The organism is Microbacterium sp. LjRoot205, assembly GCF_056175745.1.
Genome location: NZ_JBGFFH010000011.1, coordinates 1 through 83,140 on the forward strand (window position 1 = coordinate 1; position 83,140 = coordinate 83,140).

Here is an 83,140-nt window from a genome sequence, read left to right on the forward strand (position 1 = left end):
ACGTCCGGATGGACGCGACGCCGTCGCTCGTCAGGATTCGTCTCAGGCGAACGCCTCGATCGGCGGGCAGGCGCACACGAGGTTGCGATCGCCGTACGCCTGATCGATGCGGCGCACCGGCGGCCAGTACTTGCCTGCCACGAGAGCGTGCACCGGGTAGGCCGCGTCCTCCCGCGTGTAGGCGTGGTTCCACTCCCCCGCGATCAGCGAGACCGCGGTGTGCGGAGCGTTGACCAGCGGGTTGTCGTCTGCAGGCCAGCGCCCGGCGGCGACGGCATCCGCCTCGGCCTTGATCATGATCATGGCCTCGATGAACCGCTCGATCTCGCCGAGGTCCTCGGACTCCGTGGGTTCCACCATGAGCGTGCCCGCGACGGGGAACGACATGGTGGGGGCGTGGAATCCGTAGTCGATGAGTCGCTTGGCCACATCGTCGACCGTTATTCCGGTCTCCTCTCGGAGGGGCCGCAGGTCGAGGATGCACTCGTGCGCCACCCGACCGTCTTCTCCCGCGTACAGCACCGGGAAGTGCTCGCCGAGGCGCGCTGCGATGTAGTTCGCCGACAGCACGGCAGCTGCGGTCGCATGGCGGAGGCCGTCCGCCCCCATCATCCGCACGTACGACCAGGAGATCGGCAGGATGCCGGCCGACCCGTACGGCGCGGCGGACACGGCGCCACCCTCGAAGACGAATCCGCCCGCATGCTCCGCGCGCTGAGCGAGCGGGTGCGACGGCAGGTACGGAGCGAGGTGCGCCTTCGCAGCGACGGGGCCGACGCCCGGGCCGCCACCGCCGTGCGGGATCGCGAACGTCTTGTGCAGGTTGAGATGCGAGACGTCGCCGCCGAGATCGCCGAAGCGGGCGTAGCCGAGCAGCGCGTTGAGGTTCGCGCCGTCGACGTAGACCTGTCCGCCGGCGTCGTGCACGGCGGTCGTGATCTCCACCACGTCCTGCTCGTACACGCCGTGGGTCGACGGGTAGGTGATCATCAGAGCGGAGAGCTCGTCGGCGTGCGCCGCGATCTTCGCCCGCAGGTCGCCGAGGTCGACGTTGCCGAGCTCGTCGCAGGCCACGACGACGACCTTCATTCCGGCGAGCACCGCCGACGCCGCGTTCGTGCCGTGCGCGGACGACGGGATCAGGCACACGGTGCGCTGGGTGTCGCCGTTCGCGAGGTGGTAGCCGCGGATCGCGAGCAGGCCCGCGAGCTCACCCTGCGAACCCGCGTTCGGCTGCAGCGACACGGCGTCGTATCCGGTGACCTCGGCGAGCCACGCCTCGAGCTGCGTGATCATGTCGAGGTACCCCTCGACGTCGGATGCCGGGGCGAACGGGTGGATGCCCGCGAACTCGGGCCACGTGATCGACGCCATCTCGGTCGCCGCGTTGAGCTTCATCGTGCACGAGCCGAGCGGGATCATGCCGCGGTCGAGCGCGTAGTCGCGGTCGGCCAGGCTCTTGAGGTAGCGCATCATCGCGGTCTCGCTGCGGTGCGCATGGAAGACCGGATGCGTGAGGTAGTCGTCCTGACGGAGCAGGTCGGCGGGAAGGCCGCCCTGCGATCCTGAGCCGAAGAACCCGAAGGCGCGCTCCCGGGCCCCACCGAACACCTGAGCCACCTGGTGGAGCTCGGCGACCGTCGTGGTCTCGTCGACCGAGATCCCGATCGTGTCGGCATCGGCGGCGTGCAGCAGGATGCCGAAACCGTGGTGAGCCTGCTCGGCATACTCCGCCGCGCGCCCGGGCACCCGCACCTGCAGGGTGTCGAAGAACGAGTCGTGGACGATGTCAGAGCCTGCGTCGACGAGCCAGTCGCGCAGCATCACGGTCTTGGCCGCGACCTCCCGAGCGATCGCCTTGAGCCCGTCGGGTCCGTGGTACACCGCGTACATCGATGCCATGACCGCGAGCAGCACCTGCGCGGTGCAGATGTTGCTGGTCGCCTTCTCCCGGCGGATGTGCTGCTCGCGGGTCTGCAGAGACAGTCGGTACGCCGGCTTGCCGTCCGCATCGACCGAGACGCCCACAAGGCGCCCCGGCAGCTGCCGCTCGAGTCCTGCACGCACGGCCATGTAGCCCGCGTGCGGCCCTCCGAAGCCGATCGGCACGCCGAAGCGCTGCGTGGTGCCGACCGCGACATCCGCACCGAGCGAACCGGGCGACGAGATGAGGGTGAGAGCGAGCAGGTCGGCTGCGACGACGGCGAGCCCGCCGGCGAGGTGCGCGGCGTCGATCACGGCGCTCGGGTCCCAGACGCGCCCTGAGGCGCCGGGGTACTGGACGAACACACCGAAAAGCTCGGAGGGAAGCTCCTCGCCGGCCGCGAAGTCGACCGTCACGAGCTCGATGCCCACGGCCTCGGCGCGGGTCTCGAGCAGCGCCTTGGTCTGCGGGAACGCATCTGCGTCGACGGCGAAGACGTTCGACGCCTTCTTGGATGCGCGACGTGCCAGCAGCATCCCCTCGACGACAGCGGTCGACTCGTCGAGCATCGACGCGTTGGCCGTGGTGAGACCGGTGAGCTCGGCCACCATGGTCTGGAAGTTGATGAGCGCCTCGAGACGACCCTGCGAGATCTCCGGCTGGTACGGCGTGTAGGCGGTGTACCACGAGGGGTTCTCGAGCACGTTGCGCTGGATCACCTGAGGGGTGACGGTGCCGTAGTAGCCGAGGCCGATCATCGGCCGGTTCACCGTGTTGCGAGCGGCGATCGCCCGCAGCGCGGCGAGCGCCTCGGTCTCGCTCGCCGCGCGCGGGATGACCGAGTCCGTGGAGGCGGGGGTGAAGATAGAGGCGGGCACGGCCTGGCGCATCAGCGCCTCGACGGGGCTCCAGTCCTCGAGCTCAGACTCGACGCCGAGGGCATCGAGCATCTGACGCTGGGCGGCGGCGGTGGTTCCGATATGACGATCGGCGAAAGAGACCACTGGTCGATCAGCCCTCCGTGAGAGCGACGTACGCGTCGCGGTCCATCAGGCCGTCGAGCGCACCGGCACCGACGGAGACCTTGATGAGCCAGCCTCCGGCGAACGGCTCGGCGTTCACGAGCGAGGGGTCGTCGACGACGGAGTCGTTGATCTCGACGATCGTGCCCGTGACCGGGGCGTAGAGCTCGCCGACCGACTTGGTCGACTCGATCTCGCCCACGACCGAACCGGCGGTGACCTCGGTGCCGACAGCCGGGAGCTCGACGAAGACGACGTCTCCGAGCTTGTCGGCCGCATAGTCGGTGATGCCGATGGTCACGGTGTCGCCGTCAGCGGCGATCCACTCGTGCTCGTCGGTATAGCGCAGTGCGTTGAGGTCGGTCATTTGGTCCTCCGGTAGAAAGGCAGAGCGGTCACGGTCGCGGGGATCCTGGTTCCCCGCACATCAAGGAATACTGCGGTTCCCGCCGCAGCGGAAGAAGGGGCGACGTAGGCCATTGCGATCGGATGGCCGAGTGTCGGGCTCAGGGCGCCACTCGTGATCTCACCCAGGACGACACCGTCTGCGTCGACCACGGAGTAGCCCGCCCGTCCGGCGCGCTTGCCCTCGGCGACGAGACCGACGAGAACCGGAGCGTCGGATGAGGCATCCACCGCTCCCTTGCCGATGAAGTCCTCTTTGTCGGACACGACGACGCGACCGAGCCCGGCCTGCGACGGCTTCGTCTCACGGGAGAGCTCGTGGCCGTAGAGCGGCATGCCCGCTTCGAGTCGGAGAGTGTCGCGCGCTGCGAGGCCGGCGGGCACGAGTCCGTGCTTCTGTCCGGCTTCGGTGAGTGCGTCCCAGAGTGCAGGGGCATCGGCGACACGCACGAGCAGTTCGAAGCCGTCTTCGCCGGTGTACCCGGTGCGGGCGAGGAGAAGCGGCACCCCCAGGAACATCGCGTCGGCCCACGCGTAGTACTTCTGCTCCACCCACGGAGTGCTGAGGTCGGTGATGCCGGCCGTCGACGAGACGATCGCCTCGGATGCGGGGCCCTGCACGGCGAGCAGCGCGTACTCGTCGGAGACGTCCTCGACGTCGACCCCGCGATCTCCGAGGAAGCCCTCGAAAGTGCGGTCCTCCCCTGCGGCGAGCGGCGCACGTTCACGTTCGATCCGCGAGGGGAACGAGCGCACTCGTGAAGCGAACGCCGAGTCGACGAATCCGCGGTTGCCCGCGTTCGCGATCACCAGGAAGCGGTCATCGGCGAGCCGGTAGACGATGACGTCGTCGATGATCCCGCCGTCGTCCGCGAGCATCAGCGAGTACTTCGCCTTGCCCACGGGCATCGCGGAGAGTCGTCCGGCCAGGGAGTAGTCGAGGAACTCGCCGGCGAAGTCACCGGTGACCAGGAACTCGGCCATGTGCGAGATGTCGAAGATCCCGGCGGCCTGCCGCACGGCGTGGTGCTCGGCGAGGTCGGATGTGTAGCGCACCGGCATCTGCCAGCCGCCGAAGTCGGTGAACGAGGCGCCGAGCGCCTCATGGCGCTCACGGAGCGGGGTGTAGCGAGGGTCGGACATGGAGTTCTCCCGGGCTGGGTCGGGCGGAACAGCGCAGACGCCGTTCCTCGGAACTCCCCCTCTGTCATGGGCCTGAGAGCTTCGCCCAGAGACTGGGCTTTCACCGTCGGCGGACCGCCGGCGAAGAGACGGAGACGCGCAGAATGCATGTCGCCAGGGTTTCGACTCGGGCGCCTCCGGCGGCCTCGCTCAACCCGATTTCTCGCTTCGCTGGAAATCGCTTTTCAGAGTGGCCGGAACCGCGCGGTACGCGTACCTGAGAGATTGGCGGGGAGGCTTGCTCCTTCGGTGCCCGGCTGCGTTCGCCGGGGCTCTCCCGCGTGGGTCATTCGGCCTGTCTTCACTTGTGGGATCAGTCTAGCGGGTCGTGTGCTCCGAGACGGATGCCGTTCCGGTCGCCCTTCGTGCCGCGCGAACGAGTGGCCGGCGGCGCGAAGGGGGACCGGAACGGATGCTCAGCGACCGGCGAGCTCCGCCCTGACCTCATCCCGGAGGCGGCCGAGGTTCTCGGGCTCCGGCGCCGCCCCGAGGAGCGTCTTCGTGTACTCGTGCTGCGGATGGAGGATGACCTCGTCAGCGGGCCCGCGCTCGACGACGTCGCCCTTGTAGAGCACCATGATCTCGTCGCTGAAGTGCCGAGCCGTCGCGAGGTCGTGCGTGATGTAGAGCACGCCGAGATTCTCCTCCCGCTGCAGGTCGGCCAGCAGGTTGAGCACGCCCAGCCGGATCGAGACGTCGAGCATCGAGACGGGCTCATCGGCGACGATGAAGCGTGCCCCCGGCGCGAGCGCCCGCGCGATCGCCACACGCTGACGCTGACCTCCGGACAGCTCATGCGGGCGGCGCTCGGCGAAGCTCTCGCCGGGTGACAGCCGCACGCGCTCGAGCAGCTCGATGGCGCGCGCACGCACTTCCCCACCGGAGAGCTTGGGGTGGTGGAGCCTGATCGGGCGCTCCAGGTGGTGGACGATCGTGTGGAAGGGGTTCAGCGAGGCGAAAGGATCCTGGAAGACCATCTGCACCTGCGAGCGGTAGTCCTCGACCGCGCGGCCCCGCATGCCCGCATCCTTGCCGTCGAGCAGGATCTGCCCGCTGGTCGGAGTCTCGAGCTTCATCAGCATCCGCGCGATGGTCGATTTGCCCGACCCCGATTCGCCCACGAGGGCGACCGTCTTGCCCGCTTCGATCGTGAACGAGACGTCCTTGACCGCGTGGAGGGTCGATGTCTTGAGCCCGGATCGCAGGGTGAAGTCCTTCACCAGGTTGCGGGCTTCGAGGGTGGGAGCACTCATCGGATCTCCTCCTGACTGGGCTGGTTGCCGGTGCGGACGAAGTCTCCGCGCTCGCCGGTCAGACTCGGGAAGCTCGACAGCAGCTTCTTCGTGTACTCGTGCTGAGGCGTGCGGTAGATCTCCTCGGCGGTGCCCTCTTCCACGATCTGGCCCTGCAGCATCACGGCGATGCGGTCGCTGATCTCGATCAGCATCGGCAGGTCGTGCGTGATGAAGATCACTGCGAACCCGAGCCGCTCGCGCAGCCGCATGATCTCGCGGATGATCCCCCGCTGCACCACGACGTCGAGCGCGGTGGTGGGCTCGTCCATGATCATGACCTGCGGATCCAGTGCGAGCGCCATGGCGATCATCATGCGCTGACGCATGCCGCCGGAGAGCTCATGCGGGAAGCTCGTGAGCCTCGACGGGTCGACCCCGACCAGAGTCAGCAGCTCTTCGGCCCGAGCCTGCTTGTCCTTCTTGGACATTCCGGGACGATGCGTGTCGAAGATGTCGAAGATCTGCGCCTTGACGCTGATCACCGGGTTGAGCGAGTTCATCGCCCCTTGGAACACCATCGAGATCTTGTCCCAGCGGAACGCGCGCAGACCGTCGCCGTCGAGCGCGACGATATCGATGTTGTGCCCGTCGCGGTCGTGGAACACGATCTCGCCGCTCGTCATGAGCGCCGGCGCCTTGAGCAGCCGGTTCATGCCGTAGGCGAGGGTGGTCTTGCCGCAGCCCGATTCGCCGGCCAGCCCCAGGATCTCTCCTCGGTTGAGAGTGAGCGAGACGTTGCGAACCGCCTTGACGGGCGGGTCCACCTCGTACTCGATCGACACGTTGCGTGCAGTGAGCACGGCATCCGGAGCGCTCATACAGCGACCCCCTTCGTCTTGGCCGCCTTGCGCACGCGTCGAGCGGCGTCGGGTGCATTGCGCAGCTTGGGGTTGATGACCTCGTCGATCGCGAAGTTGATCAGGGCGAGACCCGCACCGAGCATCGCGATCATGACACCCGGAGGCACGAACCACCACCACGCACCTCGTCCGAGCGCCTGACCCGACTGCGCGTCGTTGAGGATGGTGCCCCAGGTGATCGAGGAGTTCGGTCCGAGGCCGAGATACGAGAGGCCGGCCTCACCGAGGATGGCGAAGATGATCGCGAACAGGAACTGGGCCGTGAGCAGCGGCAGCAGGTTCGGCATGATCTCGACCAGGATCACCCGGAAGGATCGCTCCCCGGCGACTTTGGACGCGTAGACGTAGTCGCGGGTGCGCAGCGATCGCGTCTGCAGCCGGAGCACGTAGGCGGCCCCGGCCCAGGAGGTGATGCCGAGCACGAAGGCGACGAGCTGCCAGCTTCGCTGCGGGACGAAGGACGAGATCACCATCACGAGCGGCAGGCCGGGGATCACGATCATCACGTTCGTCAGGAGCGCGAGAGTGTCTTCACGCCATCCGCCGAGGTAGCCGGCGAGAACGCCGAACAGCAGGGAGAGGATGATGGCGATGCCGCCCGCCACCACGCCGACCAGGAGCGAGCCCTGGGCGCCGATGGCGAGCTGGGCGAACATGTCGTTGCCGAGCTTGGTGGTGCCGAGCCAGTGCTCCGGCGACGGCGGGAGCAGAGCGGGGTTGTCGGTGCTCCGCGGGTTCTGCGAGAACATCGGCGCGATGATCGCGAACAGGAGGATCGCGATCACGATCGCCGCCCCGGTGATGAACTTCGGCGAGGTCGTCGGGAGCACCCTCCGGCGCTTGCGTCCCCGCTGCGTGGCCAACGAGATCGTGCTCGCAGGCTGGGTCATGGGCTGATCCTTGGTGATCAGGACTGCGTTCTCGGTGTCAGACATTCTGGCGCGCCCTCGGGTCGATGAATCCATAGACGAGGTCCATGATGAAGTTGGCGGCGAGCACCGTGATGGTGATGACGAGGAAGAGCCCCTGCATCAGCGCATAGTCATTGTTCGTGACTGCCTGGAACATCAGCTTCCCGATGCCCGGGTAGGTGAACACCTGCTCCATGACGATGGAACCGGCCACCACGAAGCCCAGGGTGATCGAGAAGCCGGCGATCGACGGGATCGCGGCGTTGCGTGCCGCGTAGGTCGTCATGATGCGACGAGGACGGAGCCCCTTGGCCTCGGCCGTGAGCACGTAGTCCTCGGCCATGGTCTGCACCATCATGTTGCGCATGCCGAACATCCACCCGCCGACCGACGAGATGACGATGGTCAGCGCGGGCAGGATCGCGTGCGAGAGCGCGTCCGTGAAGAACGCCCAGGTCGGTTCGGGGCCGTCCGGGAAATCGAACACGTCGTAGCCCCCGAAGATCGGGAACCAGCCGAGCCCGACGGCGAACACCGAGACGAGGAGCAGCGCCATCCAGAAGTACGGGATGGACTGCAGCACGGTGGTCGCCGGGATCAGGTGATCGACCCAGGTTCCGCGCTTCCATCCGGCCCAGGCGCCGAGCACGACGCCGAGGATGAAGGAGATCACGGTCACCGTGCCGACGAGGATGAGCGTCCAGGGCAGGGCCTGCCCGATCAGCTCACTCACCGGGGCCGGGAACTTGGTGACTGAGATGCCCAGGTCGCCCTGGAACATGCGTCCCCAGTACGCGATGTACTGCTCCCAGAGAGACGAGTCATCGCCGCCGAGCAGCAGCTTGATGTTGCGGATCGTGGTCTCGGAGACCTCGCCGCCCGCTCGCTGCATCTTGGCGATCATGATGTCCGCCGGGTTCCCCGGCATGAGCCGGGGAAGCAGGAAGTTGAGTGAGATCGCGGCCCACAGCGTGAACGCGTAGAACCCGATTCTTCGTGCATAGAACTTCATGTCACTGACCGTGCTTCCTGCTCCCCCGTCTTCATGTGCTTACTTGACCGGCTCGAGCTGCGTCAGGACGTAGCCCGCCGCGATCGCTCCCCAGGACGGCGGGAAGGCGTAGAGGTCCTCTTCCGTCGGCCATCCCGTGAAGTCCTTCGTGTTGTAGAAGGTCTGGGTCGCGTTGATCACGAGCGGGATGTAGGGCAGGTCACGGACGATCTCGGTCTGGATCGTGCCGTACAGCTCCTTCTTCTCCGCCTCGTCGTTCGTGCTGACGGCCGCCTGGATCGCCTGGTCCACGACCGGGTTGCTGTAGCGGCTGAAGTTCCAGCGGCCTGCCGGCACCTCAGTGCCGACCGCAGCCGTCGACTCGACGGCCGTGCCGCCGAACCAGTCGCGGTAGATCTGGAACGGGTCGGCGACCGAGGTGCCGATGACTCCGCCGACGATGAGCTGGAAGTCGCCGCCCTGACGGGCATCGGAGAACTCCTGCCACTGCACGGTGGATGCCGTGACCTTGATGCCGGCCGCCTCCGCCTGCTCGGCGATCAGCTTGGCGGCGTCGTTGTAGTCGGTCCATCCGTCGACCGAGATCAGGCTGAGCTCGACGGGCACGCCGTCCTTCTCGTAGATGCCGCTCGATCCCTTGGTGTAGCCGGCGGCCTCGAGGATCTCGCCCGCCTCATCGGCGTTCGCCTCCTGAGGGCTGACCTCGTTGGCGGAGTCCGCGACCCACTTCTCGTCGCGCGGCAGCAGTGCGAAGGTGGGCGAGATGTCGCCGGTCAGGCCGACGAACGCCTTGTCCTTGATCGCGGTGCGGTCGATCGCGACGTTGAGCGCCTGGCGAACGGCCACGTCCGTCTGGGGACCGGTGCAGCCGAGCTCGGTGTTCGAGCAGGTGTACAGCACGGTCGGGTCCTGCGGGGTGTTGATCCAGTCGATCGCTCCGTTGCCCGTCACGTCGTCGGGGTTCGGGATGAACATTCCGGTCCAGTCGAGCTTGCCCGCGGCGAGCAGGTCCTGAGCGGTCTGGTTGTTGTCGACGGCGATGTACTGGACCTTCTTGACGCCGAGCTCGTCGGCATCGCGGAAGTTCTCGTTGGCCACGAGCGTGTACGACTCACTCGTCGTCTTGTCGACCACGTAAGCGCCCGAGCCGACCGGCTCCTCGTTGGCGAAGTTCGCGAAGTCGGTGACCTCCGACCACACGTGCTCGGGGAGGATGTAGGTCGAGCCGAGTCGCTGGAACTCGGTCGTGTACTGCGCGGTCGTGTAGGTGAGCACGACGGTGGTGTCGTCGGTCGCCTCGGCGGAGACGAGGCCGTTGCCCTCGGGGTTGTTCGCCTCGTAGGTGAACGAGAACGCGACGTCGGCCGCGGTGAGCGGCTCTCCGTCGCTCCACTTGAGGTCGGGCTTGATCGTGATCGTGATCGCCGTGCCGTCCTCGTTGTACTCGAAGGAGTCGCCGATCAGGCCGACCGGTTCGGCATCCGCCGTCTTGTTGTAGAAGAACAGCGGCTCGTAGATCGGCCCGAGCGCACCGTGGAGCACGGTCGGTGCGAACGGATTGTAGTTCGCGGTGATGGGGGTCTGGCTGCCGGCCCACACGCGAAGAGCACGGTCGCCGTCGCCACCGCTCCCCTCGTTGCCGCCGCCTGCGCCACAGGCTGTCAAACCCAGGGCGAGGACGGATGCCCCCGCCACAGCGGTGAGCGCGATCTTGCGCCTTCCGTTACGGATCATTCTGTATTTCCTCTCGGTGCTGCACTGCAGGAGGGATCTCCGGGATGGAGCCGAGTCCCAGATCGGAACCCGCGACAGATCCCCGCGAAGGGATTTGTTAGGACAGTAACCTAACAAATCGCTTTCATAGCGACAAGAGGTCAGAACGCTGGTATATAACGTTTCGGCCTCAGGACTCATCGGGTCACGGAGGTGCACTAACAGTCCCGATGACACTAAGATCGGATCAGGAGGTTAAGGTACTTATGACCCAAAGCGGAGGGATCGACGTCGCCGTGTCGACGGTGATCCTCACTCTTCGGCGCACCGATGACGGTTCGGCGGTGCTGGCGCTGCCTCTCGTGCTGCGTACGCGCGAGCCCTTCGCCGACCAGTGGGCTCTCCCCGGAGGGTGGCTCACCGAGACCGAATCACCCGTCGACGCCGCAGCTCGAACCCTTGCGGAGACCACCGGACTGACCCCCAGCTATCTCGAGCAGCTCTATGCGTTCGGGGCGGTCGACCGCTCCCCCACGCGCGTCGTGTCGATCGTGTACTGGGCGCTGCTCCGCCAGGACGACGTCGACGCGCAGAGCTCTGCACACCGCGCATCGGGTCGCGCCCCCGAGAACGTGCGCTGGTTCGGGCTCGACGAGCTGCCAGCGCTGGCCTTCGACCACGCGAAGATCGTCGAGTACGCCCTGTGGCGGCTGCGGAGCAAAGTCGGCTACAGCCGTGTCGCCCATGGTTTCCTCCCCGCCGAATTCACTCTGGCCGACCTTCGCGAGGCCTACGAGGCGATCCTCGGCAAGAACCTGGATCCCGCCAACTTCCGCCGTCAGGTCGAGTCAGCCGGCAACCTCCTTCCCACAGACCGCTTCCGCACCGGCAACCACCGCCCCGCCCGCCTGTACCGCTACAACACCGACGTCGAGCTCGCCGATCACGGCCCGCTCGGCCCTGAGGAGACGAGCACCCGATGAGCATCACCTTCGTTCCGACACCGGCCGTGCAGCCGTTCGACGCCTCCGTCGACCACGCGATCCAGTCGATCGTGTCGGGCGCTTCGACCGACGCGACGTGCACGACCGACCTCGCCGCCGGCCCCTGGGACTTCGACTCCCGCCCCGGCTACGGCCCAGGGTCGTCGATGGGCGACGTCATCCCGACCGGAGCACCGCGTCAGGGTGAGCTCCCCGCCGCGTACCGGGAGGCGAGCGAAGCCGAGCTCGACGAGCGCATCCGCACGGCGAAGGCGGTGCTGGGCGACCGCGCCGTCATTCTCGGGCACTTCTACCAGCGCGAAGAGGTCGTGCGTCACGCCGACTACGTGGGCGACTCCTTCCAGCTCGCGACCGCGGCGAAGGAGCGGCCGGATGCCGAGGCCATCGTCTTCTGCGGCGTGCACTTCATGGCCGAGACGGCCGACCTGCTCTCCGGCCCCGACCAGGCCGTGATCCTGCCGAATCTCGCAGCCGGATGCTCGATGGCGGACATGGCGGACATCGACCAGGTCGAGGACTGCTGGGAGCAGCTCGCAGAGGTTCTCGGCGACCTCGACGCGCAGGACGAGGACGGCCGCGTGCCCGTCATCCCCGTCACGTACATGAACTCCTCCGCCGCGATCAAGGGCTTCGTCGGCCGACACGGCGGAATCGTCTGCACCTCGTCGAACGCGCAGACCGTGCTCGAGTGGGCATTCGAGCGCGGCCGGCGGGTGCTGTTCTTCCCCGACCAGCACCTCGGACGCAACACCGCGAAGGCGATGGGCGTGCCTCTCGAGCAGATGCCGATGTGGAACCCTCGCAAGGCTCTCGGCGGTTCCTCCGCATCCGAGCTCGTCGACTCCCGGGTGATCCTCTGGCATGGTTTCTGCTCCGTGCACCGTCGGTTCRCCGTCGACCAGATCGACCAGGCGCGGGCCGAGCACCCCGGTGTGCGAGTGATCGTGCACCCGGAGTGCCCCATGGCGGTCGTCGACGCGGCCGACGAGGCGGGCTCGACCGACTACATCCGGAGGGCGATCGCCGCTGCGACCACGCCGACGACCTTCGCGATCGGCACAGAGATCAACCTCGTCCGCCGCCTCGCCGCGCAGTTCCCCCAGCATGAGATCTTCTGCCTCGACCCGGTGGTGTGCCCCTGCTCGACGATGTACCGCATCCACCCCGGGTACCTCGCGTGGGTTCTCGAAGAGCTCGTCGCGGGGCGCACGCCGAACCGGATCACGGTGACGGCTGATGTGGCCGACCCCGCCCGCATCGCTCTCGAGCGGATGCTGGCGGCGAAGCCGCCCGTGGTGACGAGCGCACGATGAACGTCGTCGTCGTCGGCTCGGGGATCGCCGGACTGACCGCGGCGCTGCATGCGCGAGAGGCAGGGCACTCGGTCACCCTCGTGACGAAGGGAGCGATCGGCGACGGCTCCACGGGGTACGCGCAGGGCGGCGTCGCCGGGATCTACGGCACCGGCGACTCTGCGGCGCACCACGCGGCCGACACGATCGAAGCGGGGGCAGGCCTCTCGGATGAGGTCGCGGTCGGGGTTCTCGTGCGCGACGGCGCGGCTCGGATCGCCGAGCTGATCGCCCGAGGCGTCGCATTCGACCGGTCGCCGGACGGCGAGCTCCTGCTCGGACGCGAGGCTGCTCATCGTCACGCCCGAATCGTGCACGCCGGCGGCGATGCCACCGGTGCGGCGATCGCCCAGTCGTTGGTGGCTGCTGTTCGCAGCACCGACGTCACCGTGGTCGAGGGCGCCTTCCTCGCCGACGTGCTCGTCGAAGACGGCATCGCGCGCGGCATCCGCGTGGTGGTCGACGGCGTGGCCTCCGACCTCTCCGCGGATGCGGTGATCCTCGCGACCGGCGGTGCCGGTCACCTCTATGCGCACACCACGAACCCCCTGGGCGCCACCGGCGACGGCATCGCCGCAGCTCTCCGTGTCGGCGCGGCTGTCGCGGACCTCGAGTTCGTGCAGTTCCATCCGACGATCCTGGGCGAAGGCCCCGCCTTCCTCGTCTCCGAAGCCGTCCGCGGCGAGGGCGCAACCCTGATCGACGCGGCCGGTCATCGGTTCGTCTTCGACAGCCACCCCGACGGGGAACTCGCTCCGCGCGATGTCGTCGCTCGCGCGATCGCCCGCCAGGCAGCCCGGCAAGGCTCCCCCGTGCGTCTCGACGCGACGATGATCGGAAGACTCCGGCTCGCACATCGGTTCCCGACGATCGATCGGGTGACACGCGAACGCGGATTCGACTGGGCTTCCGAGCCGATTCCCGTGACACCGGCAGCGCACTACCTCATGGGCGGCATCGTCACCGACCTCGACGGCCGCACATCCATCCGGGGCCTGTTGGCCGTGGGCGAGGTGGCGCGCACGGGCGTCCACGGAGCGAACCGCCTCGCTTCGAACTCCCTGCTCGAGGGTGCCGTCTTCGGCGCTCGCGCGGCAGCGGCACTCGAGGCTCCCTGGCAGCATCCTCCGATGACCGTGCGTGGCGGGCAGGCGAACGGCCCGACGCACGGCGATGGCCGCGGCTCAGAAGTGGACGATCACGGCACTGCATTCAGTCGGGCAGCACTCCAGCGACTGATGTGGGACCACGTGGGCCTGCTGCGCTCGGAAGACGGTCTCCGGTACGCCCTGATCACGCTGCGTCGCTGGCTCGCCACCGCTCCCGATCCGACCACCGTCGCCGAGCGCGAGGACGCGAACCTGCTCCTGCTCGCCGACGCGACGGCATCCGCAGCTCTCGCTCGCACCGACTCGATCGGCGCGCACTTCCGCGAATCCGTCGCCGCACCTCTCCTGGAGACCGTCTGATGCTCACCCCCGCCCACATCACCCGCGTCGTCGGCGCTGCGCTCGAGGAGGACGCTCCCTGGGGCGACCTCACCAGCACGACTCTGCTGCCCCCGGACGCCACCGCCACCGCCGATCTGGTCGCTCGAGAAGCCGGGATCTTCAGCGGGGGCGAGGTCTTCGCGGCTGCGTTCCATCTCACCGATCCGAGCATCTCGGTCGATGTGCACGTGGGCGACGGCGACGCATTCGCGGCGGGTGACGTGCTCGCCTCGGTGTCGGGCCCCGCCCGCGGAATCCTCACCGCCGAGCGCATCGCACTCAACTTCACTCAGCGGATGAGCGGCATCGCGACGGTCACGGCCGCATACGTGCGCGCGATCGAGGGAACGTCGGCACGCATCGCCGACACCCGGAAGACGACCCCGGGGCTCCGCGCCTTCGAGCGACATGCCGTGCTCTCGGGGGGCGGACACAACCACCGCCACTCCCTGTCCGACGCGGTGATGGCCAAGGACAACCATCTCGCGGTGCTGAAGCGCTCGGGAGTCGACCTCGCCACCGCCCTGCGCGACGCCCTCTCGCGCCTGCCCCACACCACCCACGTGGTCGTCGAGGTCGACCGGCTCGATCAGATCCCGGCTGTGCTCGACGGCGGCGCGCACACCGTGCTGCTCGACAACTTCTCGGTCGACGATCTGCGCGCAGGAGTGACTCTGATCGGCGACCGCGCGCAGGTCGAGGCCTCGGGCGGGGTGAATCTCGACACGGTCGGCGGCATCGCGGCGACGGGAGTCGATGTGATCTCGGTCGGCGCATTGACGCACTCGGCCAGGGCGCTCGACCTCGGCCTGGACGTGCGGATCGACTGACGCGGATGCTCTATCTCGACCACGCCGCGACCTCCCCGGTCCGTCCGGAGGTGCTCGACGCGATGCGCCCGTTCCTCGCCGGGGTGTTCGGCAACCCGTCGAGCCATCACACATACGGCGAAGCTGCGGCGAGCGCGCTCGACGAAGCACGCGCACGGGTCGCGGGGGTGCTCGGGATGCGCTCCGGAGATGTGATCTTCACCTCCGGCGGAACAGAATCGAACAACCTCGCGGTCAAGGGGATCGTGCTCGCGGCTCTCGCGCGCGGCCGCGGGCATCTGGTCGTCTCGCCGATCGAGCACGAGTCGATCCTCGAGTCCGCCGACTATCTGCATCGCTTCCATGGGGTCGAGGTGTCGGCCGCTCCGGTCGACGCCCTCGGCAGGATCTCCGCTTCTGCACTGACGGAGACCCTGCGTGAGGACACCGCCCTGGTGGCGATCGGACACGCCAACAACGAGATCGGCACGATCCAGGACGTGCCCTCACTCGCCGCGGTGGCCCGTGATGCCGGCGTACCGCTGCACGTCGACGCCGTGCAGTCGGCGGGGTGGCTGCCACTCACCGATCTCGGGGCGGATGCGATAGCGGTGGCCGGGCACAAGCTCGGGACCCCCAAGGGGATCGGCGTGCTCGGCGTGCGCGGGCGCGTCGCTCTCGAACCCCTGATGCACGGTGGCGGGCAGGAACGGGGTCGCCGCTCCGGCACCGAGAACGTCGCGGGAGCGGTGGCCCTCGCCACGGCGCTGGAGCTCGCCGAAGCGGAGCGCGACGAGGTGAACGCCCGGCTCAGCGCATCCACGGGACGATTCATCGAGGTGGTTCAGTCGCTCGTGTCGCAGGCGTCGCTCACCGGTGATCCGGCGGCGCGGCTTCCCGCGACGGCGAGCTTCACGTTCACCGGTGTCAGCGGCGAGGCGGTTCTGCTCGAGCTCGAGCGACGGGGAGTCGTGTCGTCGAGCGGCTCTGCCTGCGCTGCCGGGAGCGACGAGCCTTCGCATGTGCTCCTCGCGTGCGGGGTGTCTCCTGCGGTCGCACAGACCTCGGTGCGCTTCACCTTCGGACGCGAGGCGCTGCCCTCCGATCTGCCCGAGCGGCTCGGCGCGCTGGTGGCCGAGTCGGTGAGGGCGGTCGGCCACCCCTGAACGGCGAGAGCTGTGCGTGCGGCCATAGACTCGGCTGGTGACCGCCACCGCCCCGATCGTGACTCTGATCGTCCCCGGCCGCGACATCGGCGCCTTCGCTCCGGCCGCTCTCGACTCGYTGCGCGCGCAGTCCGAGACGCGGTGGCGCGCTCTCCTCATCGACGACGGCTCCGTCGACGACACCGGAGAGATCTTCGCCGCAGCCGCCGCGTCGGATCCGAGGTTCCGAAGCCTGCGGCACGAGGCGTCCCGAGGGCTCGGCGCTGCGCGCAACGTGGGCCTCGACCTGGTCGACACCCCCTTCGTGGGGTTTCTCGACGGCGATGACGAGCTCACCTCGACGGCGCTCGGGCGCCTCCTCGGCACCCTCGCCGAGACCGGCAGCGATTTCGTCGCGGGCGCGTATGTGCGATCGCGCTTCGACGGCGAGAGCTATGTCGCCGGGCGGGTGCAGCCATGGGTGTCGGCGGCGACGTCTCCTGCACGGCTGGGCACCACGATCATGGAGCACCCCCGCGCGAGCGCCAACATCGTCGCGTGGTCGAAGGTCAGCCGCACCGACTTCTGGACCGACCTGAGGTTTCCCGAGGGCGTGGCGTACGAAGACCAGGTGGTCGCGCAGCTGATGTACACCCGCGCCCGCGCCTTCGACGTCATCCCCGACACCGTCGTGCGGTGGCGTCTGCGGGCCGACGGCACCTCGATCACGCAGAGCCGGGCGCAGCTCCCGGTGCTGCGCGACTACCTCGACGCTCTGCGCGGGGGAATCCGCGTGCTGCACGAGGCGGGCGCCCGCGCCGCCGTCACGGCCCGACTCGAACTGATCCTCGCGATGGATGTGCCTCCACTGGTCGAGATCGCGCGCACTCACGCCGATCCCGCGTACTCGGCGGAGATCGACGCGTTCGTCGCCGAGATCGAAGCTCTCCCCGAGCACGCCGACGTCCGCCCCGACCCCGCCCTCGCCGCCGCCCTGGCGTGGTGAGGCTCGCCACCAGGAGACCGATGAACCAGTACCTCGCCGACCTCTTCTCGCTCGAGGGCCGCACCGCCGTCGTCACGGGCGGCAGCTCGGGCATCGGACGCGGCATCGCGACCGCACTCGCGAAGGCCGGGGCCGCCACGGTGATCGTCGCACGCGGCGAAGCCCGGATCGCCGAAACCGTCGCCGAGCTCACGAGCGCCGGATGCCGGGCGGCCGGAGTCGTCGGCGATCTCGGCTCCCGAGAAGGGATCCGGACCCTCGCCGAGGCCGCCACCGAGCCGTTCGGCGAGCCGGACATCCTCGTGAACTCCGCAGGGATCAACATCCGCCCGCCGTTCGCCGAGATCACCGAGGACGACTGGGATGCGACGATGACCGTCAATGCGCTCGCCCCGTTCCTGCTCGGACAGCGCTACGCCACGGGCATGGCCGAGCGCGGCTTCGGGCGCCTGATCCACATCAGCTCGCAGCAGGCGCATCGTGCCTTCGTCGGCAGCGGCGTCTACGGAGCGTCGAAGGGAGCGGTGGAGTCGCTGATGCGCTCGGAGGCCGAGGCATGGGGCGGCACCGGAGTCACGAGCAACACCCTGGTTCCCGGATTCGTGCTCACTCCGCTCAACGCACGCTTGCAGGAGGATCCGGAGCAGATCGCGGCGCTGGCGGCCCGGACGATGATCGGGCGCAACGGACTGCCCGCCGACTTCGCGGCGGCCTCCGTGTTCCTCGCGGGCGTCGGCTCGAGCTATGTCACCGGGCAGTCGCTGTTCATCGACGGCGGCCTGTCGGTGCACTGACCGCGTCTCACCCTTCGGCCGGGTACACCCGCTCGTCCGCGCGAGGCATATCGAGCAGCGGAACCGGCGCGGTGAGCGCATCGACCGCATCCGCTCCGGCCGAATCCTCCGGCGCCCGGTCCGCTCTGCGGTCGGCCAGAGCGGCACGCATGCCTCCCGTGACCGCCGTCTCGATGACCATCTCCGTGTCGAGCACGCGTGATGCGGCGACCTGCTGCGCGGCGAGCTCGGCATAGAGACCGCCCAGAGCGAGGAGTTCGGCATGCGTTCCCGACTCCACGATCAGACCCGCCTCGACGACGTGGATGACATCTGCGCCCATGATCGTCGAGAGACGGTGCGCGATCGTGAGCGTCGTCCGCCCCTTCGCGGCCTCGTCCAGTGCCTCCTGCACGACCCGCTCCGACACGGTGTCGAGAGCGGAGGTGGCCTCGTCGAGCAGAAGCACGGGCGGATCCTTCAGCAGCACACGCGCGATCGCGATGCGCTGCTTCTCTCCGCCCGAGAGACGGTATCCCCGCTCCCCGACCACCGTGTCGTAGCCGTCTTCGAACCCGCTGATGATGTGGTGGATGTTCGCCGCGGTGCAGGCCGCGATCATCTCCTCGTCGGTCGCCTCCGGGCGGGCGTAGAGGAGGTTCTCGCGGATCGTGGCGTGGAACAGGTAGGTCTCCTGAGACACGATGCCGACCTGATCGATGATGGACTCCTGCGTGAGGGTCTTCACGTCCGCGCCCGCGAAGAGCACGGCGCCGCTGTGCGCCTCGTACAGCCGCGGAGCGAGGTACAGCACCGTCGTCTTGCCGGCGCCGGACGGACCCACGAATGCCACGTGCTGTCCCGGTTCGGCGACGAACGACACGCCCTGCAGCGTGGGTCGAGCGTCCGGCGCCGCATCCGGGTAGCGGAAGACGACATCCGCGAACTCGATCCGTCCGCGCGGCCCCGGGGCTTCGGCGACGGTGATCGCATCCGGAGCGTCCTGGATCTCGGGGACGAGGTCGAGGTATTCGAAGATGCGCGCGAACAGCGCGGATGATGTCTGAAGGTCGAGCGACACCCGCATGAGTCCCATCAGCGGCTGCAGAAGACGCGCCTGGACGGTCGTGAAGGCCACGACGGTGCCGGCGGTGATGGCGCCGCTGCCGCCGGCGATGAGGTAGCCCGAGACGAGGTAGATGACGGCGGGCACGCTCGCCATCAGCACCTGGACGACGGCGAAGAAGCCCTGGCCGCTCATCGCTCGCCGCACCTGCAGCGTGACTTGGTTGCGATTCTCGGCCTGGTATCGCTGGGACTCCGTGCGCTGGCGGTTGAACGCCTTCGACAGCAGCATCCCCGAGACGCTCAGCGTCTCCTGCGTGATGGAGGTGAGCTCCGAGAGGGACTCCTGCGTCTCTCCCGCGATGCGCGCACGCACCTGGCCCACGCGGCGTTGGACGATGATCAGGAACGGCATCAGCACGACGGCGATCAGAGTGAGACGCCAGTCGATGAGGATCATCGCGACGAGCGACGCGATCACGGTGACGACATTGCCCAGGATGCTGGTGACGGTGTTCGTCAGCACCCCTGAGACGCCGCCGACGTCGTTCTGCAGGCGGGACTGGATCACGCTTGTCTTCGTCCGGGTGAAGAAGCCGAGTTCCATCGCCTGCAGGTGCTCGAACAGGCGCACACGGAGGTCGCCGGTGACGCTGTTGCCGACCGTCGAGGTGAGCCAGGTCTGAGCCACTCCGAGCACGGCCGAGACGAGGAAGAACCCGACCATCGCCGAGACGAGCCAGATCAACAGCTGCAGCTGCGGACCCCCGCCGTCTACCGGGAAGAGGGCGTCGTCGAAGATGCGCTGGACGATCAGCGGAGGGATCACCGCGATCGCGGCGCCGATGACGACCAGCACGCCGGTCCAGAAGATGCGCCATCGGTAGGGCCGGAAGAGGGCGATCACTCTGGCGCCCAGGCCGCTGATCCGGGGCGCCTCTGCGTTGAGCCGACGCTGCGCGGTCTCATCCACCCCGCGGAATCCACCGCGTCCGCCACCCATGCTCATCACGCCAGCGTAGTCAGCGAGGTCGACATCGGGACCGATGCGGCGCGGCTGAGCCTCCGCTGAGAGCGGATTCGCCCGGATCCGGAATGGAATGTCAGAAGCTGTGGTTACGCTGAATGTCCAACGCGCACTCGCGCGCCTTCCCTCTTTCTCTCGTGCCCAGGAGGCCGTATGTCTGCCGTCGACACCGGTTCGATCACCACGCCCCCGGCTGCGGCGAGCGGTGAGATCGCTCGCAGCGACATGCGCGTGATCTGGCTGCTTCTCGTCGCCGCGTTCGTCGCCATCCTCAACGAGACGACGATGGGGATCGCGATCCCGCATCTGAACTCCGATCTGGGCATCCCGCCCGAGCTCGGCCAGTGGCTGACGAGCGCGTTCATGCTGACCATGGCCGTCGTGATCCCGACCACCGGGTTCATCCTGCAGCGCTTCACGACCCGCCAGGTCTTCATCGCGGCGATGGTCTCGTTCTCGCTCGGCACGCTGGTCGCCCTCGTGGCGCCCGGCTTCGGGGTCCTCCTCGTGGGTCGAGTCATCCAGGCCGCCGGCACCGGAATCATGATGCCGCTGCTCATGACGACGATCATGAACGTGGTCCCTCCGCAGTCGCGCGGTCGCATGATGGGCCGGGTCGGCCTCGTCATCTCGCTCGCTCCCGCGATCGGCCCGACGCTCGCCGGCGCGGTCCTCGAGACGCTCCACTGGCGCGCGCTGTTCGCGATCATCCTGCCGATCGCCCTCATCTCGCTCTTCATCGGGGTCAAGTGGATGACGAACCTCGGAGAGACGCGCAAGGTTCCCCTCGACGTGCTCTCCATCCCGCTCGCGGCACTCGGCTTCGGCGGCATCGTCTTCGGTCTCAGCCAGTTCGGCGGCGAGGGCGGATCCGGCGAGACCAGCGGCGTGATCGCACTCGTCGTGGGTGCCGTCGCCCTCGCGCTGTTCGTCTGGCGTCAGCTGGTGCTGCAGCGCATCGATGACGCTCTGCTCGATCTGCGGGTGTTCCGCTCGGTCAACTTCACGTTCGCGGTCATCATCATGGCGATCCTCGCGCTGTCGATGTTCGGCACGCTGACGCTGCTCCCGCAGTACCTGCAGAACGTCGCCGGACTCAACGCCCTCGAAGCAGGTCTCATCCTGCTTCCCGGCTCCGTGCTGATGGGTCTGCTCGGCCCCGTCATGGGTCGCGTGTACGACGCCCGCGGAACGCGCCCGCTGCTGATCCCCGGAACGATCCTCGTGTCGGCAGCGCTTTTCTATTACTCGACCGTCGGAGAGCACACCGTGTGGTGGGTGCTGATCATCGTGCAGGCCGCGATGTCGGTCGGGCTCGCAATGTCCTTCACGCCCCTGTTCTCCGCATCGCTCGGATCACTGCCGCGCTCGCTGTACTCGCACGGCTCCGCGGTGCTGAACACTCTCCAGCAGGTCGGCGGGGCCGCCGGCGTCGCCGTCCTCACCGTCACCTATTCCGCCATCCTGCACGCAGGAGAGGCCGAGGGACTGGAGACGGCCGCGGCTGGAGCACCTGGCGCTCGGATGGCGTTCCTCATCGCCGCGATCATCTCGCTCGCCGCCGTCGCGCTGAGCGCGTTCGTCCGCAAGCCCGCAGACGATCTGGCCGACGCGATGCATGGCGGGCACTGAACGTCGCCGCTGCGGCGGCGTCTGATCGCTACTGCGTCTTCGGCGCAGGGAAGTGGCAGACGCCGCCGCTGCAGTACCCGGCGGCGTCGTCATCGAGAAGGTTCGGAGTTCCGGTCAGCGGCTGAAGCACGGTCGGTGCGTCCTGCTCTGCGGAGTCCTGTGTCTTGGCCATCATTCGATCGTACGCCCGTGGCGACGAGATGGCGCGAAACGGCCCTCCTTCGCCCGACGACAGTGGCTCACCAGGAGTTCTGCCCTACGGTTGACGAGTGCTCAAACGACTCCTCGCCCGCCTCTTCTGGGCAGTCAGCCGCTGGACCCTCACTGCCGAGGCGACGCCTGTGCGACCCACCATCCTGATCGGTGCGCCGCACACGTCGAACTGGGACTTCGTCCTCATGCTGGCGATCGCGTGGCGGCTCGACATCGAGGTGCATTGGCTCGGCAAGAACAGTCTGTTCCGGGGTTGGCGGGGGCCGATCATGCGGAGCATCGGCGGCATCCCAGTCGATCGAGCCGACCCGGCACGAGTGGTCAACGACGTCGTCGCGCAGGTGCATTCCGGCAGCGTCTTCGGTCTCGTCATCACGCCCGACGGCACTCGCGGGGGCAACGAGTACTGGAAGTCCGGCTTCTACCGCATCGCAAGAGTGACCGGGATGCCGGTGACGCTCGGATTCGTCGACCGCACCACGATGACCACCGGTCTCGGGCCCACTCTCGAGCTGACGGGGGACGTCGCCGCCGACATGGACAGGATCCGCGCGTTCTACGCCGACAAGGCGGGTCTGCGTCCGGAACGCCGAACCACACCCCGACTGCGCGAGGAGCAGGCCCCCGAAGACAGCTGAGTGCGTCGAGTCAGTCGGAGTCCTCGTCGGCGATCTCCGAGCGCGTCTCGGAGCGGGCGTATTCGAGGTCCTCGTCCGAGAGGGTCTCCTTCATGCCGACCACCGCACCCGTGATCGTCCGGATCTCCTCTCGAGTCCGTTCGCTCAGCTGCGGCGCCGACTCGCCGAGCACGTCGACCCGCGCCTCGAGCGACAGCGCTGACCACCATTCCCGGATCGGGGGAAGCGTCATCATGGTCTCCTTCTCGGTCGACGCACAAGTGGCTGGACAGGATTCGAGGCCTCCCGCGAGACTGGCCGCATGGAACCCGATGACCACCCCACGCGCTCCGCGGAGCTCGACGACCGCCGCGACGGGCGCGATGAGACGCGCAACGAGCGAGCAGACCGCAACTGGGAGGAGCTGCTGCAAGAACTGCGCGTGATGCAGACGGGCACCCAGATCCTCACGGGGTTCCTGCTCGCCGTGGCATTCACTCCTCGATTCGAGGACATGGACGAGTTCCAGCGAGACGTGTACGTGGTGCTGGTGGGGCTCGCCGCGGTGGCCACGATTCTGGCGCTGGCACCGGTGGGGATGCATCGAGCGCTGTTCGGCCGCCGCCGCAAGCCCGAACTCGTGCGGGTTGCCGCTCGCATCGTGAAGATCGATCTCGTGGCGATCGCCGCGCTCACGATCGGCGTCACGACCCTCATCATCGATTTCACCGTCGACCGCTCCGCGGGGCTCATCGCGCTCGTGTCCTCATGCGTGGCTGTGCTCCTCCTGTGGCTCGTCCTCCCCCGCCTCGTGCGGCGCGAGGCCGAACGAGGCGGGGCGGACGACAAGACCTGACGCGAGGTTCCCCGCAGAGGTCAGCGGCCGGCCGGGGTGCGGTTCTCGGCGCTGACCATCCATGCGAACTGCTCGAGGCTCTCGAGCACCGCGTGCAGGATGTCGGCAGAGGTGGGATCTTCTTCGTCGACCGCGTCGTGCACGTCGCGGATCGTTCCGACGACGGCATCCAGACGCGCGGTCACGAGATCGATGGTGTCGGTCGTCGAGACCTCGCCCATCGGGAACGCGGGAAGCGACGTCGACTCGGCGATCGTATCGGTGCGCCCGTCGGGCACGGCGTGCAGCGCGCGCATGCGCTCCGCGACCGTGTCGCTGAACGTGCGCGCGGCGTCGATGATCTCATCGAGCTGTCGGTGCGTGTCCCGGAAGTTGCGGCCGACGACGTTCCAGTGCGCCTGCTTGCCCTGCAGCGAGAGCTCGATCAGGTCGACGAGCACGAGCTGCAGATTGGCGGCGAGCGTCGTGGATGCCGTGAATCCCTTCTCGGCGTTCTGTCGTCTGGTCGTCTTCGCTCCGCGCTTGGATGCGGTGCCGGTCTTGGACGCGGTCTTCTCAGCCATGGAGTCCTCCTGAGGTTGGGAACTGCGAGGCTAGCTCCGCGGCGCGCCCGGATCGAGGGGGTTGACAGTCCCCCCGGTCTCATCAGATCGTGGCGCAGTGACGAAATCAGAGAGAGCACAGACGGACATCGACGAGAACGCATCGGACGTGGTGATCGGGCCCGTCTCAGAATCGGATGCGGGCGAGGTGCTCACCCTTCAAAAGGCGGCGTTCGTCTCGGAGGCGCAGATCTACGGCAGCGCCGACATGCCTCCGCTGACCCAGACCCTGCCCGAAGTCGAGGCCGAGCTGCGGTCGAGCAGGGGGCTGACAGCCCGCCAGAACGGCCGTCTGGTGGGAGTGATCCGATTCGTCGAAGCCGACGGAGTGCTGCTGATCGGCCGGATAGCGATAGCCCCCGACATGCAGGGCGAGGGCATCGGACGCACGCTGCTCGACGCGGCCGAGCGTTCGTCGACGGCCCGCGAAGCCGAGCTCTTCACCGGCAGCCTGAGCGAAGCGAACATACGTCTCTACAAGGCGTGCGGCTATGAAGAGGCGGAGCGGGTGCCCCAGGGCGACGGAACCGAGCAGGTGTTCCTGAGAAAACCTCTGCATCAGGTGGGAGACCCCTCCGAACCGGGCGCGTCGGGTTGAATCGCCCCAGGGGTGTGCGGAATCGTAGCCCGGACGCGTCGCACCCGCGGCGTGACCGCAACCGGAAGGAGAGTCTCGTGCTCACCCTCACCGATAACGCCACCGCAATCGTGAACACCCTCGTCAGCCGTCAGACCGACGCCACCGACGCAGGCCTTCGCATCCATTCCACGCCTACTGCCGGCCCGGACGGGGGCGCACGCCTCGCGGTCCTCGTGACCCCGGACCCCGAGCCCGACGACCGGGTGGTCGAGGTCGCCGGCACCCGACTCTTCCTCGACGAGGCCGCTGCCGCAGCGCTCGATGAGAAGGTGCTCGACGCCGGTGTCGACGACGAAGGCTCTGTGTCCTTCGCGGTTCTCCCGCAGGTCGCCTGAACGACAGGATCACCGGATGCCGCGGCTCATCGAGCCGCGGCATCCGTGTCTGTGTGGGGCGGCCGCGCATCCGCCTCGCGTAGGTTAGGTGGGGACCCGCGATCGTCGCGGATTCAGAGAGATCGTTCACCCGCATGAAGCTGGCACTGCTCCGTCGCTACGTCGTCGTCGCCGAGACGCTGCACTTCCCCCGAGCCGCCAAGCAGCTGGGCATCCCCCTGGCATCGCTCTACACCTCTCTCGACAAGCTCGAGGACGAGGTGGGACACACCCTGATCAACCGCGAAGGGACACCGAGGCTGACGAGCGTCGGCGAGCTGTTCCTCGTCGAGGCTCAGGCGACTGTGGCCGCTGCTCCCCCGCCCGCGCCGAAGACGGTGGGCCCGGCCGGCGGCAAGGCCAAGGCGTCGAAGGGCAAAGGCCGTGCGCCCGTCGTGAAGGGGCAGCCGAAGCCCTACAAGAAGCGTCAGGGGCGCTGAGCCTCAGACCTCGCTCACCTGGCCGTTCTCGACGCTCCATCGACGGTTCGTCTGCACGGCCTCCAGCATCCGCCGGTCGTGCGTCACGAGCAGCAGCGTGCCCGCGTACGACTCGAGCGCCTGCTCGAGCTGCTCGATGGCCGGCAGATCGAGGTGGTTCGTGGGTTCGTCGAGCACCAGCAGGTTGACTCCGCGCGCCTGCAGCAGCGCCAGCGCCGCCCGGGTGCGCTCGCCCGGAGACAGGGCGCCGACGGGGCAGGTGACGTGGTCGGCTCTGAGGCCGAATTTGGCCAGCAGGGTGCGCACCTCCGCCGATGTCAGCTCGGGAACGAGAGCCTCGAACGCGTCCGCGAGCGCCGCGTCACCGGTGAGCAAGGATCGGGCCTGATCGATCTCGCCGATCTGCACGCTGCTCCCGAGACTCGCCGTCCCCTCGACCGGCTCCTGCCGCCCGAGAAGAGCTCGCAGCAGCGTCGACTTGCCGGCACCGTTCGGGCCGGTGATGCCGATGCGGTCGCCGGCATCGATCTGCAGCGAAAGCGGCCCCATGGTGAAGGTCCCCTGCCGGAACACCGCACCGCTGAGCGTGGACACCACACTGCTCGATCGAGGCGCCGAACCGATCGTGAACTCCAGCTGCCACTCCTTGCGGGGCTCCTCGACCTCGTCGAGGCGCGCGATCCGGCTCTCCATCTGACGCACCTTCTGCGCCTGCTTCTCGCTCGACTCGGCTGACGCCTTGCGCTTGATCTTGTCGTTGTCCGGCGACTTCCTCATCGCGTTGCGCACACCCTGGCTCGACCACTCGCGCTGGGTGCGGGCACGCGAGACGAGGTCGGCCTTCTTGTCGGCGAACTCGTCGTACTTCTCCCGCAGGTGCCGGCGCACGACGGCTCGTTCTTCGATGAAGGCGTCGTAGCCGCCGCCGTAGAGGCGATTCGATCCCTGTGCGAGATCGAGCTCGAGCACACGAGTCACGCTGCGCGCCAGGAACTCGCGGTCGTGGCTGACGAGCACGACACCGCCACGGAGTCCGCGGACGAACGACTCGAGTCGATCGAGCCCATCGAGGTCGAGATCGTTGGTCGGCTCGTCGAGGAACACGATGTCGAAGCGCGACAGCAGCAACGCCGCGAGCCCGACGCGAGCAGCCTGACCACCCGAGAGCCCCGTCATGAGCGCATCAGCCGCGACACCGCTGCCGCTCGGGAGCCCGAGGTCGGCGAGCGCGGCAGGGATGCGGTCGTCGAGATCGGCCGCCCCGCTTGCGAGCCACCGGTCGAGCGCCTGAGAGTAGGTGTCGGCCGGGTCTGCGCCCGCCGGGGCGAGCGTCGGGTCTCCGAGCGCCGCCGCAGCCGCATCCATATCTCGCGTCGCCGCCGCGCACCCGGTGCGGCGCGCGATGTACTCCGCGACCGTCTCACCTTCCACTCGCTCGTGCTCCTGTGGCAGCCACCCGACGAACGCGTCAGTGGGTGCGAGCGAGATCGACCCTCCCATCGGCGCTTCCACCCCGGCGAGAAGGCGGAGAAGCGTCGATTTGCCCGCTCCGTTCGCCCCGACGACGCCGATCACGTCGCCAGGAGCGACCGTCAGGTCGAGCCCCTCGAAGAGGATGCGGTGGCCGTAGCCGCCTGCCAGGTTCTGGGCGACGAGGGTGGCGGTCATCAGACCATCATCTCAGGCGGCGAGGGAATCTCAGACTCGGGTCGGGTCGTCAGAGAACGACCTGATCGTGCGTCGCGATCCCGAACTCCTGCTCCGGATACCGCAGTCCTGAGAAGTACATGTTGGTGTGTGCGACGATCTGCTCGCCCGAGATCGGCACGCCGTCCCATGCGGTGTCGACCGTGGTGTGCGCGTCGCTCACGAGCGTGACGTCGTACCCCTCGGCTGCTGCGCGCTGCGTGGTGGTGCGCACGCAGAAGTCGGACTGCGCGCCGGTGATCACCAGACGCGTCGCACCCAGCTCGTCGAGCGTCGCGCGCAGGGTCGTGTCGGCGAACGAGTCCCGGTAGTCCTTGCGCACGAGGGGCTCGCCCTCTGCGCGATGCAGCGGAGCCGCCAGCTCCCATTCAGGCGTGCCCACGCCGACGGGGTCGTGATGCACCCAGACGACGGGCACTCCGGCTGCGCGAGCTCTGTCGACCAGGGCTGCGGCGCGGGAGAGCACGCCCTGTTCGTCGAAGCACCCGGGGGTCACTCCGGCCTGCAGATCGATCGCGAGGACGACGGTGCGGCCAGATGCTGCCATCGGAGTCAGTCCCAGTCCAGGTATTCCTCGATGATCACGCCGGTCTCGATCGGGTGGTGCATCGGGAACAGGTGGTCGCCCGCGATCGTCTTGATGCTCGACCGGTCAGGGATCGTCGCCTGCAGTGCTTCTGCGTTCGCTGCGGGGGTGTCGGTGTCTTCGGTCCCCTGCACGATGAGCACGGGGATCGCCGGTGCGACCGCGATGTCGACGTCCTCGACACCGAGCAGCAGCAGGCCGTTGGCCCGGTCGCTGTGCGCTGACACCAGCGCACGTGCGATCGTGCCGCCGAAGCCGTGACCGCCGACCCAGGTGTCTTCGATGCCCACGTGATCGATCACGGCGATGGCGTCCTCGACGCGCTCGTCGAGCGTCGCCTCGGACTCCGACCGGTGCCCGATCCGCAGCACGTGGAAGCCCGCCTCCTCGGCGAGGTAGTGCGCGGCGACGCCCAGAACGTCGGCGGCGAGCCCCTGCTCCTGGATCAGAACCAGCTTCACGGGGCCGTCTCCCTCGTCCACGAAGGGGATCGCGCGGCCCTCTGGCTCGAAGATCTGGGTATCGGTCATGGGCGCGCGGCTCCTCGTTCGAGTGTCAGGGATCGATATCAAGCGTAGTCCGAGCAGGACGCGAAGATCGGCCCCGCGCGACGCCCCGCCGCCCAGGGGCATAGAGTCAGGGCAGGAGCTGACCCTGGTTCCCCGAAGATGGGAACCCGTTGTCCGACACGACACGCTCGTCCGCAGTTCGCACGTCACCCTCGACTTCGACCGCGACCCAGGGGCTTCTGACCCTCGGTGTGCTGGCGAACTCCTCGATGGAGAACGAGCGACGCCTCCCCATCCATCCCCGCCATCTCGACCGCATCGACGCGGATATTCGTGCTCGCATGATCGTCGAGCGCGCCTACGGCACCGATTTCCAGCTCGAGCCCGGCTACGTCGAAACCCGCGTGGGACGCGTCGCCGATCGCGCCGAGGTGCTCGCCTCCGCCGACGTCCTGCTGCTGCCCAAACCGCAGCTCGCAGACGTCGCCGAGCTCGCCGAGGGGCGGATCCTCTGGGGATGGCCGCACTGCGTGCAGGATGCGGCACTCACGCAGACCGCGATCGACAGCCGCCTCACACTGATCGCGTTCGAGGCCATGAACCACTGGACCTCACAGGGCGACATGAGTCTGCACGTCTTCCACAAGAACAACGAGCTGGCCGGTTACTGCTCGGTCATCCATGCTCTGAGCCTCGTCGGTTCGACCGGCGACTACGGGCCGCGACTTCGCGCCGTCGTCATCGGTTTCGGCGCGACGGCACGAGGCGCAGTGACCGCACTGAACGCGCACGGAGTCCACGACATCGAAGTCCTCACGCAGCGCGGGGCAGCGGCGGTGGGCTCCCCCATCCACAACTCTCATCTCACCCAGCTCAACACCGACGACGGGCCCACGCACCTCAGCACAGTCGAGACGGAGGACGGCCCCGTGCTCCTCCCCGATTTCCTGGCGACGTACGACATCGTCGTCAACTGCACCCTGCAGGACGTCGCAGCGCCGTTGACGTATCTGCGAACCGAGGACCTCGACCGATTCGCATCGGGCAGCCTGATCATCGACGTCTCCTGCGACGAGGGCATGGGCTTCGAATGGGCCATCCCGACGTCGTTCGAGGAGCCGATGTTCACGGTGGGTCAGGGCGTGAACTACTACGCCGTCGATCACAGCCCGTCATACCTGTGGAATTCCGCCACGTGGGACATCAGCGAAGCGCTGCTGCCCTTCCTCCGCACCGTGCTCTCGGGTCCCGAAGCATGGGCTGAGAACTCGACGCTCACACGCGCGATCGAGATCCGCCAGGGAGTGATCCAGAACCCCAGCATCCTGAGCTTCCAGGGCCGAGACGCCACCTACCCGCACCCCCTCGTCGCGTAGCGAGGGTCCGAGCTTCGCAGACGGCGACGGCAGCCGCCGTCACCGGCCCGAGGCGAGATCAAGACCGTGCGCGTGGCCTTGCGCGACTACGCGTGCCAAGCACGCGCCACGGCCTCACCCCAGCCTCAGACGCCTTCTCACTCGGAGTGATCGCTGCGGTCTTCGAGGTCGGGTTCCGTCCGCAGCACATCGGCGATCTCCTCCTCCGGTCGCGGCGCGACGGTCTCGTCGAGTTCGAGTTCCGGGACCGACGGCTCGTCCGGGGCGGGTATGTGCACATTGTGATCAGACACGGCGAAGTCCTTCGGTCGGCAACACGGCTAGCGTACGCCGCTAGATGTGCCGTTTCAGCCCGACGTGGGCAGTCTGATATCCGAGTCGGGTATAGAAGGCGCGAGTCCGATCACGTGCTTCGTCTGTGGTCACCTGCGCCAGTCGCGCGCCCCGCGCGCGACCGAACTCGTGTGCCCACTCGAGCATCGCCGTGCCCAAGCCCCGTGACCGCTCCCCCGGCGCAACCCGCAGTCCCTCGATCTGCAATCGGGTCGAACCACCGCGCGAGAGGCCGGGGATGACGGTGAGTTGCATCGTGGCGACCATGCGGTCGGCACTGTCGCGGACAACCCCCAGATAGTGGGAACTGTCGCGAGCGACCGCGCTGAAGGCGGCTTCATATCGCTCGAGCTCGACGCTCTCACGGTCCGAGCCGAATTGATCATCGAGCAGCAGTGCGGCGATGGCCTCGATGTCATCACGGCTCGCACGCTCGAGCCGGAAGGTCCGGTCGGCGACCTGCAGTCGCCCACGGACAGAGGACCGCGCGTCCGCCTGCAGTCTGGCCACAAGCAGGTCGAGCCACCCGCCGACGTTGGCGCGAGCCTCAGCGGTATCGGGATAGCGGCATCGCAGGTGCAGGCCCGACTCATCGAGGATGAACCACAGCATGACGCCGTCGGTGTCGGTCGCCGCGCTGACATACTGGGCGTCGAGCGCGACGGAGTCGATTCGCACAGGTAGCCTGCGCAGGTCCAGCCATGAGATCGCGAACATCCCAGGCGCTACGGGCATGCCACCCCACGGAGCGAGTACGTCGGCGAGCGGCCACGCACCGAGTTGCACCGCCTCTTTCACCGCGGCCGCCGCCGCGCGCGGCTCGGCGACGTCCGACTCGAGGACGGAGTTGGTGATGAACCAGCCGACCGAGTCATGCCACGTGTCCTCGAAGCGGCTGTGCACGGGAAACACGGCTCGAAGCGGGGTGCCCGCCAACTCGCGCGTCACCGCGGTCATCGCGACCACCGCGCGTGCGAGGGTCGAGACGCCGTCGTCACGCGCCTGCACGGCAAAGGCTGCGGCGTCGTCGACGTCGAACACATCGCGCACTTCCACGCGCTCACGATGCGGCTCGGGCGTGCCGAGCGGCAACGGGAACTGCGGCATCACACCGCCGCTGTCCTCGATGATGGCTTTCCATCGCTGACGAACGTGGTCTGGCGCAGCATCCCGATCGAGCAATGCTTGCGTGTGTTCGACGAACGCCGGCGCCGCCTCCGGCATCGGTTTCGCGCCTGCCCTCTCGGCATCGAGGGCAGACAGCAGGTCGCGCGCGATCACCAGCATCGACCACATGTCGACGTGCGCGTGGTCCGCCGCGATCACGACCGTGAGCCCCGCAGCGGTCTCCAACACGCACAGGCGATGCGAAGGATGCTGGTACGGCGAACATGCCGCGTCGAGGATGTCCCGCAAGGCATCGTTGACAGCCTGGCCGGGGGCCACCTGATGCTCGACCCAGCTTCCGGGGCCGATCTCGATCTCGTGAAGCACGGGATCGCCGTCAGCACCGGGCGCGAATGCCGATCGCAGCGTGCCGTGGCGAGCGACGACAGCCAGCCAGGCATCGGCGATCGACTCGCGTCGAGTCGCTGCAGGCAGCCGGAAGGACAGTGCCATCCAGGAGCCCGATCGGTCGCCTGCTCCGACATGGAGTCGCTGATCGAATGACACGGGGATGCGTCGCCCGAGCCCAGACGCGCTCACGTCGTACCCCCAGAGCCGTCCGAACGGGAGGCGGAGGTGCGTGACGTTGGTCAGTCGCATGGGCAGTACCTTAGCGGCCCCAGATAACCTGAAAACTCCACGACTGCCCGAGCCGACGCGGTGAGTCCCCGATCGAGGAGCCCGATGCCCACTTTCGAGGTGCCCGGAGCCGAGCTGGCTGTGTCCTTGAGCGATGAAGGCGGACACCCGGTGGTCCAGCTGCACGGTCTCACGTCGAGCCGTGCCCGCGATCGAGTGCTCAATCTCGATCTGGGTCGAGGGCTCAGCGGAACACGACTGCTGCGATACGACGCACGCGGCCATGGCAGGTCGACGGGGCGAAAGGTCCCGGAGGACTACCGCTGGCACAACCTCGCCGAGGATCTTCTGCGATTGCTCGATCACTGGTTCCCGGGCGAACGCGTCCATGGAGTCGGCCCCTCCATGGGCGCCGCGACGCTCTTGCACGCCGCGTCGCTCGAGCCTGACCGCTTCACCGGGCTCACGCTCATGGTGCCGCCCACCGCGTGGGACACCAGACCCGATCAGGCCGCGAACTACCGAGCAGCGGCTGCGCTCATCGAGTCTGACGGTGTGGAAGCATTCCACGCCGCCACGCGGGGATCAGTTCCGCCCCCGGCCACCGTCGGCGCCCCGGAGACATGGCCCGACGTCGCCGACGCTCTGTTGCCGTCGTTGCTGCGCGGCGCGGCCCTCAGCGACCTTCCTGCCCCTGAGGCCGTCGCGCAGATCGATGTGCCGACGACGATCTTGGCATGGGTCGATGATCCCGGCCACCCGTTGTCGACCGCCGAATCCCTCGCCGCACTGCTCCCGAATGCAACTCTTGCGGTCGCTCGCACCCCGGGAGATGTCGAAGCGTGGCCCGAGGTCTTGCGTCAGGACGTCGAGCGTCGCGGCTAGACCGGCTGTTCGCGCCGAGTGATACCTTCATGCGGTGAGGCCAGAGTTCCGGGATACCGCAAACGCGGCTTTCGTCGTGACCATCGTCGTGGACATGCCGATCACGAAGCTCCATGCGCTGGACGTCATCGCTTTCGCGTCGGACAGTGCCATCAGAGACGCACGCACCGCGTCCCCTCGGGTGCCGCTTTCGCCCGACGCCTGGGCGGAGGTGCAGATACCACGCTTCGCCGATCCGCCGCCGATCGCCGTCGACGTCTGCTCCGATGCGAGCTTCGACGTCGCGCGGGCTGCCGCCGACCGCCTTGCGGAGGCATTGGTGCGGGTCGGCTGGACCGTGCGTGCTCTGCGTGGCGACGAGATCTGATTCGCGACCCGCGGCGTCGTGCGAGCCGCCCTCAATCTCCTCAGCGCTCGGGCCGGACCCCGCTCAGTTGTTGAAGCGGAACTCCACCACGTCGCCGTCCTGCATGACGTAGTCCTTGCCCTCGAGGCGGGCCTTGCCCTTGGAGCGGGCTTCGACGACGGAGCCGGTCTCGACGAGGTCGTCGAACGAGACGATCTCGGCCTTGATGAAGCCCTTCTCGAAGTCGGTGTGGATGACGCCGGCAGCCTGCGGCGCCTTGGATCCCTTGGGGATCGTCCACGCGCGAGCCTCTTTGGGGCCAGCGGTGAGGTAGGTCTGCAGACCGAGGGTGTCGAAGCCGATGCGGGCGAGCTGGTCGAGACCGGACTCGTCCTGGCCGGTCGACGCGAGCAGCTCTGCGGCATCCTCGGGGTCGAGGTCGATCAGCTCGGACTCGATCTTCGCGTCGAGGAAGATCGCCTTCGCCGGAGCGACCAAAGCGGCGAGCTCCGCCTTGCGCGCATCGTTCGTGAGCACGCCCTCGTCGACGTTGAAGACGAAGATGACCGGCTTGGCCGTGAGAAGCCCGAGCTCGCGGATCGGGGTCAGATCGATGCCGGCGACAGACAGCAGCACACCGCGCTCGAGGGCGTCCTTGGCCGCGTGGGCGGTCTCGAGGACGACGGGCTCGATCTTCTTGCCGCGCACCTCCTTCTCGTACCGCGTGATCGCCTTGTCGACGGTCTCGAGGTCGGCGAGCATGAGCTCGGCGTTGATGGTCTCCATGTCGGATGCCGGGTTGACCGCGCCGTCGACGTGCACGACATCGTCATCTGCGAAACCGCGCACGACCTGGGCGATCGCATCTGCCTCGCGGATGTTCGCGAGGAACTTGTTGCCGAGCCCCTCGCCCTCGCTGGCACCGCGCACGATACCGGCGATGTCGACGAACGACACCGCTGCGGGCAGGATGCGCTCGCTGCCGAATATCTCGGCGAGCTTGTCGAGACGCGGATCGGGAAGATTCACCACCCCGACGTTCGGCTCGATCGTCGCGAACGGGTAGTTCGCCGCGAGCACGTCGTTCTTGGTGAGAGCGTTGAAAAGGGTGGACTTGCCGACATTGGGCAGGCCGACGATTCCGATAGTGAGAGCCACGGGGGTCGAGTCTACCTGCCGCAGATGCGCAGCCCCTCCGGGATGCCGGTCAGGCGCGCACGGCGCGGAACGCGTGCGCCACGTAGGGGAGGTCGATCGTCGAGTCGCCCTCGAGCCCCAACTCGTCGAACAGGTCGTCCATCTGTCGCGTGATCTCCGCGCGCTCGTCGGCGGGAGCGGTGATGAGGTAGCTGCGTGAGAGCGCCATCTGGTGCAACTTCGTCCTGCTCATCGCGCGCGTCCACTCCCACTGCTGCTTCTCGACGTGCGTGAAGGGCGCCTCGATGCGCGGACCATCTGACCCGGGGCCGTTGACCATGTTCTCGGCCGGGCTGCTGTGCATGATGTCCGTCAGGCGACGAACCCACTCCACGCGCTCGTCGCGGATGTTCCAGATCAACCCGAGGACTCCCCCGGTGCGGACGACTCGTCCGAGCTCGGCAGACGCGGCTGCCGGCTGCACCCAGTGCCACGCCTGACCGAGCACGACGGCGTCGAGGCTCGCGTCGGGCAACGGCATCCGCTCGGCGGTCCCCTGGAACGTGGGAACACCGGGAACGCTCAGACGCAGGGTCTCGAGCATGGTGGCGTCCGGGTCGACGGCCACGACCTCGGCGTCCGGCGCCTGAGCGAGCACGCGAGTGAGCTTGCCCGTGCCCGCGCCGACATCGGCGATGCGACGAGAACCGTGCGGCATCGGCTCGAGCATCCACGCGACCGCTTCGAAGGGATAGTCGGGTCTCCCGGCCTCGTAGTTCGCGGCTTCGGCGCCGAAGGATGTCGCTCGCTCGGTACTCATGTCGCCAGCCTACGGCGAGTCATCCGGGAGCGTCTCGGATGCCGGGAGAGAGTGGGGATGTGCCACTGGACTTCACCGCTATCGACTTCGAGACGGCGAATTCCAGCCCCGCCTCCGCCTGCTCCGTCGGCCTCGTGCGTGTGCGCGATGGCCGGATCGTCGCGACGGCCGGATGGCTGATCCGCCCGCCCGCCGGGCACGACGAGTTCCAGGAGTGGAACACGAAGATCCACGGCATCCGGGCGCACGATGTGCGGGACGCCGCGAGCTGGGCGGATCAGTTCGACCGCCTGTGCGCATTCGCAGGTGCAGACGTGCTCGTGGCGCACAACGCGGGCTTCGACCTCAATGTGCTCCGCCGCGCGTCGGAGGCCACGGGTGGCGATTGCCCGCCGTATCGCTCGCTGTGCAGCCTGCAGGTGGCGCGCAAGACCTACGAGCTCGAGTCGTACCGTCTTCCGAAGGCCGCCGAGGCCGCCGGTTTCACCGGATTCTCGCACCATGACGCGCTCGCTGACGCGCTCGCCTGCGCGCACATCATCATCGATGCCGCCCGCCGGCACGGCGCGTCCGACGTCTTCTCCCTGGCCGATGCGCTCGCGCTGCGTGTGACCGATCCGGTCATCGCCACTCCGGAGCGCGCGGTCGCCTGAGTCGCACCGGACGAATGTCCGTGGCCGAGCGCATCATGGAGCACATGGATGCTCTCACGCTCGTTCTCTTCCTGGCCGCGCTCGTGGCCGGCGTCGCAGTGGGCTGGTTCCTCCACGGCTCGCGCGGTGCGGCGGATCTCGCCCGCATCGAGGCGGAGCTCGCCGCCGCCCGAGACGATCGCGACCGGCAGTACGACCTGTATCGGGATGCCGTCGAGCACGCGCGACTCGAGCAGCGCGCCGAGGCGCAGCGTGTGCAGCAGCAGAATGCGGTGCTCACGGCGCTCGCCCCCGTTCGCGAGAGCCTGCAGCAGATGCAGCAGAAGGTCTCGGCCATCGAGCAGGAGAGGCATGCGCAGTTCGGTTCCCTCGCGGAGCAGCTCAGGCGCGCGCAGGAGTCCGACGAGGCGCTGCGATCGACCACCGAATCGCTCGCCGGGGCGCTGCGATCGACAGCCACGCGAGGCGTCTGGGGCGAGACCCAGTTGCGCCGCGTCGTCGAGGCCGCAGGGCTGATCCGTCACGTCGACTTCGACCTGCAGTCGACCATCTCGTCAGACCGCGGCCAGGGCCGCCCCGACATGGTGATCCGCCTGGCCGGCGGCACGTCGATCGCGGTCGACGCGAAGGTGCCGCTCGACGCCTATCTCGAGGCCTCGGCGCTGCCGATCGGCGACGCGCACGAGGCCCAGCGACGCGCGCACATGCAGAAGCATGTGAAGGCGGTGCGCGCCCACATCGACGCACTCGCGAAGAAGGCCTACTGGTCGGGTCTCGACGCGAGCCCCGAGTTCGTCATCTGCTTCCTCCCGAGCGAGTCGCTCCTCGCGGCGGCCATCGATGAAGACCCGACGCTGCTGGACTACGCCTTCAGCAAGCGGGTGGCGCTCGCATCGCCCGTGAACCTGTGGGCGGTGCTCAAGACCGTCGCGTACAGCTGGACGCAGCAGGAAGTGTCGACCGAAGCACGAGCGCTGTTGAACCTGGGAACGCAGCTGTACGACCGGCTCGGGGTGCTCGCCGGTCATGCCGATGATCTTCGCCGCGCGCTCGAGCGCACGGTCGACAGCTACAACAGGTTCGCCGGCTCGCTCGAGAGCCGAGTGCTCGTGACAGCTCGGCAGTTCCCCGGCATCAGCTCGTCGACACTCGACTCGGTCGCACCCGCGGTCACCGCGCAGACCCGACGCTTCACCGCGCCTGAGCTCATGATCGACTCGGAGAAGGAACTCGACTCGAACGTCGGCATCCGCAACGCCGAGGGCGAGGCATCCGAGGAGCCGGGTTCACCGATTCAGGCCGACGTCGGAGACGTCCGCTCTCGTCTCGGCAACGGAGAGTCGGTGCAGACGGGCTCGGCCTTCGGAGCGATCGACCCCGAAGAGCCCCGGAACTGAGGTCAGGCGACGCCCGGCACGCCGCTGAGAAGAAGGATGACGAGACCGCTGGTCACGACGAAAGCGCCGATCATCCACCAGGAGCTGACTTCGTGCCCCTCATCGAGGCGCTTTCGGAACAGCACGTCAGCGCGACGAGCGGGGTCTGCGACAGCGGTCTTGACCACAGGCGGCGCCGGAGTCCCCGTCGGGAGAGGCACACCGGCCTCATCGACATTGATCCGCATGATGCGACCGGTGGGCGTCGTCACGATCTTGGTCGGCGCGGCCTTGGAACCATTCGTGTGCTGCGTTGTCATCGGTCTGCCCTCCTGTGCCTGCGGTGCCTGGCGGCTCCGTCGACGGCGACAAATCCAGTGACAATTGTGACACGGACGCGCGAGAAACCTCGGCTCGGCGCTGCGCACGGCGGTACCGGGTCGGTAACGATGACCGGTTCCGCTCAGATCTCAGAGATCAGAGCCACTTCGAGACGAGGTGCTCCGAGGCGATCCTCCGAAGGGTTCCCGACGCGCCGCGCAGCACGACGCTCTCGGTGTAGATGTACCCGTGCTCACGGCGGACGCCGGCCACGAGCTGCCCATCCGTGACACCCGTGGCAACGAAGATCGTGTTGTCTCCGCGCACCAGGTCGTTGGCTTCATAGACCTTGTCCATGTCGAGTCCGGCATCGATGCCGCGCTGGCGCTCGTCGTCGTCGCGAGGCCAGAGTCTCCCCTGGATGTGCCCGCCGAGCGCCTTGATGGCACACGCCGTCACGATTCCCTCAGGGCTGCCTCCGACGCCCACGCACATGTCGGTGCGCGCGGCGTGCCTGGCCGCGTTGATGCCACCGGCGACGTCACCGTCGCTCATCAGTCGCGTACCGGCCCCGGCATCCCGGATCTCCTGAATCAGCTGCTCATGACGCGGGCGGTTCAGCACCGATACGACGATCTCGTCCACCGGCTTTCCGAGGGCCCCCGCGAGCTTGCGGATGTTCTCACCGATCGGAAGACGGATGTCGACCACTCCGACGCCGGCGGGTCCCGTGACGAGCTTGTCCATGTAGAACACGGACGACGCGTCGAGCATCGAGCCCCGGTCGGAGACGGCGATGACGGAGAGCGCGTTCTGGCGCCCCGCGGCTGTCAGCGACGTGCCATCGATCGGGTCGACCGCGATGTCGCACTCGGGGCCAGTGCCTGTGCCGACCTCCTCGCCGTTGAAGAGCATCGGCGCGTTGTCCTTCTCACCCTCGCCGATCACGACACGACCCTGGAAGGCCACGGTTCCGAGGAACGCACGCATGGCATCGACGGCTGCGCCGTCGGCCGCTTCCTTCGCGCCACGACCGATGAAGGGGACGGCACGGATGGCGGCTGCCTCAGTGGCCCGCACCAGCTCCATCGCGAGATTTCGATCGGGACGAAGGGGGCTCAGATCCGCTGTAAGACTAACCATGCGGTCAGCCTAACCATCGGGCGGGCGCGAAACGCCTGTTTTCGGTCAGGCGGCGACGAAGGAAGTGCGATTCTTAACGTGGGCGCAGGAGGAGGAAGTCGGCCGGTCCGCTCCGACAGCATCCGACAGTCAGCCCCGATAGAGTGACTGCTGTCCCGGCTTCCCAAATCGCAGGAGTTCTCATGCCCGTCGCCACCCCGGATCAGTACGCCGAAATGCTCGACCGCGCGAAGGCCGGCGGCTTCGCGTACCCGGCTTTCAACGTCTCCAGCTCGCAGACGATCAACTCGGTCCTCCAGGGCCTGACCGAGGCAGGTTCCGACGGAATCATCCAGGTCACCACCGGTGGAGCGGACTACTTCGCCGGCCACACGGTCAAGGCACGCGCGACCGGCGCACTCGCCTTCGCCCGCTTCGCGACCGAGGTCGCGAAGAACTACCCGATCACCGTCGCGCTCCACACGGACCACTGCCCGAAGGATGCCCTCGCCGGCTTCGTCGAGCCGCTGATCTCCGCCTCTGAAGAAGAGGTCAAGGCCGGACGCAACCCGATCTTCCAGTCGCACATGTGGGACGGCTCGGCTGTCCCCCTGGCGGAGAACATCGAGATCGCCAAGGATCTCCTCCCCCGCATGAAGAACATCAACGCGATCCTCGAGGTCGAGATCGGCGTCGTCGGCGGCGAGGAAGACGGTGTCGCGCACGAGGGCTCCAACGACGCGCTCTACACGACCTTCGCGGACGTCGACCAGGCCGTGCAGGCTCTCGGCCTCGGCGAGCAGGGTCGCTACATCGCCGCTCTCACCTTCGGCAACGTCCACGGCGTGTACAAGCCCGGCGGAGTGAAGCTGCGCCCCGAGCTCCTCGGCGAGATCCAGCAGCAGGTCGCCGCGAAGTACAACACCGGCCCGAAGCCGCTCGACCTCGTCTTCCACGGCGGCTCGGGCTCGACCGACGACGAGATCGCCCTCGCGGTAGCTAACGGCGTCATCAAGATGAACATCGACACCGACACGCAGTACGCGTACACCCGTGCGATCGCGGACTACATGTTCAAGAACTACGACGGCGTCCTGAAGGTCGACGGCGAGGTCGGCAACAAGAAGCAGTACGACCCGCGCGCCTGGGGCAAGATCGCTGAGACGGCCATGGCCGCTCGCGTGGTCGAGTCCACGCGCCAGCTCGGCTCGTACGGACAGTCGAAGAGCTGATCAGTCCCGAATGACAGATGCCCCCGGCCGATCGGCCGGGGGCATCTGTCGTTCAGACGGTCACTGACCGGCTGTCTTGGCGACGAAGTCGATGAAGGCGGGATCGTTCATCAGCGGGATCGAGGCGCAGACGGACGCCACGAGCAGAGTGATCGCCGCGCCGGCGAGCGGCACCCACCACGAGCGCTTGCCGGTGCGAAGGCGACGGATGGAGAAGAACGCGGTCAGCGACCAGCCGACCGCCAGGACGATCGCCGCGATCGTGCCCCAGGTTCTCCCCTGCGCGAAGTTCGTGAACTCTCCGTCCACACCGAGCACGCTCATCATCTGATTCATCGCCGTGGAGAAGTCGAGGTACGACAGGCCCGTCATGACGACGTTCACCAGACCGTAGGCGAGCAGGGCGATCGTGACGAATCGGTCGACCGGACGCGGACGCGCGGGGGCCGAACCGGTCGGGGCGCTGCCAGTCTGAGCGGGCCGGCTCGAGGGTGCACCGACCTCGGCGGTCGGAACCTCGCCCAGCGGAGGCAGCCCGGCTGCCCTGCGCTGCTCGTCGAGGGTCGCGATTTCGCCGTACTGGGGCCGCTGGTCCGTCATCCCAGCATGCTAGTCCGATCGACTAGGAGGTGTTCCCAGGGAGCGTCTGAACCGCCCGCACATGATGGCGGCCCCGGAGGAGTGGGGACTCCTCGGGGCCGCGGACTCGGAACGCTGGGGACGTTCGTCATCCAAGTGGATCGAGGAACGCTGGGGACGTTCCACCACCAGTAGCGCCGATTGCACAGACGACTACTTCTCACATGTTATGGAAAGCGTGTGCCCGAGCACCAGTGGCACTTCTTCAGATAGTGAAGAGACGCCGGCGCTGTAAGCGGCGAGCGTCAGAACGACGTCGCGAGACGGGAGGCACTGCCGCCCAGCGCTTCTGCACCCAGCTGGAGCGACAACCGCCGTGCCACCAGTCGGAGCTTCTCGACGAGGCCGCGATCGAGCCGCGGATGGCCTACCGGAAGCGAGACGGCGAGCGACGCTCTGATGTTCGGAGCGGTCACCGGAACGGCGACACAGGCATTTCCGATCGCGTACTCCTCACAGTCCACGGCGAATCCGCGGGAACGCTCGAGCGCCGTCAGCAGAGCCTGCGGGTCCCGTATCGTGCGGGACGTGAGCTGCTCCAGCGGGTGGCGCGAGAGATAGTCCATCCGCTCATCGCGACTCAGGTCCGCGAGGATCTGCTTGCCGAGCGYTGTCGCGTGCGCGCTCGAGTCGAGACTGACCGACAGGTCGATCCGCGGGCTGCGAGCAGCATCCACGATGTCGACGAGGTGCAGCTCGCCATTCTCGTAGCGGGAGAGGTAGGCGGTGGCGCCCACCTCTTCGGTGGCGCGGCGCAGCGCCGCGCGGACATGGGCGAAGAACACGCCGCCCGCATCGGACCGCGAACGGAATGCGGGAAAGTTCTCGCCGAGAACCAGACCGTCGGGCTCGCTCACGAGATACCCCTCATGCACCAGCGTCCGCACGAGGTTGTACGTCGTCCCGGGAGTGAGACCCGTTCGCGCCGCGAGACTCTTGACCGGCACGGGTCGTGGCGAGTTCGCCACGATGTCGACCAGCCGGAGCGCACGCTGAACCGAGCCGATCAGCGTCGGTGCCGCCTCCGTGGCGCCACTGTCACGCATTCCCACCGGAGGAACGACCTCCCAGCGCACGCGCATCGCGCTGGCCCGCAGCATCCTGCCGCAGTTCCTTCGGCAGCGAGAACATCAGGTCCTCTTCCGCCGTCTTGACCTCTTCGACGTCGCGGTACCCGGCTCCTTCGAGCGCCTCGAGCACCTCGTGCACGAGGACCTCCGGAACGGAAGCGCCGCTGGTGACGCCCACCGTGGCGACGCCGTCGAGCCACTCCTGCTTGACCTCTTCGGCGTAGTCCACGCGATAGGCGGCCTTCGCGCCGTACTCGAGTGCGACCTCGACCAGGCGCACCGAGTTCGACGAGTTCGACGAACCGACGACGATCACGAGGTCGGCGTTCGCCGCGACCTTCTTGATGGCGACCTGACGGTTCTGCGTCGCGTAGCAGATGTCATCGGACGGCGGATTGTGCATCTCGGGGAACCGCGCACGCAGGCGATTCACCGTCTCCATGGTCTCGTCGACCGAGAGCGTGGTCTGCGAGAGCCAGACGACCTTCGAGGGATCCTTCACCTGCACGGTGTCGGCTTCGGCCGGCGAGTTCACGATGGTCACGTGCTCGGGGGCTTCACCCGCAGTGCCTTCGACCTCTTCGTGGCCCTCGTGGCCGATGAGTAGGATCTCGAAGTCGTCGCGGGCGAAGCGGACGGCCTCGCGGTGCACCTTCGTGACCAGAGGGCAGGTCGCGTCGATCGCATGGAGTCCGCGGTCGGATGCCGCCTCGACGACGGCAGGTGAGACGCCGTGCGCGCTGAAGACGACATGCGCACCCTCGGGAACCTCGTCGACCTCCTCGACGAAGATCGCACCCTTGTCCTCGAGCTCGGTCACCACGTGGATGTTGTGCACGATCTGCTTGCGCACGTAGACAGGGGCGCCATAGCGCTCGAGCGCCTTCTCGACGGCGACCACGGCGCGGTCGACCCCGGCGCAGTATCCGCGCGGAGCGGCGAGCAGAACGCGCTTGTTCCCGACGACCGGGTTATCCTGAAGCCGCCCGGCCGCCCCACGTACTCGTGGAACGCGCGGAAGGGGCAGATGAACGGCAGTCGAGGTCACTCTTGAATTCTACCGTCGACAACCTGAGCAGGAGCGGGAAGGTGCACTGAGCGGATGACGGTCTTCGAAGCCTCGACGGGATCCGGCGAGACTCCCCCGGCGGATGCGGTCGCTCCGCGCGACTCATCGGCCGATGCTCCGACATCGGTCGCACGTCTCAACGCCACGATCCGCGACTTCGTGGCCCGGTGGAACACCGTGTGGGTGGAGGGCGAGATCACGTCCTGGAACGTCCGCGGCGGCAACATCTTCGCCCGCCTCAAGGACACCCGCTCCGACGCGCAGATCTCGATCCGGATCTGGTCGAGTGTGCGCCCGCRGATCCCCGGCGACCTGGCAGTGGGTGATCATGTCGTGGCCGCGGTCAAGGCCGACTACTTCGTGAAGGCCGGCGACTTCAGCTTCGCCGTCTCCGCGATGAAGCACGTCGGTCTCGGCGACCAGCTCGAGAAGCTCGAGAAGCTCCGTCTGCAGCTGCGCCAGGAGGGACTGTTCGATCCGGCACGCAAGAAGCGCCTGCCCTTCCTCCCGCACGTGATCGGTCTGATCACCGGCGAGAAGTCCGATGCCGAGAAGGACGTGCACCGCAATGCGGAGCTCCGCTGGCCGCAGGTGCGGTTCCGCACCGAGTACGCCGCCGTGCAGGGCGACCGATGCGTGCCGGAGACGCTCGCGGCGCTGGCGCGTCTCGACGCCGACCCCGATGTCGACGTCATCGTCATCGCCCGGGGCGGTGGCGACCCGCAGACGCTTCTCGGATTCAGCGACGAGCGTCTCGTGAGGGCCGTGGCGGCAGCATCCACGCCGATCGTCAGCGCGATCGGCCATGAGAACGATCACCCGCTGCTCGACGACGTCGCCGATCTGCGCGCCTCGACTCCCACGGATGCCGCGAAGCGCGTCGTCCCCGACGTGAGCGAGCAGCGCGCGTTGATCGCGCAACTGCGCTCGAGAGCGACGACGAGGCTCACGCAGCGGCTCTCGCACGACATCGCGCAGCTGGAGCAGTTGCGCTCGCGCCCCTCTCTGCGCTCTCCCGACCCGATCATCGAGTCGCGTTCCCAAGACGTGTGGCTGCTGCTCTCGCGCGGCCGCGACACGATCAGGCGCCAACACGATGCGGCCGGTCGCGCGACCAGCGAACTTCGGGCCTCGCTGAGGGCRCTCTCTCCTGCAGCCACACTGTCGCGCGGCTACGCGATCGCCCACCTCGACGGCGGAGTGATCCTCCGAGACGCCGCGGACGCACCGGCAGGCAGCAGCCTGACGATCACCGTCGACCGCGGCTCGATCGCGGCGCGCTCCGAAGGCGAGATCGAGGAAGCACCGGTGCCTCGTTCCGGCTGAGGGTGTCGTGCGCACCGCGTAGGATGGAGGCGTGAGTGCGCTGAATGACACCCCCGTGGACACCCTGTCATTCGAGGCCGCTCGCGATGAGCTCGTGAAGGTCGTCTCCGAACTCGAACAGGGCGCTCCGACGCTCGAACAGTCGCTCGCACTCTGGGAGCGCGGCGAAGCGCTCGCTGCTCGCTGCGAAGAATGGCTGCTCGGAGCGAAGCGCCGCCTCGAGGCCGCGCGCGCCACGTCGACCGGCACCGCCGAGGGAGACGAATCGTGAACAAGCCGGCTCCCATCGTCGCCGAGCTCGGGCGTCCGGAGACTCCCGAGGAGACCGCCGCACGCAAGGCCGCCTCGAGCAAGGCCTACCGCTCGAGTCAGACCGTGCGCAGTCTGGTCGCCGCGCTGATCGTCACCCTCGCCATCGTCGCGGTGATCGTGCTGGCCGTTCCGCGCGGAGAGCCTGCGACCACGCAGAAGATCGACGTGGTCGGCATCGCCGGCGACGTGGAATCCACCATGGATCGCCCGGTGATCGTGCCCGATCTGGCGGACTTCTGGCGGGTCAACACCGCCGAGCTCACGAGCGCCGCCACCGTGGTCTGGGACGTCACCCTGGCGCCGTCCGCCGAGGACGAGCGCGGATTCATCAAGCTCGCGCAGGCCTTCGACGCCGACTCCTCATGGGCGCCTCAGCGTCTCAACGGCACCGCGCCCACCGACACGACGTCGATCGGCGGCCTGGAATGGGATGTCTACGACATCGGTGATGCCGGGGCGAAGCAGAACATCACCTACGCCATCGGCACCCAGGCGGGTGACGACTACCTGCTGCTCTACGGCTCGCGTTCCGCCGATTCCACCGCGGAACTCGCCGAGTCTCTCGTCCCCCAGATCCGCGACCTCTCGGAGTGACCATGACCCACGCGCTCACGCCCGCTGCTGCCTGGAAGCAGATGCAGGACGGCAATCGGCGATTCGTCGCCGACGCACCTCAGCACCCGAACCAGGACGTGGCTCGACGCAAGCACCTCGCTGAGGCACAGCATCCGGTCGCGACGCTGTTCGGCTGCTCGGACTCGCGCCTCGCCGCGGAGATCATCTTCGACCTCGGACTCGGCGACCTGTTCGTCGTGCGCAACGCCGGCCAGGTGATCGGCGAGTCCATCGTCGCGAGCCTCGAGTATGCGGTCGCCGTGCTGAACGTGCCTCTGATCGTCGTCCTCGCGCATGACTCGTGCGGTGCCGTCCGCGCTGCCATCGACGGAACGGCCATCGACGCCGCGCCCCTGCCGCCGCACATCTGGAAGCTCATCGCCCCGATCGTCCCGGCGGCGCGCAAGGTGCTGGCCGAGAGCGGCGGCACCACCGTCGCCGAGATCGACGCGGAGCTCGTGGGCGAAGAGCACCTGCGCAACACGGTCCGGGACCTGCTGCAGTCGTCCGAGGTGATCTCGCAGGCTGTCTCCGACGGCCGTCTGGGCATCGTGGGCGCCAACTACCGTCTGGCCGAGGGCACTGCGGTGCCCGTCATCACGGTCGGAATCGACACAGACGGAAACGACACCGAGGGGCACGGCCCCGCAACCAAGGAGGGTTCGGAATGACCGACCAGCACAGTGGCGCAGACGCGCAGGGGTACCGCATCGAGCACGACACCATGGGCGAGGTGCGGGTTCCCGTGAACGCGCTCTATGGCGCACAGACGCAGCGCGCCGTCGAGAACTTCCCGATCTCGGGCAAGGGCCTGGAGTCCACGCAGATCGCCGCGCTCGCGCGCATCAAGAAGGCCGCTGCACTCGCGAACAAGGAGCTGGGAACCCTCGACGGGGCCATCGCCGACGCGATCGCCCAGGCCGCCGACCAGGTGGCCGCCGGTGCCCACGACGGTGAGTTCCCGGTCGACACCTACCAGACGGGCTCCGGCACGTCGTCGAACATGAACATGAACGAGGTGCTCGCCACTCTCGCCACCCGCATCCTCGGTGCGAACGTGCACCCGAACGACCACGTGAACGCCTCGCAGTCGTCGAACGACGTGTTCCCGACCTCCGTGCACATCGCCGTCACGCAGGCGCTCATCGACACGCTCATCCCCGCGCTCGACCACCTCGCCGTCGCCTTCGAGGCGAAGGCCGAGCTGTGGAAGGACGCGGTGAAGTCCGGCCGCACGCACCTCATGGACGCCACCCCGGTCACGCTCGGCCAGGAGTTCGGCGGCTACGCCCGTCAGATGCGCCTCGGCATCGAGCGCGTGCAGTCTGCACTCCCCCGCGTCGCCGAGGTTCCGCTGGGCGGCACCGCCACCGGGACCGGCATCAACACGCCGCTCGGATTCCCGCAGAAGGTCATCGAGCTGCTCGCCGCCGAGACCGAGCTGCCGATCACCGAGGCGAAGGACCACTTCGAGGCGCAGGCCAACCGCGACGGACTCGTCGAGGCCTCGGGCGCGCTGCGCACGATCGCGGTCTCGCTGACCAAGATCAACAACGACCTGCGCTGGATGGGCTCGGGCCCCAACACGGGTCTCGGAGAGCTGCACATCCCCGACCTTCAGCCCGGCTCGTCGATCATGCCCGGCAAGGTCAACCCGGTCGTCCCCGAGGCTGTGCTGATGGTCTGCGCCCGGGTGATCGGCAACGACGCGACCGTCGCCTGGGCCGGCGCGTCCGGGTCCTTCGAGCTGAACGTCGCCATCCCGGTCATGGGCACGGCGGTGCTCGAGTCGATCCGTCTGCTCGCGAACGCCTCGCGTGTGCTCGCCGACAAGACCGTCGACGGACTGCAGGCGAACCTCGACCGCGCGGCGGCATTCGCCGGCATGAGCCCGTCGATCGTCACCCCGCTCAACAAGCTCATCGGCTACGAGGCAGCGGCGAAGATCGCCAAGCACTCGGTCGCGAAGGGCATCACGGTGCGCGACGCCGTGATCGACCTCGGATACGTCGAACGCGGCGACCTGACGCTCGAGCAGCTCGACGAGAAGCTCGACCTGCTCTCGATGACCCACCCCGGTTGATCGTCAGGCTCTGAACACGGATGCCGCAGGGACTCGGTCCCTGCGGCATCCGTCGTCTACGGCGTCAGCAGCAGCGGGCACCCGGGTCGGCATCCTGCTGCGCGTAGTGCGCCCTCCAGAACTCCCGCTCACTGAGCGGCTCTCTCTCGGGATGCCGCTCGCGCTCGTGCGCGACGTAGGACGCGTACCGCGACTGCCCGGTCACGCCGTTCACGTACCAGGCGACCGCGTGCCAGGCCCGCCGAACATGGTCGGATACCACGGCGGCCATCAGTGCCCCCTCGTGGGCTGAGCGGACGAAGGGAGTGCGTTCCACTGCTTCTCGACGGCGCGTTCCTCCGACGAGGCGATGAGACCGGCCGGTGCGAAGCGGTGCGACGGCACCTCCGGGTCCTCCTGGTCGATGACGGGCCCGGGGCGCACGGCCTGGATGACCTTGATGATCGAGATGGTGATCACGATCACCGACAGCACGAGGAACGTCACCGACAGGATGCCCTGGATCATGGTGTTGCGGACGACCGCTTCCATCGCGGCGACGCTGGTCGCCGTGCCGAAGGAGGTCTCCCCCGCCGCGAGAGCGTCGCGGAAGGCGACATGGTTCGCGAAGTAGCCGACCTGCGGCACGGTCGAGAAGATCTTCTGCAGCGAGGCCGTCACCGTCACGACCGTGACGAATGCCAGCGGCAGCGCCACCACCCAGAGAACCCTGAAGGTGCGTCTGCGCGCCACGATCGTGAGCACCACGGAGAGGGCGATCGCCGCCAGCAGCTGATTGGCGATGCCGAACAGCGGGAACAGGGTGTTGATGCCGCCGAGAGGATCCGTGACCCCCATGATCAGCACCGCGCCCCACCCCGCGACCATGACGGCCGTGCAGATCCAGGCGCCCACCCGCCACGAGGTGTCCTTGAAGCGAGGGAAGACGTTGCCGACCGAGTCCTGCAGCATGAAGCGCGCGACGCGGGTGCCGGCGTCCACAGCAGTCAGGATGAACAGCGCCTCGAACATGATCGCGAAGTGATACCAGAACGCCATCATCCCGGTGCCGCCGATCCACTGCTGCATGATGTGTGCGAGGCCGAGAGCCAGCGTCGGCGCGCCGCCCGTGCGGGAGACGATCGATTCCTCCCCCACCGCCTCGGCCGTGCTCGTGAGCATCTCGGGTGTCAGGTTCACCCCGGTCAGGCCGAGACCGTTGACGAACGCGACCGCGCCCTCGACCGTGCCGAGCGTCGCCGCCGGCGAGGAGTTCATGGCGAAGTACAGCCCGCGGTCGATGGAGATCGCGGCGACGAGCGCCATGATCGCGACGAACGACTCCATGAGCATCCCGCCGTAGCCGATGAAGCGCGTCTGCTTCTCCTTCTCGATCATCTTCGGCGTCGTGCCCGACGCGATGAGCGCATGGAATCCGCTCAGCGCCCCGCAGGCGATCGTCACGAAGAGGAACGGGAAGAGCGCCCCTGCCCAGACCGGCCCCGTCTCGCCCGCGGCGAACTCGCTGAAGGCCGGGACGGTGATCTCGGGCCGCACGAACAGGATCGCGACGGCGAGCGCCACGATCACGCCGATCTTCATGAACGTCGAGAGGTAGTCACGCGGAGCCAGCAGCATCCACACGGGCAGCACCGCCGCGATGAAGCCGTAGACGATGATGCCCCACGCGATGGTCGTCCGGTCGAGGGTGAAGATCGCCTGACCCCAGTCGGTCTCGGCGACCATGCCCCCGCCGATGATCGCGGCCATCAGCAGCACGAAGCCGATGATCGACACCTCCGTGATCTTGCCGGGGCGGATCCATCGGAGGTACGCCCCCATGAACAGGGCGATCGGGATCGTCATCGCCACGGAGAACACGCCCCACGGGCTCTCCCCGAGGGCGTTCACGACCACGAGGGCGAGGATCGCCGTGATGATGATCATGATGAGCAGCGTCGCGATGATCGCCGCCGTTCCACCGAATCGGCCCAGCTCGTCGCGGGCCATCTGACCGAGAGAGCGTCCGCCTCGCCGCATCGAGAAGAACATCACGAGGTAGTCCTGCACCGCACCCGCGAGCACGACTCCGACGATGATCCAGATCGTGCCGGGGAGGTAGCCCATCTGGGCGGCCAGCACCGGACCGACGAGTGGACCGGCGCCCGCGATGGCGGCGAAGTGGTGGCCGAACAGCACCCGACGATCCGTCGCGACGTAGTCCTTGCCGTCCGCCTTGTACTCGGCGGGGGTCGCTCGCCGGTCGTTCGGCTTGACCAGGTTCCGCTCGATGAACTTCGAGTAGAAGCGGTAGAACACGAGGTAGGTGCAGACCGCCGCGAACACGAACCAGATCGCGTTCACCGTCTCTCCCCTGACGATCGCGAGCATCGTCCAGGCGATGCCGCCCAGCAGCGCGATCGCCACCCAGAGCACGATCTTCAGCGGTGTCCACCGCGGCTTCTCGTCCACCGCCACGGGCGGCAGCTGGTCATCTTCCACGGTCTTCGTCGCATCACTCATCGCGCATCACTCCATCGTCTGCGTTCGGTGCCACGAGCGTATGCCGACGTCAGCGCGGAGGGAAGCGAATCGCCGACGCGTCCTCCGGAATACACGACAGCGGATGCCGTGAGACCACGGCATCCGCTGTCGAAGAGTCAGCTCAGCTGAGCTCGCCTCCCTCCAGAAGCTCAGTCACGAGGGCGGCGATCGCGGAGCGCTCCGAGCGCATCAGGGTCACGTGGGCGAAGAGGTCGTGTCCCTTGAGCGTCTCGATGACGCTGGCGATGCCGTCGTGGCGTCCGACGCGGAGGTTGTCGCGCTGACCGACGTCGTGGGTCAGGATCACTCGGGAGTTCTGCCCCATGCGGCTGAGCACCGTCAGCAGCACGTTGCGCTCGAGCGACTGCGCCTCGTCGACGATCACGAACGCGTCGTGCAACGACCGACCGCGGATGTGCGTGAGCGGAAGCACCTCGAGGATGCCCCGTTCGACGATCTCCTCCATGACGTTGCCCGAGACCACCGAGCCGAGCGTGTCGAAGACCGCCTGCCCCCACGGGCCCATCTTCTCGCCCTGGTCGCCGGGGAGGTACCCGAGCTCCTGGCCCCCGACGGCGAACAGCGGTCGGAACACGATGATCTTCTTCTGCTGCTGCCGCTCGAGCACCGCCTCGAGACCCGCGCAGAGCGCCAGTGCCGACTTTCCGGTGCCCGCACGCCCGCCGAGCGAGACGATGCCGATGTCGGGGTCGGTGAGCAGGTCGATCGCGATCCGCTGTTCGGCRGATCGCCCGTGCATCCCGAAGATGTCGCGATCGCCACGCACGAGCTTGTACTCGCCGTCGCCGGTCACCCTGCCGAGGGCGGATCCCCGCTCGGAGTGGATGATGAGCCCGGTGTTGACCGCCAGGCCTCTGGCGTCTTCACTGATGCCCACCTCGCTCTCGTACAGGTCGCTGATCTCATCGCCCGACAGGTCGAGCGTGGTGATGCCGGTCCAGCCCGAGTCGATGGCCTGCTCGGCGAGGTACTCCTCGGCGCGAAGGCCGAGGGACGCCGCCTTGACCCGCATCGGAAGGTCTTTCGAGACGATGGTGACGTCCTGCCCGTCCTGCGCGAGGTTCATGGCGACGGAGAGGATGCGGGTGTCGTTGTCGCTCAGCCGGATCCCGGCGGGGAGCACCGACGAGTCGGTGTTGGCCAGCTCCACGCGGAGCGTGCCGCCCTCGCCCACCTCGACCGGGAAGTCCAGACGGCCGTGCTCGATGCGCAGGTCGTCGAGGTGACGCAGCGCCTGACGGGCGAAGTAGCCGATCTCGGGGTCGTGGCGCTTGCCCTCGAGCTCGGTGATGACCACGACCGGGACGACCACCGAATGCTCGGCGAACCGGAAGAAGGCCTGAGGATCACTCAGCAGGACGGACGTATCGAGCACGTAGGTCCGGAGATCCTGATCAGGATCAGCGGACGCTGCTCGCGTCGTCGTCTTACGGGTGGACTGCTGCGCTGTGCCTGTGGACTGCTGCGCTGTACGTGAGGTCACGACCCACTCCCGACCCGGGGAATCCCGGTTTGTTCGAACGAGTCGACCAGGGGGTCACGAGTCGTCAACCTGAGGCCGACCCGACGGGCGCCTTGCCCGATGCCTAGAAGCTACGACCAGGTGCCGACATTCGCCTGGCTCGACACGCCACCAGTTCGTTACGTGTTGATTAACGGGACGTGACCGACCACTTGATGCACGGTCTCAGCGGCCGAAGCGCCGATCGCGGTCGGCGAAGTCGCGAATCGCTCGCAGGAAGTCGACCTGGCGCAGATCCGGCCCGAGCGCCTCGACGAAGTAGAACTCGCTGTGCGCGCTCTGCCACAGCAGGAAGTCGCTCAGTCGCTGCTCGCCGCTCGTGCGGATGACGAGATCGGGATCCGGCTGGCCGCCGGTGTAGAGATGTTCGCCGATCATCTCGGGTGTGAGATGCGCGGCGAGGTCTTCGATCGTCCCTCCGGACGCCTGATGCGCGGTGACGATGCTGCGCACGGCGTCGACGATCTCGTTGCGGCCGCCGTAGCCGACCGCGAGGTTGACGTGCAGCCCCGTGTGGTCGCGCGTGCGCTCCTGTGCGTCGTCGAGCACTCTCGCGAGCTCCGCGGGGAGGATGTCCGAGCGGCCGACATGCTTCACTCGCCAGTTGCCCTCGCGCGACAGAGCCTCGGCGAGCTCCGCGATGATCTCGATCAGGTCGGCCAGCTCTGCCGAGTCGCGCTTGAGCAGGTTGTCACTCGACAGAAGATAGAGCGACACGACGCGGATGCCGAGCTCGTCGCACCATCCGAGGAACTCCCGCATCTTGGCGGCACCGGCCCGATGCCCCTCAGCCGGAGTGTCATAACCCAGCTGACGCGCCCAACGCCGATTGCCGTCGATCATCATTGCGACGTGGTGCGGAACCGACTCGGGGTCGAGGTGTCGGCGAAGCCTGCTGGTATAGAGCCGGTACAGCGGCCCCCGCCCCTGAACATCGCGTGACATCACCTCCCTACGCTATCGTGTCGGCGGTCTCGGGACCGAGGATCGATGCTCAGGATATGTACGCTCGGCTGCATGATCGCCCGCATAGAGTGAGGGCGTGAGCACACCCGACTCCTCGGTACCCGACGTCCCCCAGCTGCCCCTCCTGGAGGATGCCGCGCACGACGTCGCCGCGGCCGAGATCAAACCCACCTGGCGAGGCTGGCTGCATGCGGCCACCTTCCCGATCGCCATCGTCGCCGGTGTGGTGCTGATCGTCGTCGCCCAGAGTGGCGCCGCGAAGTGGGCTGCGGCGGTGTTCATGGCGTCATCGCTGCTGCTGTTCGGCAACTCGGCGCTGTATCACCGGATCGACTGGAGTCCGAAGGTCAAGATGATCCTCAAGCGGATCGACCACGCGAACATCCTGCTCCTGATCGCCGGGACGTACACCCCGCTCGCCGTGCTGGCGCTCCCCCCGGGCAAGGGCGCGCTGCTCCTCGTCTTCGTCTGGTCCGGTGCGCTGGTCGGCATCCTGTTCCGCGTGTTCTGGATCAATGCCCCTCGGTGGCTGTATGTCGCGCTCTACCTGCTGCTCGGATGGGCGGCGGTGATGTACCTCGCCGACCTGTTCGTCGCGAACGCGACCATGATGGCGCTCGTCATCGTCGGCGGCCTGCTCTACACGGGCGGCGCGATCGTCTACGCGCTCAAGAAGCCCAATCCGTGGCCTGGCCATTTCGGCTTCCACGAGATCTTCCACCTGTGCACGGTGCTCGCGTTCCTGTGCCACTGGGTCGCGTGCCTGCTCATCGCGCTGGCGCCGCTGTCCCCGTCGCTCGGGGCCTGAACCGCTCCGGTCAGGTCAGCGCTTCTCGGGGTCGTCGTCGCCCTCGCGGACGATCGGCAGATCGGCATCCGTCTCGGTCGCCTCGTCGGCCGCGAGCGCGGCCTCTTCGGCATCGAGCTCGTCCCTGACCTCTTCGCGGTAGCGCACCCGACGGATCCGACGGTTCATGTCGAGGATCAGCAGGATCACCGCGATGAGGATGATCACCACGGCGGCGAAGCCGACGAATCCGGGCGTGACCAGCTCCGGTGCCACGGTCATCGTGGGCGTCGGCATCGGGGTCTCGGTCAGAGCAAGCATGGAGTCTGCCTTTCATGCGCAGGTCGCATAACCTGGAGTTACCAGCCTAACGACCGGAAGACCCACCCCGTGACGACCGCACAACAGCTCGACGACCGCTATGGCCGCACCCGCACCCGACGGGGTCCGTGGATCATCGTCATCGCCATCGCCGCGCTTCTCGTCGGCGCGTTCGGCTGGATGATCGTCACGTCGCAGATGAACGCCGTCGACTCCGACGACCTCGGCTTCGACCTGGTCGACGAGCACAGCGTCACCGTGCGCTTCCAGATCACCGGAGTGCAGGGCAAGGACGTGGCCTGCGTCGTCGAGGCACTCGACGAGGAGTTCGGCGTGGTCGGCTGGAAGGTCGTCGAGATCCCTGCGGGAGACACGCATTCGCAGGCGCTCTCGGCCACGGTTCCCACCGTCTCAGCCGCGACGACAGGTTTGGTGAACAGCTGCTGGGTCGCCTAGACTCGTGCCAGACAGATGACGCCCTGGCACGTGCCGGGGCGTCTTGGCATATCCCCCGCGGAACGTCGCCGGGTACCTACCGAAGGAGCTTCGTCATGTCTACTGACGCTCAGGTTCCCTTCCTCACGCAGGAAGCGTATGACCGGCTCGTCGCCGAGCTCGAGCACCTCTCCACCACCGGTCGCGAAGAGATCGCCAAGCGCATCGAAGCGGCCCGCGAAGAGGGCGACCTCAAGGAGAACGGCGGCTACCACGCCGCCAAGGACGAGCAGGGCAAGCAGGAGGCGCGGATCCGCACCCTCGAGAACCTCCTCAAGACGGCCAAGGTCGGTGAGGCGCCCGCGAGCCGCGGCATCGTCGAGCCCGGCACCGTCGTCACCGCGATCGTCGCCGGCGGCGAAGAGGTCTTCCTGCTCGGCAGCCGCGAGATCGCCGTGGGCAGCGACCTCGACGTCTACAGCGAGGCCAGCCCGCTCGGACAGGCGATCCTCGGACTCAAGGTCGGCGAGAAGTCGTCCTACGAGGCTCCGAACGGCCGCGCGATCTCGGTCGAGATCGTGAACGTCGACACCTACACGGGCTGACACCGGTCAGCATCGGGCTCGTGCCCTGACATGCAGATGCCCCGTCCGACCGGACGGGGCATCTGCATGTCAGGGCTGAGTGCGCGTCGCGTCAGTCCGGCACGACGATCGGCTGGAAGCCGGCGTGACGGAGCGTGTCCAGGGTGTGCTCGGAGTGCTCGGCACCGCGCGTCTCGACGCTGAGCTCGAGGAACACCTCGCTGATCTGCAGGCCGTGCCCGTGCCGCGTGTGCATGGCCTCGATGACGTTGGCTCCCGCCTGGGCGATGAGCTCCGAGACTCGCGCGAGCTGACCGGGGCGATCGGGCAGCGGGATGCGGATCGTGAGATAACGGCCCGAGGCCGCGAGGCCGTGGGAGACGACACGCTGCAGCAGCAGCGGGTCGATGTTGCCTCCGGAGACGACGGCCATGGTCGTGCCGCTCGCCTTCACCTTGCCGGCGAGGATCGCGGCGACACCCACCGCTCCGGCGGGCTCCGCGATCACCTTGGACTGCTCGAGAAGAACCAGAATGGCGCGCGCCAGGTCGTCGTCGGTCACGGTGACGACCTCGTCGACGAGGTCCTTGATGATCTCGAACGGTATGGCTCCCGGTCGCGCGACCAGGATTCCGTCGGCGATCGTCGGCTTCGTCTCGATGTCGACGGGGTACCCGGCCTCCAGCGAGGGGATCATCGCCGCGGCGTTCTCGGCCTGTACGCCGATGATGCGCACCGTGCGCCCGAGTTCGGCAGCCTTGGCCTTCACCGCGGCCGCGACGCCGGCGATGAGGCCCCCGCCGCCGATTCCCAGCACGATCGTGTCGACATCGGGAGCGTCCTCGAGCAGCTCGAGTCCGAGTGTGCCCTGCCCGATGACGACGTCGCGGTGGTCGAACGGATGGATGATCACTGCCCCGGTGCGTTCGGCGAACTCCGCAGCGAGTCGCAGCGAGGTCGCCACGGTCTCTCCCTCGAGCACGACCTCGGCACCGTAGCTCCTCGTCGCCAGCAGCTTGGGCACCGGAATGCCCAGGGGCACGAAGATGGTCGCCTGGATTCCGAGCGTCTGAGCCGCGAGGGCGACGCCCTGTGCATGGTTTCCGGCGGACGCTGCGACCACGCCGCGTGAACGCTCCTCGGCGCTCAGCTGCGAGAGGCGGTATGCCGAACCACGGATCTTGAAGGATCCCGTTCGCTGCAGGTTCTCCATCTTGAGCACCACCGGTGCGCCGAGCACGTCCGACAGGGCGCGCGAGGGCAGGGTCGGCGTTCGCGTGATCACCTCAGCCAGACTCTGAGCGGCGTTCTCGAACTCGGTCAGGCTGGGGACTGCGCTCATCGATTCCTCCGTGTGCGCTCGCGTGGCACTGTGCTCCAGATAAGGTCTGCGTTCGGTTTATCGCCGGTGCGCCAGGCGCCGGTGCTGACTGTGACCGCGGCGACGTTGACGAAGGCCGCGAGAGGCACCGCGAACAGCGCGCCGGGGATGCCGCCGACCATCGAGCCCCCGGCGACCACCAGGACGACGGCGAGCGGATGCACCTTCACTGCCGAGCCCATGAGGATCGGCTGCAGGATGTGACCCTCGAGCTGCTGCACGCCGAGCACGACGGCCAGCATCGCGAGCGCGATCCAGGGGCCGTTGTAGACCAGCGCGAGCAGTACGGCGATCGCGCCGGTCACGACGGCACCGACGATCGGCACGAACGAACCGAGGAAGACGAGCACGGCGACGGGGATCGCCAGCGGCACGCCGAGCAGAGCGGCGCCGACGCCGATGCCGACCGCATCGATCGCGGCGACGAGCAGTTGGGTTCGGGCGTAGTTGACGATCGTCGCGAAGCCGTTGCTCGCGGCGGCGTCGGCGGCGGGGCGCGCAGCGCGCGGGAAGAGGCGCAGCGTCCACTCCCAGATGCCCCGGCCGTCGGCGAGCAGGCAGATCAGGATGAAGAGCGAGAGGACCGCACCGGTCACGACATGCGCCGCGGTCGTGCCGACTGCGAGCGCACCGTTCAAGAGCGTCTGAGTCTGCTCGTTGACGACCTGGAGGGCCTGGTCGATGTATCCCTGGATCTGCGAGTCGCTGAGGTGCAGCGGTCCGGTGAGTAGGAACTGACGGAACTCGTCGACCGCCTGCGCACTGCGCTCCTGCACGTCGGGCAGCTGCGCACGGACCTGCCAGATCACGAGCCACATGAGCAGGGACACGATCGCGAGCGTGCCGATGATCGAGAGGGCGACGGCCAGCCACCGCGGGAAGCGGTGGCGCAGCATCCACTGGAATCCCGGCCACAGCAGGGCCGTGATCAGGATGCCGACCATGAGCGGGATCACGAGGAGCTTCAGCTCGATGACGAGCCAGATGAATCCGGCCACCACCGCGGCGATCAGCAGAATCCGCCACGAGTATGCCGCCGTGACGCGCAGCCCTCGGGGGACCGCCTCGTCGGCCTCGGTGGTCACCGTGCGATCAAGGGAGACGGGGCGCGGACGGAAGAGGTCTCTCAGCCGCGGACGCTGCTCTTCACTCATCGCCCAAGTCTACGGCGCAGCCGCCGACCGTCGTGACGGGCCGGGCGCGGATGTCGGCGCTCGGCGCTACCCTGACGAGGTGACCGACACCCTCAGCGCCGCCCAGGCCCGTCGCATCGCGCTCGCCGCGCAGGGCTTCTCTCGTGCACGCCCGGCCTCGGTGTCGGCCCGGCACATCCACCGCGTCATGGATCGTCTCGGCGTGCTGCAGATCGACTCGGTCAACGTGTTCGCACGGTCRCACTACATGCCGCTGTTCTCGCGCCTGGGTGCCTACGAACCGGCGCTCTTCGATCGCGTCTTCCATTCGCRCACGACCCATTACGTCGAGTACATGGCTCACGAGGCGACGTTCATCCCCATCGAGGACTGGCCTCTGTGGCGATTCCGCATGGATCACTTCCGCGCCAGATGGGCGGCGCCCGACTCCTGGATGAGCACCAACACGCGCACTCTCCGCTGGGTGCAGGACGAGCTCCGAGCCAGGGGGCCGCTGCGACCGGCCGACCTCCGCGACGACGCTCCTCGCGAGCGTGGCACATGGTGGGATTGGGATGACGTGAAGCTCGCCCTCGAGCACCTGTGGCGCACCGGCGACGTGGCGATCAGCGGTCGAAAGGGCTTCGAGCGCACGTACGCGCTCGCCGAGCAGGTGATCCCCGACGCCATCCTGTCGCAGCACGTGCCCCGGGAGGACGCGATCCGCGAGCTCACCCGGCGCGCGGCACGATCGTCGGGGGTCGCGACCCAGTCGGACCTCGCGGACTACCACCGCATCCGCGACCGAGCGGCGGTGTCGCAGTCGATCGCGGATCTGGTCGACTCAGGCGAGATCCTCCCGGTCTCCGTGCGCGGCTGGGACCGCGGCGGTCGTCCGCTGCCCAGCTGGAGGCACCGCGACGCCGTGCTGCCGCGCAGGATCGACGCCGCCGCGCTCCTGACGCCTTTCGATCCCGTGGTCTGGTTCCGTGACAGGGCTCTGCGCGCCTTCGAGCTCGATTACCGGATCGAGATCTACGTTCCTGCCGAGAAGCGGCGATACGGGTACTACTCGCTGCCCGTGCTCGTCGGCGACCGCATCGTGGCGCGTGTCGATCTCAAGGCCGACCGCGCGACGTCGACGCTCCAGGTGCAATCGGCCTGGTGGGAGCCTCAGGGCCAGCCGGGCGCGGATGCCGAGAAGATCGCCGCCGAGCTCGCCCTCGCGGCGGCATGGCAGGGGCTGGCGCACGTCTCCGTCTCGCGCTGGGGCACCGCGTCCGAGGCTCTGCATGCGGCGCTGTCCGGTCGCGCAGACGCATCCGTGCGTCGCCATGTGCACGCCAGAGAGGCATCCGAGTGAATCGCCGCCTCGCGTGGACGATCGGCGGCGGTGTCGCCGCGCTCCTGGTCGCGGGGGCAGCCGTGTGGCTCTGGCAGGCGTCGAGCGACGTCCCCTCGGCACGGGCCACGCCGACCGCGACGAGCTCGCCGACACCCGATGCCGATCCGCGGGCTCTGGCGCAGCAGGCGCTCGACGATCACCTCGAGGACTGCACCTCTGTCGTGGTCACCGACGGCGTCGTCCCCGAGGGGTGCGGGATCAGGATCCCGTGGGGCACCGAGTTCGCCGCGGTCGACGACGTCCGCTTCCGCGTCGAGCGGATGCCGGTACTCGAGCTGACGGATGACGGATTCATCGCCGAAGGCGGCATCCTCGTCGCGACCGTGTCGGGCACCGGACAAGACGGCAGTCCGCGAACCGAGACCTATCGCACGGACTCGTGGACGCTCCGCGGCGACGCGAGCGTCGAGGATGGGGACGTCGATCTCGACGTGTGGTGAGCAGCGCTCCGAGTCAGCGCCCGAATACGCAGAAGGCCCGATGCGACGATGCGCATCGGGCCTTCCCGCAGGTCAGAACTGCACACGCGGCGGCTCGGAGATCGCGCCGCTGTCGGCGACCTCGAAGAACTCGCGCTCGGTGAATCCGAGCCCCTTCGCGAAGAGGTTGTTCGGGAAGACCTTGATCTTCGTGTTCAGCTCGCGGACCCCGCCGTTGTAGAAGCGGCGCGCGGCCTGGATCTTGTCTTCGGTGTCGACGAGGGCCTGCTGCACCTGCAGGAAGTTCTGGCTCGCCTGCAGCTGCGGATAAGCCTCCGCGACCGCGAAGAGGCTGCGAAGCGCCTGCTGGAGGTGCCCCTCTGCGATTCCCGCCTCACCCGGGCTGCCGGCCGAGAGCGTCTCCGCTCGCGCACGAGTGACGTTCTCGAAGACCGCCTTCTCATGCGAGGCGTAACCCTTGACCGTCTCGATGAGGTTGGGTATCAGATCTGCCCTGCGCTTCAGTTGGACCGTGATGCCACTCCACGCCTCGTCGACGCGGACGTTCAGCTGCACCAGCGAGTTGTAGGTCGCCCAGAGGTAGATTCCGATGAGCAGAATCACACCGACGACGATCAGTACCGGCACGAGCCATTCCATCAGAGGCCCACCCTTCCTCGTGTTTGTCTCATCCTATCGGCGCAGCCTGCGCGTCGACTGGGTGCGGCGGTCAGGCGCAGAACCCGGATCATGCGCCGAGAACCCGATCGAGGTATCGATTGGTGAACCGACGCTCGGGGTCGAGCCGGTCGCGCAGCGCGGTGAAATCGCCGAAACGGGGATAGCGCTCCTGCAGCTGCTCGGCTGTCTGCGTGTGCAGTTTGCCCCAGTGCGGGCGCCCGCCGTGCTCGAGCATGATCTGCTCCACGGCCTCGAAGTAGGCGGACGGGTCGGCGCGCCAGTAGCGGTGGACCGCGATGTATCCGCTCGCCCTGCCGTATGCCGTCGACAGCCACCTGTCGTCCTCCGCCGCGAAGCGCACCTCGATCGGGAACTCGATGCGCCACCCGCGTCGCTCGATGAGGTCGCGGACCGCGCGGAACGCCGGCACCACGTTCTCGGCGGGCACCGCATATTCCATCTCACGGAACCTGACAGTACGGCTCTGGGTCAGGACTCGATGCGAGAGCTCTGTGTACCGCCGGTCGCCCGTGAGCTTCACCGCAAGCCTGTTGAAGGGCGGGGTGATGGCCGGCATCGCCTGTCCCGTCGCGCACACCGCTCGGTACACGCCGTTCGAGAGCACCGTCTCGTCGATCCAGCGCCCCAGGACGGGAAGCGGCTGCCGCCTCGTCGACTCCGGCACCCTCGTCTGTCTCTTGGTCAGGGCGATGTCGGTGTGCGGAAACCAGTAGAACTCGAAGTGGTCCGATGCCTCGACCCTGTCGTGCAGGGCCTCGAGAACGTCGTCGAGCGGTTCCGGCTCATCGATCGCCTCCATGAGGAAGATCGGCACGCACTGCAGCGTCACCTCGACCAGGATGCCGAGCGCGCCCAGACCCAGCGCGATAGCGGGGAGCAGGTCTGCGTTCTGTCCCTCGTCCACCCGGAGGAACTCCCCTGCGGCGGTCACCAGCGTCGCGCCGACGACCTGGGTCGCGAGGCCGCCGAAGCCGGCGCCGGTACCGTGCGTCCCCGTCGAGACCGCACCCGAGATGGATTGCCGGTCGATGTCGCCGAGATTCTCCATCGCGAGGCCGAACGGTGCGAGGAGCGAAGGGATGCGGTGCAGTCGTGTGCCCGCGAGCAGCGTCGCTCGTCCGGTGGCCGCGTCCGCCGACACCAGGCCCTGCATGTCGTCGAGCTCCAGGAGCACGCCGGGAGCGACGGCGATGCCCGTGAAGCTGTGTCCCGCGCCGACCGCCTTCACCGTGAGCCCCTGCGCGACCGCGGCGCGGACCGCGCGCTGCACGCCTTCAGGGCTTCGCGGGCGCTCGACGCGCAGCGGTGTGACCTGCGCAGACCTCGCCCAGTTCTGCCAGGTGCCCCCGATCCGGGTCACAGGAACGCCTTCCCCTCGCCGCGATATGTCGGAAGCTCGTCGACGATCTCATCGCCCGAGACGAGCTGGTAGCTGTCGATGCGCTCGGCAGGCTCGCCGCTCTTCGCGTGGCGGAACCAGACACGGTCGCCCACTCCGAGCCGCTCGGCCTCGCGGCCCTGCAGCGGTGTCTGCACCTCGCCTGCGGCCTCGCGGGACAGCGTGCGCAGCCCCTGCGGCCAGACGGGCAGCGGTTGCCGCGACGCGACAGCGGGGCCGGAAGCGATCCATCCGCCGCCGAGCACGGTTGCGATGTCGGCCGCGGGGCGCCGCACCACGTCGAACGCGAAGGCGGACGCCGGCGCGGGGCGGAATGATCGATAGCCGTCGAAGAGATGCCCGCCGAGCAGTCCGCTGCCCGCGCTCGCCTCGGTCAGCGATTCGTCGCTGCCAGTGAACTCGAGCGAACCGGTTCCGCCGCCGTTGAGGAATTCGAGCGATGCGACCTCTGACAAGGCGCCGACGATCGCGGCTCGACGCTCACGCAGCTCGGATCGGGAACGCGCCTGCATGAGACGGATCACCGGCGCATCCGCTCCGGCGTTGTCTCCCTGGCCCGCGATCTGAGCCTCGTACATCTGAAGTCCGACGAGCCGGAACCCGGGGCGGCGCACGATCTTGCGTGCGAAGGCGGCGACCTCGCCCGCGGTGAACAGAGCAGACCGTCGCACCCCGATGTGGCCGAGCGCGACGGATCGCAGTGATGCGTCGGCGTCGACCGCGACCCGGATGTCCGGGCGGCTGCCTGCGGGCGCGACGCTGTCGATGATGTCGAGGTGCGCCGGATCGTCGACCATCAACGTGATCCGTTGCGCCGCCTCCTCGGATTCGAAGAGCTGTGCGAGTCCCGCGCGGTCGACCGTCGGATAGCCGACGACGATGTCATCGTGCGTCTCGGCGAGCCACAGAGCTTCGGCCAGCGTGAAGGCGAGGATCCCTCTGAACCCGGGCAGCTGCAGCACGGCGTCGAGCACCGAGCGCACCCGCACGGACTTCGACGCGACGCGGATCGGCAGTCCGCCCGCGCGAACCAGCAGATCCAGGGCGTTGTAGCGCAGAGCTTCTCGATCGATCACTGCCACGGGAGCCGGCAGATGGCCGGTCGCCGCAGACAGGCGCGGCCAGAATCGTGACGGGTCGAGCCACTCGGGGGAAACGGCGTTTCGTTCCTGATCGGGGCTCAGATCGGCGGTGAGGTCGAGCACTCCCCCACCTTATGGGGTGGGCGGACTCGGATTCAGTCTTTCTGAGATCGAGTTGCACTGCCTGTCGCGACCCCTATCTGGAAATCCCGATACATCAGCGGCGATCGTCGTAATGAACAGCACGGATCGCCGTCTTGATCTCTGAGGCCGCCATTCACGGCGGTCTCACCGGCCATGCCCGGCCGGTCGCCGGGGGGCGGCGATGCTGTCTGATCAGCATCACGGGGAGGCGGGCGCGGGGGGCGCCCGCCTCCCCTCGCGCGGCTCGGGCAGCACGGCGAGCGTGGCACCGCGTCTGTCGCGCACCCAGATGCGACCCCCGTGTACTCTGAGCCAGTCACGGCATGGAGCCCCCGTAGCCCAATGGCAGAGGCAGGCGACTTAAAATCGCTTCAGTCTGGGTTCGAGTCCCAGCGGGGGCACGTCGTGCTCTGCTCAGTCCTCCACGAGCCGGTCCGCGAGATCGGGTGGACGCGTGCTCCGCGCCTTCGACCCACGTGCCTCACGGACGCGTCGGACGATGAGCACGGCGAGCGCGACGGCGAGCGCGGAGTACACGGCGTAGTCGAGGTAGCCGAGCAGGTGCTCCAGCTGTTCGTGCTGAGTGCCGAGCAGCGCACCGACCCCGATGAGCAGCGTGTTCCACAGGCCACTGCCCACGATCGTGTACACGCTGAAGCGGGTCAGGTTCATGCGAGTCGCGCCCGCGGGAATCGAGATGAGGCTGCGCACGCCGGGAACCATCCGGCCGACGAGCACCGTCCACCCGCCGCTTCGCCGGAACCAGTGCACTCCGCGATCCAGGTCCGCACGGCTGACCAGCTTGGTGGCGGAGAGGAGCCGTACCGCCCGATCGATGCCGATCGCCGCACCGAGCCAATAGAGCAGGAGTGCGCCGATCCACGACGCCAGAGTGCTCCAGACGATCAGCCATCCGAGGGTGAGCTCGCCGCTCTGGCTCAGATACCCCGCGAAGGGCAGGATCACCTCGCTGGGAATGGGCGGGACGAGCACCTCGAGGAACACCAGCACACCCACCCCGATGTCGCCGAGCTGGGTGAGAACGTCAGCGGCGAATCCGGTGAGGCCGGAGAACCCGTGATCCGACGCCGACGGGGCGGCGGTCATGCTGGCGGTGCTCATGCCGGCGGTGCTCATCGACCGAACAGATCGCCGATGCCCGGAATGCCGAGATCACCGAGCCGCTGTCCCCATTCGCTCGCCGTGTCGCCGAGGCCCGAGACGGTCTCGCCCGCCGACCCGAGAACGCCTTCCGCCGCTCCCGCAAGCTCCTCGCCGCCGAGGCCGCTCGCGATCGCCTCGACGTCGACGCCCTGGGCGAGGGCGTCGAAGTCGACTCCGAGACCGGCAGCCTGCTCGAGGAGAGGAGCGGCGACGGCACTGCCGACCGCGCCCACCGCGACGACCCCCAGCGCGCCCACCGCGGCTCCGCCGACCGCACCGGCAGCACCGAACCCGCGCACGCGCGAGAGGATGCCGCGCATGCGCCCCGGACGGGCAGCCTCGGACCGACCGGCGGCGCGGGCGAGATCATCGGCCGATGCCGATGCCGGGCGCTCGCCCGGAGCGAGTTCTGCGTTCATGCGCTCCTGCACCTGCGCACGCTGCGCGGGAGTCAGGCGCGCGAAGGCCTCGCGATGGATCTGCTCCACGCGGTGCGGATCGGCAGTCTCGAGCAGGTAGTCGTACCGCGCGATGGCTGCCCGGTCGGCATCCGACACCGCACCGGCCGCACCGCGCGCACCGGCCGCACCGCGCGCGCCGGCCGCAGGCGGCGAGTAGGGATCCCGGCCCGACGGACGCGCGGGCGGGGGCGAGTAGCGATCGGTTCCGGCCTGACGCCCGACCGGTGAAGACGGCGTCGCTGCCTGCGAACCGGTGCGATCCGTGCGGGATCCGTTCTCGTCGAGATCGAGGGCGCGAGCGGCCATCCCGAGCAGTCGGTTGAGTCTTCCCATGGTGACGGTTCCTTCGTGGGTGTGGACGACCACGGAACTCGACAGCGGGGCAGTGAGGGTCCATGGTCGTCCGCGGATACGGACGCCAGGTCTCCTCCACCCTCACGGGCCGGTGGGCCGGAACACGACTTCGTGTCCGTAATGACGACGCCACCGCAGACGGGAGTACTCCCCTTGCGCTGCCGAGGCTAGCAAGCGCGCCTATGAGGCCGGTGCAAGACACGCCCTCGCCGGAGACGACGAACGCCCCGACTCCGAAGAGTCGGGGCGTTCGAGGGGACGACTACTTGGCGGCAGCCGTCGCAGCGGTCTTCTTCGCAGCCGGCTTCGTGGCGGCGGTCTTCTGACCTGCCGGCTTCTCGTCGGCGGCCTTGTCGGAGGCCGTCGCCTGAGCGGCCGGAGCCGTTACGGCGGGAGCCGGAGCGTCAGCGGCCGGACGCGGGCGTGCAGCGAACTCCTCGAAGACGTAGCGCGGGTTCTGCACCGTCTCGAGGTTCACCAGGTCGCGGCCGAGCCACAGGTTGTTCCACCAGCCCCAGACCACGCGGAACTTGCGCTCCCACGTCGGCATCGCGAGACCGTGGTAGCCACGGTGCGCGACCCAGGCGACGAAGCCCTTGAGCGCGATCTTGCCGGACTGGAAGACACCGTTGTAGAGCCCGAGGCCGGCGACGGCACCGAGGTTCTTGTGGAAGTACTCCTTCGGGTCCTCACCACGCAGCACGGCGACGAGGTTCTTCGCGAGGAGCTTCGCCTGACGCACGGCGTGCTGCGCGTTCGGCACGCAGAAGCCGCCGACGCCACCACCCGAGAGGTCGGGAACGGCCGAGACGTCACCGGCGGCCCAGGCGCCCTCGACGAAGGCCTCGGGCGTGCCGACACGGAGGTCTGCGCGGGTCTGGATGCGGCCGCGCTCTTCGATCGGCAGATCGCCGCCGCGCACGACGGTCGGGTTCGCCATGACACCGGCGGTCCAGACGATCAGGTCGGTGGGGATGACCTCGCCGGTCGACAGCTCGACGTTGCCGTCGACGGCGCTGGTGAGCTGCGTGTCGAGGTGCACGTTGGCGCCTCGCTTCGCCAGGTCCTTGAGGACCCACTCGCTCGTCGGCAGCGACACCTCGGGCATGATGCGACCCATCGCCTCGATGAGGTGGAAGTGCGTGTCTTCGAAGCTGATCTGCGGGTACTTGCCCACGAGCGACGACGCGAGCGAACGGAGCTCTGCGAAGACCTCGATGCCGGCGAAGCCACCACCGACGACGACGACCGAGAGCAGACGATCGCGCGCGGGTCCGGCGGGCAGCGAGGCCGCCTTGTCGAAGTTCGACATCAGGCGATCGCGGATCGCGACGGCCTCTTCGATGGTCTTCAGACCGATCGCGTTGTCGGCGATGCCGGGGATCGGGAAGGTGCGGGAGACCGCGCCAGCGGTCACCACGATCTGGTCGTACGAGAACTCGTACGGCTCTCCCACCGGAGGGGTGATCGTCGCGACCTTCTCAGCGTGGTTGATGCCCGTCACCTTGGCGGTGAGCACGTTCGTTCGCTTGAGGTGACGACGGTGCGCGACCACCGAGTGGCGGGCTTCGATCGAGCCGGCGGCGACCTCGGGAAGGAACGGCTGGTACGTCATGTACGGCAGCGGGTCGACCATGGTGACGTCTGCTTCACCCTTGCGAAGGTGCTTCTCCAGCTTCCACGCCGTGTAGAAGCCTGCATAGCCTCCACCGACGATCAGAATCTTGGGCACAGTGCTGTTCTGAGGCACAGGGGGACAACTCCTCGGGAGTCAGGGATGTGGCGTGCGAGCGCGCGCCGATCGGATGCGCCGGGCAGCTGCGGTGACGCCAAGCGCTATCAGGATACCAGGGACTGTGAGCGCGATGAGCGGCAGGGTACCGTAGCGCAGCGAATCAGCGCTGGGAAGCAGCGGTGAACCGGGCTCGGTCGGCGCGTCGGCATCCGGCAGGGGCGGCACCTCGACCGGCGCGGCGGTGGGTTCGGGCTGCGGAACGCTCTCTGCGCGTCGGAACAGGCGGACCCACTCGGCGAGGTCGCCCATCGGATTCTCGGAGACCTTCGGCACGTCCGCGGTGATCGCCGCGTCGGCATCCACCAGCCCGTAGCCGTAGAGAGGATCGGGGAGGTCGGCCATGCCCGGCACCTTGATCGCGGTCTTGATGATGCGATTGATGACGTTGGCGGCATCGAGCTCGGGGTGCGCAGACCGGACGAGCGCCGCGATGCCTGCGACGATGGGCGCCGCACCGCTCGTGCCGCTCCAGGGCACGACGGTGCCGTCGGCCGAGACGCCCCGCAGCCCCTCACTGGGCGCGGCGATCCCGATGGTGATCCCCTGAGTCGACGCCTCGATGCTCGCCGTCCCCGTCTGGTCGACTCCGCCGACCGTCAGCACGCCGGGGATCGTCGCGGGAGCGCCGATGATGTTGGTGCCGCTCCCCCGGTTTCCCGCGGCGACGACCACCACCACGTCATGCTCGAATGCGTAGAGGAACGCGTCGTCCCAGCTCCTGTCCCAGTCCAGCGTGTTCGTGGTGAACGAGAGGTTGATGATGTCGGCCCCATGGTCGACCGCCCACCGCATGGCCTTCGCGACCTGCTCGGTGAACGGCACTGCGGCGGCGGCGCCGAAGCCCACGGAGATCGACAGCAGATCGGCCTCGGGGGCGACTCCGATCATGCCCTTGCCGTCGGCAGAGCCGCGTCCGGCGGCGAGCGAGGCCACCCACGAGCCGTGATTGCCGTCGATGGCACCCACCGGGGTGCGGCCGTCGGGGGTTCCGGTGCCAGACACGTCGGTGCCACCCACGACGGCGTCATCGAACACGCCAGGGACCTTGCCGATCCCGGTGTCGATGACGGCGATCGTGACCCCGTCGCCGCGAGTGGTCTGCCAGGCGTCGCGGATGCCGGCTCCGTCGAGCCAGTACTGAGCGGCGCGATCCGGATCTGCGGGGTCGTCCGGCACCGGCGGCGGGGTCGCTGCCGCGCCGAGGAGCAGGACGGATGCCACGATCGTCGCCATCGCGACGCCGTTGCGCAGCATCCGCGGCCGCCTCATACGGTCGATGCCTCGACGTCACGCAGGGCCGCACCGGGGTCGTCGCACCGGCACTTCTCCGGCGACCACGTCGAGCGCTCGAGCGCCGCATCGCCGATCGGGTTCACGCCGGGACCTGCCGCGAGAGCGTGACCGGCCAGAGCATGCAGGCACTTGACGCGCGACGGCATGCCGCCGGCGGAGATCCCATCGATCTCGCTGACCTCGCCGAACTGCGCCCGGTCGGCGAGGTACGCCTCATGCGCGGCGAGGTACGCCGCGGCGACGCCCTCGTCCTCGGCGAGCAGCGCGGAGAGCTCGGGCATGACCTGCGTGGCCTCGAGGGTCGACATCGCGGCCGTCGCGGCCGGATGCGTCAGGTAGTAGAACGTGGGGAACGGTGTTCCGTCCGGGAGCCTGGGTGTCGTGGCGACGACCGTGGGGTTGCCGCACTCGCAGCGGGCTGCGATTCCCACGACGCCACGGGCGGTCCTGCCCAACTGGGCCGACACCACGGCGAGCTCGGCGGTCGTGGGGGCGGGGAATGGCGGCGTGGTCACCTATCCAGCGTACGGGAGCCGACCGGGAGGATGCTCTGAGCGCGCTCCCCGCTCGGCGGCGCCGACGGTCAGCGGCTGACGGCGGCCGTGTCGCTCAGCCCCGCGGACGTCAGCGTGCGCAGCAGCTGCGGCATCCAGTCGGAGGGCGTCTCTTCGAGGGTGTCGCTGACCGGCCCCTGCTGCTGCGGGAGCGCTGCGGGGTCGAGATCGTTGTCGATCAGATACACGACCTCGCCGGGCTTGACATAGTACAGGCGCTCGCGCGCCTGGGTGGTGATGTAGGCCGGGTCGCTCCAGCGCTCACGCTCTTTCTCGAGCGCCGCGATCTGGTCTTCGGAGACCTGGATCGACTGCTCCAGAGCCGAGATCTTCTGCCGCTGGTCGATGAAGGTGCCCAGCGTCGGCACCAGCACCCATGCCCCGAGCACGACGAGCGACAGCATGATGACCGAGAACGCCGAGAGGCGGATGCCGGAGGCCCACTCGCGCACGTCGACCCGACGTTCCTGGGAGCCTCGATTCGCGGCTCCCCTGGGCTGACGGGCGGACGGACGCGGGGTCGACTTCGCCGCCGGCGTGGTGCGGGATGCGCCCGAAGACGCCGAAGGAGGAGCCGGTCGTCGTGCCACGGCTCCTCCTCCGTACGTGCCGCTCAGGCGGCGTGTGTCTGTCTCTGCTGTGTTCAGCCCTGGTAGCGCGGGAACGCGGAACGGCCGGCGAAGACAGCCGCGTCGCCCAGCTCTTCCTCGATGCGCAGAAGCTGATTGTACTTCGCGACGCGCTCGCTGCGAGCAGGCGCACCAGCCTTGATCTGACCCGCGTTCGTCGCGACCACGAGGTCGGCGATCGTGGTGTCCTCGGTCTCACCCGAACGGTGCGACAGCATGGCGGTGTAGCCCGAGCGCTGCGCGAGGCTGACCGCGTCGAACGTCTCGGTGAGCGTTCCGATCTGGTTGACCTTGACGAGCAGCGAGTTGGCGACGCCGCGCTTGATGCCGTCGGCGAGACGGGTCGGGTTCGTGACGAACAGGTCGTCGCCGACGAGCTGGACCTTCGAGCCGAGAGCGTCGGTGAGGAGCTTCCAGTTGTCCCAGTCGTCCTCAGCCAGCGCGTCCTCGATCGTGACGATCGGGAAGTCGTTGACCAGGCCCTCGTAGTACTCGATCAGCTCGGGGCCGCTCCAGTCCTTGTTGTCGAGGCGGTAGACGCCGTCCTTGAAGAACTCGGTGGCTGCGACGTCGAGGCCCAGCGCGATGTCGGTGCCCGGCGTGAAGCCGGCCTTCTCGATCGCCTTGACGAGGAAGTCGAGCCCCTCGCGGTTGCTGGGCAGATCGGGGGCGAAGCCGCCCTCGTCGCCGAGACCCGTCGCGTAGCCTGCGGCCTTCAGCTCGCCGCGCAGCACGTGGTAGGTCTCGACGCCCCAGCGGAGTGCCTCGGAGTAGGTCTCGGCGCCGATCGGGGCGAGGAAGAACTCCTGCATGTCGATGCCGTTGTCGGCGTGCTCGCCGCCGTTGATGACGTTGAAGAGCGGAACGGGCAGCAGGTGCGCGTTCGGGCCGCCCAGGTAGCGGAACAGCGGCAGGTCTGCGGAGTCGGCCGCGGCCTTGGCGACCGCGAGGCTGACGCCGAGGATCGCGTTGGCGCCGGTGCGCTGCTTGTTGTCGGTGCCGTCGGTCTCGATCAGGATCGCGTCGACGATGCGCTGCTCGCTCGCCTCGACACCCTCGAGCGCCGGGCCGAGCTCGTCGATGATGGCGTCGACCGCCTTGAGGACGCCCTTTCCGCCGTAGCGGCTCTTGTCGCCGTCGCGGAGCTCGTACGCCTCGAATGCGCCGGTGGATGCACCGGACGGGACGGCCGCCCGCTGGACCACACCGTCGTCGAGGAGCACCTCCACCTCAACGGTCGGGTTACCGCGCGAGTCGAGAATCTCGCGTGCGCCTACAGCCTCGATCAGTGCCACTGATGTGCTCCTTGCTCAGAGAAAAGGTTGTGTGGAGCGTCGTCGATCCGCGCCCAGTCTAGCCCGCCCGCGCTCGACCTCCCGGGTCCGTCTCGGCGGCTCACACCACGACGGCGAGGGCGAAGCCGTCCCAGCCCTTGGCGCCGACCGTCTGCAGGGCGGTCGCGTCGAAGCGGGGATCCTCCCCCAGCATCCGCAGCGCGTCTCTGGTGCCGACGACCTTGGAGTCGGCCGAGTCCGCACGGACGATCTCGCCCTCCCGTCCGATGTTGTCGAGCACGATCACGGTTCCGGGATGCCCCAGCTTCGCCGCCCAGTCGAGGTAGACGGTGTTCGACTCCTTGTCGGCATCGATGAAGACCAGGTCGAAGCCGCCCACCAGCGTCGGGAGCACGTCGGCACCCCGGCCGATCCGGATGTCGACACGCTCTCCGACCCCGGCGGCATCGATGCTCGCCCGCGCGACGGCGGCGTTGTCGGCTTCGGCCTCGACCGTGACGACGCGGCCTTCCGGCCCCACGGCACGAGCGAGCCAGATCGTCGAATAGCCCCCGAGCGTGCCGATCTCGAGCACGCGCCGAGCGCCGCTGATGCGCGCGAGGAGGTTGAGCATCTTGCCGCCGACGGGCGCGACCTCGATCTCGGGGAGACCGGCGTCGCGCTGGGCCGACAGCGCCGACTCGAGGTGCGGATCGTGCCCCACGAGCAGCTCGGCGAGATAGGCATCGGCGTTCGACCAGGCTGCGGGAGTGGAATCCATGCCCTCAGCAAACCGTGACGCCTCGGGAGCGTCAAGAGGGTTGCGGAGGCTACTCCGCGCGCGGAGCGGACAGCAGTCGGCCGGGCCCGTCGGCGAGCTCGGGCTGTTCACGGAACTGCCCGGTGACGACGAGGACGGCGATGACCGCTGCCGCGACGATCCACCCCGCGAGGCCGAGCGGTCCGGCGAGCGCGAGATCGGGCTGCGATGCGGCGAAGATGACGATCAGCCCGGCGGCGGCGTTGAGGGAGCCATGGGCGAGCACAGCAGGCCAGACCGAGGCGGAGCGCAGGCGCAGCCAGCCCAGGAGAACACCCCAGGCCATGCAGCCACCGATCATGAAGAGCACACCGGTGATGTCTGTGCGTCCGAAGTTGTAGCCCAGCAGGATCAGCGGGCTGTGCCAGACGCCCCAGATCGCTCCGCTGAGGAGCAGCGTGGGCCAGGTGCCGAGCGGACGCAGCGCGGGCACCAGCCATCCGCGCCATCCGAGCTCTTCGCCGAACGCCAGCACGCTGTTGAGGAGTGCGCCGAAGGGGATCATCACGATCTGCGAGATCACGACGACCTCGATCGGCGGCATCGGCGCACCGGCGGGGAGCGCCTTCGCGACCTCTGCGGAGAACGCGGCGAAGGTCAGGTCGAGCTGCACGAACCCGAGCGCTGCCGCGAGCACGATGCCGAGGGCGACGAGAAGGGGCGGTACGAGCCAGCCGGCCACCATCAGCCAGACGACCCGCTTCGCCGGACGCAGCGGCCACAGCCCGAGGAATCGCGCCCGCTCGCCCCTCGACGGGATTCGCATCGTGAAGGTGACCACCAGTGCGGCGATCGCGGGGGTCAGCATCATCACCGGCAGGAGGAACCAGGTGCTCGGCTCGGCGAGTCCGTCGCCCAGCCAGAGAGGGAGGGCGACCACCCACGCGAGTCCGCACGCGAGTGCGACGAAGACGATGATGGCTGCGGCTCGGATGCGGGTCATGGGTTCTCTCCCTGTTCGGGTTCGCCGAGGGGCGTGGTCATCGGGATGCGGCCGAGGCCAGGACGGATGCCGCAGTGGCCGCGTCGTCGACGGTGACGACGAAGACGCGGCCGTCGGTGCGAGTGACTTCGAGGGCCTCTCCGGTGCGCAGGACGAATCCTCGCCGCCCGTCCGTGCCGAAGCGGTAGCCCCAGCCTCCGAACTCTGCGAAGGGGTTGACCTGAACCGCCCGGGTGCTCGCGATCTCCGTGGCGGGGATCTCGAGTCGTGGCCAGCCCGCTGCCGAGCGCACCTGGAGACCCGCGGCGCTCGCGCGGACCCGGAACGAGAGACCGCTCGCCACGAGGATCACGAGGATCAGCGCGATGACCGCGACGATCCATCCGGCAGCCACGCCCCGTGCAAGGAGCAGCACGCTCATCGCGATCGTGAGGAAGACGCCGATCCCCAGGACCACCTGACCGCTCCGGGCGATGCCGACGGTCTTCATCCATACGGCGCGTTCATGATCGGCGAGCGGCAGGGGTTCCGCCGGTGGCTCGGATGCTGCGGGCGCGAACTGCACCTTCGGCTGCAGGAACCACCCGGCGGCGGCCAGCCCGGCTGAGACCAGGAAGAAGACCGGGACCCACGGCGTGATGTCGGCGGCCTCGGCCGCATCCGAAAGGCCGCGCTGAGCGGCGGTCGAGACGACGGCGAGCATCGACATCATGCCTGCGATGCCGAGGCTTGCGGCTCCGAGCAGACGGGCGGTCGTCGACCACTGCGGTGGTGCACTCGACGTCGATGCACCGTGCGCGGGCAGTCTGTGCGAGAACAGGGCGATGATCGCGAACAGCACGATCGTCCCGCCGCCCAGACCGATGAGCAACGCCAACGGCGTCCACCGCGGCCCGAAGCCGTCGACCCCGTCGAGGCCCCAGTGGACCGCGGCCGGATCGGGGATCTCGGGCAGCCAGGCGACGACGACGACTGCGGCGAGCGCGATCAGGGCCGCGGGGACGATCACCCCCACCCACCAGAACGCGGTGCGGGCTCGGCGGATCTCGGCGGTCATGCTTCGGTCTCCTTGATGAGGGCGGCCAGGGTGGGGGGCGAGAGGCCGAGCGACGCCGCACGGGCCACAAGGGCGGCGATGTCGTGGGAGAGCTCGGCGAGTGGGGCGGCGGCCGGGGACACGACGGCTCCCCTGCCTCGTCGCAGATCGATCAGTCCTTCGTCTCGCAGCTGCTGGTAGGCGCGGAGCACCGTATGCAGGTTGATCTCGAGCGCATCCGCGAGCTCGCGGGCGGAGGGGAGTCGGTCGCCCGGCGTGAGCCGGCCGGCGAGGACGTCGGCGCGAACGGACGCCGCCACCTGGTCGAAGAGCGGCCGAGCGCTGTCGGGGTCTATGCGGATCAGCATCCCGCCTCCTCTCTTCTACTAGTTCTACACAAACTATAACAACTGTTCGATCCCTCCAGTGATCTTTGTGGCGATCCCAGCGTCATCCACACTGACTTCATGCGCATCACTCCCCGACGCCTCGCCATCGGCATGAGCCTGTGGTTCCCCAATCTCTTCAGCGGCATCCGCATCCGCCGATTCAGCGAGGACTGGACCCACGCGACCGTCGAGCTGCATGTGAACGTCTTCACACGCAACTACGTCAAGACGGCGTTCGGCGGCTCGATGTCTGCGATGACCGACCCGTACTTCTTCATGCTCGTGATGCACCAGCTCGGACGCGACTACGTGGTGTGGGACACCCGCGGCGAGATCGAGTTCCTCAAGCCCGGCCGCGGGATCCTCACAGCCGAGTTCGAGGTCAGCAGGGAGCGGGTCGAGGAGATCCGCGAGCGCGCGCACGGCGGCACGAAGGTGCTCGAGTGGTTCGAGACCGTGATCACCGACCGCGACGGCGATGTCGTCGCGAAAGTGCGACGCGAGGTCTACATCCGCGAGAAGAAGCGCGTGACCGCGGCTCGCGGCTGAGCAGCGAGGAAGTCACCGCGAATTCACCCTCGCATGACACGATGACGGGATGCCCCTCGCACGCCGCCTGAGACTCGGCGACGCCGTCGCCATCGGACTCGGTTCGATGATCGGTGCGGGCGTGTTCTCGGTGTGGGCGCCCGCGATGGGCGTCGCCGGCAGCGGCATCCTGATCGCCCTGGGGATCGCCGCGATCGTCGCCTACTGCAACGCCACCGCGTCGGCGCAGCTCGCCGCAGCGCACCCCGTTGCCGGCGGCACCTATGCGTACGCCAGAGCAGAGATCGGTCCGTGGTGGGGTTTCGTGGCCGGCTGGAGCTTCGTGATCGGCAAGATCGCGAGCTGCGCCGCGATGGCCATGACCTTCGCCGCCTACGCGGCGCCCGAGGGCTGGCAGGTGCCGGTGGCCGTGGCCGCAGTCGTCGCGCTCGCAGCCGTCAACTGCTTCGGCGTCACGCGAACCGCGCTCGTCACCCGGGTGCTCGTCGCGTGCTCCCTGCTGGGGCTCGCGCTCGTCGTCGCGACCGGACTCGGCGGATCGTCTACGGCGACCCCCGCCCCTCTTCCCGATGCCAGCGCGTACGGCGTGCTGCAGGGCGCAGGACTGCTCTTCTTCGCGTTCGCAGGGTACGCGCGCATCGCGACCATGGGCGAGGAGGTCGTCGACCCTGCCCGGACGATCCCGCGCGCCATCGCCCTCGCGCTGGGCGGTGCGGTCGTCGTCTACACGCTCGTCGCGATCACGGTCGTCCTCGTCCTCGGTGGCGACGCGGCGACGAGCACGACGCCTCTGTCCGACGTCGCAGCGGCCACCGGGTGGCAGGCTCTCACCCCGGTCATCCGCATCGCGGCGGCGGCGGCCTCGCTCGGCGCTCTGCTCGCGCTGCTCACCGGCATCGGGCGGACGACCCTGGCCATGGCCCGCGAGCAGGACCTGCCGCGGTTCCTCGCGAAGGTCGACGAGCGCTGGCAGGTGCCGCGTCGTGCCGAGATCACGATCGCGCTGATCATCGTCGGGATCGTGGTCATCGCCGACCTTCGCGACGCGATCGGGTTCTCCTCGTTCGGGGTGCTGCTGTACTACCTCATCGCGAATGCCGCGGCGTTCCGACAGCAGGCGGCTGCTCGCCGCTATCCCCGCGCGTTGCAGGTCATCGGAGCTCTGGGCTGCCTGCTGCTCGTGAACACGCTGCCCGTCGTGGCCTCGGCGATCGGAACCGCGGTCGTGCTCGTCGGAGTGCTCTATCGGATGACTCGCCTCAGACTGTCGCGGTGATCACATGCGCGCATTCTCGTCCGGGGACTGCTCGGACGATCCTGCGCGATACGTGCGAGGGGCCATGCCGAGGATGCTGCGGAAGTCACGTGTGAGGTGCGCGTGATCGGCGTATCCGAGGTCTGCCGCAAGGCCCGACAGCTCGATCCCCGGATCGAGGCGCAGCCGCTCGGCGGCCTCCTGAAGGCGACGCCGGCGGATCATCGCCGCCGGTGAGACGCCCACGTGTCGGTGGGCCATCCGCTGCAGTGTGCGCACCGAGACGGCCAGACGCATCGCCGCCTCTTCGACGCTGCCGGCGGCATCATCACCCATGAGCACGTCGACGAGCGCGTTCGCGTGCCGTGCGGATTCGTCGACAGCCCCGACCCGGCGCACGAGCCAGTCGGAGAAGACCGCGACGGCGCGTTCGCGGCGCCCCTCCCCTGTGCTCATGGCGGCACCGATCGCATCCGCCAGGTCAGGCGCGTCGATGATCGTCTCGGTGTCGACGAGCGCAGCCGGGTCGTCGACGAGCGCTGCCACAGCCGCTGGCCGCAACAGCGCGCCGACCGCCCAGCTGGTTCCGCGCAGGTCGCGATGCGACGCCCGCGTCGTCGCGCCCGACAGAGTGACCGCGCCCTGCTCGACCACGAGATTGAGTGCCGGGTAGCCGACGATCTCCTGCCGCGATGACCGGCCGGGCTCTGTCGACCACTCCGGGATCCAGAACCACACGGCGAGATCCCGCGCGCCCGCCGCGGGCGGCAGCCGATGGAACTCGGGCAGCCGGGCCGGGTAGAGCACTCCACGCGTCGGACGCATGTCTATTCGTCGCTCGGGAGGTATTCGACATCCATGTCTTCGACCCTACGACCCTCGCGCCACGCGCAGAGGACGCGCTCCGCAGTCTGTCGTCGATGTTCAAGCGCACACCCCGAGGGCTCCGTACCGTGAACGCATGACCACCGAGAACACGACCGGCGTGACCGGCGAACACACCACCGACGGCCGCCCGCACAGCGCGACCTCGCTCACTCCGTTCCTCGCGATCGCCGGAGCCAGAGAGGCGATCGACTTCTACCGAGACGTCTTCGGCGCCCGCGTCGTCGACGTCACGGAGTTCGGGGGCGTCGTCGCCCACGCCGATCTCGACTTCGGCCTCGGTCGCCTGCAGCTGGGCGAACCGAGCCCCGAGTATCACCTGGTTCCCGCGCCGTCGGGTGACGACGACTGCTACTCGATGGGCCTCTACGTCTCGGACCTCGACGCCGTGGTCGAGCGGGCGGTCGCCGCGGGAGCGACCGTGCGCGAAGCGCCGTCTGCCTTCGTCTCGGGCGACCGATTCGCGAGCATCCGCGACCCCTTCGGCGTGAGGTGGTCGGTGATGACCCGCGTCGAAGACCTCTCGGACGACGAGAGCGCGCGTCGCGTGGCCGACTGGGCCGCGTCGTTCAGCGCGGCACCGTCTGACGACGCGAGCTGAGAGCCGCCTCTGCCGCGAGGCACGCGGCGGGGAGCAGCACCTCGGCCGTGCGCCGGTAGCCGAGCGGGCTCGGATGGAAGCGATCCAGGCTGAACATGGCATCGGGATCGTCGAAGAACATCGGGCCCACGGCTCGGCGGAGATCGACGGGCCGCGCCCCCGCCGAGCGTGCGGTCTCGGCCTGCGCTTCGGCCAGCCTGCGCGACACGCTCGAGATCAGCCTCCGCAGCGGCTGTGGCACGGGGCGCAGAGCGCCGAGGTCGGGGCATGTGCCGACGACGACCTCGGTGCCCTGGYGGCGCAGGTGCACGATCGTGTCGCGTAAGTGCTGTGTGGAGACGGCGATCGGGAGTCGGTGCGTGACGTCATTGCCGCCGACCACGATCACAGCCACGTGCGGTGCGTAGTCATCGGGCAGACTCGCGAGCTGAGCAGCGAGATCGGGCGACTCCGCACCGACGACCGCGGCGGTGCGCAGGCGCACGGGCCGCCGCATCCGCCGTGCCATTCCCTTCGCGAGCCGTCCGCCGAGCGTCTCCTTGCGGCGCTCGGCGCCGAGACCCGCCGCCACCGAGTCGCCCAGCACGAGAAGCTGCACAGGATCGCCGTCGAGCGCACGGCGCCAGACGCGATCAGCATCGATCGACTGCTCGCCGAGCGGTTTGCCGATGCGCCGACGCGCGATCGCCGCCTGACGCGTGAGCACGAACCGGATGCCGACGGCGGCCGAGACCGACGCGGCACCGATCGCGGCGAAGGCGACGAGGTACTGTCGGCTCATGCCCTGATTCGATCCGACCCGCGTGAACGCCGAGTGAACGGCATCCGCAGTGTCCGTCTGCAGGACCGGGGCACGTCCGCAGGACGAAACCAGCGGTCTGCCCCTGCATCCCGTGCGGTCTTCCTGCAGACGGACCCAGAGTTCGAACGCCGTGCCCGGAATGCGAAGGAGGAGCCGCGCCTCAGGCCAGCGGCTTGAGCTCCAGCTCGGCGGCGCCCGCCGAGACGGTCGCGAACTCGGTGTATCCGTCGGCGGCCGAGCGCTCGAGCAGTGCCTTCACGTTCTTCGTGCGCCGTTCGAGCCTGACCCTGGCCCCGGATGCCACGAGCCCCGCCTTGTGCGTGACGAGCTCGGCGACCGGCACGTCGGCGTCGTGGATGAGCACGACGGCGCGTTCGCCGGCATCCGCTCCCGCCGTCACGAGATCGACGAGCCTCTCGAAGCCGAGGGAGAAGCCCACGGCCGGGACCTGCTGACCGAGGAACCGCCCGATCATGCCGTCATAGCGGCCGCCGCCGCCGAGCGAGTACGACACAGACGGATGCGCGAGCTCGAAGATCGTGCCGGTGTAGTAGCCCATGCCGCGCACGAGGAACGGGTCGAAGACCAGCGGGATGTCGGTCGCGCCTCGCCCCGCGGCGACGGCCTCCCCGATGCCGACGAGGTGTCCGACGATCTCCTCCGGAGCGTTCTCGGGGAGCGCCTTGCGGATCTGCCGCTCACCGAACGGGTTGTACTCCATGGTCTGCGGACGAAGGAGGAACGCCTCGAACGCGTCGACGGCCGCTGCTGCCGAGCCGCGCTCGCGCAGTTCGGCGGCGACGCCGTCCGGACCGATCTTGTCGAGCTTGTCGATCGTGATCAGAACGCCGGGGCGCTCGTCGCCGGTGAAGCCGAAGCTGTCGAGCATCCAGTCGAGCGCACGTCGATCGTTGATGCGAACGGTCGCTCCTTCGAGGCCCAGCGCGTCGACCGCGTCGAGCGAGGCGACCATGAGCTCGGCCTCTGCGCGCGAGGAGTCGTCGCCGATGATGTCGATGTCGCACTGCACGAACTGGCGGTAGCGGCCCTTCTGGGGGCGCTCGGCGCGCCAGACCGGCCCGATCTGGATGGCGCGGAACACACCGGGAAGCTGCCCGCGGTTGCTCGCATAGAAGCGCGCGAGGGGAACCGTGAGGTCGTAGCGCAGACCCAGGTCTGCCAACGCGCTCTGATCGCCGGCGGCGTCACGGATCGCCTCGGCGTCGAGGCCGCGTCGCAGCACGTTGTATGCGAGCTTCTCGTTGTCTCCGCCGATGCCGGCGTGCAGTCGCGAGTACTCCTCGAGCGCGGGGGTCTCGATCTCGTCGAAGCCATGCGAGCGGTATCGATCGCGGATGACGGCGAGGACGCGCTCGCGGCGGGCCTTGTCGGCGGGGAGGATGTCGCGCATTCCGCGCGGCGGGTTCACAGTAGCCACGCCTCCATCTTTCCAGGTCGGCGGGGCGGCCTGCGGCCTCAGGCCCCCGATTCCGCCTCGCGGACCTCGGCCTCGGCCGCTCTGAGCCGTTCTCGCAGTGCCCGTTCCGCATCCCAGCCCTCGGCGCGGGCGACCGCGACGAGAGCGAGCAGAGCGTCGCCCAGCTCGGTCTCCGAGGACGGCCTCGCGTCACCTGCCGCCGCATCCGCCCCGGCGACGACACCGGCCCCCGCCGCGCGACCGACGATCTTCTGCGCGAGGGCGAGCGCCGGCATCCCACGCGGGATCCCGTCGAGGACGCTCCGTCTCGTGCGCTTCTCCGCCGCCTTCGCGGCGTTCCAGTGCACGAGGACCTCCTCGGGCGTCGTCGCGACCTCTCCGGCGAAGACATGAGGATGCCGCCGCACCATCTTCTCGGTCAGCGTGGCGGCCACATCGTCGATGTCGAACGGGTCGTCCGGATCCTGCGCAGCGATCGCGGAGTGGAACAGCACCTGCCAGAGCAGGTCGCCGAGTTCTTCGCGCAGATCGTCTCTCGTGCCGTTCTCGACGGCGTCGATCACCTCGTGCGACTCCTCGATGAGGTACGGCACGAGATCGCGGTGGGTGATCTGCTGCGACCAGACGCAGCGCTCTCGCACCTCGCGCATCGTCTCGGCGGCGGCGCGCAGCGGGTCGCGGTGCGACTCTGCGCTCACTGGCCCTTCCTCGGACATCACCGTGCCTGCTTTCTTCGTCCCTGTCTCGTGATCACGATGTCACGACGCCCTGGCGTCGGTACGCGCGTGCACGCAGCGAGACGATGATCCCCGACAGCACGAGCGCCACGAGCGAGCCGACGAGCACGCCCAGGATCGCCTGGTCGCGGATGCCCGCATCGGTCGCGAAGGCGAGGTTCGCCAGCAGCAGCGAGACGGTGAAGCCGATTCCGCCGAGTGCGCCGGCGGCGACGATGTCGGCGAACGGCAGGGCGGGCGCCGCGCCCCGGGGGCGGATCCGCATCGCCAGCCACCCGAACAGGGAGATGCCGATGATCTTGCCGACGGGCAGTGCGACGGCGATTCCCCAGAAGGCGGGCGACAGTTCTGTCGGCGAGAGCGCGGGGATCACCACGAAGGCGGCGACGAACGCGAAGATCGGCAGGATCGCACCGTTCACCGTCGGCTCGAGAGCGTGTCGGGTGCGTGCGGCGGGAACGGGCGACATCACGAGCCCGAGCATCACGCCCGCGATCGTGGCATGGATCCCCGAGGACGCCACCAGGGCCCAGGCGACGATGCCGACCACGACCATCGCGACGGCGACCGCCGGATGCCCCTTGGCATGCAGCAGCCTGCTGAGCAGCCAGAAGGCGACGACGGCGGCGACGGCGAGCGCGAGGAAGAGCCACTGCACATCGTGCGCGAACAGCACGGCGATGAAGATGATGCCGATGATGTCGTCGAGGATCGCCAGCGCGAGCAGGAACACCCGGACGTTCGACGGAAGCCCCCGGCCGAACATGGCGAGGACGCCGAGCGCGAAGGCGATGTCGGTCGCGGTCGGGATGGGCCAACCGGTCGCGGTCGCCGAGTCGCCCGCGATGAGGAGATAGACCGCGATCGGCACCAGCACACCACCGGCGGCGGCGATGGCCGGCTGCACGGCCTTGCTCGGCGAGTCGAGCTCACCGTGGGTCAGCTCATGCCGCAGCTCGATCGCCACGACGAGGAAGAACACCGCGAGCAGCCCGTCGGACACCCAGTGCTCGACCGAGAGGTCGAGGACGGTGCCGGGGATCGCGATATGGAAGTCGAGGACTGCGGCGAGCGCATCGTGCGAAGGGAGGTTCGCCAGCAGGATGCCCAGTCCTGCCGCGACGAGCAGGAGGACAGCGGGGAACTGCTGACCACGGAGGGGGTTCGCGGAGATGCGCATCGCCCCCATGGTAGTTGCGGCTGCCTCGCGCGTCTCACATCGTCATGCGTTCAGAGCACGGCCCCGAGCCGGGATACTCTCGAACGGTGACCCCCGAACACGCCTTCCCCGAGYCCACTGACACCTCGGCCATCCGCATCATCGGCCGTTTCGAAGCAGGCCGCGGCATTCCTGATGCCATGCGCACCGATGTGAGAATGCTCGGCGCCCTTCTCGGCCAGGTTCTGCGCGAGTCGGGTGGTGACGACCTCTTCGAGGACGTGGAGCGACTGCGACTGGCGACGATCCAGGCCTATGACGAGGAGACGTCCGACGCCTTCGACCGCGCTGCGGCGATCGCCGAGTCGTTCACGATCGCACGCGCCGACGAGGTCGCCCGCGCGTTCACCTGCTACTTCCACCTCGTCAATCTCGCCGAGGAGCACCAGCGCGTGCGGGTTCTGCGCGAGCGCGCCGGCCAGCCCGGTCGCGAGGATGCGGCAGACACGGTCGCCACCGCGTACGCGCGCCTGAAGACCGAGGTCGGCGATGACGAGGCTCGCCGTCGTCTCGAGGGCCTGCGCTTCCACCCGGTGTTCACCGCCCACCCGACCGAGGCGCGCCGTCGCGCCGTGTCGTCGAGCATCCGCCGCCTCTCCGATCTGCTCACGCAGCACGACGCGGCGAGCGAGGGCGGGTCCGAGGAGCACCGCGCCCGGCGTCGGATGCTGGAGGAGATCGACACCCTCTGGCGCACGGCACCGCTGCGAGCCGAGAAGCCGTCGCCGACCGACGAGGTGCGCACGGTCATGGGCGTGTTCGACGAGACGCTCTTCACCACCGTGCCGCACGTGTATCGCCGCATCGACGACGCACTGCGCGGTGACGACTCCGGCTCGAGTGCACCGGTCGTCCCGGCCTTCGTGCGCATCGGCTCCTGGGTCGGCGGCGACCGCGACGGCAACCCGTTCGTGACGGCATCCGTGACCCGAGAGGCGTCGCAGATCGCCTCCGACCATGTGCTGCGCGGTCTCGAGCGCGCGCTCGAGCGCATCGGCCGCACGCTCACCCTGAGCGCCGAGGACACTCCCCCGAGTGACGCCGTCTCGGCGCTCTGGGATTCGTTCGCGGCCGCCGAGCCGCGGGTCGCGCACGAACTGGCCGCCCGCTCCCCCGGCGAGCCCCACCGACGGGTGCTGCTCGCCCTGGCACATCGCGTCGCAGCCACCAGGCACGGCGACGAAGACGGGTATGCCCGCCCGGAGGAGCTGCTCGAAGACCTTCGCGTGGTGCAGTCGTCGCTGTCGGATGCGGGTGCGAAGCGCCACGCCTTCGGAGGCGTGCAGCACCTGATCTGGCAGGTTGAGACGTACGGCTTCCACCTCACCGAGCTCGAGGTGCGCCAGCACTCGCAGGTGCACGCGAAGGCCCTCGCAGAGCTCGAGAGCGGCGAGGCGATCAGCACGCAGACCGAAGAGGTGCTCGAGGTCTTCCGCGCGATCGCCGAGATCCAGCGCGACCGCGGACTCCGTGCCGCCGGTCGTTACGTCGTGTCGTTCACGCAGGCCGCTTCCGACCTCGCGAACGTCCACAGGCTCGCGGCGCACGCGCTCGGCGACGATGCGCCCGTGCTCGACGTCGTGCCCCTGTTCGAGACCTTCGCCGACCTCCAGGCGGCTCCCGGCATCCTCGCCGAGGCGGTGACCTTCCCCGAGTTCCAGGCTCGCCTCGCAGCGACCGGGAACCGACTAGAGGTCATGCTTGGCTACTCGGACTCGTCGAAGGACGTCGGCCCGGTCGCCGCCAACCTCGCGCTGTACGAGGCGCAGGAGAAGATCGCGCAGTGGGCACAGGAGTCGGACATCGAGCTGACGCTGTTCCACGGACGCGGCGGCGCCCTCGGACGCGGCGGCGGACCGGCCAACTCGGCGATCCTCGCGCAGCCGCCGCACTCGGTCGACGGGCGCTTCAAGCTGACCGAGCAGGGCGAGGTCATCTTCGCCCGTTACGGCGAGCCGGCCATCGCCATGCGGCACATCGACCAGGTCGCCGCGGCGACCCTGCTCGCGTCCTCGCCGAGCGTCGAGAAGCACACGAGCGACGCGGCGGCGCGTTTCTCCGACATCGCCGCCGTCATGGACGCCTCGTCACGCGAGCGGTTCTTCTCGCTCGTGAAGGCCGAGGGCTTCGCTCCCTGGTTCGCCACGGTGACTCCTCTGGAGGAGATCGGTCTGCTCGCCCTGGGCTCGCGTCCCGCCAGGCGGGGGCTGTCGGTCGAGTCGCTCGAAGACCTGCGTGCCATCCCGTGGGTGTTCGCCTGGACCCAGGCCCGCATCAACCTGGCCGGCTGGTTCGGCCTCGGCACGGCTCTCGCCGCCGTCGGCGACGAGGCACGGCTCATCGAGGCCTACCGCGATTGGCCGCTGCTGCGCACCATGATCGACAACGTGGCCATGAGCCTCGCGAAGACCGACGAGCGCATCGCCCGCCAGTACCTCGCACTCGGTGACCGCGACGATCTCGCCCAGCTCGTGCTGGACGAGCTCGCGCTCACCCGCGAATGGGTCATCCGCCTCACCGGTGGCGTCGGGCTGCTCGAGAACAAGCCGATCCTGCAGCGCGCGGTGCAGTTGCGCACGCCGTACGTCGACGCGCTGTCACTGCTGCAGCTGCGCGCACTGCGCGCCCTGCGCGACCCCGGTGAGGCGACCGGATCCGGAGCCGACGACGAGCAGAAGCGCCTGCTGCTGCTCTCGGTCAGCGGCGTCGCGGCCGGTCTGCAGAACACCGGGTGATCGACGCCCATCGCGCCTGAGCGAGCGCATGCCGGTGCGAAGGTCCTCACATCGGCGTGCCCGCTAGAGTGAAAACTCCGCCCGATCCGGCGTACCCTCACGCGACACGATCGCACGCAGCACCATCCCCCGATCAGAAAGCTCTTTCGCGTGACCTCTTCGCCATCCGCCGACTTCCACCCGCTCGCAGAGTCCGTGCAGCCCGTGTTCGACACGGTGCTCGTCCGCAGCCCGCACGAGCCCGAATTCCAGCAGGCCGTGCACGAGGTGCTGAACTCGATCGCCCCTGTGCTGGCACGCAACCCGCAGTTCGTGGACGGCGGCATCCTCGACCGCCTGGTCGAGCCGGAGCGGCAGATCCTGTTCCGGGTGCCCTGGGTCGACGACGCCGGTCGCCTGCAGGTCAACCGCGGCTACCGCATCCAGTTCTCCTCGGTTCTCGGCCCGTACAAGGGCGGCCTGCGCTTCCACCCCTCGGTGAACCTGTCGATCATCAAGTTCCTCGGCTTCGAGCAGATCTTCAAGAACGCGCTGACCGGTCAGGGCATCGGCGGCGGCAAGGGCGGCTCCGACTTCGACCCGCACGGCCGATCGGATGGCGAGATCATGCGCTTCTGCCAGTCGTTCATGAACGAGCTCTACCGCCACCTCGGCGAGCACACCGACGTCCCCGCGGGTGACATCGGCGTCGGCGGCCGCGAGATCGGGTATCTCTTCGGGCAGTACCGCAAGATCACCACCCGTCATGAGT

The 83,140-nt window shown here is 68.4% G+C and carries 84 protein-coding genes, 1 tRNA gene and 1 riboswitch; of the genes, 35 read left to right on the plus strand and 50 right to left on the minus strand.

Annotation, left to right across the window (positions count from 1 at the left end):
* Positions 1-42: 42 nt before the first annotated feature.
* The 8 genes from gcvP to AC04ME_RS17720 form a co-directional block, all read right to left on the minus strand.
* Complete coding sequence (gcvP, locus tag AC04ME_RS17685; RefSeq protein ID WP_475436422.1) at positions 43-2,874, minus strand: aminomethyl-transferring glycine dehydrogenase; 2,832 nt, start codon at positions 2,872-2,874, stop codon at positions 43-45.
* Positions 2,875-2,935: 61 nt separating this feature from the next.
* Positions 2,936-3,313, minus strand: coding sequence for a glycine cleavage system protein GcvH (gcvH, locus tag AC04ME_RS17690; protein ID WP_042542013.1), 378 nt, complete (start codon positions 3,311-3,313; stop codon positions 2,936-2,938).
* The gene (locus tag AC04ME_RS17695; protein ID WP_475436358.1) at positions 3,310-4,494 is read right to left on the minus strand and encodes a glycine cleavage system aminomethyltransferase GcvT; all 1,185 of its coding nucleotides are present in this window, start codon (positions 4,492-4,494) and stop codon (positions 3,310-3,312) included. Before AC04ME_RS17695 ends, gcvH begins: the two co-directional genes overlap by 4 nt.
* A gap of 234 nt (positions 4,495-4,728) precedes the next feature.
* A riboswitch (glycine riboswitch) is annotated at positions 4,729-4,823 on the minus strand.
* A 126-nt stretch (positions 4,824-4,949) separates the two neighbouring features.
* On the minus strand, positions 4,950-5,786 hold the full coding sequence (locus tag AC04ME_RS17700) for an ATP-binding cassette domain-containing protein (RefSeq protein ID WP_079112527.1): 837 nt from the start codon (positions 5,784-5,786) through the stop codon (positions 4,950-4,952).
* Positions 5,783-6,646: an ABC transporter ATP-binding protein gene (locus tag AC04ME_RS17705; protein ID WP_475436360.1), complete on the minus strand. Its 864-nt coding sequence runs from the start codon at positions 6,644-6,646 to the stop codon at positions 5,783-5,785. Before AC04ME_RS17705 ends, AC04ME_RS17700 begins: the two co-directional genes overlap by 4 nt.
* Entirely contained in the window at positions 6,643-7,578 is a 936-nt protein-coding gene (locus AC04ME_RS17710) for an ABC transporter permease (protein ID WP_475436362.1), read from the minus strand. The genes AC04ME_RS17705 and AC04ME_RS17710 overlap by 4 nt, the downstream gene beginning before the upstream one ends.
* 37 nt (positions 7,579-7,615) lie before the next feature.
* Positions 7,616-8,611 carry an ABC transporter permease gene (locus tag AC04ME_RS17715; protein WP_042542018.1) on the minus strand — a complete coding sequence of 332 codons (996 nt, stop codon included), beginning with the start codon at positions 8,609-8,611 and terminating at the stop codon, positions 7,616-7,618.
* A 39-nt stretch (positions 8,612-8,650) separates the two neighbouring features.
* A complete protein-coding gene (locus AC04ME_RS17720; protein ID WP_309687114.1) occupies positions 8,651-10,345 on the minus strand; it encodes an ABC transporter substrate-binding protein in 1,695 nt (564 codons plus the stop codon).
* Between the two features lie 245 nt (positions 10,346-10,590).
* Here AC04ME_RS17720 and AC04ME_RS17725 point away from each other — a divergent pair, with 245 nt between their 5' ends.
* From AC04ME_RS17725 to AC04ME_RS17755, 7 genes are read left to right on the plus strand one after another with little or no spacing between them, the layout of a single operon-like run.
* On the plus strand, positions 10,591-11,307 hold the full coding sequence (locus AC04ME_RS17725; protein WP_042542020.1) for an NUDIX hydrolase: 717 nt from the start codon (positions 10,591-10,593) through the stop codon (positions 11,305-11,307).
* Entirely contained in the window at positions 11,304-12,641 is a 1,338-nt protein-coding gene (gene nadA, locus AC04ME_RS17730) for a quinolinate synthase NadA (protein WP_475436365.1), read from the plus strand. The genes AC04ME_RS17725 and nadA overlap by 4 nt, the downstream gene beginning before the upstream one ends.
* A complete protein-coding gene (gene nadB, locus AC04ME_RS17735; protein ID WP_311879450.1) occupies positions 12,638-14,149 on the plus strand; it encodes an L-aspartate oxidase in 1,512 nt (503 codons plus the stop codon). The genes nadA and nadB overlap by 4 nt, the downstream gene beginning before the upstream one ends.
* Positions 14,149-15,000 (plus strand): carboxylating nicotinate-nucleotide diphosphorylase, encoded by an 852-nt coding sequence (nadC, locus tag AC04ME_RS17740; RefSeq protein WP_311879451.1) that lies wholly within the window; start codon positions 14,149-14,151, stop codon positions 14,998-15,000. The genes nadB and nadC overlap by 1 nt, the downstream gene beginning before the upstream one ends.
* Positions 15,001-15,005: 5 nt before the next feature.
* Complete coding sequence (locus tag AC04ME_RS17745; protein ID WP_475436367.1) at positions 15,006-16,145, plus strand: cysteine desulfurase family protein; 1,140 nt, start codon at positions 15,006-15,008, stop codon at positions 16,143-16,145.
* A gap of 37 nt (positions 16,146-16,182) precedes the next feature.
* Positions 16,183-17,130 carry a glycosyltransferase family 2 protein gene (locus tag AC04ME_RS17750; RefSeq protein WP_475436368.1) on the plus strand — a complete coding sequence of 316 codons (948 nt, stop codon included), beginning with the start codon at positions 16,183-16,185 and terminating at the stop codon, positions 17,128-17,130.
* Between the two features lie 20 nt (positions 17,131-17,150).
* Positions 17,151-17,924, plus strand: coding sequence for an SDR family NAD(P)-dependent oxidoreductase (locus tag AC04ME_RS17755; RefSeq protein ID WP_311879455.1), 774 nt, complete (start codon positions 17,151-17,153; stop codon positions 17,922-17,924).
* Between the two features lie 7 nt (positions 17,925-17,931).
* On the opposite strand, the gene AC04ME_RS17760 is transcribed toward AC04ME_RS17755, so the two are convergent.
* On the minus strand, positions 17,932-19,971 hold the full coding sequence (locus tag AC04ME_RS17760; RefSeq protein WP_475436424.1) for an ABC transporter ATP-binding protein: 2,040 nt from the start codon (positions 19,969-19,971) through the stop codon (positions 17,932-17,934).
* Between the two features lie 177 nt (positions 19,972-20,148).
* Between AC04ME_RS17760 and AC04ME_RS17765 the strand changes: the two genes are divergently transcribed.
* Positions 20,149-21,627: an MDR family MFS transporter gene (locus AC04ME_RS17765; RefSeq protein WP_042542028.1), complete on the plus strand. Its 1,479-nt coding sequence runs from the start codon at positions 20,149-20,151 to the stop codon at positions 21,625-21,627.
* 28 nt (positions 21,628-21,655) lie between these two features.
* Here AC04ME_RS17765 and AC04ME_RS17770 read toward each other — a convergent pair whose 3' ends face one another.
* Positions 21,656-21,799: a hypothetical protein gene (locus AC04ME_RS17770; protein WP_164481686.1), complete on the minus strand. Its 144-nt coding sequence runs from the start codon at positions 21,797-21,799 to the stop codon at positions 21,656-21,658.
* Between the two features lie 97 nt (positions 21,800-21,896).
* Between AC04ME_RS17770 and AC04ME_RS17775 the strand changes: the two genes are divergently transcribed.
* Complete coding sequence (locus AC04ME_RS17775; RefSeq protein ID WP_475436371.1) at positions 21,897-22,478, plus strand: 1-acyl-sn-glycerol-3-phosphate acyltransferase; 582 nt, start codon at positions 21,897-21,899, stop codon at positions 22,476-22,478.
* 10 nt (positions 22,479-22,488) lie between these two features.
* Here AC04ME_RS17775 and AC04ME_RS17780 read toward each other — a convergent pair whose 3' ends face one another.
* Complete coding sequence (locus tag AC04ME_RS17780) at positions 22,489-22,710, minus strand: hypothetical protein (protein WP_042542030.1); 222 nt, start codon at positions 22,708-22,710, stop codon at positions 22,489-22,491.
* A 69-nt stretch (positions 22,711-22,779) separates the two neighbouring features.
* Between AC04ME_RS17780 and AC04ME_RS17785 the strand changes: the two genes are divergently transcribed.
* A complete protein-coding gene (locus AC04ME_RS17785; RefSeq protein ID WP_311879459.1) occupies positions 22,780-23,313 on the plus strand; it encodes a DUF6328 family protein in 534 nt (177 codons plus the stop codon).
* Positions 23,314-23,333: 20 nt separating this feature from the next.
* Here the strand turns inward: AC04ME_RS17785 and AC04ME_RS17790 are convergent, their stop codons facing one another.
* On the minus strand, positions 23,334-23,876 hold the full coding sequence (locus AC04ME_RS17790; RefSeq protein WP_042542032.1) for a Dps family protein: 543 nt from the start codon (positions 23,874-23,876) through the stop codon (positions 23,334-23,336).
* A gap of 97 nt (positions 23,877-23,973) precedes the next feature.
* Between AC04ME_RS17790 and AC04ME_RS17795 the strand changes: the two genes are divergently transcribed.
* The 3 genes from AC04ME_RS17795 to AC04ME_RS17805 all read left to right on the plus strand — a co-directional run bounded on the left by AC04ME_RS17795 (position 23,974) and on the right by AC04ME_RS17805 (position 25,369).
* On the plus strand, positions 23,974-24,513 hold the full coding sequence (locus AC04ME_RS17795) for a GNAT family N-acetyltransferase (RefSeq protein ID WP_475436373.1): 540 nt from the start codon (positions 23,974-23,976) through the stop codon (positions 24,511-24,513).
* 77 nt (positions 24,514-24,590) lie between these two features.
* Positions 24,591-24,890, plus strand: a complete 300-nt coding sequence (locus tag AC04ME_RS17800; RefSeq protein ID WP_042542033.1) for an iron-sulfur cluster assembly accessory protein — start codon at positions 24,591-24,593, stop codon at positions 24,888-24,890.
* 134 nt (positions 24,891-25,024) lie between these two features.
* Positions 25,025-25,369: a LysR family transcriptional regulator gene (locus AC04ME_RS17805; RefSeq protein ID WP_079112513.1), complete on the plus strand. Its 345-nt coding sequence runs from the start codon at positions 25,025-25,027 to the stop codon at positions 25,367-25,369.
* A gap of 3 nt (positions 25,370-25,372) precedes the next feature.
* Here the strand turns inward: AC04ME_RS17805 and AC04ME_RS17810 are convergent, their stop codons facing one another.
* The 3 genes from AC04ME_RS17810 to AC04ME_RS17820 are packed head-to-tail and all read right to left on the minus strand — an operon-like array spanning position 25,373 to position 28,192.
* Positions 25,373-27,037 carry an ABC-F family ATP-binding cassette domain-containing protein gene (locus AC04ME_RS17810; protein ID WP_475436376.1) on the minus strand — a complete coding sequence of 555 codons (1,665 nt, stop codon included), beginning with the start codon at positions 27,035-27,037 and terminating at the stop codon, positions 25,373-25,375.
* Between the two features lie 49 nt (positions 27,038-27,086).
* Positions 27,087-27,623 carry an isochorismatase family protein gene (locus AC04ME_RS17815; protein WP_475436378.1) on the minus strand — a complete coding sequence of 179 codons (537 nt, stop codon included), beginning with the start codon at positions 27,621-27,623 and terminating at the stop codon, positions 27,087-27,089.
* A 5-nt stretch (positions 27,624-27,628) separates the two neighbouring features.
* Entirely contained in the window at positions 27,629-28,192 is a 564-nt protein-coding gene (locus AC04ME_RS17820; RefSeq protein ID WP_309687074.1) for an alpha/beta fold hydrolase, read from the minus strand.
* Between the two features lie 248 nt (positions 28,193-28,440).
* On the opposite strand from AC04ME_RS17820, the gene AC04ME_RS17825 reads away from it, so the two are divergent.
* Positions 28,441-29,547 carry a N(5)-(carboxyethyl)ornithine synthase gene (locus tag AC04ME_RS17825; protein WP_475436426.1) on the plus strand — a complete coding sequence of 369 codons (1,107 nt, stop codon included), beginning with the start codon at positions 28,441-28,443 and terminating at the stop codon, positions 29,545-29,547.
* Between the two features lie 137 nt (positions 29,548-29,684).
* Here the strand turns inward: AC04ME_RS17825 and AC04ME_RS17830 are convergent, their stop codons facing one another.
* Complete coding sequence (locus tag AC04ME_RS17830) at positions 29,685-29,840, minus strand: hypothetical protein (RefSeq protein ID WP_153302151.1); 156 nt, start codon at positions 29,838-29,840, stop codon at positions 29,685-29,687.
* A 40-nt stretch (positions 29,841-29,880) separates the two neighbouring features.
* Positions 29,881-31,647: a GNAT family N-acetyltransferase gene (locus AC04ME_RS17835; protein WP_309687067.1), complete on the minus strand. Its 1,767-nt coding sequence runs from the start codon at positions 31,645-31,647 to the stop codon at positions 29,881-29,883.
* 84 nt (positions 31,648-31,731) lie between these two features.
* Between AC04ME_RS17835 and AC04ME_RS17840 the strand changes: the two genes are divergently transcribed.
* Positions 31,732-32,511 carry an alpha/beta fold hydrolase gene (locus tag AC04ME_RS17840; RefSeq protein WP_042542039.1) on the plus strand — a complete coding sequence of 260 codons (780 nt, stop codon included), beginning with the start codon at positions 31,732-31,734 and terminating at the stop codon, positions 32,509-32,511.
* A 94-nt stretch (positions 32,512-32,605) separates the two neighbouring features.
* Positions 32,606-32,878: a hypothetical protein gene (locus AC04ME_RS17845; RefSeq protein ID WP_056376492.1), complete on the plus strand. Its 273-nt coding sequence runs from the start codon at positions 32,606-32,608 to the stop codon at positions 32,876-32,878.
* A gap of 63 nt (positions 32,879-32,941) precedes the next feature.
* Here AC04ME_RS17845 and ychF read toward each other — a convergent pair whose 3' ends face one another.
* Complete coding sequence (gene ychF, locus AC04ME_RS17850) at positions 32,942-34,015, minus strand: redox-regulated ATPase YchF (protein ID WP_042542040.1); 1,074 nt, start codon at positions 34,013-34,015, stop codon at positions 32,942-32,944.
* 49 nt (positions 34,016-34,064) lie between these two features.
* The gene (locus tag AC04ME_RS17855; RefSeq protein WP_042542041.1) at positions 34,065-34,814 is read right to left on the minus strand and encodes a class I SAM-dependent methyltransferase; all 750 of its coding nucleotides are present in this window, start codon (positions 34,812-34,814) and stop codon (positions 34,065-34,067) included.
* 59 nt (positions 34,815-34,873) lie between these two features.
* Between AC04ME_RS17855 and AC04ME_RS17860 the strand changes: the two genes are divergently transcribed.
* A complete protein-coding gene (locus AC04ME_RS17860) occupies positions 34,874-35,467 on the plus strand; it encodes an exonuclease domain-containing protein (RefSeq protein ID WP_042542042.1) in 594 nt (197 codons plus the stop codon).
* Positions 35,468-35,511: 44 nt separating this feature from the next.
* Positions 35,512-36,864, plus strand: a complete 1,353-nt coding sequence (locus tag AC04ME_RS17865) for a DNA recombination protein RmuC (protein WP_042542200.1) — start codon at positions 35,512-35,514, stop codon at positions 36,862-36,864.
* A 2-nt stretch (positions 36,865-36,866) separates the two neighbouring features.
* On the opposite strand, the gene AC04ME_RS17870 is transcribed toward AC04ME_RS17865, so the two are convergent.
* Positions 36,867-37,163 (minus strand): hypothetical protein, encoded by a 297-nt coding sequence (locus tag AC04ME_RS17870; RefSeq protein WP_042542043.1) that lies wholly within the window; start codon positions 37,161-37,163, stop codon positions 36,867-36,869.
* A 157-nt stretch (positions 37,164-37,320) separates the two neighbouring features.
* Positions 37,321-38,307, minus strand: a complete 987-nt coding sequence (gene glpX, locus AC04ME_RS17875) for a class II fructose-bisphosphatase (RefSeq protein WP_042542044.1) — start codon at positions 38,305-38,307, stop codon at positions 37,321-37,323.
* 182 nt (positions 38,308-38,489) lie between these two features.
* Here glpX and fbaA point away from each other — a divergent pair, with 182 nt between their 5' ends.
* Positions 38,490-39,518, plus strand: a complete 1,029-nt coding sequence (gene fbaA / locus AC04ME_RS17880) for a class II fructose-bisphosphate aldolase (RefSeq protein ID WP_042542045.1) — start codon at positions 38,490-38,492, stop codon at positions 39,516-39,518.
* Between the two features lie 60 nt (positions 39,519-39,578).
* Here the strand turns inward: fbaA and AC04ME_RS17885 are convergent, their stop codons facing one another.
* The 3 genes from AC04ME_RS17885 to AC04ME_RS17895 form a co-directional block, all read right to left on the minus strand.
* Complete coding sequence (locus tag AC04ME_RS17885) at positions 39,579-40,118, minus strand: DUF6264 family protein (protein ID WP_475436383.1); 540 nt, start codon at positions 40,116-40,118, stop codon at positions 39,579-39,581.
* Positions 40,119-40,402: 284 nt separating this feature from the next.
* Positions 40,403-41,203 carry an IclR family transcriptional regulator gene (locus AC04ME_RS17890; protein WP_475436385.1) on the minus strand — a complete coding sequence of 267 codons (801 nt, stop codon included), beginning with the start codon at positions 41,201-41,203 and terminating at the stop codon, positions 40,403-40,405.
* A complete protein-coding gene (locus AC04ME_RS17895; protein WP_197066103.1) occupies positions 41,196-42,275 on the minus strand; it encodes a 4-hydroxy-3-methylbut-2-enyl diphosphate reductase in 1,080 nt (359 codons plus the stop codon). Before AC04ME_RS17895 ends, AC04ME_RS17890 begins: the two co-directional genes overlap by 8 nt.
* 54 nt (positions 42,276-42,329) lie before the next feature.
* Here AC04ME_RS17895 and xseA point away from each other — a divergent pair, with 54 nt between their 5' ends.
* From xseA to AC04ME_RS17920, 5 genes are read left to right on the plus strand one after another with little or no spacing between them, the layout of a single operon-like run.
* Positions 42,330-43,622 carry an exodeoxyribonuclease VII large subunit gene (xseA, locus tag AC04ME_RS17900; RefSeq protein ID WP_475436387.1) on the plus strand — a complete coding sequence of 431 codons (1,293 nt, stop codon included), beginning with the start codon at positions 42,330-42,332 and terminating at the stop codon, positions 43,620-43,622.
* Between the two features lie 31 nt (positions 43,623-43,653).
* The gene (locus AC04ME_RS17905) at positions 43,654-43,893 is read left to right on the plus strand and encodes an exodeoxyribonuclease VII small subunit (RefSeq protein WP_042542048.1); all 240 of its coding nucleotides are present in this window, start codon (positions 43,654-43,656) and stop codon (positions 43,891-43,893) included.
* Complete coding sequence (locus tag AC04ME_RS17910; protein WP_475436389.1) at positions 43,890-44,528, plus strand: DUF4245 family protein; 639 nt, start codon at positions 43,890-43,892, stop codon at positions 44,526-44,528. Before AC04ME_RS17905 ends, AC04ME_RS17910 begins: the two co-directional genes overlap by 4 nt.
* A gap of 2 nt (positions 44,529-44,530) precedes the next feature.
* Complete coding sequence (locus tag AC04ME_RS17915) at positions 44,531-45,220, plus strand: carbonic anhydrase (RefSeq protein WP_042542050.1); 690 nt, start codon at positions 44,531-44,533, stop codon at positions 45,218-45,220.
* On the plus strand, positions 45,217-46,632 hold the full coding sequence (locus AC04ME_RS17920) for a class II fumarate hydratase (RefSeq protein ID WP_079112504.1): 1,416 nt from the start codon (positions 45,217-45,219) through the stop codon (positions 46,630-46,632). Before AC04ME_RS17915 ends, AC04ME_RS17920 begins: the two co-directional genes overlap by 4 nt.
* Positions 46,633-46,696: 64 nt before the next feature.
* Here AC04ME_RS17920 and AC04ME_RS17925 read toward each other — a convergent pair whose 3' ends face one another.
* From AC04ME_RS17925 to AC04ME_RS17940, 4 genes are all read right to left on the minus strand, one after another.
* Entirely contained in the window at positions 46,697-46,903 is a 207-nt protein-coding gene (locus AC04ME_RS17925; protein ID WP_042542052.1) for a YbdD/YjiX family protein, read from the minus strand.
* A complete protein-coding gene (locus tag AC04ME_RS17930) occupies positions 46,903-49,134 on the minus strand; it encodes a carbon starvation CstA family protein (protein WP_042542053.1) in 2,232 nt (743 codons plus the stop codon). Before AC04ME_RS17930 ends, AC04ME_RS17925 begins: the two co-directional genes overlap by 1 nt.
* Before the next feature lie 142 nt (positions 49,135-49,276).
* Positions 49,277-50,659, minus strand: coding sequence for a PhoH family protein (locus AC04ME_RS17935; RefSeq protein WP_309687019.1), 1,383 nt, complete (start codon positions 50,657-50,659; stop codon positions 49,277-49,279).
* A gap of 204 nt (positions 50,660-50,863) precedes the next feature.
* Positions 50,864-51,643, minus strand: coding sequence for an isoprenyl transferase (locus tag AC04ME_RS17940; RefSeq protein ID WP_042542055.1), 780 nt, complete (start codon positions 51,641-51,643; stop codon positions 50,864-50,866).
* Positions 51,644-51,740: 97 nt separating this feature from the next.
* Between AC04ME_RS17940 and trhA the strand changes: the two genes are divergently transcribed.
* Positions 51,741-52,472, plus strand: coding sequence for a PAQR family membrane homeostasis protein TrhA (trhA, locus tag AC04ME_RS17945; RefSeq protein WP_475436393.1), 732 nt, complete (start codon positions 51,741-51,743; stop codon positions 52,470-52,472).
* Between the two features lie 15 nt (positions 52,473-52,487).
* Here trhA and AC04ME_RS17950 read toward each other — a convergent pair whose 3' ends face one another.
* Positions 52,488-52,772: a hypothetical protein gene (locus tag AC04ME_RS17950; RefSeq protein ID WP_056376082.1), complete on the minus strand. Its 285-nt coding sequence runs from the start codon at positions 52,770-52,772 to the stop codon at positions 52,488-52,490.
* Between the two features lie 69 nt (positions 52,773-52,841).
* Between AC04ME_RS17950 and AC04ME_RS17955 the strand changes: the two genes are divergently transcribed.
* Together AC04ME_RS17955 and greA are read left to right on the plus strand one after the other, a co-directional pair.
* A complete protein-coding gene (locus tag AC04ME_RS17955) occupies positions 52,842-53,228 on the plus strand; it encodes a DUF4307 domain-containing protein (RefSeq protein ID WP_042542058.1) in 387 nt (128 codons plus the stop codon).
* Positions 53,229-53,323: 95 nt separating this feature from the next.
* A complete protein-coding gene (gene greA / locus AC04ME_RS17960) occupies positions 53,324-53,812 on the plus strand; it encodes a transcription elongation factor GreA (protein ID WP_042542059.1) in 489 nt (162 codons plus the stop codon).
* 91 nt (positions 53,813-53,903) lie between these two features.
* Here the strand turns inward: greA and ilvA are convergent, their stop codons facing one another.
* Positions 53,904-55,133: a threonine ammonia-lyase gene (ilvA, locus tag AC04ME_RS17965; protein WP_079112502.1), complete on the minus strand. Its 1,230-nt coding sequence runs from the start codon at positions 55,131-55,133 to the stop codon at positions 53,904-53,906.
* Positions 55,130-56,326 (minus strand): AI-2E family transporter, encoded by a 1,197-nt coding sequence (locus AC04ME_RS17970; RefSeq protein ID WP_079112501.1) that lies wholly within the window; start codon positions 56,324-56,326, stop codon positions 55,130-55,132. Before AC04ME_RS17970 ends, ilvA begins: the two co-directional genes overlap by 4 nt.
* Positions 56,327-56,405: 79 nt before the next feature.
* Between AC04ME_RS17970 and AC04ME_RS17975 the strand changes: the two genes are divergently transcribed.
* Positions 56,406-57,668 carry a winged helix-turn-helix domain-containing protein gene (locus tag AC04ME_RS17975; protein ID WP_475436396.1) on the plus strand — a complete coding sequence of 421 codons (1,263 nt, stop codon included), beginning with the start codon at positions 56,406-56,408 and terminating at the stop codon, positions 57,666-57,668.
* Entirely contained in the window at positions 57,665-58,150 is a 486-nt protein-coding gene (locus AC04ME_RS17980; RefSeq protein WP_475436397.1) for a hypothetical protein, read from the plus strand. The genes AC04ME_RS17975 and AC04ME_RS17980 overlap by 4 nt, the downstream gene beginning before the upstream one ends.
* A 72-nt stretch (positions 58,151-58,222) precedes the next feature.
* Here the strand turns inward: AC04ME_RS17980 and AC04ME_RS17985 are convergent, their stop codons facing one another.
* From AC04ME_RS17985 to AC04ME_RS17995, 3 genes are all read right to left on the minus strand, one after another.
* Entirely contained in the window at positions 58,223-58,789 is a 567-nt protein-coding gene (locus AC04ME_RS17985) for a LemA family protein (RefSeq protein WP_042542063.1), read from the minus strand.
* A gap of 88 nt (positions 58,790-58,877) precedes the next feature.
* Complete coding sequence (locus tag AC04ME_RS17990) at positions 58,878-60,191, minus strand: D-arabinono-1,4-lactone oxidase (protein ID WP_042542064.1); 1,314 nt, start codon at positions 60,189-60,191, stop codon at positions 58,878-58,880.
* Positions 60,188-61,435, minus strand: a complete 1,248-nt coding sequence (locus AC04ME_RS17995; protein WP_042542065.1) for a type III PLP-dependent enzyme domain-containing protein — start codon at positions 61,433-61,435, stop codon at positions 60,188-60,190. Before AC04ME_RS17995 ends, AC04ME_RS17990 begins: the two co-directional genes overlap by 4 nt.
* 349 nt (positions 61,436-61,784) lie before the next feature.
* On the opposite strand from AC04ME_RS17995, the gene AC04ME_RS18000 reads away from it, so the two are divergent.
* Positions 61,785-61,857 (plus strand) — tRNA-Leu (locus AC04ME_RS18000).
* A gap of 13 nt (positions 61,858-61,870) precedes the next feature.
* On the opposite strand, the gene AC04ME_RS18005 is transcribed toward AC04ME_RS18000, so the two are convergent.
* From AC04ME_RS18005 to AC04ME_RS18055, 11 genes are all read right to left on the minus strand, one after another.
* Positions 61,871-62,578, minus strand: a complete 708-nt coding sequence (locus tag AC04ME_RS18005; RefSeq protein ID WP_475436400.1) for a DedA family protein — start codon at positions 62,576-62,578, stop codon at positions 61,871-61,873.
* A gap of 11 nt (positions 62,579-62,589) precedes the next feature.
* Positions 62,590-63,414 carry a cation-transporting ATPase gene (locus AC04ME_RS18010; protein ID WP_475436402.1) on the minus strand — a complete coding sequence of 275 codons (825 nt, stop codon included), beginning with the start codon at positions 63,412-63,414 and terminating at the stop codon, positions 62,590-62,592.
* A gap of 283 nt (positions 63,415-63,697) precedes the next feature.
* Complete coding sequence (locus AC04ME_RS18015; RefSeq protein WP_042542206.1) at positions 63,698-65,167, minus strand: NAD(P)/FAD-dependent oxidoreductase; 1,470 nt, start codon at positions 65,165-65,167, stop codon at positions 63,698-63,700.
* A gap of 39 nt (positions 65,168-65,206) precedes the next feature.
* The gene (locus AC04ME_RS18020) at positions 65,207-66,484 is read right to left on the minus strand and encodes a S8 family serine peptidase (protein WP_052493021.1); all 1,278 of its coding nucleotides are present in this window, start codon (positions 66,482-66,484) and stop codon (positions 65,207-65,209) included.
* A gap of 11 nt (positions 66,485-66,495) precedes the next feature.
* Entirely contained in the window at positions 66,496-67,038 is a 543-nt protein-coding gene (locus tag AC04ME_RS18025; protein WP_079112497.1) for a DUF501 domain-containing protein, read from the minus strand.
* Between the two features lie 68 nt (positions 67,039-67,106).
* Positions 67,107-67,667 carry an FtsB family cell division protein gene (locus tag AC04ME_RS18030; RefSeq protein ID WP_228385665.1) on the minus strand — a complete coding sequence of 187 codons (561 nt, stop codon included), beginning with the start codon at positions 67,665-67,667 and terminating at the stop codon, positions 67,107-67,109.
* Between the two features lie 53 nt (positions 67,668-67,720).
* Entirely contained in the window at positions 67,721-69,001 is a 1,281-nt protein-coding gene (eno, locus tag AC04ME_RS18035) for a phosphopyruvate hydratase (RefSeq protein ID WP_042542068.1), read from the minus strand.
* A 100-nt stretch (positions 69,002-69,101) separates the two neighbouring features.
* Positions 69,102-69,761 (minus strand): O-methyltransferase, encoded by a 660-nt coding sequence (locus AC04ME_RS18040; RefSeq protein WP_475436406.1) that lies wholly within the window; start codon positions 69,759-69,761, stop codon positions 69,102-69,104.
* Between the two features lie 49 nt (positions 69,762-69,810).
* Positions 69,811-70,743: a CPBP family intramembrane glutamic endopeptidase gene (locus AC04ME_RS18045; protein WP_079112495.1), complete on the minus strand. Its 933-nt coding sequence runs from the start codon at positions 70,741-70,743 to the stop codon at positions 69,811-69,813.
* Between the two features lie 37 nt (positions 70,744-70,780).
* Positions 70,781-71,800 carry a DUF1648 domain-containing protein gene (locus AC04ME_RS18050; RefSeq protein ID WP_475436407.1) on the minus strand — a complete coding sequence of 340 codons (1,020 nt, stop codon included), beginning with the start codon at positions 71,798-71,800 and terminating at the stop codon, positions 70,781-70,783.
* Positions 71,797-72,147, minus strand: coding sequence for a GntR family transcriptional regulator (locus tag AC04ME_RS18055; RefSeq protein ID WP_079112493.1), 351 nt, complete (start codon positions 72,145-72,147; stop codon positions 71,797-71,799). Before AC04ME_RS18055 ends, AC04ME_RS18050 begins: the two co-directional genes overlap by 4 nt.
* 99 nt (positions 72,148-72,246) lie before the next feature.
* Here AC04ME_RS18055 and AC04ME_RS18060 point away from each other — a divergent pair, with 99 nt between their 5' ends.
* Entirely contained in the window at positions 72,247-72,717 is a 471-nt protein-coding gene (locus tag AC04ME_RS18060) for a PaaI family thioesterase (protein ID WP_311879499.1), read from the plus strand.
* Positions 72,718-72,766: 49 nt separating this feature from the next.
* On the plus strand, positions 72,767-73,993 hold the full coding sequence (locus tag AC04ME_RS18065) for an APC family permease (protein WP_042542074.1): 1,227 nt from the start codon (positions 72,767-72,769) through the stop codon (positions 73,991-73,993).
* Here AC04ME_RS18065 and AC04ME_RS18070 read toward each other — a convergent pair whose 3' ends face one another.
* Positions 73,994-74,797, minus strand: a complete 804-nt coding sequence (locus AC04ME_RS18070) for a helix-turn-helix domain-containing protein (RefSeq protein ID WP_475436410.1) — start codon at positions 74,795-74,797, stop codon at positions 73,994-73,996.
* Between the two features lie 136 nt (positions 74,798-74,933).
* Between AC04ME_RS18070 and AC04ME_RS18075 the strand changes: the two genes are divergently transcribed.
* Positions 74,934-75,458, plus strand: a complete 525-nt coding sequence (locus AC04ME_RS18075) for a VOC family protein (protein ID WP_475436411.1) — start codon at positions 74,934-74,936, stop codon at positions 75,456-75,458.
* Here the strand turns inward: AC04ME_RS18075 and AC04ME_RS18080 are convergent.
* The 4 genes from AC04ME_RS18080 to AC04ME_RS18095 all read right to left on the minus strand — a co-directional run bounded on the left by AC04ME_RS18080 (position 75,427) and on the right by AC04ME_RS18095 (position 79,615).
* A complete protein-coding gene (locus tag AC04ME_RS18080) occupies positions 75,427-76,239 on the minus strand; it encodes an SGNH/GDSL hydrolase family protein (protein ID WP_475436413.1) in 813 nt (270 codons plus the stop codon). The genes AC04ME_RS18075 and AC04ME_RS18080 overlap by 32 nt on opposite strands.
* Before the next feature lie 181 nt (positions 76,240-76,420).
* Positions 76,421-77,671 carry a histidine--tRNA ligase gene (locus AC04ME_RS18085; protein ID WP_309694250.1) on the minus strand — a complete coding sequence of 417 codons (1,251 nt, stop codon included), beginning with the start codon at positions 77,669-77,671 and terminating at the stop codon, positions 76,421-76,423.
* 65 nt (positions 77,672-77,736) lie between these two features.
* Positions 77,737-78,414 (minus strand): MazG nucleotide pyrophosphohydrolase domain-containing protein, encoded by a 678-nt coding sequence (locus AC04ME_RS18090; RefSeq protein ID WP_455904476.1) that lies wholly within the window; start codon positions 78,412-78,414, stop codon positions 77,737-77,739.
* A gap of 34 nt (positions 78,415-78,448) precedes the next feature.
* Positions 78,449-79,615, minus strand: coding sequence for a Na+/H+ antiporter NhaA (locus AC04ME_RS18095; protein WP_475436416.1), 1,167 nt, complete (start codon positions 79,613-79,615; stop codon positions 78,449-78,451).
* An 86-nt stretch (positions 79,616-79,701) separates the two neighbouring features.
* On the opposite strand from AC04ME_RS18095, the gene AC04ME_RS18100 reads away from it, so the two are divergent.
* Positions 79,702-82,389, plus strand: a complete 2,688-nt coding sequence (locus AC04ME_RS18100; RefSeq protein ID WP_475436418.1) for a phosphoenolpyruvate carboxylase — start codon at positions 79,702-79,704, stop codon at positions 82,387-82,389.
* Positions 82,390-82,539: 150 nt separating this feature from the next.
* Positions 82,540-83,140, plus strand: a 601-nt coding sequence (locus AC04ME_RS18105; RefSeq protein WP_475436420.1) for a Glu/Leu/Phe/Val dehydrogenase dimerization domain-containing protein, incomplete at its 3' end; no start/stop codon positions are given.

Coding starts and splice junctions, on each gene's coding strand:
- AC04ME_RS18050 (WP_475436407.1), bottom strand. CDS start 71,800: ATGACCGCCGAGATCCGCCGAGCCCGCACCGCGTTCTGGTGGGTGGGG.
- AC04ME_RS17790 (WP_042542032.1), bottom strand. CDS start 23,876: ATGGCTGAGAAGACCGCGTCCAAGACCGGCACCGCATCCAAGCGCGGA.
- glpX (WP_042542044.1), bottom strand. CDS start 38,307: ATGGTTAGTCTTACAGCGGATCTGAGCCCCCTTCGTCCCGATCGAAAT.
- AC04ME_RS17950 (WP_056376082.1), bottom strand. CDS start 52,772: ATGCTTGCTCTGACCGAGACCCCGATGCCGACGCCCACGATGACCGTG.
- AC04ME_RS17845 (WP_056376492.1), top strand. CDS start 32,606: ATGCCGATCACGAAGCTCCATGCGCTGGACGTCATCGCTTTCGCGTCG.
- AC04ME_RS17765 (WP_042542028.1), top strand. CDS start 20,149: ATGTCTGCCGTCGACACCGGTTCGATCACCACGCCCCCGGCTGCGGCG.
- AC04ME_RS17915 (WP_042542050.1), top strand. CDS start 44,531: ATGACCCACGCGCTCACGCCCGCTGCTGCCTGGAAGCAGATGCAGGAC.
- gcvH (WP_042542013.1), bottom strand. CDS start 3,313: ATGACCGACCTCAACGCACTGCGCTATACCGACGAGCACGAGTGGATC.
- AC04ME_RS17810 (WP_475436376.1), bottom strand. CDS start 27,037: ATGACCGCCACCCTCGTCGCCCAGAACCTGGCAGGCGGCTACGGCCAC.
- AC04ME_RS18075 (WP_475436411.1), top strand. CDS start 74,934: ATGACCACCGAGAACACGACCGGCGTGACCGGCGAACACACCACCGAC.
- AC04ME_RS17925 (WP_042542052.1), bottom strand. CDS start 46,903: ATGGCCGCCGTGGTATCCGACCATGTTCGGCGGGCCTGGCACGCGGTC.
- AC04ME_RS17885 (WP_475436383.1), bottom strand. CDS start 40,118: ATGACGGACCAGCGGCCCCAGTACGGCGAAATCGCGACCCTCGACGAG.
- AC04ME_RS17710 (WP_475436362.1), bottom strand. CDS start 7,578: ATGACCCAGCCTGCGAGCACGATCTCGTTGGCCACGCAGCGGGGACGC.
- AC04ME_RS18090 (WP_455904476.1), bottom strand. CDS start 78,414: ATGTCCGAGGAAGGGCCAGTGAGCGCAGAGTCGCACCGCGACCCGCTG.
- AC04ME_RS17940 (WP_042542055.1), bottom strand. CDS start 51,643: ATGTCACGCGATGTTCAGGGGCGGGGGCCGCTGTACCGGCTCTATACC.
- AC04ME_RS18010 (WP_475436402.1), bottom strand. CDS start 63,414: ATGGGAAGACTCAACCGACTGCTCGGGATGGCCGCTCGCGCCCTCGAT.
- AC04ME_RS17985 (WP_042542063.1), bottom strand. CDS start 58,789: ATGGAATGGCTCGTGCCGGTACTGATCGTCGTCGGTGTGATTCTGCTC.
- AC04ME_RS18040 (WP_475436406.1), bottom strand. CDS start 69,761: ATGGATTCCACTCCCGCAGCCTGGTCGAACGCCGATGCCTATCTCGCC.
- AC04ME_RS17920 (WP_079112504.1), top strand. CDS start 45,217: ATGACCGACCAGCACAGTGGCGCAGACGCGCAGGGGTACCGCATCGAG.
- AC04ME_RS18005 (WP_475436400.1), bottom strand. CDS start 62,578: ATGAGCACCGCCAGCATGACCGCCGCCCCGTCGGCGTCGGATCACGGG.
- AC04ME_RS17715 (WP_042542018.1), bottom strand. CDS start 8,611: ATGAAGTTCTATGCACGAAGAATCGGGTTCTACGCGTTCACGCTGTGG.
- AC04ME_RS17870 (WP_042542043.1), bottom strand. CDS start 37,163: ATGACAACGCAGCACACGAATGGTTCCAAGGCCGCGCCGACCAAGATC.
- AC04ME_RS17825 (WP_475436426.1), top strand. CDS start 28,441: ATGGAGAACGAGCGACGCCTCCCCATCCATCCCCGCCATCTCGACCGC.
- AC04ME_RS17770 (WP_164481686.1), bottom strand. CDS start 21,799: ATGGCCAAGACACAGGACTCCGCAGAGCAGGACGCACCGACCGTGCTT.
- AC04ME_RS17720 (WP_309687114.1), bottom strand. CDS start 10,345: ATGATCCGTAACGGAAGGCGCAAGATCGCGCTCACCGCTGTGGCGGGG.
- AC04ME_RS17930 (WP_042542053.1), bottom strand. CDS start 49,134: ATGAGTGATGCGACGAAGACCGTGGAAGATGACCAGCTGCCGCCCGTG.
- AC04ME_RS17815 (WP_475436378.1), bottom strand. CDS start 27,623: ATGGCAGCATCTGGCCGCACCGTCGTCCTCGCGATCGATCTGCAGGCC.
- AC04ME_RS17865 (WP_042542200.1), top strand. CDS start 35,512: ATGGATGCTCTCACGCTCGTTCTCTTCCTGGCCGCGCTCGTGGCCGGC.
- AC04ME_RS17760 (WP_475436424.1), bottom strand. CDS start 19,971: ATGGGTGGCGGACGCGGTGGATTCCGCGGGGTGGATGAGACCGCGCAG.
- AC04ME_RS18045 (WP_079112495.1), bottom strand. CDS start 70,743: ATGACCCGCATCCGAGCCGCAGCCATCATCGTCTTCGTCGCACTCGCG.
- AC04ME_RS17970 (WP_079112501.1), bottom strand. CDS start 56,326: ATGAGTGAAGAGCAGCGTCCGCGGCTGAGAGACCTCTTCCGTCCGCGC.
- AC04ME_RS17725 (WP_042542020.1), top strand. CDS start 10,591: ATGACCCAAAGCGGAGGGATCGACGTCGCCGTGTCGACGGTGATCCTC.
- nadB (WP_311879450.1), top strand. CDS start 12,638: ATGAACGTCGTCGTCGTCGGCTCGGGGATCGCCGGACTGACCGCGGCG.
- AC04ME_RS18095 (WP_475436416.1), bottom strand. CDS start 79,615: ATGCGCATCTCCGCGAACCCCCTCCGTGGTCAGCAGTTCCCCGCTGTC.
- AC04ME_RS18085 (WP_309694250.1), bottom strand. CDS start 77,671: ATGCGCGACATCCTCCCCGCCGACAAGGCCCGCCGCGAGCGCGTCCTC.
- AC04ME_RS17785 (WP_311879459.1), top strand. CDS start 22,780: ATGGAACCCGATGACCACCCCACGCGCTCCGCGGAGCTCGACGACCGC.
- AC04ME_RS17780 (WP_042542030.1), bottom strand. CDS start 22,710: ATGACGCTTCCCCCGATCCGGGAATGGTGGTCAGCGCTGTCGCTCGAG.
- AC04ME_RS17695 (WP_475436358.1), bottom strand. CDS start 4,494: ATGTCCGACCCTCGCTACACCCCGCTCCGTGAGCGCCATGAGGCGCTC.
- AC04ME_RS17805 (WP_079112513.1), top strand. CDS start 25,025: ATGAAGCTGGCACTGCTCCGTCGCTACGTCGTCGTCGCCGAGACGCTG.
- AC04ME_RS17705 (WP_475436360.1), bottom strand. CDS start 6,646: ATGAGCGCTCCGGATGCCGTGCTCACTGCACGCAACGTGTCGATCGAG.
- gcvP (WP_475436422.1), bottom strand. CDS start 2,874: ATGCTCGATGCCCTCGGCGTCGAGTCTGAGCTCGAGGACTGGAGCCCC.
- AC04ME_RS17755 (WP_311879455.1), top strand. CDS start 17,151: ATGAACCAGTACCTCGCCGACCTCTTCTCGCTCGAGGGCCGCACCGCC.
- greA (WP_042542059.1), top strand. CDS start 53,324: ATGTCTACTGACGCTCAGGTTCCCTTCCTCACGCAGGAAGCGTATGAC.
- nadC (WP_311879451.1), top strand. CDS start 14,149: ATGCTCACCCCCGCCCACATCACCCGCGTCGTCGGCGCTGCGCTCGAG.
- AC04ME_RS17700 (WP_079112527.1), bottom strand. CDS start 5,786: ATGAGTGCTCCCACCCTCGAAGCCCGCAACCTGGTGAAGGACTTCACC.
- AC04ME_RS17745 (WP_475436367.1), top strand. CDS start 15,006: ATGCTCTATCTCGACCACGCCGCGACCTCCCCGGTCCGTCCGGAGGTG.
- ilvA (WP_079112502.1), bottom strand. CDS start 55,133: ATGAGCGCAGTCCCCAGCCTGACCGAGTTCGAGAACGCCGCTCAGAGT.
- AC04ME_RS17835 (WP_309687067.1), bottom strand. CDS start 31,647: ATGCGACTGACCAACGTCACGCACCTCCGCCTCCCGTTCGGACGGCTC.
- AC04ME_RS18055 (WP_079112493.1), bottom strand. CDS start 72,147: ATGCTGATCCGCATAGACCCCGACAGCGCTCGGCCGCTCTTCGACCAG.
- fbaA (WP_042542045.1), top strand. CDS start 38,490: ATGCCCGTCGCCACCCCGGATCAGTACGCCGAAATGCTCGACCGCGCG.
- AC04ME_RS18065 (WP_042542074.1), top strand. CDS start 72,767: ATGCCCCTCGCACGCCGCCTGAGACTCGGCGACGCCGTCGCCATCGGA.
- AC04ME_RS18070 (WP_475436410.1), bottom strand. CDS start 74,797: ATGCGTCCGACGCGTGGAGTGCTCTACCCGGCCCGGCTGCCCGAGTTC.
- AC04ME_RS18060 (WP_311879499.1), top strand. CDS start 72,247: ATGCGCATCACTCCCCGACGCCTCGCCATCGGCATGAGCCTGTGGTTC.
- AC04ME_RS17820 (WP_309687074.1), bottom strand. CDS start 28,192: ATGACCGATACCCAGATCTTCGAGCCAGAGGGCCGCGCGATCCCCTTC.
- AC04ME_RS18020 (WP_052493021.1), bottom strand. CDS start 66,484: ATGCTGCGCAACGGCGTCGCGATGGCGACGATCGTGGCATCCGTCCTG.
- AC04ME_RS17840 (WP_042542039.1), top strand. CDS start 31,732: ATGCCCACTTTCGAGGTGCCCGGAGCCGAGCTGGCTGTGTCCTTGAGC.
- AC04ME_RS17855 (WP_042542041.1), bottom strand. CDS start 34,814: ATGAGTACCGAGCGAGCGACATCCTTCGGCGCCGAAGCCGCGAACTAC.